Origin of the sequence: Rugamonas rivuli (assembly GCF_009380165.1) — a bacterium.
GTDB lineage: Bacteria > Pseudomonadota > Gammaproteobacteria > Burkholderiales > Burkholderiaceae_D > Rugamonas > Rugamonas rivuli.
This window is the reverse complement of record NZ_WHUF01000001.1, coordinates 226,661-342,003: the sequence shown is the minus strand read 5'-3', so window position 1 is coordinate 342,003 and position 115,343 is coordinate 226,661. Positions and strand designations below refer to the sequence as shown.

Here is a 115,343-nt window from a genome sequence, read left to right as displayed (position 1 = left end):
GAATATGCTGACCTTCAATCCGGGCTGGGACCAGAACGCCGCAGCGCTGGACAGCTTCACCGACGTGCGCGAGATCCAGCGCCAGCTGAAGGCGCAAGGCCTCGCCCTCGCCTCCGAGGCCGACGAAACCACCGCCGGCCCGGCCAGCATCATCCTCACAGACCCCGACGGCAATCCCGTTCTGATCGACCAGCACCTGTGAGAGGGCCTTCGCCATGAACCTGAGCCGCATCACGCCCATACTGAGAAGCTTCGACGAAGCGCAGACGCTGGAATTCTATGTCGGCTTCCTCGGATTCAAGGTCGATTGGGAGCACCGCTTCGAACCAGGTACGCCCTTGTACATGCAGGTATCCCGTGGCGACTGCGTGCTGCACCTGACCGAACATTTCGGCGATTGCAGCCCGGGCAGCGCCATCCGCATCGAGACCAGCGGGCTGGATGAATTCCACGCCGCGCTGCTGGCCAAGCAGTTCAAATACGCACGCCCTGGCATCGAGGACATGCCATGGGGCAGTCGCGAGATGTCGATCAAAGACCCATCCGGCAACCGGCTGACCTTTGTCGGCGCCGACACGCCATGAAGCTGCTGCTCGCACTATCGCTGGCGTGCATCACGGCGCACGCGGACGACGGACAAGCAGTACTCAGCTCCACCGGCGGACAGCTGACCCGCTCGACCTTCGCCAAGGGGCTGCAGGAGCTGAAGCTCGGTGCGGTGCCGGCCACAGATAAGCTACAATCCCGCGACGCACAGATGTCCAACGCCATCGCCGGCGCCGCGAAAAAGGACTTTATCCAGGAAGGGATCGAAGCATCCCGGAAAGCGCTGCTGGCGTGCCAACAAGAGACGTCCGCCGTGCTGGTCATGCCATCCTTGCGCAGCGACAGCCAGCAGGCGCATTGTTATCGGTTTTAAAGGAAGTGTATGGCCTGGTTAATCATCAAGTACTTATTAACGTCCGCTGTTGTGGTAGGCGTATCCGAGTTTGCCAAGCGCAGCGACCGCGTGGGAGGCCTGATCGCCGCGCTGCCGCTGGTGACGGTACTGGCCTTGATCTGGCTGTACGTTGAAAAACAGCCCGAGCAAAAAATCGCCAATCACGCCTGGTACACCTTCTGGTACGTGGTGCCGACGCTGCCGATGTTCCTGGCCTTCCCTCTCCTGCTGCCACGCATCGGCTTTTGGCCGACGCTGCTGGCATGCATAGTCCTCACCATCGTTTGCTTCGGCCTGTTCGCGATGCTCGTACGCCGCTTCGGCATCGAGCTGCTTTAACTCAGAAGCGGTGGCGTAAGCCGACGGTGAACTGACGGTTGCCGATACCCGGCTCCTCGCTATTACCTTCCGTGTAGCCGCCGCCGTTATGGTTGCGTATCAGCGCATAGGAGGTGTAGATATCGGTGCGTTTGGAGAACGCATACATATACGCCAGCGCATACTGCTGCGCATCCTGATTCCGCGCGGTGCGGTCGTTCTTGTTGATATACGTCGCAACCACGGTGCTCAGGCCGCACGGCACCGTCACGCCAAGCAGCACATCGCGGCTGTCGGTGGAGGCCACCGGCGCCGGGCCATCGAAATTGACGATGGAGCTGTTCAGCGGCGAGGAGTTCAAGCCACGGTCGACACCATAACCAAACCAGGCCTTGGCCGGACCAAAATCATAGTTCGCACCCAGCAGCGTATTGCGCGCCGAGCCAGTGTTCTTCAGGGTGGCCGTATCGTTGTTCTTGTTGTGGTAAGCCAGCCGCACGTTCAGCGGACCACGGCTATAACCAAACGATCCACCCAGCGCGCGGCTGGCGCGCTGGTCGCCTGCCACCTCGCCCGCCACATACATGGCGTCGGCGCTGAAGCCCTCAATGACCGGCGTGCGATACAACACCGAATTACCAGCCCGGAATCCGGTCGACGACATCAGATTGTTGGAGCGCGCGATCCCGTTGCGCAGCGGGTCGACCACGGTATTGAGCGTGGTGAACAGCGGTGTGTCCTGCAAGCCCGCAGACACCGCGCCGTACTTGGTGCCCAGGCCGACGATGCTGGTGCGGCCGAACAGCGTGCTGTTCTGCGTCGAGACTCCAGTGTCCGCATGAATCCCGCCTTCGATCACAAAGAAGGCCGACATGCCGCCGCCCAGGTCTTCGTTGCCACGGAAGCCCCAGCGGCTTTGCGTCGCCATGCCGCTGGTGGCGCGGGTCGATGTGCCGGCGATGCCGCCGCGGTCTTGCGAGATACCCATGTCCATCACGCCGTAGAACGTCACATTGCTTTGCGCCAGTGCGGCTGCGGAACAAGTAGCCAGGGCGAGCGCACCCATTGCATAAATGCTTTTTTTCATTTTTGTCTCCAGATTTGTGTGTCGGTGAGACGGCGCGCTGTCGGCGCCGCCTCATCCGCAGGTAGGATTTACATCAGCGCGCCGGCTGGATAGCGCCGCGCGGCTCAGGGTCGGGGATGGCTTCGATCTTGCCGAGCACGAAGACGAAGGACACGATGCCGATCAACAGAATCACGCCAGCGACCATGAAGGCGTTGGTGAACGAGTTGGTGGCGCCGACGATCATGCCGGTGACGATAGGAGCAGCCGCGCCCATCAGGTTGTTGGCAAAGTTCATGATGCCGCCGATGGTGCCTGCGCCGCCCTTCGGCGCTATCAGCGATGGCAGCGACCAGCCCACCGGCGCCGCCGAAGCCAGGCCGCCCAAGGCGATGGAGATCCAGAAGATCGCCCAGGCAGGATCGGTGGTCTGCGTCGCGCCGAACACGGCCAGGCCCAGCACCATGCCGCATACCAGCACGCCTTTGCGGACCAGCGATTCGTCCTTGCCACGCGAGATCAGGTGATCGATCAGCCAGCCGCCGACGAACAAGTCGGCCACCGTCGCCACCAGCCACGGAATCGCCGCGTAACCGGCCGACTTCAGGATACTCATGTGCATGGTCTGCACCAGATAGCCAGGCAGCCAGGTCAGGAACAGATAGAACGAATAACCGTAGGCGGCGAAGCCGATGGTCAGGCCCCAGATCTTGGTTTTGGTCAGCAGATAGCCCAGCATATTGAGCGCGCCCGCTTCGGACGGACCTTCCGGCGAAGCGCCACCGTCCTGGATGTAACGCAGCTCTTCCTTGCTCAACTTGGGATCGGCGCTAGGATCGCGGTACAGCACATAGAACGCGATGAAATAGCTGAAGCTCAGCACAGCGGTCAGGCCAAAGCCCCAGCGCCAGCCGAAGGTGACGATGGTCAGCGCCAGCAGCGGCACGCCGATCACGTTGGAGAACTTGGCGGCGGCGTCGAAGATCGCCGTTGCCATGCCGCGCTCATTGCGCGGGAACCAGTAACCTGTAGCCTTGGCGCTGACCGGGAAGGCAGGCGCTTCGGCAATGCCCAGCAGGATGCGCGCAGCGAAGATGCCGGCGAAGCCGCTCGAAAACGCGGTGATCGTAGCCGCCAGCCCCCACAGGAAAGCCCCCCAGCGGCCAACGCGGGTAGGACCGAAACGATCCATCACCATGCCGACCGGAATCTGCAGCAGCGAATAGGACCAGGCGAAGGCACTGAACAGCAAGCCCAGTTCGACCGGCGTCAGGTTAAACAGTTCCTTGATCTGCGGCGCGGCCACGGACAGGCCGATGCGGTCGATGTAGTTGATCAGGACGCCTACTCCGAGCAGCGCGCCTATGCCCCAACGCCGCTTCGGTATCTTCTTGGTGATATCGGTTTTCATTCTGTCTCCCAGTTAAATTATGGATGGCACGCTATTGCTGCGGCTCCGGATACTGCAAAATAAGACTGACCAGCTGCGATGGCGGCAGCGTCAGGTCCAGGCGCAAGCCCGATTCATCGGCCTGCAGCGGTTCAAGATCGCGCAACTGGCTGTCGAGCAAACTTGTTGGCATGTAGTGACCGGTGCGGGATTGCATGCGGCTTTCGATGACGGCACGTTCGCCGTCCAGATGAGCGAAACGCAGCTCAGGGTCGGCCTGGCGCAGCAGGTCGCGGTAGCGCCGCTTGAGGGATGAGCAGGACAACACCAGCCCCTCGCCCCGTTGCGCCGCTTCCCGGATTTTGGCTTGCAGCGTCAACAGCCAGCCGGCCCGGTCGCCGTCATCGAGCGGCACGCCGGCCGACATCTTGGCGACGTTCTCCGCCGGATGAAAAGTGTCCCCCTCAAGGAAAGGCACCCCAAGTTCCGTGGCCAGGCGAGATCCGATCTCGCTCTTTCCACAGCCACTCACTCCCATGACGACCCAACGATATACCGCACTATTGTTCACAGACACTCCAAATTGTTAGCGCTAACAAGACCTGTAGTCTAGCCGGTCGTCATTTTTTGTAAAGGATAATCCGTGTTGCGGCGCACAAACTGTGGTGTGGCTTGGACGCTATGGCCTATCCCACTACTTTGACCATAATTCCGCTTGAAAATTTAGAGCCGAAATGTTAGCGCTATCAATCAAAGACAAAAAAAAGGCCGCGCATTGCTGCGCGGCCTGCATATCATTTTCCTTCAGGCGGCTCCCACAGCTCGACCTTGTTGCCGTCCGGGTCGATCACCCAGCCGAACTTGCCGTACTCCGATTCATCGACCTTGTCTTCGACCTGGCAGCCCTCGGCGCGCAGCGCGGCCAACAGCGCATGCAAGTCATCCACCCGATAGTTGAACATGAACGGCGCGGTGCTCGGAGCGAAATAGTCCGAGTCCTGCTTGAACGGGCTCCACGCCGTGGTTCCCGTGCCGGACCAGCGGAAGGCGACGCCGCCCCACTCCGACACATCGAAGCCAAGATGAACCCGATACCACTCGGTCAGCCGCTTCGGGTCTGGAGATTTGAAGAACACACCGCCAATGCCGGTGACACGTTTCATATAGGGCTCCTGAAAGTAGTGGAACGGCTACTGTACTCCCATGCAGGAACCCGATCAAGCCACTCAGTAAGCGGTCTGCGTGTACGGACGCGATGCCGGGCCTTTGCCCCAATCGGCATTCGGCTTGGCGGACATGGTGAACACCAGCTCGCCGCCGGCGGTGATCTGCTCATGACGCAGGAAGCTTTGCACCAGCGGCTTGCCGTTCAACGTCACGCCGGCCACATACACGTTCTCCGCGCTCAGGCCCACGCTGCGGATGGTGAAGGTCTTCCCGTTCGGCAGATTCATCACCGCCTTGTCGAGGAACGGGCGGCCGATCACGTACTCATTGCTGCCCGGCGCAACCGGGTAAAAGCCAAACGCCGTAAAGGCCAGCCATGCCGACATCTGCCCCAGGTCATCGTTGCCCGACAAGCCCGCCGGCGTGGTGTTGTACTGCGACGCCACCACCTGCGTCAGCCGCTTCTGCGTCTTCCACGGCGCACCGGCGTAGTTGTACAGGTAAGCCACGTGATGCGACGGCTCGTTGCCATGCGCGTAGTGGCCGATCAGGCCGGAGATATCCTCCATGTGCGCATACACCTTCTCGTCCACTTTGGCGTCGAACATCATGTCGATCTTGTTCTGCAGGCCGGCGTCGCCGCCCAGCATGCGGATCAGGCCTGCGTTATCGTGCGGCATATACCACGAGTACTGCCACGCGCTTCCCTCGGTATAGTCACTGCCGAAGTTGGACAGCACCGGATCGAAAGGCTCGCGGAAGGTGCCGTCGGACTTCTTCGCCCGCAGGAAGCCGGTCTTCACGTCGAAGGAATTGCGGTAGTTCTGCGCCCGCTTGTAGTAGCGCGCCGCGATATCCTTCTTGCCCATCTTTTCAGCCATGCGGGCGATGGTCCAGTCGTCGAAGGCGTATTCCACCGTCTTGGACGCCGCTTCCGGTTCCAGGTCGATCGGCACATAGCCCAGCTTCATGTAGTGCTGAAGGCCACCGTACGGGCCGTACTCCGCGCTGCTGGTCATGGCCCTCAAGGCCTCCTCGGCGTCGAAGCCCTTCAGGCCCTTCATGTAAGCGTCCGCAATGACGGGCACCGCGTGGTAGCCGATCATGCACCAGGTTTCAAGGCCGTGGAACTGCCATACCGGCAGGATGCCGTAGGGGCTGGCCTTCTGCGATTCGATCAGCGAGCGCACGAAGTCCACATTGCGCTGCTCCGGCTGGATCAGCGTCAGCAAAGGGTGCAGCGCGCGATAGGTGTCCCACAGCGAGAAGGTCGAGTGGTAGCGGAAGCCCTGCGCCTGATGGACTTCGTTGTCCGGGCCGCGATAGCGTCCGTCGCGGTCCATGAACAGGCTGGGCGCCAGCATGCTGTGGTACAGCGCCGTGTAGACCATCTTGCGCATATCGGGTGCGGCTTCGATCGCCACCGCGCCCAGCGCCTCGTTCCATGCGGCCGATGCCTTGGCGCGTTCGGCGTCGAAATCCCAGCCCGGCATCTCGGCCAGGTTGGCGATCGCGCCCTCTTCGCTGACGGCGGAAATCGCCACCTTCACTTCAAGCTGGCCGTCCGCCGGCACGCCGAAGTCCAGCGCGCCGACCAGCGCCTTGCCCTCGACCATAGCCTTGTCACCCGGGCCGCTGCCAGGGCCGGCGAAGCCTTTGTATTCAACGTCCGTCTCCATGTTGCGCAGTGCGCGCGACGCCAGCGGATGCGAGAACGAGATGGCGAAGTACAGCTGCCGTCCCGCCGCCCAGCCCCGCGTCTCGCGCATGCCGGTGATGAGCGTGTTGTCACGCACCCGCAGGCGCGACCACAGATTCTTGGCCTTGTAATCGTAGATGCTGCTGCGCAGGTCCAGTATCACCTTGGCCGATGCGCCCTTGGCATAACGATAGCGGTGCATGCCCACGCGCTCGCTGGCGGTCAGTTCGACATCGACCTCGTTGTCCATCAGCTTGACGGCGTAGTAGCCCGGCTCCGCATGCTCGTCCTGGTGCTTGAAGCGCGAGCGGTAGCCGCTGAAGGGGCGCTCGGGATAGCCCGGTTCCAGCTTGGTCTCGCCGCTGTAGGGCATCAGCAGCAGGTCGCCCAGGTCGGAGTGGCCGGTGCCGGAGAAGTGGGTGTGCGAGAAGCCCAGTATGCTGTCGTCCTCGTAGCGGTAGCCGGCGGCCCAAGGATAGCTTTGGCGGAACGGCCGCACCTGCGTATCGGGGCTCAACTGGATCATGCCGAACGGCCGCGCCGCACCGGGGAATGTATGGCCGTCGCCGCCGGTGCCGATGAAGACATCGACCGCAGCGGCGGGCGTGGACGGCTGCGCCGCGATGGCGGGAACAGCGAGTGCCAGCGCAAGCGCGCCAGCCGGCAGGAGTTTGGTGACAGACATTCGGCTTCCAATCGTAGGGGGCGATCCAACTTTATAGCCCTGCACGCGGCACCGGTCAACCGGATGCCTTCTTGAAAGCCGCTTGTTTAGCGAATCCGCTAAACTTCCACCCCTATTTGTACCACGGACGGGTAATTTGCAGCGGCCGCACGTCGAGCCGCAGATTGAGGATCGAATACCCCTCCGTCGCTGCCGACGCGTAGCCCACAGTGTCGGCCACGCGGGTGAACTTGAATTCGAAGCCCAGCTCCTGGCGCGGCTCGCCCGGCGCGGCGGTGGCGATGCCGATCGCCTCGGTCTGCGCGTTGTCGATCAGCCTTTCCATCGTCACCAGTACAGCGTTGTGGCCGAGGATGTCGGACGAATACACGGGGTCCTTCAGATAGGGCTTTTGCGGATCGACCTTGCCATCCACCTTGTCGGCCGATGGCGTGTAATAGCGCGTGGACAGGTTGTAGCGGTCGCCGCGATCCAGATAGCTGATGCGCGCGTTCGAGATGTTGAAGTCCTTGCCGTCGCCAACCACCGCCTGCGACAGGTCGAGCAGCAGCGCGCCCTGATAGCCCAGCACCTCAACCTCGCGTGCAGCATTAATCACCATCGCCGTGTTTTCGTCGATGCCCAGTCCCAGCTTGTAGCCCTTCTTCAGCATGGCCGGCAGCATGCGGGCGAAGCGTCCGCGCGCCAGCAGGTGCTGGTCCACGAAGACGTCGTTGCCGATGAAGCCCAGGCCCGGCGCCAGCTCGCGGCCGTCGTTGACGCCCTCGCTCATTGTGGCGAACACGGTCCTGGCGTTGTAGTACATCGTGCTGCTCATGACGGCCGCGCCGGCGCTGGTGCCGGCGATCACGCCGCCGCGCCGGTAGAGATCCCAGATCGCTTCCAGCACCGCAGTGCGGCTGCCGTCCGGACGCACCAGCGCCTGCGTAATCAAGGCCTGGTCGCCGCCGGTAAAGTAAACGCCGCCGGCCGAGCGGATGGAGCTTGCCAGCGCCTGGTCTTCGGCATCGCGCCGGAAGTCGCGGTCTTTCAGCCGCGCCGACAGCGGCACGATAAAGGCTGCCGCGCCGTAGCGGTTCAGGTTAGCCGCCAGGTTGGCGCCGGAGCGTTCAGGATTCGCGGCAGCCGTCGGCAGGACGGCGATGCGCGCCCCGGCTCCACCGGCCAGCTGCACCACCCGCTGCCAGACCACTGCATTATCAGCCCTCAACGCGCCGCCGATGATGACCAGCGAACCTTGCGGCGCGGCCTCCGCCGCATACGCCTGCATGCACCACACCAGCCCAGCCAACAACAACCCTGCAAATCGCCTCATACGCTATTTCCCTTTTTTCGTCTTACGCTTCCTGGTGGCGGGGCCGTACAGATAGGAGGAAATCGCCTCCGTCAGCCGCGCCGCCTTTTCCACATTATCCTTGTTCGACACCATCAACGATACCGCCAGCGCTTCGATCACCGCCACCGCCGCCGTCGCGCTGCTGGGCAGCACGGCATGGCCGCTGTTCGCATACAGCACATGCTCGGACACTTCGACCAGCGGCGAGGCCGGTGCGTCGGTGATCGAAATCACGCAAGCGCCATGGTCGCGCGCAAACTTCGCCAACCGCACCACATCCAGAGCATAACGCGGGAAGGAAATCACCACCAGCAGATCCTTCGGGCCGACGTTGGCCAGGTGGCCGGCCGCCACCTCGGTACCGCCCTGCCCCGCAACTTCCACCACATGCGGGCAGAAAGGCTGCAAGTGCAGCGACAACAAGCCTGCCAGATAGGACGACAGCCCGAAGCCCAGCACATACACGGTGCGCGCGCAGCTCAACTTCTTTACCACCTGCTCCATCTCAGTCTGCGACTGCGCGTTGCGGGTCGCACCGATATTGGCCAGCGCGTACTCCATGCTCTGATCGCCCGGCCACACCGAACCCTGACGGTTCTCTATCGTGTGGCGCAGCTTGTCCACCGGCTGCATCTCCGAATGCAAAGTCTCGGCCACGGCGCTGCGCATTGCGCCATAGTTGGCAAAGCCGATGTCGCGCGCAAAGCGGCTGATGGTCGCGGTCGAGACCTGGCAGCCTTCGGCCATTTCGTCGATCTTCAACGCCGTCACACGCATCGGGTTGCGCAGCACGAAATTGGCTATGCTGCGGTTCGACGCCGAACCTTCGGCCAGCACGGCGGACAACGCATGGCCCAGCGAAGACTGCGCAAACGCCACATCCGCCGACGACGATCGCGCCTTGACTGATCTACTGCTAGTCATCCAGCTCTCCAAATCCGAAAGACCGTAAGCATACTTACATTTTTGGAGAATTTGGCGTCCTATTTTCATACAACTGGAAGTTACAAGAGAATTCGACTACCATACCAAAACATTAACACGGAGAGCGGTCATGGTATCCAGCGTTTCATCGGGCAGTGCGCGCAGAATGGATTTGAGCGTCAGCGCGCAAGACCAGATCAGCATGATCCTCAAGTCGATCAAAGGGCTACGCAAGAAAATCGTGCTGCTCCAAAAGCAGCTGATGGACGAGGCAGACCCGAATGTCCGCCGCCTGTTGGCCAAGCAGATCGAGGATCTGCAGCGCACCGTCGAATTGCTGGAGCGGCAGATCGCGCAGATCGAAGAAGCTGAACGGCGTCGTGCACAGATGCGCGAACAGGCGCACCTGGACATGGTGGCGGAACAGAAACGGTGGGGACAATAGCCGCATCATTCACTGGGAGACCGTCTTGACACGTGCACACCTGAAGAAGCTCGCCTGCATACTGGCCTTGTTCGCCTCCGGCGGCACCTCGGCCATCGACTACTACAACAAGGGCAACGAGCCTGGGCGGCCGTTCTCGCTGGCGGTGCGCGCCGGCGACTATGTGTTCGTATCCGGCCAGCTGGGCACCGGCCCGGCTGGTCTGGCCAAGGGCTTCGAAGCCCAGTCGCGCCAGGCCATGGACAACATCGTCACCATCCTCAAGGGCGTGAACCTCGGCATGGACGACGTGGTCAAGTGCACCATCATGATGGCCGACATGGCCAAGTGGGAGGACTTCAACAAGGTGTACGTCACTTACTTCAAGCCGCAGCGCCTGCCCGCGCGCAGCGCAATGGGCGCCAACGGCCTGGCCCTGGGTGGCGAAGTGGAAGTCGAATGCATGGCCTACGCGCCGCGCCGGTAAAGCCGGCGCCGAATGGGAATAAAATGAAAAGAACACTGGCGATCGTCGCCATGACGGCATTGGCGACAAGGCACGCATCGTCGACGTCGCCGGGCTGTACGCCCTGCCAGGCCTGATCGATTCCCACGTCCACTACGCCACCAATCCCGACCGTCCCTACGCCGAAGCGGAACTGAAGCGCAGCCTGTATGGCGGCGTCACCGGCGTGCGCGACATGGCGGGCGACGTCCGCGAACTGGCCGGCCTGTCCCGCGCCGCGCTGCTGAACCAGATCCCTTCGCCGGACATCTTCTATGCTTCGCTGGTCGCAGGCCCCAGCTTCTTCAAGGATCCGCGTACGGTGGCCGCCGCACTGGGCACCCAACCGGGGCAAGTGCCCTGGCTGTACGCCGTCGACGAACATACCAGGCTGCCGCTGGCGGTAGCACAGGCGCGCGGCACCGGCGCCACCGGCATGAAGATCTACGCCAACCTGCCCGGCACGCTGGTGCGCAAGCTGATCGCGGAATCGAACAGCCAGCACTTCCCCGTGTGGACTCACCTGCAGGTCTACCCCGCCACGCCGTACGATTCGCTGGGCGCCACCGCCGTCTCGCACGCCTGCATGATCGCCCGCTACGTGCGCGAATCGGGCAAGACGGCCTACGGCCACGACGGCGAGCCGTCCTACGCCGGCCTGACGGCGGACGATCCCGGCATCAAGCGCTACATCGCGGCGCTCGCCAAGTCCGGCACCATCATGGACGCCACGCTGAGCGTCTACAAGGCCGACGGCCCGCACTGCCACATCGAGCTGGCGGGAGATATCACGCGCGCCATGCATGCCGCCGGCGTCCGCATCATCGCCGGCACCGACACCGACAACACCAGCGACGATCCCTGGCCTGCGCTGTACGGCGAACTGGAAAAGCTGGTGAAGTACGCAGGCTTGGCGCCGCAGCAGGCGATACGCGCCGCCACCGCCAACGCCGCCGTGGCGCTGGGCAGGCAGCGCGAGTTCGGCACGCTGGAAGCGGGCAAGTACGCCAACATGGTGTTCCTCCAGCGCGACCCGTTGCAGGACATCGCCAACGTACGCAGCGTGGTGCTGACCGTGAAGCGCGGCCACCAGTACGCCCGCGACGAGTACCAATTCAAGCCACTGCCGCGGCACGTGGATTGAGCCATCTCCGGCGCATCCCGATTTTCTGTTCCACCGGCCGGCTTTTGCATTAGAATCGTCCTCTTTGCTTACCACTCAGGGGACCAGATGGCAGATGGGAAGAATGAACTCAAGCGTGGCCTGAAGAGCCGGCACATCCAGCTGATCGCGCTGGGCGGCGCCATCGGCACCGGCCTGTTCCTCGGCATCGCGCAGACCATCCAGATGGCCGGGCCGTCCGTGCTGCTCGGCTACGGCGTGGCCGGGCTGATCGCCTTCTTCATCATGCGCCAGTTGGGCGAGATGGTGGTCGACGAGCCAGTGGCCGGGTCGTTCAGCTACTTCGCCGACAAATACTGCGGCCACCTGGCCGGCTTCATGTCGGGCTGGAATTACTGGGTGCTGTATGTACTGGTCAGCATGGCCGAGCTGTCAGCGGTCGGCATCTACGTCCAGTACTGGTGGCCTGCGATTCCGACCTGGATGTCGGCGCTAGCCTTCTTCGTCATCATCAACGCCATCAGCCTTGCCAACGTCAAGGCCTTCGGCGAGATGGAATTCTGGTTCGCCATCATCAAGGTGGTCGCCATCGTCGGCATGATCGTCTTCGGCGCCTACCTGCTGATCTCCGGCGACGCCGGCCCGCAAGCCACAGTGGCCAACCTGTGGCAGCACGGCGGCTTCTTCCCGAACGGGATCGGCGGACTGGTGATGGCCATGGCCGTCATCATGTTCTCCTTCGGCGGCCTGGAACTGATCGGCATCACCGCCGCCGAGGCGGACGACCCTTCGCGCACCATCCCCAAGGCCACCAACCAGGCCATCTACCGCATCCTGATCTTCTACATCGGCGCGCTGGGCATCCTGCTGTCGCTGTACCCGTGGGAGAAAGTCGTCACCGGCGGCAGCCCCTTCGTGCTGATCTTCCACGCGTTGAACAGCAACCTGGTGGCGCACGCGCTCAACGCCGTGGTGCTGACGGCGGCGCTGTCCGTGTATAACAGCGGCGTCTACTCCAACACCCGCATGCTGTACGGCCTGGCCAAGCAAGGCAATGCGCCCAAGCTGCTGCTGACGGTGAACCAGCGCGGCGTACCGCTGGCGGCGCTGGGCGTTTCGGCGCTCGCGACCGGCATCTGCGTGGCCGTCAACTACTTCATGCCCGGCAAAGCCTTTGGCTTCCTGATGGGCCTTGTGGTGTCGGCGCTGATTATCAACTGGGGCATGATCAGCTGGATCCACCTGCGCTTCCGCGCACAGAAAAAGGCCGAGGGCCAGACTACCGCGTTCCGCAGCCTGGGCTACCCGCTGACCAATTACCTGTGCCTGGCCTTCCTGGCCGGCATCCTCGTCGTGATGTACCTGACGCCCGACCTGCAGTTGTCGGTCTACCTGATCCCGGTGTGGCTGGCCGTGCTGGGCGTCGGCTATCAAATGCGGCAGAAAAAGGCAGCCTAGGCGAGAGCGGCGATCGCCCGCGCCAGCCGGTCGAGCTGGCGCGGTGTCGTGAACAGGGCCGGCGTCACGCGCACGCAGCTGCCGCCTATCGGCCCGTTGCGCGACACGGTGAAGATGCCGTGTTCGTCCATCAGCCGCCTGGCCAGGCGCTGGTTGTCTTCCTTGCCGGTCTTGCCGGCGAAACGGAAGGATGTGCTGGCGCCGTACATGGATGGATCGTCCGGCGTCAGTATCTGCAAGCCTTTGACGCTGCGCACCCGTTCCACCCAATAGTTGCGCAGGTATTTGAGCCGCGCCGATTTGTTCGCCACGCCGATCTGCTCGTGGAAGCGGAACGCCGCAGGCACCGTCATGATGTTGGCCGTATTGACCGTGCCCGAATGCACGCGCGAGCGGATGTCGGTGGCCGCATAATCCTGGTCCGACATATGCACCGCGATGTCCGCCAGCCGCGCCTTGCGGATGTACATAAACCCCACGCCCAGCGGCGCCCCCAGCCACTTGTGCAGGTTGAAGCCGATGAAGTCGGCCTTCAAATCGGCCACCGTGAAATCCGTCTGGCCCCATGACTGTGCCGCGTCGGCGATGACGTCGATGCCGCGCTGGCGTGCCATCTCCACCAGCTCGGCCACCGGCAGCGTCAGGCCGGTGCGGTGGCTGATATGGGTGAGCAGCAGCAAACGGGTGCGCGGGTGGCGCTGCATGGCTTGCGCATAGGCGTCCAGGATAGCCTGGCGGCTGGGTGGTTCGGGGATGCGCACCACGGCCACCTCGGCGCCGCGCCGCAGCCCCAGCTCGTTCATCGCGTACTGGGTGGCGTCGTAATCGAGGTCGGCATACATGATCGTATCGCCGGCCTTGAGCGGCTTGTAGTTGACGATCAGGTTCTGCAACGATTCGGTGGCGCCGCGCGTGATGGCGATCTCCGAGATATCCGCATCGACCGCCATCGCAATCTGGGCACGTATCGCCTCGATGCCCGAGCTGTCGAACTCCTGGCGCAGGAAGCGCGAGCTGTGCGCGTTCAGGTAGTCGATATTGCGCTTGTATTCCTCCGCCACAGGACGCGCCATCATGCCGAAGTAGCCCTGCTCCAGATTGATGAAATCCGGCGCAGGGTCGTACTGGGCGGCGACCTTGGCCCAATAGCTTTCGTTCTGCGGCAGCGCCTCACTGGCAGGCGGCAAATTGGCCAGGGCCGGCGGCACGATGAGCGAACCGCCGGCAACTCCGGCTGCAACATGAAAAAAACTGCGGCGATTGAGCATGCAAACTCCTGTCGACGAATTGGAGCGCCCAATATATCAGATGGTTTCGCTCTCCCGCACCGTCAAAGGGCTGCCCAGAGCGTAGCGGGCGATATCGTCCTTGCGCATGAAAGCCACGCCGGCCTTGCTGCGGGCATAAGTCAGGAACTCATCCCACACCCGCACCATCTGCGGCGTGCCGCTGATGCGGTCGTGCGCGCTGATCGACATCATGCGGCGGCGTGTTCCGGCTTCTTCGTACAGCTGGTCGAATTCGCCCTTGATCTGCGCCAGGAAATCCTGCGGCGAATAATTGCGCCCCTCGATCAGAAGGATATCGTTGTTACGCAGCGTGTACGGCACCACGACAAAATCGCGGCCATTCACCTGTTCGATAAACGGCTCGTCGCGGCTGACGTCGTCGATATGGTAGAGGAAGCCCAGCTCCTGCAACAGCGACAAGGTATTCGGACCGCGGCGCAGCCAGTTGCAGTTGTAGCCGACGGTCTGCTCGCCCGTCGCCTGCTGCACCATCTCGCGGCCGGCGACGAGGAATGCACGCTCGTCCTTGCGGTTCATCGCGTACTGCGAACTCCAGCGCGGCCCGTGGCCGGACGCTTCATGCCCGCGCTTGACGATTTCCCTCGCCAGCTCCGGATGCCGGCGCGCGGCCTCGCCTATCATGTGCGACGTCACCTTCACGCCGTGCTTGTCCCACAGGTCCAGCATGCGCGGCAAGCCCTCGCGGTAGCCGTAGGCAAACCAGGTATTGGCCGCTGCATCCGACGGCACGCCGGCCGGGAAGTCCACTTTGGGGAAAGGGCTGTCGGCCCCCTTGACCGGCTGGCCGCCCGCTTCGAACTGCATGGAGATCGAGATCACGAGCCGCGCACCGTTCGGCCAGAAGGCCCCAGGCGCAGCGCCACCCGTAGCGGGAGCCGGAGTACCGTGCGCCATGCCGGCGGCCAGCAAGGCCGCGCCACCGGCAGCCTGCGTCAAGAACTGGCGGCGCTGCGGCGCCAGCGTAGAGCTGTTTTTCATAATTCATTCCCTGATGATGAAGTGGTCCATTCTCCCGCCCGGAACGCCAATTGAGAATTGGCCCAGCCCTTGAAAGACCTTCAACGCAGGATTGAAGATGCGCCGCGATCCCCGGCCTTGGGCTAGAATGACGCGCATGAATTCTCCAAACAACACCTCGCTGTATTGTTATCCGTGGGACGTCACGGATGTGGACCGCTTTGTAGACCAGGCCCGCAGCCTGGGCATGAACGGCGCGACGCTCGCCGTCAGCTACCATGCCGGAAAATTCCTGCGCCCACATGCGTCCAGCGGACCACGTGTCGTCTTCCCCGAAGACGGCGTGGTCTACTTCGAGCCGGACATGGCGCGCTACGGCGACATCAAGCCGCAAGCCCACTCCGACCCGGCGCTGCGCGAAGTGCTACCCAAGCTCGTCGCCAATGGCGGAGTCGCGGTGCACGCGTGGACTGTGCTGCTGCATAACAGCCGCCTCGGCGCCGCACACCCGCAATACACCGCCCGCAACGCCTACGGCGACGGCTACCTGTACAGCCTTTGTCCCATGCAGCAGCCGGTGTTCGACTACGCCGTCGCACTCAGCGCCGACGTGGCCGCGCGCGGCGTCGCCAGCGTGGTGGTCGAGACGCCGGGCTGGCTGCCCTACGCCCACGGCTACCATCACGAATTCGCGCAAGTGCGCAGCAACCTTTGGCTGGACTCCATGCTGGGCCTGTGCTTCTGCGATGCCTGCATGGCCGCAGGCCAGGCCGCGGACATCGACATGGACGGCCTGCGCCAGCGCGTCCGCCGCAACATCGACAGCTATCTCGATGCGCCGGTTGACGCCACGCCAGCGCAGGCAGCCGCCTGGCTGAGCGCCGACCTGCTGGAAGACCGCGCCCTGGCCGCCTTGAACCGACTGCGGCAGGACCGCGTCACGCAACTGGTCGCCGCCATCCGCGCCGCCATGCCGCCGCAGGTGCAGCTGTCCGTGGTGGCGACGGTGCAGCGCCCTACCGCCCAAAGCTGGCTGGAAGGCACCGACCTGCACGCGCTGTCCAAGGTCGCGGACTGGCTGGAGATTCCGTTCTACGAAGCCGATGCCGCCGCCGTCCGCAGCGACGCCTGGGACAGCATCCGCCGCATCGGCACACCGGACTGCATCCGCGCCATCCTGCGTCCCGGCCCGCCCGATCTCGACGACGGCGCACAGCTGCCGCAGGCGCTGCAAGGCCTGTGGGACCTGGGTATCCGTCATCTCGGCTTCTACAACTACGGCATGCTGCGCCGCGACCGCCTCCAGGCACTGGGCGCAGCACTCCACTCTTTCGACCGCAGGAGCACCACTTGACACGCACCGCCCCTATGATGGAACTGGAAAACCAACTACTGCAACCCGGCGTCAAAGGCTTGCCGATCACCGCGCCGCTGCGCCAGGGCGACATCGGCGCACGTCGATGGAACGTGCTGAACGCCGACACCAGCTTCCCGGTCGCACTGCTGAAGTCCTCGGCGCTGGAACACAATCTGCAATGGATGCGCGGCTTCTGCGATCGCTACGGCGTACAACTCGCCCCGCACGGCAAGACCACTATGAGCCCGCAGCTGTTCGACGCCCAACTGTCCAACGGCGCCTGGGGCATGACGCTGGCGACGGTGTCGCAGACGCAGATCGCCCACCGCCACGGCGTGCGGCGCGTGCTGCTGGCGAACCAGCTGGTGGCGCCCGCCGACATCGGCGCCGTACTGACGCTGATGCGCGACGATCCATCGTTTGAATTTTTCGCACTGGCCGATTCCAGCGCCGGCGTTGCGCGGCTGTCGCAATTGGCGCAGCAGGCAGGCATCGAGCGGCCCTTGCCGCTGCTGGTGGAACTGGGCCTGGCCGGCAAGCGCGCCGGCTGCCGCAGCATGGAGGAAGCACTGGCGCTGGCGCGTGAGATCGCCGCCGCGCCGGGCCTGGAACTGGCCGGCATCGAGGGCTACGAAGGCCTGCTGGTCAGCCCCGACCGCGACAAGGACCACGAGCAAGTACGCCATTTCGTGGCCCAGCTGTCGGACCTGCTGCGCCAGGCCGATGCCGAGCGTCTGTTCAAGCGAAGCGAAATCCTGCTGACCGCAGGCGGATCGGCGTATTTCGATTTCGTCGCCAGCGGCTTCGCGCAAGTCCAGGATTTGTCGCGCCCCGTGCTGCCGGTACTGCGCAGCGGCTGCTACCTGACCAATGACCACGGCTTCTATCACGACCTGATCGAACAACTGAACACACGCGAGGGCTACGCGCCCGGCCAAGGCCTGCGGCCGGCGCTGGAGGTGTGGAGCATGGTGCTGTCGCGGCCCGAGCCAACGTTGGCTATCCTGGGCATGGGCAAGCGCGACGCCTCCTACGACATGGAGCTGCCGCGCGCCCTGGTTTCGCACCGCCCCGGCGCCGGCCTGCCGTCCGCGCTGCCCGAGGGCTGCCGCATCGAGAAGATGAACGACCAGCACGCGTACCTGCGCCTGCCCGAAGGCCATGCCATCGTTGGAGAGTTAGCGGTGGGCGACCTGATAGGCTGCGGCATCTCGCACCCCTGCACCACCTTCGACAAGTGGCCACTGCTGCTGGCCGTGGACGATGACTACACCGTGCAACGCGCCATCAACACTTTCTTCTAGGCCGCCACCCAGCGCAGATGCTTGGCGATGGTGGCGAACATCTGATCGACGTCGACCGGCTTGCCGATGAAATCATCCATGCCGGCGGCGATGCATTGTTCGCGTTCCGATTCCATCACGCCGGCCGTCATGGCGATCACCGGCAGCGTCATGCGCAGCTCACCGCGTATCGCGCGGGTCGCCGTGAAGCCGTCCATCACCGGCATCTGCACATCCATCAGCACCAGGTCGCATTGCAGGCCGTCGCGCAGCAGCTTGAGCGCTTCCTCGCCGTTTTCACCCACGGCCACCACGGCGCCCGCCTGCTCCAGTATGCCCTTGGCCACCTGCTGGTTGATCGGGTTGTCCTCCACCAGCAGCACGCGCACGCCGGACAGCACCTTCGGCCCCGGCGCGGCAGGACCGGCGGCGGCCTCGCCATGGCGGTGCGCCAATGCAGTCTGCACCGCGTCGTACAGGCTGGACGCCGTCACCGGCTTGGTCAGGAACACCGGCGCGGTGACGGCCTCCATGTCCTGAACCAGCTTGCTGCGGCCGTAGGCGTTGACCATGCAGATCACCGGCGTGCCGGATTCCTGCTGCACCGCACGCATGATGGCCGGGCCGTCCATGTCCGGCATCTGCCAGTCGACCAGCGCGGCGTCGTAGGCGCGGCCGGAGCGCAGCAGCGCCAGCGCCTCCGTCCCGGTGGCGACGATGTCGCAGGTCCAACCCCAGGCCTGGATGGTCTTGCCGAGGTAGGAACGGCTGGTCGGATTGTCGTCCACCACCAGCAAATGGCGGCGGTGGGCCGGCTTCAACGCCTCGGCGCCTTCGCCCTGCTTCATCGGCAGCGTGAAGGAGAAGGCGCTGCCCAGCCCCACGGTGCTGCTCACTTCTATCGCGCCGCCCAGCAGCTCGATCAAGCCCTTGGAGATGGTCAGGCCCAGGCCCGTGCCGCCGAAGCGCCGCGTGGTGGACAGGTCGCCCTGCGTGAACGGCGAGAACAAACGCGCCAGCTGTTCTTCGCTCATGCCGATGCCGGTGTCGCGCACGGTGAAGCGCAACAGCACCGCGCCGTCGCCGGCCGCGCGCTCCACCAGCACCGAGACCTCGCCCTGTTCGGTGAACTTGATGGCGTTGCCAGTCAGGTTGACCAGGATCTGCTGCAGCCGCAGCGCATCGCCGACCAGCACGCGCGGCACGTCCAGCTCCACGCCCAGGCACAGCTCCAGGTTCTTCTCGCCGACGCTGATGCTCATAATGCTGGCCAGCGAATGCAGCACGTCGTCCAACTGGAAGCGCACCGGATGCATTTCGATCTTCCCGGCGTTCATCTTGGAGAAATCGAGGATGTCGTTGAGGATGCCGAGCAGCGATTGCCCGGACGCCCGTATCATCTCCAGGTAGCGGCCCTGCTCAGGCGACAGGCCGGTGGTGTTGAGCAGGTGGGCCATGCCCAGCACCGCGTTCATCGGTGTGCGCAGTTCGTGGCTCATATTGGCCACGAAGACATCCTTGGCGGCGCTGGCGATCTGCGCCTGCTCCATGGCCTGCCGCAGCTCCCGCTCTCCCCGTTTGCGCTCCGTGACATCGCGCACAATGCCGACGAACAGATGATGGCCTTCGACGAACAGCGCCCGTATCGACAGCTCCAGCACGAAGGTGGTGCCGTCCTTGCGCAGTCCTTGCAACTCCACGTTGTTCTTGCCGACGACCGTGGGAGCGCCGCCCGCCAGGTAGCGCGCCATGCCGGCGTGGTGGGCGCCGCGCATGGACTCCGGCATCAGACGCATGATGTTGGCGCCTATGGCCTCCTGCGGCGTGTAGCCGAAGATGCTGCAGGCGGCGCGGTTGAAGGATTCGATCACGCCGTCCGCGTTGATGGTGATGATGCCGTCGCCGACGTTATCCATCACGGTGCGGGTGCGCAGCTCCTTATCGCTGGCCTCGCGCTGCGCCGATTGCAGCTGCAAGGTGCGTTCCTCGATCGCGCTTTCCAGGCGGTGGCGGTAGCGCTGCAGTTCCGACTCCACCGCCTGCAAGGTGTGGATGGCGTCGTCGGCCTCGCGGAACACTGGCCGCACGCGGTCCAGCCGCAGGTCGGTGTCCTTGCCCAGCGCGCTGGCGGCATAGGATAGCGCCCGGACCGAATGGCCCATGCGGCGGGCGAAGTACCAGGCCAACACCACGCCGAGGACCAGCAGACCGGCCACGATCAGCGTGATCCAGCGTATCGACGCCACCATCTCGGCCAGCACGGTGCTGCGCGGTACACCGATCACCACCGCCCAACCGGATATGCGGGAATGGCTGTACATCGAATACACCGGCATGCCTTCCAGTGTGTTCGTTTCGATGGCCGCCTCGCCGCTACCGCCCATCTTGGCCAGCAACGACGGCGAGCCGCGTTTGCCGACATATTTTTCCGGCTCGCGCGTGCGCGCCACGATCACGCCTTGCGAATCGAAGATGCCGGCCACGCGGTCGGTCGGCAGGCGCTGCTCGCGCAGCACCATGCCCAGGCGTTCCGGCACGAAGGCGACGGACAGGCAGTAGATCACCTTGCCGTTCCTGAGCACCGGCACATGCACGGCCACCAGCGGCCGCTTCAGGGCGCCGCCGATGAAAACGTCGGAGATCACGGTGCGGCCGGTGTCGAACACTTTCCGGATCCGTTCCAGGCTGCCGGGGTCGGGCATGGGCGTGCCGAAAGGACGCACGGTATTGAGCAGCTGCACCGAGTCGCGGTCGCTGAGCACGAAATTAAATCCGGGGAACTCGGGCCGCAGCGCCTTGCTCGCCAGCGCATGGAAGGCGGCGAGGTCGTTGTTGTCGAGGCTGGGCGAATTGGCCAGCGCCAGCGCCATCGTGATGCCGGTGTTGAGGTCGCGGTCCACCGCCTGGATCAGTGCGCGGGCGGTGATCAGCGATTCGAGCTGGATCTGGCCGCGTTCGCGTTCGTAGAAATTATTCGCCAGCAGCGCAAAACCGACGATGGCAGGCAGCGCGCAGGCCCACACTAGCGTGTAAATTTGCGCTCGTATCGAAGGTAGCGGGCGGTGTGCGGCAGACTTCATTCATTCTCGGTGTCATTTACTTACACGAGAACAACTCTAGCACAGATGCGCCGCGACCAGCGCCGATACTACAGGCGCGCGCCCAGGCTGAGCACGGCCGCCACATTGCGCGCGGCACTGCGCACATTCTGCGCCGCCTCGGCCAGCGCCTGCTCGACCGTGCAGGGCCGGCTGACCGCGCTGAACACGGCGGCTATCCCATGTCCATGCACGACGGCCGCGCCCGGCGCCAGGCAGCCGGCGATGGCGACCACCGGCTTGCCGTGCCGCTGCGCCACGCGGGCCACGCCGATTGGCGTCTTGCCATGGATGGTCTGGCTGTCGATGCGGCCTTCGCCGGTGATGACCAGGTCGGCGTCGGCCACGGCCGCGTCGAGGCCGACCGCCGCCGTCACGATCTCGCTTCCGGGACGCAAGCTGCCGCCCAGGAACACCAGCATGGCCGCGCCGATGCCGCCGCCCGCGCCGGCGCCGGGCACGTCGGCCACCTGTTGGCCCAGCTCGCGTTCGATGACGTCGGCGTAGTGGCGCAGATTGGCGTCCAGCTGCTCGACCATCGCCGGCGTGGCGCCCTTCTGCGGGCCGAAGATGTGCGAGGCGCCCTGCGGCCCCACCAGCGGATTGCTGACATCGCAGGCGATGTCGAACACGCAGTCCTTGATGCGCCCGTCCAGGCCGGACAGGTCGATGTGCTGCAAACGGTCCAGCGCGCCGCCGCCTGGCGGCAATTCACCACCGCCGGCATCGAGCAAGCGTCCGCCCAGCGCCTGCACCATGCCGGCGCCGCCGTCGTTGGTGGCGCTGCCGCCCACGCCCAGCACGAAGCGGCGGGCGCCGGCGTCGAGCGCGTTGCGGATCAGCTGGCCAGTGCCGTAGCTGCTGGTGCGCAGCGGGTCGCGCAGGGCCGTGGGCACCAGCTCCAGGCCGCTGGCGGCGGCCATCTCGATCACCGCCGTCGCGCCGTCGCCCATCAGGCCGTAGAACGCGTCCACCGGCTCGCCCAGCGGGCCGGACACCGACAAGTTCACGCGGCGGCCGCCGCTGGCGTCTATCATCGCCTGGACCGTGCCTTCGCCGCCGTCGGCCACTGGCAGCTTGACGTACTCGGCATCGGGATAGAACTCGCGGAAGCCGGCCTCGATTTCGTTGGCGACCGCCATGGCGGTCAGGCTTTCCTTAAACGAATCGGGCGCTATGACTATTTTCATCGAAGAACTCTATCAACGGTTGACCAGCTTGGCGGGTACGCGCAGTACCAGTATCGCACCAAGCAGCAGCACGCTGGACAAAATATACAGCGCCGTGTCGGTGCTCTGGGTCGCGTCCTTGATCCAGCCGACCAGGAAGGGACTGACGAAACCGGCGATCTGGCCCAGCGAGTTAATCAGCGCCAGCCCGGCGGCGGCCGCCGCGCTGCCCAGGAAGGCCGACGGCAAGGACCAGAACATCGCCAGCGCCGCCAGCGCGCCCATGGTCGCCATGCTCAGGCCGACCATCACGACCACCACATTGCTGGAGAAATTGGCGGCCATCATCAGGCCGGTAAAGCCCATCAGCATCGGCAGGCTGACGTGCCAGCGGCGTTCGCGGCGGCGGTCGGCCGAGCGGCCGGCCCAGACCATGAAGATGGCGGCGCACAGATAAGGGATGGTGCTCAGCCAGCCCACCGCCACCGAGCTCTGGAAGCCCAGCGACTTGATGATGGAAGGCAGCCAGAAGTTGATCGCATACACGCCCATCTGGATGCAGAAGTACAGCACGCCCAGCATCCACACGTTGCCGTTGCGTACCACGTCCGCGAAGGATTGGCCGACAGTGCTGTTAGCCTGGCGCTGCTTTTCATCGCTGGCCAGCGCGGCCTGCATCGCGGCTTTTTCCTCGGTGCTCAGCCACTTGGCCTGCGAGATACCGTCGTTCAGGTAGAAGTAGACGCCCACGCCCAGCAGCACGGTCGGCAAGCCCTGCAGCAGGAACAGCCACTGCCAGCCCGCCATGCCGGCCTGCCCGGCCGAGAAATGCTGCAACATCCAGCCCGACAGCGGGCCGCCGACCAGGCCGGAAATCGGTATCGCAGACATGAACAGAGCCATCACCTGCCCGCGCTTCTGTGCCGGGAACCAGTGGGTGAAGTACAGCACCATGCCAGGGAAGAAGCCGGCCTCGGCCACGCCGGTGAAGAAGCGCAGCACGTAGAACGACACCGGGTTGTGCACGAACAGCATGCAGGCCGACAGGCTGCCCCAGGCCACCATCATCACGGCGATCCAGCGCCGGGCGCCGATCTTGTGGAGGATCAGGTTGCTCGGCACGCCGCTGAGTACATAGCCAATGAAGAAGATGCCGGCGCCCAGGCCGTAGACAGTATTGCTCAACTGGAGAGCGTCCAGCATCTCCAGCTTGGCGAAGCCGACGTTGACGCGGTCCAGGTAGTTGAAGAAGTAGCAGACGAAGATAAACGGTATCAGGTGCCAGCTGGCCTTCCTGTAGGCGCCGTCCAGAACGGACGCCGCCGGCCACGGTGTGGCGGTAGTGGTGGTGTTCATGCTTGTCTCCTTGGTTTTTTTAGGGGCTTGTGCAGATGATTATCTGGAATCGACGCCGAAAAAACATCGGCCAAATGCACCATAAATGCGGCGTCGCCGGGCCGCTTATTGGGCATATGCACAATAGAACCCATGAAAACAGCAATATCTTTTTGATTTCTTTGTTCTTTGGCACAATGGCGGGCAAGGAGAACCTTCCATGTACATACTCAGCACCGAACTGGCCCAGGACATCGTCAGCCGGACGATGAAGATCATTCCCTACAACGTCAACGTGATGGACGCCAACGGCACCATCCTGGCCAGCGGCAATCCGGCGCGCATCGGCGAGCTGCATGCGGGCGCGATGCTGGCCTTGGCCAAGCGGCTGACCGTGGAGGTGGACGCCGCCGGCGCGCGCAATATGCACGGCGCCCAGCCCGGCATCAACCTGCCGCTGACGGTCAACGGCCAGGTCTGCGGCGCGGTGGGCCTGAGCGGCGTGCCGGACCAGGTACGCCAGTTCGGCGAGCTGGTGCGGCTGACGGCGGAAATGATCCTGGAACAGGCCCACCTGGCCGGCGAACTCCAGCGCGACTCGCGCTACCGCGAAGCCTTCGTGCTCAACCTGATCCGCTACGAACCGGCGCGCGAGGCCGACCTGGCCGCCTGGGCCCGCCGGCTCGGCGTCAATTTCGAGCGCAGTCACCTGGTATTCCTGCTGGAGCTGGACGACAAGGCCGCCGGCACCGACCAGGCGCTCAGCGAGCTCCAGCGCCTGCAACTGCGCATGCTGGCGCGGCAGCCATCGGTGTTGACGGCCTCGGCCGCCGCCGACCAGATGGTGCTGCTGGATTTCCACGAGGCCCCGGGCCCGCACGACGCGCACTGGCCGCAGCGCCGCCTGCAAGCCTTGGCCGCCATGCTGCGCGAGGAATGCCAACAGCCGCACACGCTGACCATGGGCATCGCCCAGTCCGGCATGGCCGGGGTGGCGATTTCCTGGCAGAGCGCGCAGACGGCGGCCCGCATCGGCCGCGCCCGTCATCCGCGCCGTTCGCGCTTCAGCTATTACGAGCAAGCCTTGCCGGTGCTGCTGTCCGGGCTGGGTTCCGGCTGGGAGGCGGAAGAGTTGCGCCGCCCCATGGCCCAGCTCAAAGCCGTGGACAAAAGCAAGGATTTGTTGCGGCGCACGCTGGAAGTGTGGTTTGAACACGACGGTCATCCCGCCGCGACCGCCGCCGCCCTGCACATCCACCGCAACACGCTCGATTACAGGCTGCGCCGCATCGGCGAAGCGACCGGGCTGGACCTGGGCAAGCTGGAAGACCGATTCTTGATCTACGTATCATCGTTATTAACAACTTAACTTCTCGGCATCACCTCGAAGTTACTGTATTATTTGCCGTCGCCCGGCCGCCCACAAGGCACCAATCCGGGGACGGAGACCACCAAAATAAAACTGGAGCCATTTTGAGCCTATTTCGCACTAAGAACCTGGACGATATGATCGCCAACAGCCGCAAACCTGGCGGCCTGGCGAAAGTACTCGGACCCTTCGACCTCATACTCATGGGTATCGGCGCCATCGTCGGCACCGGTATTTTCGTACTGACCGGCACCGGCGCCGTCACGGCCGGCCCGGCGCTGACGCTGTCCTTCGTGGTGGCCGCCATCGCCTGCGGTTTCGCCGCACTCTGCTACGCCGAATTCGCCTCCACCGTGCCGGTGGCCGGCTCCATCTACACCTACACCTACGCCACGCTGGGCGAACTGGCGGCCTGGATGATAGGCTGGGACTTGCTGCTCGAATACGGCCTGGCCACCTCGGCCGTGTCGGTCGGCTGGTCCGGCTACTTCCAGTCGCTGATCTCCGGCTTCGGCATCAACCTGCCGGTCGAGTTGACGGCCGCGCCCGGCGCCATACCCGGCGTGCACACGCTGATCAACCTGCCTGCGCTGTGCATCATGCTGGTGCTGACCGCGATGCTGAGCTGGGGCGTGCGCGAATCGGCCCGCCTGAACAACATCATGGTGGCGATCAAGGTCGGCGTGGTGCTGCTGTTCATCTTCGTCGGCGCGCGCCATGTCGAGCCTGCGAACTGGAAACCGTTTATGCCGTTTGGCTATAACGGCATGCTGAGCGCCGCCGCGCTGGTGTTCTTCGCCTTCATCGGTTTCGATGCGGTGACGTCGGCCGCCGAGGAAGTCAAGCGTCCCGAGCGCGACCTGCCGATCGGCATCATCGGCTCGCTGGCCGCCTGCACCGTGCTGTACGTGGTGGTCTCGGCCATCATGACCGGTATCGTGCCTTACCAGCAGTACCTGGGCATCGACCATCCGGTGTCGCTGGCATTGAAGCACGCCGGTGAAAACTGGTTCGCCGGCTTCGTCGACCTGGGCGCGATCCTGGGCATGACCACCGTGATCCTGGTGATGGCTTACGGCCAGACCCGCATCATCTTCGCCATGTCGCGCGACGGCCTGCTGCCTAAGGCGCTGTCGACCGTGCACCCGCGCTTCCACACGCCGTTCCTGGCCACGTGGATGGTCGGCATCGTGTTCGGCCTGATCGCCGCCGTGGTGCCGCTGAACGTGCTGACCGAGCTGATCAACATCGGCACGCTGGCCGCCTTCAGCCTGGTATCGATCGCCGTGGTCATCATGCGCAAGAAGCGTCCTGATTTGAAGCGCGCCTTCCGCTGCCCTGGCGTGCCGGTGATTCCGGCGCTGGCCGTGATCTTCTGCGTCATGCTGATGACCTACCTGAGCTGGTTCACCTGGGTGGCGTTTGCCGTCTGGCTGGTGCTGGGCCTGGGCATCTACTTCGGTTACGCCCGCAGCCGCTCGGTGCTGAACAAGGCTTAACGCCAGTCCTCGTCCCCCAGCCACCGCTGCCGGGGGACGATACTCAAGCGATCAAGGCGAGTAGCTCGATATCAGGCTGTCCGCGATATCCTTGATGCAAATTCCCAGCGCAAAATTGCGCACCTCCGATTCCCTGAACCCGTACACAAACCGCTTCACGCCGACCAGATGGGCCAGCGTGCCGCCCGCGTCCAGTTGCGACAACACCCGCGAATGAACCTCCGCGATTTCGCGCGTGTACCACTGATAGCGCTGTGGCAGGATGAAAAAGTCCACCGACGTCTGTGCTGCCGCGTCTGAACCAAGCACTTCGATCTTGATCTGCTTTGCGGCCACCTTCTCAGCATTGGGCGACAAGCGCGTCCCATCCGCCAGCCGCAGACGGAACTTGACCGATTTTTTGCCGATCTCGAACGGGTGCGTCAACGCTTTGACCAAGGGATTCTCGGCGCCCTTGATGCTTGAATTGCATTGGTAACAGCTCGGTATCAGGTTGTACAGGCTGGTGCCAAGGTAGGGATAGCGCGACCGTGGATAAAAGTGATCGAGCGGCGGACGCATGTCCTTCGAACCGTGAACGTGAAAGTTCAGATGCGAGGTATGGCAGTAGGGACAGATCCTCAGCTTGTGCTCCTCCACCAGCTCGTATGCATTCCATCCTGGATGCACCCAGCCGCTGAAAGCAGCGTAATCGAACACCCATAGCAAGCCGGCCACGATATCCTGTTCCCATGCATCGCGGTCTTTGGCAGCCTTGGCAAGGATGGCTTCCAGCCATGCCAGCTTCTTGGTTTTACTGGTCTTGGTGATGAATTTCCTCAGTGCGGCCGGCTGAGCCACCAATATCTGCTTGAGATTGGAACGGAAGTAAACGACCATGTAGTCCAAATCGGACCTGGGCACACGCTTGCGTGTTTTGGCATCCAGGTGTTTGATCAGATCATCGAGGCGATCGTCGGCATGCTCGCTAAGCCGGTCGAAATGCTTATCCACCACGGCCTGATCGAAATATTCGAGTTTGATCATGCGCGGCACCGCTCCAAAGCCTCGGCGACCTGCTGCTCGAGAAATTTTCTGACATGCACGTCGGCGAGCGCCTCTGTCAGCTTCCTGATCGGCTCATAGTCCTGGCGTCGCGGGGCGTTGATAAAAGCCTCGATCCGCTTGAACTCGGTCTCCGAACTCTTCCCCTGGAAGACTGCGACCTTGTAGACGTCGGCCAGCGTACTGCGGGGCCCCAGGCCAAAACCGTTGACCTGTTCGCCGGAGCTTACATTGACCAGGCTATACGGCGGAGCGTCCGCCGCAACGATCAGAGAGTGCGTTGCCAGCAACAGGTAAAGACGGCCCTTGAGTTTGCGCATGTGCCGTACAAACTCCAGCAGCTTGTCGATGTAGACGCGCTGCCAGCTTGGATGCAGGAACATTTCGCCTTCATCCAACAGCAGGAACACCGGATGCTGTCCACCTTCCCGGCTCATCCGCTCCAATCCGCCATAGAGCGAGGCAAAGATGATCGCATGCGCCGTCTCGCCCGAGCTGAGGCCGGACAACGAAAACTCCAGCACCCCCAGCTCGGTACACTGCCGCAAGCTTTCGTTGCGGCCGGGAAGCCGCAGCGCGATCATCGCCTGCAACTCCGCCGGGGTGTAGCGCTCCGCCAGCCTCTTGGAAAACTCTGGTTGCGACAACAGCTGCAGCAGTTCCATGACCTGCACCACGTCATCCTTTTTCATGCATCTGAAAGTGGCACGGATCACCGTCTTCCAAAGCTCGTACAGGTCCCCGCGCGAATCAGCCGACTTCGGGAACAGATCGAGCTGCCTGACAAATTTGGCAGGAAACGCCCGCGACTTGCGCTCGTGGGCCACAACAAATAAACTCAGCCAGCAGCGCAACTGCATTTGTTCATGTTCCGGCAGATCGGCAGCAGCCTCCATCACCTTGCGGCGGACTAGCGGCACATGCGGATTGCGGGTGTTGCCCATCTGGTTGGAGATCGCGATCATCGAATTCGACACGCTCCTGACCAGCAACCGGATACGGATGCTGGCGTGGTCAAGAAACGGCATCTGCAACTGATCGCGAACCTTCAACAACGACAAGCCGTCGAATGTATTCCGCTCTCCATATGCAGGCGAGACATCGCGGACCCAATGGTTGTTGCCGAGTCGCCGGCGGCGATCCGCATCAAAAGGCGAGGTCGTATAGAACACCGACAGGCAACGCAACTGGTCGTCACTTTTTTGGATGTCCCCCTCCTTACCAACGATCGCGTAACGTTGAAGCGCTTTGCCGGGGCGCACGAACAACTTGCCGTTTTTTTCGTACAAACCGCCTGCGGTTTTAAATTTCCGATTGTCGCCAAACACGGTGGCCATATCGATCATTGCGCTCGTCTTGCCCGCGCCGTTCTCGCCATACAAAACCGCCATGCCCGCCACGCCGGCTGTCGTCATGCCCTTCGTCACATAGCGTTTGGTATTGCGGGCGACGGTCAATGTCTTCGGCGCCGAAACCGTCACGGTATAGGTCTTGGTCAGATTGACGACCAGCGGGGGCTTGCCCTCCCGCGCAATAAACAGACAATGCACCACTTCAGTCATCTATGCCCTCTCCATTAGCAATAAATCATTCTTGCAGGCTATTGTAGGAGGACGCCTACACAATGTATAGCCCCTGAGCCGCCGACCGTGGGTTATGCCACAGACAAAACTCCCGGCCCGGTCGAGACTATGTCGAAAGTCAGCGCCCCGCTGCAAAGGAGGCCTGTGAACACCACTCAATGGTTCCTGCTGGTCGGCTGCCTGATGCTGGCGCGCGGCCTGGCGGCCACCACGATCTCGAAGTCGCCCTTCACGTCCGCCATCGTCTACCTGGGCGTGGGCATCCTGCTGGGCCCGACCTTCCTCAACATCTTCGGCTTCGACCCCAAGCTGCAATCGGCCCTGCTGGAAGTGCTGACCGAAATCGCCCTGCTGATCTCGCTGTTCTCGGCCGGAATCAAGATGCCGGTGCCGTTCAAGCGGCAGCGCTGGAACGCGCCGATGCGCCTGGCCTGGCTGTCCATGACGCTGACGGTGGGGCTGGTGGCGCTGTTCGCCTACTACGTGCTGCACTTGCCGCCGGGCGCGGCGGTCCTGCTCGGCGGCATCCTGGCGCCCACCGATCCGGTGCTGGCCACCGACGTCCAGGTGCGCCACGCCGGCGACAAGGACCAGCTGCGCTTCACACTGACCTGCGAGGCCGGCATGAACGACGGCAGCGCCTTCCCCTTCGTCATCCTCGGCCTGGGCATGCTGGGGCTGGCCGACACCGGCCACCACCACCTGCGCTGGCTGCTGGTGGATGTCTTGTGGGGCACGACGGGCGCGGTGCTGATCGGCGTGGCGGCCGGGGCCGGCGTCGCCAGGCTGGGCTGGAAGCTGCGCGGCAGCGAACCCAAGCACGAAATCATGGACGACCTCGTGGGGCTGGGCATGATCGCCGTCGTCTACGGCATCGCCACCCTGGCCAAGACGTCCGGCTTCCTGGCGGTATTCTTCGCCGCCGTCGCGCTGCGCCAGACCGAGCTGGTCCTGGCCGGCGCCCCCACGGACAGGCACGGCATGATGGAGCCGGATACGGCGAAATCCGAAGCGGCCAGAACCAGCGCAACGCATGAGGCGCCGCTGATCGTCAGCGCCGGGTCGCTGGTATTCAAGGAACACCTGGAGCGGCTGTCCGAGCTGACGCTGGTGCTGCTGTTGGGCGGCATGATTTCGCTGCGTAGCATGCAATGGGATGCCTTCTGGATGGCCTTATTCCTGTTCGTGATCGCCCGCCCGCTCAGCGTTTTCACCGGTCTGCTCGGCAGCGACACCAGCCTGCGCATGCGCGCCATGACCGCCTGGTTCGGCGTGCGCGGCATAGGCTCGATCTACTACCTGATGTTTGCCATCGAGGCGGGACTGGCGCCGGAACTGGCGGCGCAGCTGACGCGCATAGCACTGTTCGTCATCATGCTGTCGATACTGGTGCATGGTTTCAGCGTCAAGCCGCTGATGGATACGGTGTGGCGCCGGCGCCGCTGATGGCCTCGTTTCGACCTGCATCAACAGGCGCCGGCGCGGGATATGGGATCGTCTAGCGACCATGTCCAACGATACCTACCTCATTGAAGACGCCAGCAAGCAGGTCGGCGACCACGCACTGATGGAGCGCTGGCGCGCACTGCTGGCCGATAGCGACAGCCATGGCCGCGTCTACCAGAGTCCGGAATTCTTCGACTATCTGCTGTCCACGGCGACACAGCATGCGCCGCCGCAGCTGTTCACCGTGAAGCACCGCTGGAGCGGCGTCGTGGTCGGCGTGGTGCCATTGACGCTGCGACGTCACAGTATCGATTTTTCCGCCGGCCGGCTGCGCCTTGGCTCGCTGCCGGTGCCGAGCGTGGTTCTGCTCGGCAGCGCGCCGCTGATGCCTGCCGAGCCGGCGCTGCTGGACCTGCTGCTGGATTTTCTGTTGAAGCACTTCCCGCAATGCCAGGCGATCTCGCTGACATCGCTGCCGTCGGACAGCGGCCTGTGGCGTTGTATCGCCCGCGGCCGGCGCTGCTATCGGACGCACGTGCTCAACGACTGGCGCGACTGCCACCAGATCCCCCTGCCCGCCAGCTTCGACGCCTTCATGGCGCAGTTCAACTCCAAGCGCCGCTACAATCTCAAGCGGCAACAACGCCAGCTGTGCGAGCATGGCGGCGGACAATTGGCGTTGCGCTGCATCGAGCATCCCGGGCAGTTGGCGGCCATGAGCGAGGCCTTGTCGCGGCTTAGCACTCCGGAGCATCGGGCACAATTATGGACTCCGGAAGAGATGCACGAGCTGGCACGGCACGGCATGCTGCTGTGCTACCAGATCGACTGCGGCGGCCTGCCCTGCGCGCTGATGCTGGGTTTGCAGTCCAGCGACACACTACATCTGTTCAACATCTTCCACGACAGCGCGCTCGACCATCTATCGGTCGGCACCACGATGCTGCATATGGCCATCGAAGACATGTGCAAGCGGCGCAACTTCAAGCGCATCGATCTCGGCTACGGCAAGCCGGGGCACAGCTACACCTCCACCAACGTCACCGTGCAACGCGCCCACGTGCTGCTGATGCGCGCGAGCTTGAAGAATCGCCTGATCTGCGGCGCGCATCGCTGCTTCAGCGCCGGTATCGCGTGGCTGAGGCGGCGCTTGAGGTAACGAGATCGCCCTGCCGCTCGTCATCGTAAAGATTGTGCGTGGTGTAGCTAGACGTTCACCCGGACCGGCGAGATGCTGCGAACTGCAACCCTCGTGGTGAAAATTGCGGGTAATTTTTCGAGTAGATGAGTTCAACTGTGTTATCCGGATAGATATGCACAGCGAGATAATGTTCGCCTGCCGAAGGAGGTGCCAGTTCGGGACGGTTTTGCGCGTGCACCACCTCGCCGTTACGTGGCATGCCCTGAGGCCCATCAAGCGTCCAACGCACAGTTTGCGCACCACTGGAGAACCTGGCGCCCGACATGGTTCCACCACCCGTACTTGGATACACGCCCGATACGCCGACGTCGGTGTCGCCAACAACCACGTCAAAAATAGGCCGGTCCAGATAACTAAACAGCACTGCCTCGACAACGATGGCCAATGATTTCCCCTTACAAGCAGATGAGAGACAAAACATCAGCCCGGCGGCACAAAAGGCGCGTCGGCGGCTTGAAAGAAGGAGGGGTTCGCTGGTGGTATGCACAGTATTCTGGCACCCGGTTATTTGGCTGCTCGAGAGCTGATGTTTATGTTGTTTACGGCGCCCGTCTCCACCGGCTCATCAAGATCAAAGTACATAACCGTGTTACTTCCAAACGTCCCGCCCGGAGCGACACAGTCGCGCAGACCGCAATGTAGATTTCGCTTTTTTTCTGCGCGTTTCAATACTTCCCAAAACATGGTACGCCTGTCCATGCCATAACCATCAAGCTCAAGATAGCCAGGAAATGGAGACTTGGGATAAAACCGCACCAGCGGCGGCAACGCTGTCCCGTCAGCCGACATAGTCACCAAGCCGTCATTCGGATCGACTTCCGGCAAGCGGAGATATATGGTGACATATGATATTTTCTTGGGTTTTTTATCAGTGAATCCAACCAGGATGCCAAGATCATCCCAATTGCACCAGCTCGGGTTTGAGAGGTCATCGCAGCGTCGTTCGCCAGGGAGTATCGCATCCCATTGAGAAGCAGTCCTGCCGAGTTCCAACCTTTTCCCGTTATAGAGTATTTTGTCCTGCCGGAGAATAATTTCAGGCCGAGCACCACGCGAGACCGTTCTTGATTCACCGAAATTATGTTCTTGAGTCTCGGTGCCCGTAGCTTGAGCCGCCTTCCGGACTGCCTTACTCCACAGTTCGGCCACCGTTTTCCGTTCTGGAGCAGCATGCGTCAGTCCGCCAGGTATCAGCAGGACTAACAAACAGATAGTTAAAAAATAGCGCATTCCCCACCTGCTCTGTGCATCTGTTCCAAATCTTCCACGACAGCGTGCTCGACCTCCTATTAACAAGCGGAAGTTAAGCGATCGCAGTACCGTCCGTCGGCAACTGACCCTTCTTAGGCATCAGCATAGCCTCTTTTGCCCCCTCCGTTTCCGGGTGGTCGCCCTCATAGCGCCAGTACAAAAACTTCTTGCCCCGCTTCCCCATGAAATACTGGCGATTGCGCGACCAGCGGCTGGCTTCGACGGAACCCAGATGCGAATCGGCCATCTGGTTTTTGAAGCCGGCAACGGAATCGTGGACATAACGGTCAAAGAACTTATCGAACAGTGCCCGCTTCTCGGCCTTCATCGATTTTCTCAACTTGCCTTTCCACGCGTCGAAAATCACATCTTCCAACGGCGTCGTGGAGCTGCGGAAAAATCCCGTCTTTTTCTCGGCAATGTCCTGCACGTCGGTTTCCCATTCCTGATCGGTAGTGGTCATATACGTGTCCGGCGTTGCGTACATCACCGACTGCCCCTTTGCTATCAACGCTTGCCGCTCCTTGAGCGCAGCACGTTGCCGCTCCGTCCGTCCCCAACGCCAATGATAGTAGCCGGCCATGTGGCTGATGACTTGCTGTTCCAGCTTGCTCCCCTCGGCCACGACACTCATATACGCTTCAAAACAGGATTGCAACTCGCTGGTAATCTCGAACAACGAGCCGCTGTTTTCCAATACTTCAGACGGCGGGTTGAGCGGCACACCGGCGGCATAAGCGGACAAATACATATTGCACAGCGCGATGCGGGAAAGCTCGTTCGATCGGCCTTCCTGGGTCATCGAACCATAACCGCCACCTACGTCCGAGTGGGCGCCGGGATAGAACGTCTCCCGGCAGTTGGAATTGATGTTTTGATCTTCCCGCACTGAATCGGAAGGGAATTTTTCCCGCACCTCGTGAGAAGCGACGTAGTGCTCACAAAAACGCACATACCAGGGTATCCTCAGGTCGCTGGCCCAGTCTGCATGGCCGCCATCGTCTATGCTGTACAGCACTCCGCCCCAAACCGGCCCCAACACATACTTGAGGCTGGATTCCATGCGGCTGCCACCAAAACCTACCGAAGCGACGGTATCGAAGATGCCAAGAAAGTAAATGACCAGACGCGGCTGCTTGAAGCCGCTGCCCTTGGTCCAGATCAGTTCCTCGCCCTGCTTGTAGCATTGATCGGCCAATTGCCGCACAAATGCGCGCGCCTGGGCCGCCCCCCGACTGAAACCAAAAACCGCCACGTTAATCTGGCTGACATGCGGCATGTGGCGCTCGACCCGTGTCTTAAACTGCTGCAGCATCCACGTAATGCGCGCCTGCCCTTTGGCAGCGGACGCCATGCCGGCCGCCTGGTCGATACCTTTGCCGCTGTCACCCACTGCGGGAAACGGCGTTCCCACCCCGGGCGCGTATAAGCCATAGGTACGCTTGGCAGCGTCCTCGTCCGGGTGCGCAAACTTCGCCAACTTGGCGACATTGCTGTACTTCTCGACGTCACTGTTAAGCTTGCCGTTGCCATCTTCTTTGAAGTTATTCCCCGTACCGTCGAAGAAACAACTGATCCAGACCGGTTTCCTGCAATCGGCCAGGTCCGCAGTCATCTCGATTTTGTTCAGCTGGCTGCGGTAGATATTGCGCGCTGCCTTCTCGTCCTTGCTCAGGTCGGTCAGCCGCCGCACGGTTGGTTTGCTCATGCGCTACTCCTTGTGTGGCGCCCGGGGAATGCCGAACCACGGATTGGTGATCTCCTGCTTGCAGTATTGGCCCTTGGGCATCGGAGCCGCATGTGCAAGCACTTGAGCCGAACTGAGCGGAGCCGGCGCCGATGCCTTGCCGTAGCTGCCGATAACCGTACCGTCCGGCAGGAAATGCAGCGACAGATTGTCCGCAGTTACAGGGGCCGGCCCCGGCACCTCCACCATGGCGGAACACCAGCGGGTTCCCGGCGCAGGCTCCTTGCTGGCGCGGTCGTCGTAATGTTTACCGCTCTCGCCTTCGAACAGATCGAGGTCGTACACCACATTCCATACCACCCTGAGCTTCGTGGGGGCTGGCAGGTGTTTGTCCCAGATAAAACAGCAATCCGCGAAAGCGAAGCGATACTGCTCGCCACCGTCTAACAGCGCGCGACTGGAATTGCGGAAAAAGACCGAGCCGGCACGCGCAGCATCAGCCACGTTAAAAGGCAGTGTGGCATCCTTGAAGCTGATGTCGTAAAGATTGTGAGTGGTGTAGTTGTACGAACTGGTCGTCATCGTGTTCGCCAACGTTTCCGCTGCCGAGTCCCCGGGACTCCCCTGTGGCTTACATGCAGTCAGCAGCAAGGCAATGGTGAAAGATAAAATTACAGCGATAAACTTCATGGTGATTTCCATTTAACTATGCAACGCCAACTCGGCATCCTGCGACATGGCGCCCCAATGCGCCGGCGCCCAGGCCAGGATGCGGTCATTGAATGAACCGGCGTCACGGGTATCGAGCGTCGCAGCGGCAACGCGATAACGATCGAAGCCAGGACCGAACATCAATCCCAGCATGCAGTAAGTTTTCAGATCCGGCACGCTTTCCAGGCCGTAGGCTTGGGCGCGGCCAAGCTGAGTGGCGAGAAAATCATAGCGCTCGTGGGCTGGCATGGCTTGCAGCTCGTCGACATTGTCCGAGGCCAGCAAATCCATGATCATATACGGCATGCAGCGCGCCATGAGAATTTCATGCTGCGCTGGAGACATACACATCGGCGCCGCCGCCTCAAAGCTTGCATCCAAGGCGGGTGTGCCGTGAATGATCTGGGCACTGCCGCGCACATCGATATACAGCCACTGCTTGATTCCCTTCAGCGCAATATCACGCTGGTCGCGGTTCAAGACCGCCAGCCAATGCGGCAAGATCCGTGGATCGTAATAGCGCATGATCCATTCCGTTCCATCCTCATGCACGACATTGGTCATCCACGCAAGGCGCGATACCAACGCTTCCACCGGCTGCGATGTGGTCATCAGCGAAACATAGTTTGCACTGCCCTCAACGTTCACAATACCGGCAAGCACCGTGCATGCATTACGATGCGCGTGCTCGACCAACAGCGGACCAGCATAGACAGCGTCGAAATTGGCCGATGCGTCCAGCAGGGAATGGAAACCCAGGCCTTTTTTCCGCTCCAGACCCAGCTTGTGCAGATCCTGATTCTGGGCGCCGTCAATCAGGCTGAACAGGCTGGCATCGTCTTCAAGGTTCAGCAAGGGCAGCAAATCCGTCGTCTTCACTGTCAGGCTCCTTTGGCTGCCACTGGCGAACCGCTCTTCGCAGCATTCAACAGGCATTCCTTGCAGATGCTGCGCGGCATAACCGGCAGCGCATAGTCAGCCTTTCCCGGGCCTTCAAAGGCTTTGGTCCCTGCATGGATGGTGATCTTTCCGGGGCACTGTACCGTGATATTCCCGCCATCGATCGTGATGTTCGCCCCGCCCGCCGTCGACAGCGTAATGCTCTTTGCCGCCGCCCAGTCGACAAAAGCATTGGCGCTGACAAGGTTGACATCGTCCCTCGCCTGCACCTTCAGCACCTCCGCCTGGGCCTGGATATCGACAGTGTCCTTGGCGGCGATCATCTGCACGCCGATATTGCTTTCGCCCGGCTTGACTGCCCCGCCCAGCACGCCGATGGCCTGCCGGCTATGCACGCGCAACTGCCCGCCGCTGGCGAACTGGCTATCCGCTCCGCTCATCAGGACGATGGTCTCGCCGTTGGACATCTGCATCGCCTGCCCGGCCGTCACGCTCAAACCGGCCTTGCCGCTGACGGCGATCACCGGAGAGCTGATGTGCGGCAGCCGGCCATCGCCAGCGGCGGTACTCTTGTCGCCGGCATCACCCTGGGCTGCACCAAGACTGGCGCTGCCCACCATGCCCGACACCGCAGTCAACATCGCCTGCAACGGTGCGGACTTGTCGTCCATCACGCTCGCACCGGCCTTGGCCGCGCCGATGTGCGTTGCCAATGCAACCGTCTCATGCGTCTTGGCCGCCTCGCTGAAGGTCTGCCCTAGCTGCACAGCCTGCTTCATCAACGCGATGCCTGCCGTGTTATCGCCCATCGGCTCACGCTCGCTGGCGCTATGATCGATCTTGTAGCTCGACACCAGCAACCCGCCACCGGCACGCAAGGCTCCATACGCATCGGTGCGCAGTTCGGCGCCCTGCCCGCGCAGACTGCCGCGATAATTGTCCGCGCTGTGGATCAGATGGCCCAGCGTCAGCTCGCTGGCGGCGTGTGTCGAGCGCAGTTGCACGCGGCCCTGCGCATCGGTATCGTCGAACATCAGCTGGTTGTAACCGGAACCGCCAAACTCCTTGCTGCGCAAGCCCCACTGCGCCGCCGCATTGCCGTGACCGGCCGTATCGGCGGAAGCGCCATGCCACAAGGGACTGTTGCCCGCCGCCAGATTACCCTGCGCCGAAGGTGCATGATCGCTGGCCGGATTGAACAGCGCAGCCTGGCTGTCGCCTCCCGCCTGTCCCGCCGGGGTCGGCGCCACGCCGCCTTCGCCCTGGCCGTTGTACAAAGCGCCGAGGATGATGGGCCGGTCGATATCGTTCTCGATGAACTGCACCAGCACCTCCTGCCCCACGCGCGGCAGGAACTGGCTGCCCATGCCGCCGCCGGCCGAACGCTGCGCAACGCGCACCCAGCAAGTCGCGTCGCCGTTGTCCTGCCAGTGATAGCGGATGCGCACGCGGCCCAGCGCGTCGCAATGGAGCTCGTCCGATCCGGCCGGCTGGTCCGATCCATCGGCACCGATGACGATCGCACTTTGCGCGCCCGACGCGGTCGGCTTGTGGTGGTTGCGGCCGTCGCTGTCCGGCCGTTGCGGACGCCAGATCACATCGGCGGCGACCGCTTCAAAGCTGTTGGCATAGCCGGTCTGCCGCGCCTGCTCGATCACCAATGCGAAGTCGTCGTCATGCGCAGGCGCCAGTTCCTCCAGCAATTCCGGAATCGGCCCGAACAGTTCGGCCAGCCCATGCGAGGCCGGCGACGGCAGGTTGTTGACACCGACGCTGGTGACGCGCAGCACCGTATAAGCCGGGGTCTCCGCGCCATCGGCGGCAGCCAGCGGCCCCTGCGTAACGTTGACGCGGCGCCCTGCCGCCAGCGTGCGCACCGTCGAACGCCCGCGCCATTGCTGGCTGCGCGCCTCGCGTGCCTGCATCTGCAGTTCGGCATAGTGCTGTGCCTGCGCGCCGCTCGCATACGCATATTGGCCCGGCACGTCGAAGCTTTCCAGCTGCGGCAGTTTCTTGTATTGCTGCTGGGCCGGTGCGCTGGCGGCGACGGCTTTCCTGGCTTTGTAGTCGTAGCTGAGCAAGGTGGTCAGCGTCGCCGTCACGCTGCGCCTTGCCTGCAAGGCCTGTATCGTGTCCTGCTTCTCGCCGGCGCGCACGCCATGGAAGCGGATGCCGCCGCCCGCTTCGCTGCTGGCGTCCTCGGGCACCGCGCCGAGCTGGCTGCTGTCGGCGAACAGCACCATGCACAGGCCGTCTTCGGTTTCCTCGAAGCGCCAGGCCAGGCCTTCCTCCGTCAGCAGGCGCAGCACGAAGTCGTAGTCGGACTCGCGGTACTGGCAGCAATAGCTGCGCGCGGAGACGTCGGCCAGGAAGCTGTCGACCTCTTCGCTCCAGCGCCATTGCGCCAGCGGCTGATAGGCGGCGAACACCGATTCGACGATCTCGATCACCGTCTTGTCCTGCCATACGCGGCTGTTGCGGACCTGGCTCAGGCGCCACAGCCACGGCGTCAGCCGCAGGCGGAAGCGCGCCAGGCCGCCTTCGCTGCCCAGCATGGCTGCCTGCGTGATGTCGCCGCTGAAGGTGGTGCGGCTGCCGTCCGCCAGGCTCACTTCGAGACTGGCCGGCTTGCCCAGCAAGGGCGCCAGCGCGACATGGGCATCGGTCGACAGCACGATGATGTCGCGCGCGCCGCTGCCCTGCACCATGTCGTCGGCGCAGAAGGCTTCGACCAGCAGGCCGCCGGAGCCGAGCTCGTCACCGTCATCGCCCAGCTTCAGCGCGTACAAACGCGTGGCGCTTGAGAACTGCGCCAATGCCGTGGTGATTTGCTGAAGCAAGGCGACGCTCATGAGTTCGATGCTGTCTTCGCGGCAGGCGCCGGTTTGCATTCAGGCTCTTTCTTGGCGTCGGCCGCGCACAGGCGGGCGCGGCACTGCTCTTCACCTGCGGCGTTGTACTGCTTGCAGGTCTTGAGCTGGTCGGCCGGCGTGCTGGTCTTCTTGACCGGCGGACGGGTCTGCAGATGCGCCATCAGCGCGCTGATCAGCGTGACATCGTTATCCGCCGGCTTGCCCGGCGCCTTGTCCTTGGCCGGCGCGGTCTTCTGCGCCAGCTTGACGTTGTCGGACTTGCGCTCCGGCTTGCTTTCCACCTTGCGTTCGGCCTTGTGCTCAGGCTTGTGTTCGGGCTTGCGTTCCACCTTGGCCAGTTGCGCGGCCTTCGGCTGCGGCCGCTCCAACGCCTGCGTCAGCTCGTCGTGGCCGGACTTGGGCTTGGGCGGCTCGGCCAGCATTTCCTTCAGCGACGGCAGCTTGCCTTCCGCCGGCGGGCTGACGGCGGCCGTCGTATCTTCCAGGATCGCCGCGGTGGACACTTCCGCCTCGGCCGGTGCGGCCGTGGTCACAGGCGGTTTGGCCGGCGCGGCGTCGGCCACCACGGGCAAGCTGTCGACGTCGGGCGTGTTGCTCATCCAGGCAAGCACGCCGCCGACCGCCGCCAATGCGCCCAGGCCTACGACACCCCACACCACCAGCCGGCCCGAACCTTTGGCCTGGCCCGGAGCACCGGCAACGGCCGGCGCGGCCGGCTTGCTGTCCAGCGTGCTCAGGATGCGGCTGCGTTCGGCCTCCGCCTGCTGTTCCGAAGAAAGAAGACTGGGCCTGCCCCCTTTCGAAGGGCGATCGTCTTGACGTTGCAAAATGTACTCCTTGTTAATTTCGCATTACTTTACGCGATTCAAGAAAAACACGACGCATAGTACGAAGTCAACAGTGCGCACCTCATATTTCCGTGCTTTGCCAAGGGGATTTCAATCGTGCGCTGGATTGTCATAACTGTAAGATATACTCAAAGCAATGCTTTAAGGACACTAATGATGCACCGTTACGCTGGGGAGATGCTGTCGTGCTGATATTGGCAATCGCACTATATTTCGTTATTGCCTGCCTGATCAGCTGGATGGTCTTGTTCCCGGCCGGCCGCGAATTCGTGCTGAATGCACTGGCCGGCGCCGGCCAGCGGCTGCAACAGCGGGTCGGCCGCCTCGCCGCACGCGGGCAGCAGGACGCCGGCGCGCTGGGCCGCACGGGCCGCGCGTCGGCCGGCGAGATCGGCGCGTTCCTGCGCCAGCACTATGTGTTGTGCCTGGGCGGCGCGGCACTGATCTGCATCCCGCCGCTGCTGGCGCTGATGATGAGCACCAGAAGCACGCTGAGCGGCTTCGAAACCTCGACCCGGGAAGTCAACACCCAGGTCGCCGATCTGCTGCAGGGCGAGCAGCTGGTGCCGCCGCCGACGCTGCCGCCGCTGGTATTCGCCTCGGCAGAAGTGGCGCTGGAACGGCCGATGCTGGTGTCCGCAAGCCGGGACTGGGCGTTGATGGATGCGGCCTACGCCCAGCGCCTGCTGATGGCCTTCAAGATCATGAAGGAGAAGCACGGCTACGACATGGCGATCCTGGAAGGCTACCGCAGCCCGGAACGCCAGAACGCGCTGGCCGCGATGGGACCGAACGTCACCAATGCGGCGGCGTTCCAGAGTTGGCACCAATACGGCCTGGCCGCCGACTGCGCGTTTCTGCGCGACGGCAAGCTGGTGATCTCGGAAAAAGATCCGTGGGCCATGCACGGCTACCAGCTGTACGGCGAAGTGGCCGAATCGCTGGGCCTCACCTGGGGCGGGCGCTGGAAGATGATGGATTTCGGGCACACGGAATTGCGTGTGGCCGGTGTGATGAAACGATAAGGTACGGGCAAAATGGCGGCATGGCTTAAAACTCTGATGATGGCGGTACTGGCGTTCGGCGGCAGCTGGCTGGGCGCCGTCTGGTACTGGCGCGCGAACAACCGCATGCCGGCCACGGACGACCTGGTGCTGTACCTGCTGGTGCTGCCGTTGGCGTTGCTGGCCGTGTTCTGGCTGTGCCGCAAAATCTACCTCGGCATCAGCGCGCCCGCCGCCGCTGCCTCGGGCGGCGCCGCGGCCCAGGCCGAGGTTCCCGCCGAACCGGCGCGCGGACCGGCGCTGTCGCTGGTAGCGGCCGCCGTGCGCGCACCGCACGGCATGTCCGCTTCCGAACTTGGCGCGGCGCTGGCAGGCGCCCAGGCCCGCCCTGCGCTGGACTCAGAACTGAACGACGACCAGGGCTATCCGATCATGAGCGCGCGCATCGCCGACATCGATCCCGATCCGCTGCGCGAGGAAGTATCGGAATGGCTGGCCGCCCACGATCTGGAGCCGCACTTCAGCGACGAACAATGGCGTGCGCTCAGCGCAGGCAGCGAAGTGGTGAGCGAACTGTCCTCGCCGCTGAGCGGCCATCCGCAACTGGAGCCGCATGCCGGCCGAGTGGCGCGGCGCGAACCGTCGCCGCTGCCGATGCTGCAACTGCAGCCCGTATGGCAGGCCGAATGGAAGCCGGAGCAGCGCCAGGCCGCCGCCCTGTGGCTGCGCCACATGCTGACGCAAGCCGGCTGGCCCGAAGAACGCATCGCCGTCGCGCCGGAACGCGGCGCGGCCGATACCGAAGTCACCACCGCCTTGGCGCGGCTGCTGTCCGACGAACCGCCTGCATTGACGCTGGTGGTGGCCTGCGGCTCGCACATCGGCGCCGACAGCGTCGAGCGCCTGGGCAGCGCCGCCGCATTGTTCAACGCCAGCCATCCGCAAGGCCAGATCCCCGGCGAAGGCGCGGCCGGCCTGCTGCTGGCCGATGCGGCGCAAGCCGAGATGCTGGCGCCCGGCCAGCAACTGCCGCAGCTGTTGGCCGTGAACAGCGGCCGCCTGCCCCACTCCACCGACGAATCCAAGCGCACCAACGCCGAACTGCTGCTGGAACTGAGCACCAAGGCGCTGCACAGCGCGGGCCGCGAAGCATCGGCCATCGCCCTGATCACCGCCGACACCGACCACCGCACCAGCCGCGTCATGGAGCTGATGGGCGTGATGTCGGAAGCGACGCCGCAGCTCGATCCCGGCGCCGACGTATTCAGCGTCGGCGCGGGATGCGGCAGCTGCGGCGCCGTCACGTATTTGACCGCGCTGGCATTGGCGCGGCAGGAAGCGGAGAGCCGCAACGCCGCCATCCTGTGCATCAGCAATCTGGACCCGTTCCGGCGCGACGTCGCCGTGATCGGCCCCGCAGCACCCGTAGCAGTTTGATTTTCCCGAATTTTTCTAGAGCCCTCAATCATGATGCAAAAAACCTGGCAATTCCTGACGACCCGCAACAGCCTGATCGTGATCGGCTGGGTGGCCTTCGCCGCCTTGTTGCTGATCGCCGCCGCCATCTTCGAATGGCCGGCCAGCGTCGCCTGGACGGTGCTGGCGATCGCGCTGCTGTTCGGCGCCATCGTCTGGCTATGGCGCCGCCATCGCCGCCAGCGCGCCGCCGCCCAATTGGGCGACATGCTGGAACAGCAGGTCAACAAGGCGCCCGCCAAGCCTGACCCGGCGCAGCGCCAGGAAACGGACGTGATCCGCAAGCGCCTGCTGGACGCCATCGCCACCATCAAGGGATCGAAGATCGGCCAGTTCTCCGGCAACGCCGCGCTGTACGAGCTGCCGTGGTATATGGTGATCGGCAATCCGGCGGCCGGCAAGAGCACGGCCATCGCCAGCTCCGGCCTGCAGTTCCCGTTCGCCGACACCAAGATCGTGCAAGGCGTGGGCGGCACCCGTAACTGCGACTGGTTCTTCACCACCGACGGCATCCTGCTCGATACGGCGGGCCGCTATTCCGTCGTCGACGAAGACCGCGGCGAGTGGTTCGGCTTCCTCGACCTGCTGAAAAAATACCGCAAGAAGGCGCCGATCAACGGCGTCATCATCGCCGTCAGCGTCGCCGAACTGACGCGCAACCGTCCCGAATTCGCCATCAACCTGGCCAAGAACCTGCGCCAGCGCGTGCAGGAACTGACCGAGCGCCTGGAAGTGCATGCGCCGGTATACGTGGTCTTCACCAAGGCCGACCTGATCACCGGTTTCAACGAATTCTTCCAGGACGCCGAACGCGGAGAGCGCGATAAGATCTGGGGCGCCACCCTGCCCTACAGCCAGTCCACCACCAGCGAGCAGATACTCGACCAGTTCGACGCCCGCTTCGATGAGCTGTACGACGGCCTCAAAGACCTCAGCCAGGCCAATATGGCGCTGCAATGGCGCGAGACCATGCCGCCGGGCGTGTTCACCTTCCCGCTGGAATTCAGCTCAGTCAAGCCATCGCTGCGCGCCTTCATCGCCACGCTGTTCGAAGAAAATCCATTCCAGTTCAAGCCCGTGTTCCGTGGCTTCTACTTCACCAGCGCGCTGCAGGAAGGCGAATCCGTCTCCGCCTCGTCGCACCGCGTGGCCCAGCGTTTCGACCTGAAGCTGCAACCGCAGGAACACGAAGAAACCCATCAGCAGCAAGGCTACTTCCTGCTTAACCTGTTCCGCAAAGTGATCTTCGCGGACAAGGATCTCGTCGCGCAGTACGCCAGCCCGGCCAAGACGCGCGTGCGCTACGCCGCCTTCTTCGCCGCCACCGCCTTCGTCGGCCTGGCGCTGGCCGGCTGGAGCTGGTCCTACATGAACAACCGCCAGCTGGTCGCCAACGTCCAGGCGGACCTGGACCAGGCCATCAAGGTCCAGCAGAACCGCATGGACCTGCAATCGCGCTTCCAGGCGCTGGAGATCCTGCAAGACCGCATCGAACAACTGGACAACTACCGCGACCACCGTCCGCTGTCGCTGGGCCTGGGCCTGTACCAGGGCGACCTGCTGGACCGCAAGCTGCGCGAGGAATACTTCGCCGGCGTGCGCGAAGTGATGCTGAAACCTGTGGGTCAATCGCTGGAGTCCTTCCTGGCGGAAGTCAACAGCGGCGCGGCGCAGTTGCAGCCTATGGCCAAGCCGGTGACGGCTGCTGCCGGCGCAGCAACCACCGCAGGCGCCGATGCCACCGCAGCCGCTCCGGTCAACAACGGCGCCACGCAGTTCAAGGACGCTTCGCCCGCCAACGCGGAAGACGCCTACAACGCGCTGAAAACCTACCTGATGCTGAGCGATAAATCGCGCGCCGAAGCCGGCCACCTGAACGACCAGCTGACCCGCTTCTGGCGCGTGTGGCTGGACGGGAACCGTGGCGCCATGCCGCGCGAGCAGATGATACGCAGCGCCGAACGCATGATCTCCTTCTACCTGGCGCAGGTCAACGACACCTCGTGGCCGCAGATCGACGGCAAACTGGCGCTGGTCGACCAGACCCGCGACAACCTGCGCCGCGTAGTGCGCGGCATGCCTGCCCGCGAACGCGTCTACGCCGACGTCAAGGCCCGCGCCGCGACCCGCTTCCCATCGATGACCGTGGCCCGCATCGTCGGCGACCAGGACAAGGAACTGGTACTGGGCAGCTACGCCATTCCAGGCAGCTTCACGCGCCAGGCTTGGGAAGGCTTTGTGCAGGACGCCTTCCGCGAAGCGGCCAACCGCGAAATGCAGAGCGCCGACTGGGTGCTGAAAACCTCGTCCAAGGATGACCTGACGCTGGAAGGCAGCCCTGAGCAAATCCAGAAATCGCTGGTGGAGCTGTACAAGAACGACTACGCCAAGGAATGGGAGAAGTTCGTACAGGGCGTGACCATCCGCGAACTGGAAGGTTTCGACACCGCCGCCGCCGCGATGAACCGCCTGGGCGATCCGCAAACCTCGCCGATCAACAAACTGGTGACGACCGTCTACGAGCAAACCTCGTGGGACAACCCGTCGCTGCTGGACGCCGGCCTGCAACGCGCGCAGCGCGGCGTCAGCGGCTGGTTCCGCGAAACCATCCTGCGCCAGAAGCCTTCGCAGATCAACGTCAACCTCGGTTCCGCCAACGGCAGCAACGTGCAGAACGCCGCCCTGCCGCTGGGCCCCGTCGGCCGCGAGTTCTCCGGCGTGGCCCGCCTGGTGGTCGCCAAGGACAAGGATGCCTCGCTGATGCGCGGCTATATCGACCAGATGTCCAAGCTGCGTACGCGTTTCAATCAGATCAAGAACCAGGGCGATCCAGGCCCGGGCGCCAAGCAGCTGATGCAGCAGACGCTGGACGGCACCGGTTCCGAACTGGCCGACGCGCTGAAATACGTCGACGAACAGATGCTGACCGGGATGACCGATGCACAGAAAACGGCGATCCGCCCTATCCTGGTTCGTCCGCTGATGCAGACCTTCGCCGTCATCGTCAAACCGACCGAGACCGAGATCGACAAGGTCTGGTCCGCGCAGGTACTGCAACCGTTCAGCAAGAACCTGGCGCTGAAATACCCGTTCGCCACCGAGTCCCGTGCTGAAGCGACCAACGCAGAAATCGGCGAGATCTTCGGCCCGGACGGCGCCATCGCCAAGTTCTTCAACACCACCATCGGACCGTTGGTGGTGCGTCGCGGCGATTCGCTGAGCGCCAAGACCTGGGCCAATATGGGCGTCAACCTGTCGCCGCCTGTGGTGGCGGCCTTCCCCAACTGGATCGCTCCACTGTCGGCAGCAGGCGTCGCCAACACGGCGGCATCCAGCGGCGGCGAAGCGCAGACCATGTTCGACCTGCAGGCTCTGAGCGCCGCCGGTGCGACCGAGTTCACCATCGAGATCGACGGCCAGTCGCTGCGCTGGCGCGGCCAGCCGCAGCCATGGGTACACATGGCGTGGCCGAATCCACAGGGTGTGCCGGGATCGAAGATCACCGCGATCACGCCGGAAGGCCGCAACATTGTGCTGCTCAATGAACCGGGCCACTTCGGCCTGAAGAAAATGATCGACGCCGCCAAACGCAAGCGCAAGGACAACGGCGCGTTTGAACTGAGTTGGGACAACGCTGGCGTGGTCGTCACCGCCAACCTGAAGATCGTCGCCACCACGCAGGCTCCCGCGCCGCAACCGGTGCAAGCCGCACAAGGCTTCAAGCGCCTGCGCCTGCCGGAATCGATCATCGCCGCTGCACCTGCCGCACCGGCGCCTGCGGCTACGCCGGCAGCACCTTCGGCGCCAAGCGCTCCGGCGGCTCCGGCAACTGCGCCTGCGGCCACACCCGCGCCCAAACCGCCCGTGGCGCCGGCGCGCACCGCAGCAGCCACCGTCACCTCGGGAGCCACGCAATGAGCCGCGGCGCAACCCCGATCAGCGTCGGCTACTTCGGCAAGATTCCTACCCGTGGCGATTTCGTCAAGGGCAGCGACAGCCCGGCACTGATCAAGGTGCTGGACGACTGGCTGTCGCAGGCGATGGACCTGATGAGCACCGACGCCCGCTGGAAGCTGAACTACGACGCCGTCGCGCCGCTGCACTTCGCCTTCGTCGGGCCACGCCGCCGGCACGCCATCGCCGGCCACATCGTCGCCAGCAGCGACCAGTCCAGCCGCCGCTATCCCTTCCTGATGATGGGCGCGATGGAGGTGAACGAACCGGCAGCCTTCGTGCCGAACTCCCCGCTGGTGCTCACGCGCCTGTGGAATCGCCTGGAAGCGCTGACCACCAGCGTGCGCGAAGCCGGCGACCCGGCGCTGCCGCTGCAAAGCGCCGCCAGCCATCTGGTCGAACTCGATCTGCGTTCGGCCGCCTATGACGCCGCCTTCGAGGACTTCCTCGAACTGCAAACCATCGGCGCGCTCGACGCGATGCTGGCGCAGACCGGATTCAAAGGCTCGGCGCGGCAGATCCTGCTGGCCCTGGGCATGCTGCTGCAACCCGTCATGGCCAGCAGCTCCAGCCGCCTGGAGAAAAGCCTGCTGCTGCCGCTGCCGACCGATCCGATGTACCGCAACCTGGTGGCCGCCTTCTGGATGCACCTGATCACGCCATTCCTGGCGCGCGCCGATTTCGAACTGGCGTTGTTCGTCACCCGCATCGAGCAACGGCCCGCGCTGGTGCTCGGCTTCAGCGGCGCGTCGGCGCAAACGCTGCGCGCGATCATGGACCCGCAAACGGGACTGGATCATCACATCGACTTCGAACAGCTGGACTGGGTGGAAGAACAGATCGATTCCGATTACGGCATCAAGAAGCTGTCCACCTATCTGGCGCAAGCCAACCTGTCACTCAAGTCCGCGCTGGATTCCGTCGGCGCGGCGTTTATCGGAACCTGACCATGCGCTCTAACCAATTGATAGCCCAAGCCCTGCTGGCCGGCCTGTGCGCAATCGCCACCGGCGCCAATGCCCAGAACCCAGGCCTGGCACCTGCCGCACCCGAACCTGGCCAGGTACTCGCCAGCGGCACCGTGCCGGACGAAGGCAGCAAGGCCGCCGTACTGGCCAAGCTGCGCGAAGTCTACGGCGCCGACAAGGTGGTCGACCAGATCGCCATCGGCCCGGTCGCCATGCCGGCCAACTGGAACGGCTACGTACAAAAACTGATCACCTCCGATTTGAAGCAGATCAGCCGTGGACAGCTGAAAATCGACGGCAGCAACGTCAGCCTGCGCGGCGAGGTCGCCAATGAGGCGCTGCGCCAGCGCATCGCCAGCACCGTCGCCACCAGCCTCAATCCGACCTACACCGTCAACAACGGCCTGCGTGTATCGGCGGCAGACCAGAGCATCCTGGACACCACGCTGGCCAACCGCACCGTCGAATTCGAGAGCGGCAAGGCCACGCTGACGCCGGCCGGTAAAGCCATTCTCGACGAAATGCTGGCCGCGCTGCTCAAGCTCAAAGGCCGTAAGGTCGAGATCATCGGCCATACTGACAGCGCCGGCCTGCGCGCCACCAACCTTGGCCTGAGCCAGGCGCGCGCGGAAACCGTCAAGGCCTACTTCTCCAGCCATGGCCTGAACGGCGACCTGCTGACCGCCAGCGGCCAGGGTCCCGACCGGCCTATCGCCAGCAACGACAATGCGGATGGACGCGCGCGCAACCGCCGCATCGAATTCCGCATGGCCCAATAATCAACAAGAGGACATCATGTTTTCAGCAGAGCAGTTACTCATCCCCATCAGCGACAGCCGCCCTTCCGGCGAAGACCTGTCGTTTTCGTCCGACCTGGACGCCATAGCGCAGGCGCGCAAATTCGACGATCCTTCGCTCGATCAAGGCGAATGGGTGACGGAGTTGAAGGAAGCGGACTGGGAATTCGTCGTCAAGCGCTGCGCAGCGCTGTTGACGGAAAAAAGCAAGGACTTGCGATTGGCGGTCTGGCTGACCGAAGCCGCCGCCAAGCAGCATCACCTGCGCGGCCTGGGTGAAGGCTATCGCCTGCTGGCGGGCCTGTTTGAACAATACTGGGACATGGGCTTGTATCCGGAAGCGGACGGCGGCGACAACGACCAGCGCATCGGCAATCTAAGCTGGATACTGGCGCGCACGAAGACGCTGATCCGCGAGCTGCCGCTGACCGAGGGCCGCAATACGGCCTACTCCACCATCGACTTCGAAACGGCGCGCAAGCGAGCCAATGGTGGTAATGGCGGCAGCGACAACGACCAATCCGGCGCACCGAAACTGGCAGACATGGAAGCGGCCAAGCGTTCCAACTCGGCGCAGTTCATCGCCAAATTTTCCACGGACGCGCAATACTGCATGGACGCGCTGCTACAACTGGAGAAGGTAGCGGATGCAAAGCTGGGCCAGGACAGCCCCGGCTTCTCCGCCGCGCGCGACGCCGTGCAATCGATGCTGCATGTGATGCCGGTGGCAGCCAAATCCAACGGTGCCGAGGCGCACGCGGACGACTATGCCGACGAGCAGCCATCTCATGCCGACAACGGCGCAGCGGCGCCGCAGCAGCGGGAAGGCGTGTCCGGCCCTATCCGCAACCGCACCCAGGCCATCGCGCAGTTGCGCGCCGTGGCGAAGTTCTTCCGCGATACCGAGCCACACAGCCCGGTATCCTACTTCGCGGAGAAAGCCGCCAACGCCGGCGAACAGGATCTGCACACCTGGCTGCGTTCCGTCATCAAGGACGAAAGCTCACTGTCCCACATCGAAGAGATGCTGGGCGTGCAGCCACCAAACTAAAAAAAAGGGGGCTAGCCCCTTTTTTTTATTCGCCGATCAGTTGAACCGCGTCTATCCGCTTGTAGCCATGCTGGACGTTGTTGGCGATGGTGATCTTGACGCCTTTGACTTTATAAGCCGTCTTCTCAAAGCTGCGCACGAACCAGGTGCGGTTGCCGCGCCGGTCCTGCTTAACTTCGCTGATGCCGGTCCAGATGGTGTTCCACTTGCCATCCGTATCCTGCAACTCCACCTTGTTCACCGCCTCCACGCCGTCGCCGCCGGGGATAATCACTCGCACCTCGGTAGCGTTGACCGGCTTGGCATAGCCCAATTCCAGCCAGTCGAAACCCTTGTCCTGGTTATTGTTGGTCCAATCGCGATCATCCGACGCACCGACGACGTTCTTCGCCACGTTGACCTCTGACGGCTCTTTCCCATTGTCGTCGCCGAAGGTCGAACTGGCTTTCGCAGCAGTCGCCCATTGGCCTTTAGGGTCGTTCAGGTACTTGTCTTCCATCGTGCCATAGTCGAGCAGTGCCTGCTTCTTGGCCATTTCCTGCTGCTCGGCAGTCTGCTCCGCAGCCGGCGCAGCAGCAACTGGCGCAGCTGCCGGCGCCGGAGCAGTGGCCGCCGGAGCGACCTCCGGTTGTTCCTTCTTGTGGCACGCGGTCAGTATCAGCGTGGACATCAATACCGCAATCGTAGCTTGGCGTTTCATGATCATCATCTTCCTTATTTAACGGTGTATTTGAACTGACCCTGCTTGTTGGCGCTGACCTTGATCTTGCTGATCACCGCACCTTCGGCCATCTTGGTCAGCACGGATTCGGCCACTTCCGGCAGCAGCGTGCCATTGAGGATATTGTCGACATTGCGCGCGCCGGAATCGACTTCCGTGCAGCGCGCCAGCACCGCTTCTACCAGCGCCTCGTCGTAGCTGAACTCCGCCTTGTGATTGACGCTGATGCGCTGCTGGATCTTACCCAGTTTGAGCTTGATGATCTCCACCAGCACATCGTCGGGAATCGGATAGTACGGAATTACCTTCAAGCGGCCCAGGAAGGCCGGCTTGAACTGCTTCATCAGATGCGGACGGATCAACTCTTCCAGCGCTGCCGGATCGGGCAATTCATCGCCCGTCTTGTTCAGGCAAGCCTGCATCATCGCGGCGGAAGCCACGTTCGAGGTCAGGATGATGATGGTGTTCTTGAAGTCGATCTCGCGGCCTTCCGCATCGTCCATCACGCCCTTGTCGAACACCTGGAAGAACAGCTCCATGACGTCCGGATGTGCTTTTTCCACTTCATCCAGCAGCACCACGCTGTATGGATTGCGGCGCACGGCCTCGGTCAACACGCCGCCCTCGCCATAGCCCACGTAGCCCGGTGGCGAACCTTTCAGGCCCGAGACGCTGTGCGCCTCCTGATACTCGCTCATGTTGATGGTGATGAGTTTACGCTCGCCGCCGTACAGCACATCGGCCAGCGCCAGCGCGGTCTCGGTCTTGCCGATACCGGATGGGCCGACGAACAGGAACACGCCCTTCGGCTTGTTCGGGTCGTCCAGATTGGCGCGCGACGTGCGTACGCGCTGCGCCACCGCCTCGATCGCATGCGGCTGGCCCAGCACGCGCTGTTCCAGCATCGGCTTCAGGTTCAGCACCGTCTTGATCTCGTCCTTGACCATTTTGCCCAGTGGGATACCGGTCCAGCCGGCGACGATCTCCGCCACCACGTGGCCGTCCACCTGCACCGGCACCATCGGCGTTTCGCCTTGCAGCGACTTCAATTCCGTTTGCAGCGCCTGCAGATCCTTGCTCTGGCTAGCACCGCCCTCGCCGCCCGCCTCCAGCACCACGCGGCCGGCCTTGATCTGTTCCGTCAGCGCTTTCTCTTTCTCCCAGCGCGCGGACAGTTCGGCATGCTGGGCAGCGGCGGCCACGCGGCCCGCTTCCAGCTCCGCCAGTCGCGCCACGTGCGCGGAACCACCGGTGCTCTGCTCGCGTTGCAGCGACGCCGATTCCGCAGCGATGCGTTCCAGTTTGCGCGCCAGGTTCTCGATCAAGGCCGGCGTGGCGTTCTGGCCCAGCGCAACCTTGGCGCAGGCGGTATCGAGCACGCTGATCGCCTTGTCCGGCAGCTGGCGGCCCATGATGTAGCGATGCGACAAACGCACGGCCTCGGTTATCGCCTCGTCGTACACGCGTACGCCGAAGTGTTTTTCCATCAGCGGCGCCATGCCGCGCAACATGGCGCAGGCCAGTTCCTCGCTAGGTTCCTCGACCTTGACGACCTGGAAGCGACGCGCCAGCGCGGCATCCTTTTCAAAGTACTTCTTGTACTCGCCCCAGGTGGTGGCTGCGATGGTGCGCAGTTCGCCGCGCGCCAGCGCAGGCTTGAGCAGATTGGCCGCATCGTTCTGGCCTGCCTGGCCGCCCGCGCCGATCATGGTGTGCGCCTCGTCGATGAACAGGATGATGGCGTGCGGGCTTTTCTTCACTTCGTCGATGACGTTTTTCAGGCGGTTCTCGAACTCGCCCTTGACGCTGGCGCCGGCTTGCAGCAGGCCCATATCCAGCGTATGTATCTCCACGCCTTTCAGCACATCCGGCACGTCGTTCAATGCGATGCGCAGCGCCAGGCCTTCCACCACGGCGGTCTTGCCGACGCCGGCCTCGCCGGTCAGGATGGGATTGTTCTGGCGGCGGCGCATCAGGATGTCGATGGCCTGGCGGATTTCCATGTCGCGGCCGATCACCGGATCGACTTTGCCGTCGCGGGCGCGCTGCGTCAGGTTGGTGGTGAACTGGTCCAGCGCCGGCGTTTTCGACGCCGCCTTGGCCGACAGGTCGCCGACCGGATCGCCGCCCAGCTCTTCATGCTCGCCGCTCGCGGCGGCGTTGGCGGCCACTGCCTCGTCCGAGCCGGCGGTCAGCTTGTCCAGGTTATGCTTGATCTGGTCGACTTCGAATTTGGCGAACAGCTTGGATCCACGATACGCCAGCTGCGCCAGCTCAGGCTCCGTCAACAGCGCCTGCAACAGATGGCCGCTGCGTATCTGCGCCTGCTGGCCCGCTTGCAGGTCCAGCGATGCGATCAGCCACGCGTGCTCGAACAGCTTGGGCAAGCGCTCCGAGAACACCGGCGTGCGCGAGTTGCCGGTCTTGAGGCGCGCAATCTCGGCCTGCAAATCCGCTTCCAGCATGCTGACGCTGATGCCGCTCTGGCGCGCGATGACGACGAAATCGCTCTTGGGCTGCTCCAGCAGCGCCAGGAACAGGTGTTCGATATCCACCTCGTACTGCCCCAGCGAGACGCACAGGCTGGCGGCGCGGGTGGCGGCCGTGCGGCTGGTGTCGTTCAGTTTTCCGATCAAAGTCTTCAGGTTGATGCTCATGATGGTTCCTTATTATTTATACTGTTTTTATACCGTATGAATCTCATAGCGCACATCGGCGCGGTCCTGCGTCTGGGCGTCGGTGACGAGGAAGCTGTCCCAACCCAGGCGTCCGCCCACGCGGTCGTCCTCAAGCCGCGCGCCCTGCACGTCGGCAGCGCGCAGCACCAGCTGCACTTCATACTCCAGCGACAGCCCGGTGAACATGGTCAACATGCTCTTCAGCGCCTTCGCCGCTTTACCGCCGGGCAGGAAGGATTCGTAGCCTTCCAGGTCCAGCGGGCCTATCACCAGCCGTAATCGCAAATCGCGCTGCCACACGCGCGAACCGGCCATCGCGCCCGCGCCCAGCATGGCGTTACCCATGCCGAGCACCGTCTGCTGCTCCTGCGGCACGTCGTACCAGCAGCCGATGAACTGTTCGGCCTTGATCTGCTGGTTGAAGTACTCCGACAGCACCTTCGCGATCTGCACCGCCGACGCTGGACGCTGGCGCATGGCGGTGGCGAAGTAGCCGATCGACTCGTCAAGCACGCCGTCGCCGTCGTCGGACAAGCGGCGCCGCAGCGACTCGTTGCCCATGCCGGCCAGCGACAGCAGCAGCGGCAGGAAGGTATCCTTGCCATCGACCTGGTACTTCAGCTCCAGCCGGTACTTGCGCCAAGCCTCGTAGAACAAGGCCAGCGCGCGGTTGGAGAAAGTGTCGAGAAAGGCGCGCGGTCCCTCGTCCTTTTCGTATAGCGCATGCGCGGCGATACGCTCCGTGTAGTGCGCGGGCAGCGTGCCGTTACTGCCTAAAAATCCCATGAAGGCAGGCGTGATGCGGATGTACTTCAGCTGCGTCGATTGCAGTGCGGCCGCCAGCGCACACGGGTCGGTCGGCACATCGCGCGGCTCCGGCTGCATCGCTTCCAGCTGGCTGGCCGGGAAGTTCAGCGACGTCGAATTCTGGAAGCGCAGGTAGTTCGCCACCGCGCCCTCGCCCGGCGCGCCATGGCGCTTGAGCCACAGCTCCAGCATGCGCACGGCCTGGAAATATTCGAACCGGTACGGCTGCGCAAACAGCCGCTCGATTACAGCAGGCTCAAATCGCCGCTTCGTGGCGTGCATCGCAACAGCTCCTCTCCGGTTTTATTCGATACGATCACCAGTTGGGTGAAACTATTGGCGTGCACGTACAGGCCCAGGAAGCGTTCGATGATGTGGGCGAACGCGTGGATGCCGCTACCGACGAAGGCTTCCTCGTCGATGGTCAGCCTGACCTCGATGCCGCGCACCAGGCAGGCGAACGGGTTCCCCGGCAGCCAGGTGTTGGCCGCCTTGTGCGACACCGCCAGCACGCCGCCGATCTGCCGCTGCGACGACGGTGAGCGCGGCAGGTCGTACAGCGTCAGCATCTCGCGGAAGGCGTCCAGGCCGCCGTCGCTCAGCGACAGGTGGTTCAGCGACAGGTGCGAAATCAGGCGCCAGTGCGCGCCGCGCCCGCGTTCGAAGCGGTGCGAGGATGTCGGCTTGCGCAGGAAGCTGATGGCGCGCACGCTGGAGCCGCCTTCCAGGAACAGATCGCCGCCGCGCTGGCCGTAGCTCAGCGAGGCTGGCAGATCGCGGTTGGTGCAGCTCAGCTCCAGGCTCAGGGTGTCGGTCTCCACCTCGGCCGGATCGAAATCGATGTCGACGATGGAAATCTGCGTTTCATAGCCAGGGCTCTTCTCGGCGATGATGTCGTCGCGCCGCATGACCCAGTAATGGCCGTTCTTTTCCGGCGTCTGGCCGTGGCGCAGCGAGTAGAACGGGCGGAACTCCAGCACCGATTCGCCTTGCGGCGTTTGCCGCACCAGCTTCACGGAGTCGATGGACTGCACCTCATAGGCGAAGGCGCGGCGCGCGTCGGCCAGCACCGGATAGCTGGCGGTGGTATGCGTCAGGCGTATCGGCTCGCCGCGCTGACGGAACAGGTTGACCACCGGCGTGCAGCCCAGCAGCACGTTGTTGGTGTTCAGCGTGCCGAGCATGCGGGCAGTGTTCGAATCGGTACGCATGCCGGACAAGGCCAGGTGCAGCGTGACCGACTTGCAGCCGGACGGCAGCACGCCGGCCAGCGCATGCAGGTCGATGTCGAAGAAGTTGAACTTCTCGGGGAAGCAGAAATACTCGGTCAGCAGCCGGTAGGCGGCATGCGAGCGTGCGGAGAAATCGATCAGCGATTCCTCTTCCTCGAAGCCAGCCGGGCTGACGGGTATTTTATGCAGCGGTATCCAGCGGCCATTGCCGTCCGCTTCCACATAGGCGCATACGCCGCGCATGAACAGCGCGTCGCGCAGCGCGGCGCAGAAGGATGGCTCGCCGTCGATGAACACGCGCAGCTTCGACAGGCCAAGCTGCGGCACCGCCACCTGGGCCGAGGTGCTGGAGATGGTCAGGCTGATGCTCGATGTCGCATTCGGTGGCGTGCGTGTCGCTTCCGGAGCGTCGATGATGGCGGCGAAGGCCGCATGCGTCAGCGCCAGCGGCGCGATCGTCACCGGATATGCGGTGCGGAAGGTGCACACGGCGCCGCGCACCGGGCGCGTAGTCAGCTGAGTACCACGCGGGATTTCGCTGGCGGTCGTCAGCTGCGCCGCGGCGCCGCTGAAGTCCATGCGCGCGATCGAGCACGATGGAAACGGCCGCAGATAGTGCGGATACAGCACCTCGAACAGTGCTTCGGTAAATTCTGGATAGTCGTCGTCGAGCCGTTTGGCGATGCGCGAATTGAGCAGCGCGAACGATTCGATCATGCGTTCGATGTGCGGGTCTTCGCACACCTCGCCGCCGATCAGCAGCCGGCCGGCGATCTTGGGGTAGCGTTCGGAGAATTCGCGCGAATAGCGGCGCAGGAATCCCAGCTCCCTCTCGTAATACGGTAATAATTGGTCCAACTCAGGCTCCCGATTGCGCCACGCGGCGTGCCTTGCTTATGGTGTAGTGCAGGCTGGACGGCTGCAACACAGCGTCAAAATTGACCGGTTCATGTGCCGAGCTAACCACCAGCAGCGCCGTGATGGCGAAGTTGAGGCGGTTGATCGCATCGGCGCGCAGTTCGAGCGAAGCCTGCACATTGCGCAGGCGCGGCTCGTGGCGCGCGATGGCTTTTTCAAGGCATCGGCAAATAAAAGCACGGTCATCGGTGCTCGACAGCGACAAGCCGGCAAAGTCGTTCAAGCCGTATGTCACGATCGAGCGTCCGCATTCGGGATACCGCTTCAGCAGCTCTTCCGGGATCACAGTGCGCGTGTTCAGCAGCGCTTCCAGATCGCGCGCGACCGAGTCCTTCAAGTCCTCGATCGACAAACGCGATACCGTGCCGCTGGAGGCGCCATTGACCGGCATATCCATCAGCCGGTCGAATAGTCCCGGCGTAAAACCCTTCATCGGTATCCCATCAAACAGTCAGTCGATTACGCGGTTTTGTTAGCCGACAGATCCCAGCCGCCCGAGGTGTTACCGCCCGAACCACCGCCAACTTTTTGTTGGGTGTACTTCCACTTCACTTTCGAATACTTGATCGCCACGTCTTCAGTCAGGATGTTGCCCTGTTTGACGGTTGGTGCAACGCTGGAGATCAGAACATTTTCCAGTTCGATTTCGAAGTACTTGATACGCTCGCCATTGCCGTCGGCGCGCAGGAATTCCAGCTTGGCCTTAGGGATGGTTTTACCCGACGAGCAGGTTTGCAGCAGCAGAGGAGTAGCCAGGTCAGCCAGCTTCGAGACAACGATATCTTTGTGCTCGGTGCGCTCGGCAGTGTGGCCGCCGCCGGTCGATGCGGTAGCCGACTTAGGCTGCAGCACTTCCCATTGAACGGTCGATACCTCGATCCAGTCCTTGTGGGTAGCATCGGCGGATTCGCCTTTGATACCGTCGATTTGCAGATAGACGTCGATTGCCATTGTGATTCCTTTCAGTTGTTAAAGTAAGTACTGCTTAGTTCTTGGTCGATGCAGGGAGCTCCGCGACCAAACGGAGTGAAACGGACAGCTCGTCGAGCTGGAAGTGCGGACGCAGGAACGACACGGCGCGGTACACGCCCGGACGGCCCGGCACTTCGGATACTTGAACCGACGCTTCGCGCAGCGGGAACTGGGCTTTCTGTTCCTGGCTGGCGTTATCGTCCAGCAGCACGTACTGGGTCAGCCAGCGGTTCAGGAAGTCTTCCACGTTCGACGCGGCGGCGAAGCTGCCGATTTTGTCGCGCATCATCGCCTTCATGTAGTGGGCGATGCGCGAGACGGCGAAGATGTACTGCAGCTGCGCCGACAGCACGGCATTGGCGTTGGCGGCGTCGTTGTTGTACTTGCGCGCCTTCTGCGCCGATTGCGCGCCGAAGAAGGCGGCGTAGTCGGTGTTCTTGCAGTGGACCAGCGAGATGAAACCGAGGTCGCTCAGTTCTTTTTCGCGGCGGTCGGTGATGGCGATTTCGGTCGGGCATTTGAGCGCCACTTCGCCTTCGTCGGTCTTGAAGGTGTGGGTCGGCAGGTCTTCGACCAGGCCGCCGCCTTCAACGCCGCGGATCGCCGCGCACCAGCCGTAGTCTTCGAAGGCTGCGGTCAGCTTGGTGCCGAAGGCGTAGGCCGCGTTACACCACAGGTATTTCTGGTGGTCGGTGCCGTCGACATCTTCGACGAAGTTGAAGCCTTCGGTGGTAGCGCCATCGGCCGGGTTGAACGGCAGGCGGCCCAGGAAGCGCGGCAGCGTCAGGCCGACGTAGCGCGAGTCTTCCGATTCGCGGAACGACTTCCACTTCGCGTATTCGACGGTGTCGAACACCTTCGACAGGTCGCGCGGCTTACCCAGGTCGCTATAGCTCTCCAGGCCGAACAGCTCCGGCGACGCGGCCGAAATGAACGGCGCGTGCGCGGCGGCTGCCACGTGCGACATCTGCTCGATGAAGTACATGTCTTCCGGCTGGCGGGTGATCTCGTAATCGCCCAGCAGCGCGCCGAACGGCGCACCGCCGAAGGTGCCGAATTCTTCTTCGTAGACCTTCTTGAACATGGTGCTCTGGTCGAATTCCAGCGCGGACTGGAAGTCCTTGACCAATTCCTTCTTGGTCGCGTTGAGCATCTTGATCTTCAGGTTCTGGCCCGTGGCGCTGTTGCGCACCAGGTAGTTCAAGCCGGTCCAGCTGCTTTCCAGCTTCTGGAATTCCGGCGCGTGCATCACGGCCGACAGCTGCGCCGAGATCATGCGGTCCAGTTCAGCGACGCGGGCGTCGATGGTGGCGGCCAGGTTGTCGGAGACGACCACGGTGCCGTCCATGACCTGGTTCACCAGTTCGGAAATCAAATCCTTGGCGCGCGCATGTTCGGCGCTGGATTTGGCGACCTTGCTCTGCTCGACGATCTGGTCAAGCAAGGCCAATTCGGTAGCGGCGGCGGGAGCGCCGCCTGGAGTCAGTTGAGCGGACATGATCAGGCTTTCGTGGTTTGCTGGCCCAGTTCGGCCAATTTCTCGGTGCTGTTCAAGACGTCGTTGAGGATGTCTTCCAGCTTGTCGTTGCCGGCCAGTTTGTTACGCAGGTCGGCCAGCTTGGTGCGCGCTTCGAGCAGCTTGCGCAGCGGTTCCACCTGCTGCACCACGGCTTCGGGACGGAAGTCGTCCATCGATTTGAATTTCAGGTCGACCGCGAACTGGCCGCCTTCGTCGCTCAATTCATTGGCCACGCGGTAGGCCGCGCGCGGCTCGACGCCCTTCAGCACTTCGTCGAAGTTATCGCGGTCGATGCCGACGAAGCTGCGATCCTTCAGGCGTTTTTGCTCGACTTCCGAATTGCCGCCGAAGTCGCCGACCACGCCCATCACGAAAGGCAGTTCCTTGTTTTCGATGGCGTCGCCGATTTCGACGTCATAAGTCATCTGGACCCGCGGTGGGCGAATTTTCTGCAGTTTTTTCTGGACACTGGTATTTTTTGACATGGGATTCCCCTATCGTTGGGTTAAATACAGATTGCTTACTTCAGCGCGTTGAATGGATTCGCGCTCGAATCGTCGTCGGCCTTGGCCTTGCCTTTTTTGGTCTTGGCGGCGGTGGCGTTGCTGCGTGCGGGCGCGACGGCTTGCGCAGGCTGCGGCGGCACCAGTACGGTCTCACCCAGGCTTTCGCGCAGCAGTTTGGCCAGATCCTGCGACTCGGTGCGCAGCGATCCGGACAGATTGTTCTGGCGGCTCAGGTCCGACAGCGCGCGCGTCGACAGGCGCAGGCCGCTGATGGCGATGATGCTGTTGGCCAGGCGGTCGTTGGGATCGCGCACCAGCACTTCCTGTGCGCTGACGATGGCGTCGCCGTATTGACCGGCTTCGTAGCGGGTCTGCGCGATATTGGTCCACGGCGCCTTGTCCGCCGGGTAGGCGACTGCGGCCTCTTTCCACAGCGTGATGGCTTGTTCCTTCTGGCCGGAGCCGCTGACTTGGCTGGCCTTGGCCAACATGTCTTCCATGCTAGGCGTGGCAGGTTTCTGGGCGATCGGCGCGGTTACGCAGGCGCTGAGCGATGCGGCGCAGACAGCGGCGCCAATGAAGCGGCCGATGCGGCCGAGGGAGATAACGGTATTCATGCTGTCCTCAAACTAAATATCAAAAAAGAATGCTTAATCACTAATTGTTTCCAACAGGCGCCACGTTATCAGAAATTTATTATTGACCGCGTTCAATTGAATTTTTTGTGTGCGAAGGGAACTTTTTGGTACTTTAAAGGTCTTGTTGCTTATTTTTTAAGCGTGCGCACGATAGAAACCAAGCGGGCGCGGCAATTGCGCAAGGAATGTTATTGTTCTGCTACTTAACAAATGGCATCAATGCGCCACACTCACAAGGACGCACGCATGAGCAGCAAAATTTTATGGGGCGAAGGATTGTTTCTGCGCCCGCAGCACTTCCAGCAGCAGGACCAGTACCATGAACAGCGGCTGCATCACAGCATGCAGGCGCTGCACCCCTACGCCTGGGGCGTGAACCAGATCCAGATCGACCGCGACGCGCTGGCCAACAACACGCTGCGCGTGCTGGAGCTGTCGCTGCGCTTCCAGGACGGCGAGCTGTATAGCGCCCCCGGCGACGATGAGCTGCCGGACACCGTGGACCTGAGCCAGATGCTGCAATCGCAGCAGAGCGTGACGTTTTACGCCGCCCTGCCCGCGTTCAAGCCATTCGGCGGCAATTTCGGCGACGCCGCCAACGGCGCCAATGGCAATGCGGTGCGCTTCCTGCAATCGAACCGCGACACGCCGGACCTGTACACGCAGGCCGCGTCGGCGCAGCTGAGCTATCTGAAAAAGACCGTACGCCTGGTATCGGAATTCGAACCGCGCGATTCGTACACGCACTTCCCGCTGCTGCGCCTGCGCCGCGCGGCCACCGGCGGCTTCGAACTGGATGCGTCCTTCGTCGCCCCCAGCCTGTCGATCCGCAGCTCGCCGCTGCTGTTCCTGCAACTGCGCCGCCTGATCGACGCGCTGCAGGCCAAGGTCAGCGCGTTGTACGGCCACCACCGCGAGCCGAGCAAACACGTGATCGAATTCCGCTCCGGCGACATGTCGTCCTTCTGGCTGCTGCACACCGCCAGTTCGGCCTTCGCCTCGCTGTCGCACTACTTCCACCATCCGGCGCTGCATCCGGAACGGCTGTACGAGCAGCTGCTGTCGCTGGCCGGCGCCCTGATGACCTTCTCGAAAAGCTGGACCCTGGCCGACCTGCCGCCCTACCAGCACGCCGATCCCGGCCCGGCCTTCGCCACGCTGCACCAGATCATCCGCGAGCTGCTCGACACCGTGATCTCGTCCAAGTACTTCGCCATCGCGCTCAAGGAAGTCAAGCCTTCGTACCACCACGGCATGCTGGACTCGCAGAAGATCGACGACAAGACCACCTTCTACATCGCCGTCTCGGCCGACCTGCCGGCCAGCGAACTGGTGGACATCGTGCCGCTGCGCTTCAAGATCGGCGCACCGGACGACGTCGAAAAATTCGTGCTGTCGGCCATGCCGGGCGTGCGCCTGTCGCATTCGCCGCAAGTGCCGGCCGCCGTGCCGGTGCGCCCGGACGCCTGCTACTTCGCGCTCGAAGCCAAGGGCCAGATGTACGAGCGCATGCTGCAAGCCCAATCGATTTCCATCTACGTCCCCGGCGGCATCCACGACCTGAAGCTGGACCTGGTGGCCGTTACTTCCTGAACTGAGGACCAACCATGAATACCGTTACCGCACCTTCCCTCATGGGCGCAGGCGCTCCGCCCAGCGCCGCCAGCGCACCGCAAACGCTGCTCGACCTGATGTACGACGGCTTCTACGCCCTGTTCATGCTCAAGAACGGCAACGGCCCGCAGGACGACGGCGAGTTCGCCCGCAAGATGGCGGCCTTCCTCGACGATTTCGGCCGCGGCGCCAAGAAGCAGAACGCCTCGCCGGACGATGTCGACAACGCGAAATATGCGTTCTGCGCCGCCGTGGACGAGATCATCCTGCGCTCCAACTTCAGCATCCGCGACGCGTGGGAACGCCGCCCGCTGCAACTGGTGCTGTTCGGCGACCAGCTGGCCGGCGAGAATTTCTACAACCGCCTGGAGAACCTGCGCGCGCGCGGCAGCGCCCACCTGCAGGCGCTGGAGGTATTCCATATGTGTCTGCTGCTGGGTTTCCAGGGCAAGTACATCCTCGAAGGCTCGGAAAAACTGAACTACCTGACCTCGCGCCTGGGCGACGAGATCGCCCACATGAAGGGCAAGCGCGGCGGCTTCGCGCCGCACGCCGAGCGGCCGGACCAGATCAAGCACAAGCTGCGCAGCGACCTGCCGGTATGGGTGCTGTGCTCCGTGTTCGGCCTGATTTGCGTGCTGGGCTACATCGGCCTGCGCACTTCGCTGAACCACAATGCCGAGAGCCGCATGAACGCGTATAACGACGTGGTCAAACTGGCTCCACGCGCCGCCAACCTGACCATCACGCTGCCCTAATGGACCTGCAGTCACAACTTCCCTCGGCGCTTGGCCTGTTCGGCACGGGCCTGAGCCAGCACGCCCGCCTGCTCACGCTGGCCAGCGCGCAGGACTCGGGCCTGTCCGAATCGCTGATGGCCGAACACTTCAGCGGCCGCGAAGGCGTCAACGAACTGTATGCGTTCGACGTCGACGCGCTGAGCGTATCGACCGATCTGGATCTGACCATCTTCATCGGCGAGGAATTGACCGTCACGCTGCTGCAACCGGACGGCGGCAAGCGCGCCTGGCACGGCATCTGCACCGAAGCCGCATGGCTGGGCGCCGATGGCGGCGTGGCGCGCTACCGCCTGCACCTGGAACCTGCGCTGTCGCTGCTGCGGCTGCGCCGTGACAGCTATATTTTCCAGGACAAGAACGCGCAGGACATCGTCACCGAACTGCTGGCCGATTATCCGCAGCTGCGTTTCGAATTCGACGTCACGCAAACACTGGAGCCGCGCGCCATCTGCACGCAGTACCGCGAAAGCGACCTGGAATTCTTCACGCGCCTGCTGGCCTCCGAAGGCCTGAGCTGGCGCTTCGAGCACGACCAGGCGGACGATGAAAGCCAGGACGGACAGGCCAAGCACAAGCTGGTCATCTTCGACAGCAAGGCGCGTGCACCGGATACGCCGGGCGACGCCGAGATCCGCTTCCACGGCGTGCGCGCCACCGACACCGACGACGCCATCGACCACTTCTCGGCGCGGCGCCAGGTGCAGGCCAACGCCGTCAGCATCAGCAGTTGGGATCCGGCGCAGTTGCTGGCACCGTCCGCCGAGCAGGCATCGAGCCTGGATGCGGGCGAGTTGCCGGTGCTGGCCGTGTATGACGGCAGCGGCGAACGCATCGCCAGCGGCGCCGACAACGGCATCGCCGCCGATCCGCACAGCCAGTTGATGCTGCAGGCGCTGGAGCTGGACAACAAGGTCTTCGAAGGCAAAGGCGCCGTGCGCCGCCTGGCTGCGGGCCACGGTTTCCAGCTGACGCAACACGAACGCTACGCCGACGGCGACAACCGCTTCCTGGTGCTGTGGGTGCGCCACGAGGCGCGCAACAACTTCCAGGCGCAGATCAAGACCCTGACGTCGCTGGTGGGCGGCGGCATCGAGAACGGCACCTACCGCAACAGCTTCGGCTGCGTGCGCGACAGCGTGGCCGTGGTGCCGCGCGCCACCGCCGCGCCGCACGCCAGCACCGCGCTGGGGCCGCAGACGGCCGTTGTTGTCGGCTTGGCCGGCGCGGTCGCCACCACCGATCGCGATCACCAGATCAAGATCCAGTTCAGCTGGCAGCGCGGACAAGGCGCCAATGCCGGCGGCATGGGCCACAACACCGACAGCAAGGGTAATGCGCCCGGCGACGAAAGCTCCGGCACCTGGGTGCGCGTGGCCGAAGCGCTGGCCGGCCCTAACTGGGGCTCGCAGTTCACGCCGCGCATCGGCACCGAAGTGCTGGTCGACTTCATCGACGGCGACATGGACCGGCCGATGGTGGTGGCGCAGCTCTACACGGGCGCCGACATGCCGCCGTTTTCGGCGGGCGTGGATTCGGGCGCGAACCATGCGGGCACGCTGTCCGGCATCCACAGCCACAACTTCGACGGCGGCGGCTACAACCAGTGGCAGCTGGACGACACGCCTGGCCAGGTGCGCACGCGCCTCGCCACCAGCAGCGCCGCCACGCAGCTGAACCTGGGCTACCTGGTCCAGCAATCGCCCGGCGCGGCGCAGCGCGGCACCTATCGCGGTAGCGGCTTTGAACTGCGCACCGATGCGTGGGCCACTGTACGCGGCGCGGAAGGCGTGCTGCTGACCACCAGCGCGCGCGCCGCGCAAGGCAGCGGCGTCACCTCGACGCAGATGGATGCGGTCGAGGCGCTTGGTTCATTGAAGTCGTCGAAAGAGTTGGCGGAGCGGCTCAGCGACGCGGCCACGCAGCAGCAGGCCTTGTCCAGCAAGCTCGCCGCCGAAGCGCACAAGGATTTCATCGCGCAGCTCGATCCCAAGGAAAAAGGCAAGCACGCGGGCGCGGTCAACGGCCAGCAGGCAGCCAAGGCCAAGGACGGCGCGCGCGATCTCGATGCGGACAAGCCGGTGGAAAAATTCGGTGCGCCGCTGGTGCTGATGGATGCACCGTCCAACATCAACTGGGCCACGCCGGCATCGACCGTGCTGTTCGCGGGCCAGCAGCTACACTGGGTAACGCAGGGCGACGTGCACATGACGGCCGGGTACACGGTATCGTCGGTGGCGGCCAACGCGGCGAGCTACTTCTCGCATGCGGGCGGCATCCAGGCTATCGCCGGCAATGGCCCGGTATCGCTGGAGGCCCACACCGATCTGCTGGAGATCCTGGCGGATAAATCGATCACCGTCATCTCCGTCAACGACAGCATCGAGATCAAGGCCAATCAAAAGATCGTACTGCAAGCTGGCCAGTCGTCGATCACACTCGAAGGCGGCGACATCACGTTCGCGTGCCCTGGCAACTTCACGGTCAAGGGCGGAAAGCATGTGTTTGAGGGCGGGGCAAGCAAGTCTGCGATATTACCTGGGCAGCCCACGTTACTTAGCAAATTCCCTCCGCTCTCAAAGGAACAGGTCGGCCCTCACGAAATTACTATTCTTGGTTTTAGCGCTGAGGGTACCGCGCTCGAAAAAGCCTTCGTTAAATTTTACGATCAGGATCTACGAAAATCCATAGGAACACGCCAAATTCTGGGTAGTGGAAAAGCGGATCCGATCACTGCCGAACATAGTCAACGCTACCGAGCGCTTGTTGGCTACAAAGGTTGGTCCTCTTACTTTGTCGAGATAAAACACGGAGAACATGAAATAGATGAATCGTTCGACCCAGGTGAGTTGGATGAGGATCGTGACACCGAAAATTTGTAAGAGGTAATAATGCAAACGTATATTGTTAAAGAACACGACAGCCTTTGGAAGATTGCAAGACTTCATGGCACCACCGTAGCAGCCTTGGCAGCCTTGAACCATTTAAAAGGCGAACAATTGCATTTAATTCATCGCGACCAAGTATTGTTGCTGCCAAACGACGATGCAGATGAAGTCGCGGACACAAAATTGTCAATCAAATTTCGTGCACTCGATTTTTCATCCGTAACTCCCAAAAAAGTGAAAGTTGCTCACGATGACAAGGAAGAAATTCATGTAGTAAGCGGCCCTGGAGAACTATTTTTATATATCAGAGATCATGCGAGAGGATTAAAAATTTGGATAGAAGACTTAGATCAAAAGATGGATAATGTCTTTAGTTCCGAGCGGGTGCCTATTGGAAACTGGGTTCTTGCCGTTGACTCTCGGGCAGTTAAAGCAGACGGTTCCTTGCAGAAGAAAAAGGGCTCCGCGAATTCCACTACTGAAGAAGTAAAACAGGCCGTAACGCATAACGCCCAACTCACGAGCGGAGCAACAGTACAACAGCAAACCCGTGCGGAGGCAGGAGCCCCCACTCATGGGCTGGCAACTATCTACACAGAAGCGAATCTGCGATTATTGCCGGGTAATGAAAAATATAGAAAACTAATTATCACCGCAGCAAAAAAATATGAACTTACTCCGCAGTCTCTGGCTGCACTTATCGATGCCGAAGTTGGCGGCGTATGGGATGAGAAAGCAAACCACGAAAATTCCGGCCTGGCACAAGGCCTTGCCCAATTTTTTGAACCGGCATGGGATGCTGTTTACAAACTGGACACTTCTTTGTTGCATGCCGACTGTCAGAAAATGAGCGCTAGTTCGCGGCTTGCCAAACGCTTGGAAGCTAAATACGCAATCGACGGTGCGGCGGCGTACGCATCACTTAATCTTAAAAATTTTGAAAAAGAGAGCAAGCTTCCGGCGTCCACGCTCCCCGCCGCTGATAAGGCGAAACTTGCGTATCTTTTGCACCATGATGGTCTCACTGGCGCACTCAGATTATTTGGATTACGTGAACAGTTGTCTGAAGAAGATATAACTGACAAGCTGAGAAAGCAAATTGGTAAAGACAATGTAAAAAAATTGAATAGCCTTCTCAAACAATATAAGAATAGCGGAGCCGCAGCCTATCAGGGTTGGTTGTTCGATTATATCGATGCCAAAGTCAACGTGGCCAATTTCATTGTTAAAGAAGACAAGGATTTCTCGGAGCCTGCTCGAGGAATGGCCGAAATCGTCCTCAGCTTGAATTCCTCCGCAAAAATACAGGTGCCTGTTCCAAAGCCAAAGAAGGAGGCATCCGCACCATCCGCAAAGAGCAAGACACCTCCCACTGAGCTTAAAGCTGCACAAGCGCCACCGGCCCCAGCCTCAAGTTCAAATGAAGCTAAGTGGCACAACCCATTGTCCATATGTACGTTGAGAACAGCGCACCTTCCCAGCAAGACTGGTGCGAAATTTGGGTGGACTCGCAATGGCGGAACTAAGTGCCACCAAGGTATAGATTTAGTGGCGGTGCCAGGAACGCCCATTTTTGCTGTGGCAAACGGAATCGTATACAGTACGCCGGCAAAATCGCCGACATATGCTTACGGTAATACGCTAGTTTTGGTTGTAGGACTTGCCGACCTACCTGAACCACAAGCCACCGAATTCAAGAAGGTGAATCCTGGTGCTACTTCGATAGGGTTTTTTTATGCACACTTGAGCGAATTGCCTTCCGAGTCGCCAAAAAACGTTTACGCAGGAGACGTAATCGGAAAATCTGGAGCATCAGGGAACGCTCACGGAATGAATACAGTGGAACAAGGGGCGCATCTGCATTTTGAGGTGCGATTAAAGGCGCGAACATTGAGCGCAGGATTAACCAATCGAGCCGACCCCTTACCTTTTATTGAAAATTGCACCAATATATAATATGAAAAAATCTACGCTACTCATTATACTATTCACTTTTTCCAGTAGCGGTTGTATTGCGGAAGAAAAGACGGCTACGACAAAAGTTGCGCCTGTTAAGCATCAAAAATGCACTACCACTCCTTGCCCAAACACGCCAAATGGAGAGGACCCTGAGCAAATTACTTTGCGCGAGGGAGCAAAGATGACTGCGGAACTTCGCAATGACCCGGATGATCAGCTCCGGTGGTCAGCTGTTGCGTTGTACTCAGACTCAAAGCACGCCGAACGTCTGAAGATGGCAGTTGTTAAGAAGTTTGAGACTGAAATACAATTGGTTCCGCAAAACGGGTTTGTAATATTTTCGGGCCCTCACTATAAGCAAACTTTTAAGATAGCCTCACCACTTGGCACGGCGTCAAATCCATGCAGCAAATACAATATACGAATTGTACAAGCAGGCGCTGACTATGCTATTTTAAAGAAAATTTGTCCATTAAACGAATACGCTCCGAACCGCTATCATATGTCGGCAGATTATTATCTATTTGATCAAAAGACCGCTACGGCACGATCAGTATGGTCCGCATCAGTGACAAACAAAGAAAGTGACTTCCCAGATGCAGATCCGGAAGTAACCATAAAAAAAATCGATAACGGTTATAGGTTTGACTGGACGGGCCTATTTCCTTCTGACGGAAAACCGACAAAGCAAACCATCCATAATGTTTATACCTATATACCGTCTGGAAAAATTGGCGCTGGGTTATTGTGTAGAGACGCTACTCGACCTAAATCTGAAGGTGCGGAAAGTGATATGTGCGAAGGAGGCTTCCTGGACTTGATCTCAAGTACCAAATGAGCTGATTTTCGGCGAAAAGAGAGTCTGGCCAAAAGCTCGCTAGTGAGGTAGGTACTAATGTCTACAATTTGGAGTAAACATAACCAAGCGTCAGTATCGATCGCCGTCCTGTCCGCAAGCTTGCTGTTTGGCGTGAGCACATCCGGCCATGCTCATTCGACCACAATAGACAGCCAAGCTGCGGATGCGAGCTACCTCGCGGCCCAGCATATCCCTAGTGCGGAAAAGCTGGTCACGGCCCGGCGCATTCGCGACCAGGCAGGCGAACATGTGCTGGTGCTTACCCGAAAGGCCGGCCCCTCTGCGACCGAGCCAAAGTCCGGACGAGTCGAACACATTGAGCTGGTCGCTGCATACTATTCTCAGTAAGCCGGCGCGTGGAAAACGGAGTGGACACTGCACGATTTCGTGGAATGCCCTGGTCTGGACTCGGCTGCCGATTTCTTTTCTTCCAACGTCAGCGTCACCGACCTGAATGGCGACGGCAAGGCTGAAGTCACCATACCGTATAAACTGCTTTGCGATGGCGGTATCGATTCTTACACCATCAAAGTGATACTCCGGGAAGGCGCGAACAAGCTTGCGATCTGCGGCAATTCGCTTGTAAAAATCCCCGGACAGGAACCATTCGGTGGCGAGCGTCAATATGACAAAGCCCTGCTCTCGCCCGCGAACGCCGCGTATAAACAGCATATGGATAAAGTGTGGAAGGTCGTTTCAGTCGACATCCGCAAGTAACGTATCACCAGATCCGCTGCTATTCAATTGCACAAACAATCCCTAATCCATGAAAAAAATACTGCTCTGCCTGCCGTTGTGCGTCAGCGCCATACTCCCGCCAGTCTACGCGCAAAGCCCGGCCAAGCCCATCGGCGTGCACAAATGTACGAGCAGCCCATGCGGAAATACCGCGACAGGAGAAGACCCTCAGGAACAGAGAATCCGCGAGGGGGAGCTCGTTTTGGAAAAAATTCGCAACGGCGACGACGATCAATTACGTTGGACATCGATAAGCCTGTATTCTGATTCATCGGACCCGAAGCACTTATCAATGCCCTTGGTGAAAGCAGCCGGGTTGGAAATGCGCCTCCATCCTAAACTCGGCCATCTCAGCTTCAGCAAGCAAGGTAGACAACAGGTTTTTTCGATCGCGTCTCCACTTGGCAGCAAGAATTCAATATGCCCGCAGTACGTGATCGATGTTGTCGAGGCGTCGGCCGCGCACGCGCTCTTTTGTGTCGCTTGAGCATCTCAAGGGATTTCAGCAACGCATGCGCGAACTGGCGGCACCTGGCAGGTGTGGCAACGGCTGGCAGTTGCTGGCTGACTTTGAACTGCCCGACGCCACCGCTATTGCGAAGCGGGCATATCAGACCTATTCGATCACCGGCGCGAATCAGTGCGGGCGTGGCATGGCCAAATTGGCGCCGAGCCTGGTCGCGCGTAACACCTTTACCTCCCGCCCATGCAATTGGATATTTGTGGAGCAGATTCAAGGAGAACTATGCGGCATCCAGCCATGATCTTACACATGATTCTCGCGCTGCTTTTTGCTGCCCTCGCCATGGCAATGGTTCCGTCGCACGCTGCGCTCAAGCCCTTAAAGATCCGCGCCGCCGGCGCCACCAAACCGCTTCTACAACGTGGGGGCGGCCAGAGACGGTACTGAATGGCCCGACTCCTGACATCCCATCCGACCAGGCCTACCCCATCATGATGCTGCGGCCGGGGAGGAAGTAAGCATGCGCTGCCCAATGAATAGAAAATATTGCCTTCCTATGAAAAGCTCTCTAAAGCTACTGACCTTGGCCACTGTTCTCCTGCATGCAAACTTGGCAGTTTCCGGATGCAAGGATAACTGTGTGCTGAAGAATCGTTCGCAAGACCAACACTGCTCGTTGGACAACACGCCGTTGACCCGATGCGAAAAATTTCCCGCGTATATCGCAGAAGACGGAAAGCTCAATGCGCAATACAAGAACCTTATCAAAATTTTGAACGGTAAAGACGCCTCAGCGCTGCGGACCACCCAGCGAGCATGGCTGCAATGGCGGCTGGACAAATGCGATGACATGGAGGAACTCTCCAAGTGCGACAACGGCGTCTGCGCCGGGGTGGCGCACGATGCCTGCATCGTCGCATTGACACGATATCGAACGGCGGATTTCGTTAAATTCGAAAATGACCCGGTAAGCGCGGTGCGAGCGAATTTTTCGTTCTCGCCTCCTATCACCAACCTACCCGACGGAACTACGTCCCGATGAAATCAATGAAAATACAAACGGCGGTCGCATATTGCACGCTGGCCCTCGCGCTGGCATTGACGCCCGCCGCTCACGCCGACGTCGCATCCAGCCAGCAAGGCCTGCACCAATGGCCTGCCTTGAAAGGCAAGCTGGTCATGGTCGCCGGCACGGTCAGTGATGTCTTGCGCTACAAGCGCAGCATGACCTTCTACTTTGAAGCCAAACCCGGCGCCGACTGGATACACGTACCCATCGTAAAATCCCAGGACGATCAGCAGGAAACCTGGTTCAACGTCTCCCACGGCGAAACGACGATGGTGGACGGCTTCGTCGCCGCGCGCGGCGGTGACGTCTATCTGATCGAAGCGGCCGTCAGCGAATCGCCGGCCGGCATCAAGGCCAGCTGGTACAAGCTGACCACCGACGATCCCGCCTATCCCGATGGCCCGTTCTACCTGCTCAAGCCGGTCGGCCAAAAATTCTACGCCAACAGCAGGGATCTGACGGTCGAATCAGTGCTGAAGAAAGAGGCCGCCGTCAAACCCGAAAGCCGGGTCAAGCGATAACGCGGCCTCAGCTTTTGCTTACTTAGCCACAGCTTCCGGCATCGCCGACGAATGGTGGTTGAGGATCTTCCAGGCGCCGTCGACCTTCTTGTACACATAGGTGTAGCGCGCCTGCACCTGCTGCGGCTTGCCGTCCTTGGTCAGCTTGAAGGTGTAGACGCCCGTGTCCAGCGCGGCGTCCGCACCCAGCAGGCGGATCTGGCGATAGTTGATGGTGCCGGCCGGCTGCATCTTCAGGAACTTCACGAAGTAGTCCTTGATCCCCGCCGGCGTCGAACGCACCTCGTTCGATACGGTCGGCTCAAGCACGCCATCCGGCGCGTACAGACGCGTCACCTGCTCGGCGTCGCCAGTGGCCAGCGCGGCGTTCCAGCGGTCGAACAGGCCGGCGATCTCGGCCTCGCGGGCATTGGCCGGCGCGGCCGCCGCTTCCAGGTAGACTTTCGGCGCCAGCGCCGTGTCGGCTTGCGCCAGGCTGCTTGCCGCCAGCGCCAGGGTGATGAGGATACGTTTCATAATCAGCTCCAGTGAAGTATCAGGCGAGCGCGGTATTGGCCGCCGATGAAACCAGTATCACGCCGCCGCCAGCACAAAAAATCTGCCGCTCGGGGGTAGCGGCATATGCCGAGTGGCATATAATTCCCGAAACAGCCCTATGCCGCCCATGACCACCGACACCGCCCTCCCCACCGCCCGCGCCGCGCGCAGCCGCTACCGGCAGATCGAAAGCAGCGTCGCCCGCTGGCGTCTGCTGACCGATGCCGCCGGCGTACTGGCCGCCGAAGGCATACGCCCAAGCGCGCTGGCCACCATCCTCGCCAAGTCGCTGGCCTTCCTGTCGCTGGAAGACGGCCTGCTGATGACCAGTCGCGACGACGGCCTGCAAGTCTGCGCCAGCCAGGGCCAGACGTTGCCAGTCGGCGCCCACCTCAGCCACGCGGCGGCGCTGCAAACGGCGCTGCAACCCGGCCCGCAACCACCGACGGTGCGGCACGACGTGACCAGCGCACTGCGCATCGGCCGCGAGCGACAGGCCGGTCTCGAAATCCTGGTGCCGCTGTGCCTGGACGGAAAAAACCGCGGCGTGCTCGCGCTGCTCAGCGCCCACCCGGCGCCACCGCCCAGCGCCGACGACCTGACCACGCTGCAAACGCTGGCGACGCTGCTGGCGGCCGCGCTGTCCACGCCACGGCAGGCAACGCCACGCGTGGCCGCGCCGGACGCGGCCGCCGCGCTCAAGCTGCTGACCCCGCGCGAACTGGAAGTGTTCGCGCTGCTGCCCAGCGGCTGGACCAACGCCGCCATGGGCGAGCACCTGGGCATCGCGGCCGGCACCGTCAAGGTCCACGTCGAACGCATCCTGCACAAGCTGGACCTGCACGACCGCACCCAGGCCGCTGTGCGCGCCGCCGATTTTGGACTCGGCGCATGAACGCCCTGCTCCATCCGCGCCACTGGTCGCTGGGCGTCAAGGGCGGCGTCATCATCGCGGCGTCATTGGCGCTGCTGCTGGGATCGGCCGCCACCAGCTACACGCTGGAGCGCAGCACCGCCGCCGCCACCGCCGACATGCTGCGCACCATGCAGGTCCAGGCCGACATCCAGCGCCTGCACACGCAGATCGCGGAAGCGGCCACCGGGGTGCGCGGCTATCTGCTGACCGGCCGCGACGACTTCCTCGCGCCGTACCGCATCGCCACCCGCCAGTTGCCCGCCACCATGGCGCGACTGCAGGAGACGGTGAACGATCCCGAACAGCGCAGCCGCCTGGATCGTGTGCGGCCGCTGTTGCAGAACAAGCTGGACAGCCTGGAAGAATTGCGCGGCCAGCGCAATGCCAGCAGCGTCGAGCTGCAGCAGCATCTGCTGGCCAGCAAGCAGGTGCTCGACCAACTGCGCGCGGAAATCGGCGCCATGAATGTGCATGAGACGGAACTGGTGGCCAAGCGCACGCTGGCCTTGCAGCAGGCGTCCAACCGCAACCTGTGGATGACCATCGCCGTCATCGCCGCCGGCCTGACCGGCGCGCTGGCGACGCTGACCTTCACCTTCGGCCTGGTGCGCCGGGTGCGGCTGGCCGCAGAAAACGCCGAGCGCCTGAACAGCGACCTGCCGCTCAAACCTACGCTGGCCACCACCGACGAGCTGGGCCAGCTGGCCGACCGTCTACACCAGGCCAGCGTGCTGCTGGCCGGACGCGCCACGGCGGCGCAAGCGGCCAGCCAGGCCAAGACCGAGTTCCTGGCGCGCACCAGCCACGAGCTGCGCACGCCGCTCAACGCCATCCTCGGCTACGCGCAATTGCTGGAAGGCGGACTCAGCGAACCGCGTGACCACGAACATGCGGTGCAGATCCGCCTGGCCGGCCAGCACCTGCTGTCGCTGATCGACGAGGTGCTGGACATCGGCCGCATCGAGGCCGGCAAGCTGACGCTGGATCGCGCGCCGGTGGCGCTGGCGCCGCTGGTGGCCGAGGCACTGGCGCTGATGCTGCCGGTGGCACAGCAACGCTCGGTAACGCTGCGTCACGAGCCGACCGCGCTGGCCGTGATGGCCGACCTCCAACGCCTGCGGCAGGTGCTGCTGAACGTGGTCTCCAACGGCATCAAGTACGGCGCCGCCGGTGGCACCGTCAGCATCGGCTGTTCGCAGGAAGGCAGCGTCATCGCCATCCACATTGACGACAGCGGCCCCGGCATCCCCGCCGCCATGCAGGACCGCCTGTTCACGCCATTCGATCGCCTGGGCATCGAACGCGGCAAGACCGAAGGCGCCGGACTGGGGCTGGCGGTATCGAAGAGCCTGATGCAAGCCATGCACGGCGATATCCGCCACCAGCCCGGCGCCGTCACCCGCTTCACGCTGACGCTGCCGGCCGCGACGGCGCCCGAAGCCGCCGCCATCGCCAGCGCAGCACCGGCCGAAGTGGCGGCCGCGCCGGCCATCGCCACGACGCACAACCTGGTCTGCGTCGACGACGATGCCGCCACCCGCACGCTGATCGCCACGCTGATGCAACGACGCCCGCACTGGCGCCTGTCCACCGCCGCCGACGTAGCGGGCGGCCTGGCGCTGGCCCGCCTGCGGCAGCCGGACCTGCTGCTGGCGGCCGCCGGCCTGGAAGACGCCGAGCTGCGCGCCTGCGCCCGCAAGACGGTGGTGCTGGGCGGCGCGGCCGACACATCGACGGGGCAACTTTCCAAGCCGCTCAACGTCCCCGCCTTCTTCGCCCTGCTGGACCTGATGGAGCAAACACCATGATGGAAAACGAAGTCCTGGCTTCCCGCATCCTGATCATCGACGACCAGCCCGCCAATCTGCGGCTGCTGGAAGACCTGTTCATCGGCGAAGGCTTGACCCACGTGGTCGGCACCACCGACGCCAGGACCGCGCTCGACCTGTACACCGCCTTCGATCCCGACCTGATCGTTCTGGACCTGATGATGCCGGACCTGGACGGCTACGCGGTGCTGGAGCGGCTCAAGCGGCGCGGCGATCCCTACGATTTCCGGCCGGTGCTGGTGATCACGGCCGACGCCACCGCCGAAGCCAAGCGCCGCTCGCTGGCCCTGGGCGCGAAAGATTTCCTGACCAAGCCTTTCGATACGCTGGAAGCCATGCTGCGGGTGTGGAACCTGCTGGAAACGCGGGTGCTGTACAAGCGCCTGCAAGCGCTGGCGCCCAAGGAAGACCTGGCGCCGCAAAGCTACCGCAGCCGCCGATAAAAATATTTTAATATTTCGAAACCTTTTGCCAGTTGTCCGGAATATACGGTTCGCGCGCCCAGGCTCGCCTCCCACAACCAGAACGGACAACTGACATGAAAAAACTGCTACTGAAGGCTATCACCCTGGCCGGCATCGCTGCCGCCGCCAACGCCCACGCCGTTGCCGACCCGGCTGGCGACTTCCTCGCGGTCTACACCGGCAGCCACACCGCCGCGTTCGACGTGCTGTCGGCCGATGTCGGCTACAACGCCGCCACCAACGAGTTCGTGTTCCGCACCACCACTGCCGGGCCGATTGCCGGTGTGGCCGGTGCTGCCTATGTGTTCGGGCTGGATGTGGGCGGCTCGACCAATGCGCCGTTCGCCTCGGTCGGCCTGCCGGGCGTGACCTTCAACTCGGTCGTGACGCTGCGCTCCGACGGCACCGGCAACGCCGGCGCCAATGCCTTGAACACCCACATCGTCGGCAACGAAATTTACTCCACCGTCTCCGCCTCGCTGCTGCCGTCGAAAGGCCTGGCGTTCAAGGATTACACTTGGACCGTGTGGTCGATCGACAGCCGGGTCAGCGGCCTGGGCCGCCTGGCGGACTTCGCGCCGGACGCCAACATCAAGGTCAGCGCCGTGCCGGAGCCAGCCACCTACGGCATGCTGGCCGCAGGACTGGGCCTGCTGGGCGTGGTCGCCCGCCGCCGCGCGCGTGCGGGTGGCGATATCGCCGGCTGAGTATAGATGCTATCGGCGCGGCCCTGCCACAGCCGCGCCGGCGTCACGTAGGATGCCCTCTCAATCAGGAGACACCTATGGATAACGCCCAAGCCGCGCAACCGCGCTTCAACGCCGAACAACTGGCGGCGCTGCAACCGATACAGAATTATTTCCAGGGCCACGCCCAGGACAACGCCGACTTCATGCGCCAGGCTTTCCTGCCGACGGCCCACATCGAATCGATGCGCGAAGGCGTGTTCACTTCGTGGCCGTTGGCAACTTACTGCGAGCGCTTCAAAGGCACGCCGGCCGCTGACGAGGCCCAGCGTCGCCGCACGGTCGACTGGATCGAAGTTCATGGCAGCGCGGCCAGCGCCCGAATCACGCTGGTGCATGGCGCCACCACCTTCATCGATTATTTCGTGCTGCTGAAAACCGCCGACGGCTGGAAGATCGCCAACAAGGCCTTCCACGGCCAGCCGAGCTAACTCTAGCTGACCACGGCCGGGCCAGGCATCGGCATCGGCCACGCGATCTCGAACATCGCGCCGCCGTGCTCGCCGCGCCGGTAGGACGCCACGCCGCCATGCGCCTCGGCGATGGCGCGCACCACCGCCAATCCCAACCCGCTGCCACCCACCGCACCGGCACGTGCATGCTCACCGCGATGGAAGGCCAGGAACAGCTTGCCTTCCAGCTCTTCATCGATGCCGGGACCGGCATCCTCCACTTGCAACAGATACTGCGCGCCCAGCACCCGTGTGCGGATGCTGATCACGCCCGGGTCGGCATAGCGGCCCGCGTTGTCCAGCAAGGCCAGCAGGATTTGCCGCATGCGCGCGGCATCGCAGCAAATGCGGCCCTCGGCCAGGTCCAGCGCCAGCCGATAGCCCGAACGTTCCAGCTCCGGCGCCAGCAGGTGCGCCACGTCGCGGATGCAGCCGGCCAGGTCGCAGTCGGCCAGCTCCAGCTTCAGGTGGCCGCTGTCGAACATGCTCAACATGCGCAGGTCGTCGATCAGGCGCGACAGGCCTTCCACCTGATGCAGCAAGCCGCGGAATTGTTTTTCATCGGGCTGGAACACGCCCTCGGCCAGCCCTTGCAGGCGGCCGCGCAAGATCGTCACCGGCGTGCGCAGTTCATGCGCGATGGCGGCGTTCCACGTCACCATTTCCCGCTCCATGCGCTGCAAGCGTTCGGCCATGGCGTTGAAGTCGTCGACCAGCAAGGCTGTCTCGCCCAGCGAACGGTCGCCCGCCACGGCGCGCGCGGCCAGGTCGCCATGCGCGACGCGGCGCACGCTGTCGGCCACCGAATTCAGCGGCGCCAGGATGCGCCGCGCCAGCCGCGCCGACGCCCACACCGCGAACACCAGCGCAACGATCGTCACCGACGCCATCCAGACCCATTCCGTGCTGGTCGGGATCATGTCGCTCGGCCCGGACAGCAGTTCCGGCCGGTACTCGATCACCAGCGCATAGAACACGTAGGAACCCAGCAGCACCACCAGCGTCATGCCCAGCGACACCGCCAGCATGGCCAGCGTGATCTGCCGGTTCAGGCCGGGGCCGCGCATCATTCCGCATCCTCCAGCCGGTAGCCGACGCCGCGCAGGCTGGTCAGCACACCGTTCATGCCGCAATCCTCAAGCTTCTTGCGCAGCTTGCTGACATGGCTGTCCACCGTGCGTTCCAGCGCATTGCCTTCGGGCAGACAGGCGACCAGCAGCTCGGCCCGCGTAAACACCCGCTTGGGCGCGCGCGCCATGTGGGTCAGCAGGCGGAACTCGGTCAGCGTCAGGTTCAGCGGCGTGCGCTGGCCGGCCGCTTCGGCGCTGGCCTGATAGGTTTCCAGATCGATTTCCAGCGGCCCGCAGCGCAGCAGGCCGGCCGCCGGCGGCGCGTTGCGGGCGGCGGCGCGGCGCAACACGGCGCCTACCCTCGCGGCCACCTCGGCCGGATTGAAGGGCTTGACCACGTAGTCGTCGGCGCCGATGCGCAGGCCCATCAGCTTGTCGATGTCCTGGTCGTGCGCAGTCAGCATGATGACGGGGGTGTCGCCGCGCTGGCGCAGTTCGGCCAGCACTTTCCAGCCGTCCACGCGCGGCATTTGCACGTCCAGCAGCACCAGGTCGGGCTTGAGCGACAGGTGCAGGTCCAGCGCGATTCGGCCGTCGGCCGCGTGCACGGTGCGCAGGCCGTCGCGTGCCAGGTAGGCTTGCAGGATTTGGGCGATTTCGGATTCGTCCTCGGCGATCAGCACCAGCGGGCTGCCCGCAGCGCCTGCGGAAACCGGGGAATGGGGATTGAGCATGGATTCATTGAAAAAAAGTAACGTTCTCCATCATATCTCCATATTTCCTCAATGGATAGATCACGTTGCGCCATTAAAGTCGCTAGCCTGCATTCCCTCGTGGAGGGAAAACACTTTGGACGACTCGTTATGCAAATCAAGAACAACAAACTCAAGGCCCTGCCGGCATTGCTGTCCGGGCTCACCCTTCTGACCCTGGCGGCCTGCCACCAGGCGCCGCCCGAGGAAGCACCGCCGCCGGCCAAGGTGACGGCGATGACCGTGTCCGCCGGCCCGGTGGAACTGGCCGAGGACTTGCCCGGCCGCGTCACTGCCTTCCGCACGGCGGAGATCCGGCCGCAGGTGGGCGGCATCGTCCAGCGCCGCTTGTTCGAGCAAGGCGCCGAGGTCAAGGCCGGCACGCCGCTGTTCCAGATCCACACCGCGCCGTTCCAGGCCGATGCCGATACCGCCGCCGCCGCGCTGCAACGCGCCGAGGCGGCGCTGGTGCGCGCCAAGCTTCAGGCAGAACGCATCCGTCCGCTGGTGCAGGCCGACGCCGTCAGCCAGCAAAGCTATGACGACGCGGTCTCCCAGCGCGACCAGGCCCAGGCCGAAGTGGCCCAGGCCAAGGCCACGCTGGCGCGGCGCCGCCTCGATGTCGGCTACGCCACAGTGACGGCGCCGATCTCCGGCCGCATCGGCGAGGAGCTAGTGACCGAAGGCGCACTGGTGGCGCAGACCGACGCCACGCCGATGGCGCGCGTGCAGCAGATCGACCAGGTGTATGTGGACGTGCGCCAGCCGGCGTCGATGCTGCGCACGCTGCGCGGCGACGCCGCCCATCCGCCCAAGGCCACCATCCTGGACGGCAACGGCAACAGCTACGGCCTGGAGGCGCGCATCCTGTTCTCCGGCATCAACGTCGACACCGGCACCGGCGACATGGTACTGCGCATCCTGGTGCCCAACCCGGACCGCCAGCTGCTGCCCGGCATGTTCGTGCGCGCCCGCATCGGGCGCATGGCCGATGCCGACGGCATCCTCGTGCCGCAGCAGGCCGTGCTGCATGCGGGCTCCACTCGCGTCTGGGTGGTGGACGCCGCCGGCAAGGCTGCGCTGCGCGAGGTCAAGCTGGGCGGCCTGGTCGGCCACAGCTACCTGATCACGCAAGGCCTGAAGAGCGGCGAACGCGTGGCGGTCGAGGGACTGGACCGCATCCAGCCGGACACCAAGCTCGACATCTCGCCATGGAAGAGCGCAAGCGCAGCCCTGGCCAAGGTGGCCGCGCCGTCGGCGCAACGTTAATACTGCAAGGATTTCCCCATGCCTCAATTTTTCATCGACCGCCCGATCTTCGGTTGGGTGATCGCCATCTTCATCGTCCTGTTCGGGCTGATCGCGATTCCGCAATTGCCGGTGGAACGCTATCCGTCGGTGGCGCCGCCTAGCGTCACCATCTCGGCCAGCTACCCGGGCGCGACGCCGCAGACCATGAACGACGCGGTGGTCAGCCTGATCGAACGCGACCTGTCCAGCGTCAAGAACCTGCTGTACTTCGAATCGTCGGCCGACACTTCCGGCTCGGCGCAGATCACCGCCACCTTCAAGCCCGGCACCAATCCCGAGCTGGCCCAGGTGGACGTGCAGAACCGCCTGAAGTCGGTCGAACCGCGCCTGCCGCAGGCGGTGCGCCAGAACGGCCTGTCGGTCGAATCGGCCGGCTCCGGCTTCCTGATGATCGTCGGCCTCAGCGCCAGCAACGGCAAGTATGACGAGATCGACCTCAGCGACTACATGGCGCGCAACATCGTCGAGGAACTGCGCCGCATACCCGGCGTGGGCCAGGTGCAGCTGTTCGGCGCCGAGAAAGCCATGCGTATCTGGGTCGATCCGGCCAAGCTGCTATCCTACAAACTGACCATGAGCGACCTCAGCACGGCGGTGGCGCAGCAGAACGCGCAGATCGCCCCGGGCCGCGTCGGCGACACGCCGGCGCTGGCGGGCCAGCGCGTCTCGATCCCGCTGACCGTGCAGGGCCAGTTGCAGACGCCGGAAGAATTCGCCGCCATCGTGCTGCGTGCCAACCTGGACGGTTCCAAGGTCGTCATGGGCGACGTCGCCCGCGTCGAACTGGGCGCACAGAACTACGCCAGCGCCACCCGCGAGAACGGCCGTGCCGCCACCGGCGCCGCCGTCAAGCTGTCGCCCGGCGCCAACGCGGTCAAGACCGCCGACGCCGTGCGCGCGCGCATGCATGAGCTGAGCAAGACGCTGCCGTCCGGCATCGCCTACTCGGTGCCGTTCGACACCGCACCCTTCGTCAAGATCTCCATCGAGAAGGTGATCCACACGCTGATCGAGGCGATGGTGCTGGTGTTCCTGGTGATGTACCTGTTCCTGCAAAAAATACGCTACACGCTGATCCCGGCCATCGTCGCGCCGATCGCGCTGCTGGGCACGTTCGCCATCATGCTGCTGCTCGGCTTCTCGGTCAACGTGCTGACCATGTTCGGCATGGTACTGGCCATCGGCATCATCGTCGACGACGCCATCGTCGTGGTCGAGAACGTCGAGCGTTTGATGGCGACCGAGGGTTTGTCGCCCAAGGCCGCCACCTCCAAGGCCATGCGCGAGATCACCGGCGCGGTCATCGGCATTACACTGGTGCTGACGGCGGTGTTCATTCCGATGGCGCTGGCCAGCGGTTCGGTGGGCGCCATCTATCGCCAGTTCACGCTGTCGATGGCGGTGTCCATCCTGTTCTCCGCCTTCCTGGCGCTGACCTTGACGCCGGCCCTGTGCGCCACGCTGCTCAAGCCGGTCGATCCTGTCCACCATCAGAAGACCGGCTTCTTCGGCTGGTTCAACCGCCAGTTCGACCGCATGAACCTGCGCTACGAAAGCGGCGTGGCGCGCGTGATCAAGCGCTCCGGCCGCGTGATGCTGGTGTTCGCCGTGCTGGTCGGCATGCTGGTGTTCGCCTTCCGCGTGCTGCCGGCTTCCTTCCTGCCGGAGGAAGACCAGGGCTACTTCATCACCTCGATCCAGCTGCCGTCCGACGCCAGCACCGAACGCACGCTCGACGTCGTCAAGCAGTACGAGGACCACCTGACGTCGCGCAACGGCATCGCCAACAACCAGTCCATCCTGGGCTGGAGCTTTACCGGCAGCGGCCCGAACGCGGCCATCGCCTTCACCATGCTGAAGGACTGGGACAAGCGCAACGGCGCCACCGTGCAGGAAGAAGTGGCGCTGGCCCAGGCCGCCATGTCGCAGACCAACGAGGGCATGGTAATGAGCGTGATGCCGCCGGCCATCGATGACCTCGGCAACTCGTCGGGCTTCTCGCTGCGCCTGGTGGACCGCGCCGCGCAAGGCGAAGCCGCGCTGAAGGCCGCGCAGGACAAGCTGCTGGGCCTGGCCGCGCACAGCAAGCTGGTCGCGGGCGCTTACCCGGAAGGCCTGCCCAACGGCACCAGTATCCGCCTCGACATCGACCGCCAGAAAGCGGAAGCGCTGGGCGTGAGCTTCACCAGCATCAGCGATACGCTGTCGGTGGCCATGGGTTCGCAGTACGTGAACGACTTCCCCAACCGTGGCCGCATGCAGCAAGTGATCATCCAGGCCGACGCCAACGCCCGCATGCAGCTGGACGACGTGCTGCGCCTGCATGTGCGCAACGCCGCCGGCGGCATGGTGCGTCTGAGCGAAGTGGTGACGCCGCAATGGCGCGACACGCCGCTGCAAATGGTGCGCTACCAGGGCTATCCGACTGCACGCATCAGCGGCAGCGCGGCGCCCGGCGCGTCCAGCGGCGAGGCCATGGCGGAAATGGAACGCCTGGCCAAGCAACTGCCGCCCGGCTACGCGGTCGAATGGGCCGGCGTGTCGCTGCAGGAGAAGCAGTCTGCTGCGCAAGCGCCGATGCTGATGGCGCTGTCGATGCTGGTGGTGTTCCTGGTGCTGGCGGCCTTGTACGAAAGCTGGGCGATACCGGTGTCGGTGATGCTGGTGGTGCCGCTGGGCCTGAGCGGCTGCGTGGCCGCCGTGATGATGCGCGGCATGCCGAACGACGTGTTCTTCAAGGTCGGCATGATTACCGTGATCGGCCTGTCGGCCAAGAACGCGATCCTGATCATCGAGTTCGCGCGCCAGCTGCACCAGCAAGGCAAGGGACTGGTTGAATCTGCCATCGAGGCGGCCCGCCTGCGTCTGCGTCCCATCCTGATGACCTCGCTGGCCTTCGCGCTCGGCGTGCTGCCGCTGATGCTGGCCGGCGGCGCCAGCTCGGAGACGCAGCACGCGATCGGCACCGGCGTGTTCGGCGGCATGGTCAGCGCCACCATTCTGGCGATCTTCTTTGTGCCGGTATTTTATGTCGTTGTCGTAGGTCTGGTTGAACGGTTCGGCACCAAGCGCCAGCCGGCGGCCGACCTTGTGGAGAAACAAGCATGATGAGCAAACCTCGTATCGCAACCAAGGCGCCGGCCGCGCTAGCGCTGGCCCTGCTGCTGGGCGCCTGCTCGCTGACGCCGGTGCTGGAAAAACCGCTGCCGCCGGTGCCGGCCAGTTTCGGCGGACTCGCAAACAGCCCGCCAGAAGCCGGCACAGGCGCCGACCTCGGCTGGAAAACCATGTTCGGCGATCCGCGCCTGCAATCGCTGATCGACCTGGCGTTGAAGAACAACCGCGATCTGCGGCTGGCCCTGCTCAACGTCCAGGCCGTGCGCGCGCAGTTCGACATCCAGGACAGCGCCCGCCTGCCGACGCTGACCGCCAACGCCGGCCTGACCCGGCAACGCAGTCCGGCCGGCGAAGGAACGGCGGCGTCGGTGAGCAGCCAGAAGTCCGCCGGCCTGAGCATCAGCGCCTTCGAGATCGACCTGTTTGGCCGCGTGGCCGCGCTGTCCGAGGCGGCGTTCGCGCGCTACGTGGCCAGCGACGCCAGCCGCCGCGCCGCGCAGATCGCGCTGGTCGGCGCGGTGGCCGACGCCTATTTCGCGCAACGCCTGGCCGAGGAGCAGTTGCTGCTGACGGAAAGCACGCTGGCCGACTGGCAGCGTTCGCTGGAGCTGGCGCAGCAACTGAAGGCCGCGCGCCAGCGCAGCGGTCTCGACGTGGCCGAAGCGGAGGGCCAGGTCGCCACCGCCCAGGCCGACCGCGAGGCACGGCTGCGCGCCGTGGCGCTGGCCGGCAACGCGCTCGACCTGCTGACCGGCGTGCACGCGCCCGCCGGTTTGCCGAAAGGCGTGGCGCTGGACAAGCAGCCGGTGCTGGTGCAATTGCCGGCCGGCCTGCCGTCCGACCTGCTGTCGCGCCGTCCCGACATCGGCCAGGCCGAACAGGGGCTGGTGGCGGCCAACGCCGACATCGGCGCGGCGAAGGCCGCCTTCTTCCCGCAGATTTCGCTGACGGCCAACCTGGGCTATGCCAGTCCTTCGCTGTCCGGCATGTTCGACAGCGGCCAGCGCGTGTGGTCGTTCGCGCCGCAGATCACGCAGCCGCTGTTCAACCACGGCAAGCTGCATTCGGAGCTGAGGCTGGCCGAGGTGCGCAAGTCCGCCGCCGTGGTCGAGTATGAAAAAGCGGTGCAGACCGCCTTCCGCGAAGTGGCGGACGGCCTGGCGGGCCGGGCCACCTACGGCCGCCAGATCGAAGCGCAGTCGCGCGTGGTGCAAAGCGCCGAGCGGCGCCTGGCGCTGTCCCGCCTGCGCTACGATGCGGGCCAGGACAGCCGGCTGGAACTGCTGGACGCGCAGCGCCTGCTGTACGCCGCCCAGCAAAACCTGCTGGAATTGCGCCGCAACGAGTTCGGCAACGCGGTGGCGCTGTACAAGGCCTTGGGCGGCGGCCTGCGCTCCGGAGCGGAAGGCGCCTGAAGCGCTGAAGGATATGGCGTAGTCGCGGAATTTTGATCCACATCATATATTTTGCGGATAGCGTTTGTTAGCCTGAGTTTTTCACCAGACCAGGAGTACGCCATGTCCTACAAATCCATCCTCGTCCACGTCGACAGCTCGGACACCGTCACCGAGCGCGTCGCCGTGGCCGCCCGCCTCGCCGCCGGGCAGGACGCCCACCTGATCGGCGCGGCGGCCACCGGCGTCCTCTCCGAGTACTACCGCAGCAGCGCCATGATGTACGCGGGCATGGTGCCGCAGGACCAGATCGACGAGCTGACCCGCAGCGCCGAACAGGCGCTGGACCGCTTCGAAGCCCAGGCCCGCGCGGCCGACGTCCGCCACGAGCGCCGCATCAGCGACGACACGGCCCAGGACGGCCTGCTGCTGCAAGCGCGCTACGCCGACCTGGTGGTGCTGAGCCAAAGCGAGCCGGGCGAGGAAGGCCTGCTGCTGGGGCCTGGCCTGGCGGCCTACCTGGCGCTGTACGGCGGCCGGCCGGTGCTGGTCGTGCCCTACGCCGGCACCTATCCGCATATCGACCGCCACGCGCTGGTGGCCTGGGACGGCAGCCGCGCCGCCACCCGCGCCGTCACCGACGCGCTGCCGCTGCTGCGCCGCAGCGCCCGCGTGACGCTGGTGGTGTTTGACCCAAAACGCCAGTACGGCGTGCATGGCGCCGAGCCGGGCGCGGACATCGCGCTGTTCCTGGCGCGCCACGGCGTCAAGGTCGAGGTCTTGCAGCAGCCCAAGCCGGAGAGTATGAATGTCGGCGAGGCCCTGCTGTCGCTGTCGGCCGACCTCGGCGCCGACCTGCTGGTGATGGGCGCCTACGGCCACCTGCGCTGGCGCGAAATGGTGCTGGGCGGCGTCACCCGCACGCTGCTCGAATCGATGACGCTGCCCGTACTGATGTCGCACTGAGGCACGGCGATGAGCTACCAGACCATAGCCGTCCATTGCGACCAGTCGCGCCACGCCAGCGCCCGCCATGCGCTGGCCATCCAACTGGCCCAGGCCACCGGCGCCCATCTGACGGGCGTGGCGGCTACCGGCCTTTCCCGCTATGCCGACTGGGACGACGCGCGCGGCGCGTGGCCGCTGCCGCCGTATGCGCTGGACCACCTGCGCCGGCAAGCCGCCCGCGCGCTGGCCGCCTTCGAACGCGACGTGACGGCGGCGGGCTTCGGCACATGGTCCAGCAGCCTGCAGGAGGACGACGCCGAGAGCGCGCTGCTGCTGCATGCGCGCTATGCGGACCTGCTGGTGCTGAGCCAGACCGATCCCGACGAGATCCAGTTCGGTGTCAGCCGTCCACTGCCGCCGGAACTGCTGCTGCACAGCGGGCGGCCGCTGCTGCTGGTGCCGAACTCCGTCAGCGCGGCCGGCGCCCCCGCGCCCACGCTAACCCGCCATGCGTTGCTGGCCTGGGACGGCGGCACACGGGCGGCGCGCGCCTTCAGCGACGCCCTGCCGCTGCTGCGGCTGGCCGAGCGCATCACGCTGCTGGTACTCAATCCCGGCAGCGATCCGGCCCGCCACGGCCTGCGGGTGGACGTGATGCGCGAGTTCACCAAGGCCGACACCGGCCCGGCGCTGTTATGCGCGGCGGCGGAGCGGGGCTGCGACCTGCTGGTGATGGGCGGCTACGGCCACCGCCGCCTGCACGAGACGCTGGTGGGCGGCGCCACCCGCGGCGTGCTGCGCGAGGCGTCGCTGCCGGTGCTGATCGCGCACTGAGGGCCGCAGCCCGTCAACACTCCAGCACGAAATGTCCTGGAGCCGGACCCAGCACCCGTCCCAGGCCCATGGCCGGCGGCGCCACCCGCTGCCGCGCCGAGTGGCGCACCAGCCATTGCTGCCAGTGCGGCCACCACGAACCCTCGCTGCGGTCGGCGCCGGCCAGCCATTCGTCCGGGCTGTTGTAGCCGGATCCGCTGGCCGGACGGCTGCGGTAGCTGCGGCCGGCGTGGCCGGGCTCGGAAACGATGCCGGCATTGTGCCCGCCCGAGGCCAGCACGAAATCGATGGCCGCGCAGCTGAGCAAATGGATCTTGTACACCGAGCGCCACGGCGACACATGGTCGCGCTCGGTGGCGACGACGAACAGCGGCGTGCGGATGTCGGCCAGCGCCACCGGCTTGCCCTGCACCCGGTAGCGGCCCTCGGCTAGGTCGTTGCGCAGGAACAGGCCGTGCAGGTATTCGCTGTGCATGCGGAACGGCAGCCGCGTGCTGTCGGCGTTCCAGGACATCAGATCGTTCGGCGCGGTGCGCTCGCCCAGCAGGTACTCGCGCATCATGCGCGACCACACCAGATCGCGCGCGTGCAAGAGCTGGAACGAGGCCGCCATCTGGTCGCCATCCAGGTAGCCCTGGTCCCACATCAGCGCGTCGAGCAGCGCCAGTTCGCTGTGGTCGATGAACAGGCCCAGTTCGCCCGGCTCGCTGAAATCGGTCTGCGCCGCCAGCAGCGAGACCGAGGCCAGCTTGCCCGGCCGGCCATGTTCGCCGGAATCGAGTGCGGCGGCGGCAATCGCCAGCAGCGTGCCGCCCAGGCAGTAGCCCACCGCGTGCACCGCCTCGCCGCCGCCCAGCCGGTCCGCCTGTTCCAGCGCGGCGAACACGCCGCGTTGCAGATAGTCTTCCATGCCCATGTCGCGGTCGTGCCGGTCCGGATTGCGCCAGGACAGCATCAGCACCGTGTGGCCCTGCTGCACCAGATGGCGCACCAGCGAATTGTGCGGAGACAGGTCGAGGATGTAGTACTTCATGATCCACGACGGCACGATCAGCACCGGCTCGCGGTAGACCTGCGCGGTCTGCGGCGCGTACTGGATCAGCTCCATCAACTCGTTGCTGTAGATGACCTCGCCCGGCGTAACCGCCACATCCTGCCCCGGCACGTAGTTGGGGCCGACCGGTTCCGGCACCGCCATGCCGGGCGGCGCCAGGCGGCGGCACAGGTCGCGCCGCCAGTTGAGCGCGCCATTGGCCAGGCTGCGCCCGCCGCTGGCGGCCGCGGCCCGCAGCACTTCCGGATTGGTCCAAAGGAAATTCGACGGCGAGCACATGTCCAGCAACTGGCGCGCGGTGAACGCCACCACCTCGGCGTGGTGCGGCGCCACGCCGCGCACGCCGGTGGTGGCCTGGGTCCAGAAGCGCTCGGCCAGCTTGAAGCCCTGCACGTACTGCGAAAACGGCCATAGCCGCCAGGCGAAGCTGTCGAAGCGGCTATCGCCGCCGGTTTCGGCCGACGCCGGCGCGGCCAGCCCGCCGAGGCACTGCGCCGCCAGCTCGCTGCAAGTGCCCGGCGAGACGGCCAGGTGCTGCCACCAGTCCTGGAACGCCAGCGACATCGCAATCGGCGAGACGCCGCCGGTCAGGCGTGCAATCCGGCTTTGCAGGTACAGGTCGAGCGCGTTGGCGCGCGGCGCGCTCTCCGGTGCCGGGGCCGGTGTCGGCGCCGCCGGGACTACTTTCAACTGTGCATTCTTCACAAGTCCTCCTCGGTAGCAGATGGACTTGATTATGGTTGGCGGGCGGCCCGGAAGTATTTGATCCAGATCAAGTATTTCCGCAACCGCGCTACGGTGCATGTGCGTGTGCCGGTGGCGGGCGGTCAGTCGTGGAAGGCGTCCACCACCTTGCGCCGGCCCAGCATGAAGGCGTCGGCCACATGGCGCAGCGGCGCCACGTCCACCTCGGCGCGGCCGGCGCGCACCAGTTCGGCGAAGCGGCGGTACAGCGACGGGTACTCGGCCTCCTTCTCCAGCGGCTGCTCGACACCGTGCACCCACAGGCGCGCGCCGCCATTGCTCAGCTTGAGTTCGCCGTCGGCGGTCTGGACCACGATGTCCCAGCTTTGGGGGCCGGTCTGGCGCCAGTCGAACTGGGCGTGCACCGGCATGCCGGCGGCGTCCTGGAAATGCAGCTCGGCCGCGATCGGCGCGTCGCGGTTTTCCGGGAACTCCAGCGTGGCGCGGGTCAGAAAGATCCGCGACTGCAGGATTTCGGTGACGATGGACAGCGCGTTGATGCCGGGATCGAACACGCCCAGGCCGCCGGCCTGCCAGATCCACTCCTGGTTCGGGTGCCACTGGCGCACGTCTTCCTTCCAGCTGACCTGCATGGCGGTCGGCGCGTGGGCGGCCAGGTAGGCCTTGGCCGGCTGCACCGCCGGCGCGTAGCGCGAATGCCAGCTGGTGAACAGCGTCACGCCCCGGGCGGCGGCCAGCGCCTCCAGGTCGGCCACTTCCGACAGCGTCGCGCCCGGCGGCTTTTCCAGGAACACGTGCTTGCCGGCCGCCAGCGCCACCTGCGCGGCCTGGTAGCGGTACTGCGGCGGCATGCAGAGCGACACGGCGTCGATCTCCGGCACCGCCCCCAGCATGGCCTCGATGGAGGTGTAGCCCGGCAGGCCGGCCACGGTGTGGTGCCGGCTGGCCGAAGCCACCAGTTCGAAATCGGCGTTGGCCGCGATGGCTGGCAGGTGCTGGTCGTGGACGATCTTGCCGACGCCGACGATCGCGAGTTTGATTGCTGACATCATCAGTCTTTCATAAAGTGGGAGATTGCGCGCCACCATGCTACGACGCCCGCGCCGTCGATACCAATCATTTTTCTCGCGGCAAACATACGGAAATGGAATGGCTGTCCCCGCTTGACGGCCGATAATGCGAAAATACGGGCATGACACCTCATCTCCTCGCGCGCGACGCGCGCCGCATCGAACGCTACGCCGCCATGGCGGACACCGCCCGCTTCCTGCACCCGATCCAGCAAGCCCTGCTGCACCGGCGCGGCTGGCTCAAAATGCTGGCCCCGCGCGCCAGCGGCGGCGCCGAGCTGCCGTTGCCGCAGGCGGTCCGCCTGGAGGAAGCCGTGGCCGCCGTCGACGGCAGCATGGGCTGGGTATTGACCTTGTGCGCGGGCGCCGGCTGGTTCGCCGGCTTTCTGCCGCCGGCGCTGGCGCGCGACATCATCGGCGGCAAGCGCGTCTGCCTGGGCGGCAGCGGCGCCCCGACCGGCTATGCCGAGCAGGAAGGCGATGGGGAAGCCGCAGGGTTCCGCATCACCGGCCGCTGGGACTACGCCAGCGGCGCCCCGATGGCCACCCATTTCACCCTGAACGCCGTGCTGCGCGCCAATGGCCAGCCGCTGCTGGACGAACGCGGCGCACCGCGTATCCGCGCCTTCCTGGTGCCGGCCGAGCAGGTGCAGATCGTGCCGTCGTGGGGCAGCATCGGCATGCGCGCCAGCGCTTCGCACAGCTACCGCATCGACGGTGCCTGGGTGAGCGAGCAGTACGGCTTCGCCATCCGCCCCGATGCGGCGACGGCGGACGGGCCGCTGTACCGTTTTCCGTTTTACTCGCTGGCCTTCGTCACTCTGGCAGCCAATATCGTGGGCATGGCCGGCCATTTCGTGCGGCTGGCCGAGCCCTGCATGCGCCGCCGCCGGCACGCGGCGCAAGACTTGCCGCTGCTGGAGGTGCCGGAAGTGGCCGCGCTGCTTCACGCGAAGCAAAGCGCGCTGGCCGCCGCCCGCCTGCATTTCTACGCGGTGCTGGACCACAGCTGGGCGCAGGTGGTTGGCGGCACGCCGCTCGACGCTGACGCCATGCACGCCGTGCAGGCCAGCTCACTGGCGCTGGTGGCGGCCGCGCGCGCGGCGGTCGACGAGCTGTATCCCTACTGCGGCCTGTACGCGGCACACGAGGACAGCACCATCAACCGCGTCTGGCGCGACTTCCACACTGCCAGCCAGCACTCGCTGCTGCTTCCCTAGAGCGGCCAATGAGAACGCCCCTCTTGCTCGTACTGCTGGCGTGCGTCCAGGCATCCGCCGCGACGCCGGCCGCGCACTGGCCAGCCATGAGCGGCCAGAGTCCCGCATGCCGCGCCGGCGTGACGCAGGCGCTGGACTATCTGAAGACCTTGCCCAGCACTTCGATGATGGCGGTGCGCGACGGCCAGGTGCTGGCCAGCTATGGCCCAGTGGAGCGGCCGGAGCAAGTCTACTCGGTGCGCAAGAGCTTGCTGGCCATGATGTACGGCCCATACGTGGCCGACGGCACGATCGCGCTGGACCGCAACCTGGCCTCGCTGGGCATCGACGATGTAGGCGGCCTGCTGCCGCTGGAACGCACGGCCACCGTGGGCGATCTGCTGGCGGCGCGCTCGGGCGTCTATCACGCGGCGGCCAATCCCGGCGACGATGCCGAAGCAGCACCGCCGCGCGGCTCGCAAACACCGGGCGCCTACTTCCTGTACAACAACTGGGACTTCAACGCCGCCGGCACCGTGTTCGAACAGCTGACCGGGCGCGACATCTATCGAAGCTTCGACAGCCAGCTGGCCCAGTCCCTGCAGATGGAGGATTTCCAGCTGTCGCAGCAGCGCCGCAACGGCGACCCGGCCCGCTCGCGCCACCTGGCCTACCACTTCCATCTGTCGACCCGCGACATGGCACGCCTCGGCCAACTGATGCTGCAACAGGGCAGCTGGAACGGACGCCAATTGCTGCCCGCCGACTGGGTCAAGCGCATCACCACGCCGCTGACCCATGCGGCCGACATGCACCCGCCATCCACCGCGCGCCGCCAGCTCGACTACGGCCTGCTGTGGTGGATACCATCCGTGCCGGCCGGCTCGCCGCTGGCGGGCGCTTACATGGCCTGGGGCTACTACGGCCAGTACATCCTCGTCATCCCGCAACAAAACATGGTGATCAGCCACCAGCGCGTGGTCGCCCCGGCCCAGGCGCGGACAGCGCGCAAAGTCAGCCCGGCCGAATTCCTGCGGCTGGCCGCGCTGCTGGCGCAGGCCCCCTGCCCTTAGCCGGGTTTGCCATCGACGCGCACGCTGCTCAGGTACGGCGCGTAGACGTAGGCGTACAGGCCGAATGCGACCGTCCAGCACAGCGCGCTGAGCACCAGGGTGCCGGCGCCGCCATCCCAGCCCAGCGCCGACAATACGCGGGTCAGTGCGCTGAACTGGATCAGCGCGAACATCGAGGTCTCCGCCCTGCCCGCGCGCAGCGGACGGCCGGTGTGGCCCAGCGTGGTGCGCGTCATCATGCCCAGGATCAGGCCGGCCATCGAGCCGACCGTCAGCGCGTGGAAACCGGCGCTGGCACTGACCATCTGCCAGCGCGACAGCACCAGCAACAGCAGGCCGGCGGCGATCCACGCGTAGGACAAGTGCATGATCCACAGCAGCGGCACGCGGCCCGTCTTCAGCGCCTGCCAGCGCCACAGCCGCAGCAGCACCAGCGCGGCGGCCGCCACGCCGACGGGCGCGATCAGCCAGGCGGGCACGCCGGTGATCCAGCACAGCGCAAACGCCGCCAGCAAGCCCAGCGACCACTTGTCCAGCTTGGGTTGCACCAGGGGCGTGGTGCCCGGCGCGCCATTGCGGGTGAACATGGGAATGATGCGTGTGCCGATCGCCCCTTCCATCAGCACAACGACCAGGATCGCAGCCTGCACCGGCGCGATCGGATTGGCCGCCAGCCGGCCCAGGGTGATGGCGTGGAACACGCCGTTGGCCGCAGCCATCAGCGCCAGCAGGCCGACCAGGAAGTAGTTGCGGCGGTTGCCGGCTTTTTGCATCACGCGCCACAGTGGCCAGGCCGCCGCCGGCAGGAACAGCCAGTCCACCAGCGCGCCGGCCAGCGGTGGCGCCAGCAGCATCGCCAGCCGGCCCAGCAGCCACAAGGCCACCAGCGCCGCCAGCTTGCCGCGCACCGGCGTCCAGTTGCCGGTCCAGTTAAACGCGGCCGTGTACAGGAAACCGACCACCACCGCCGCCGCCATGCCGAACACCATCTCATGCATATGCCAGGCGAAGCCGACATACAGCCAGCCGTCGGCGCCGGCCGGCCACCAGCCCAGGTAGCGCAGCATCCACAGCGGAATCGCCAGCGCAGCGAAGCCCGCCGCAGCCAGGTAGAACGGCCGGAAGCCCAGCCGCCAAAGGGGATGGCTGCCATCCCATGCGCCGGCTTTCCCGGCGGGTTCTTCAATATGGAGCAAGCTCATGATCTACATCCTGTAAGAGTATGCGGTCATTGTGGTCGCAGCTGCCGCCGGTTGAAAGTTGACGCCCGATTCGCATAACCTGGATCAAGAAAAATCCAATTGCCTGCCGCTTTTTCCGCCGCGCTATCGACCGCCGGCAAGCTTTGGCTTAGGCTGTCTGCGTGTTACCAATAACCAAGGAATGCTATGCAAACAGAACTCATTATCGACGGCATGGACGGCGAAGCCTGTGCCGACATCATCGCCCGCGTCCTCGGCGACATCGACGGCGTCAGCGATGTGCGCGTCTCCTTGCGCGACCGCCGCGCCAGCGCGCGCATCGATGAATCGTTGACCTCGCCGCATCTGTTGATGCGCAAGCTGGCGATGGCCGGCTACGCTTCCAGCGCCGCCACCGAGGCCGTGCCAGTGGCCGCACCGGCGGCCGCAGCGGGCGGCTGCTGCGGAGGTTGCTGCGGCGGCTAATCCGCCACCACGAAACGCCTCAACCGCCACCGTGCATGCGGTGCTCGACCGCATACACGGCCGCCTGCACCCGGCTGCTCAGCTTCAGTTTCTTCAACACATTCTGCACATGAATCTTGACCGTGCTTTCGGCCAGGTCCAGCGTGCGCGCGATGCCCTTGTTGCTTTCGCCGCGCGCCAGGCAATCGAGGATTTCCCGTTCGCGCGGCGTCAGCTTGTCCAGCTCGGAAGCCGCCGGCGTCGCCGCACCGCTTTGCAACTGCGCCACCAGCTTGGCGGTCATGGCCTCGGCCACCACCGTCTCGCCGGCGGCGGCGCGGCGTATCGCCCGGGTCAGATAATCGGTGTCGATATTTTTCAGCAGATAGCCGCTGGCGCCCGCCTTCAGCGCCACGCTCAAGTCTTCCGCATCCTCGGACACGGTCAGCATCACGATCGCGCTGTCCGGGCAATCCTGGCGCAGCAGCTGCAGCGTTTCCACGCCGGACATGCCCGGCATATTCAAATCCAGCAGGATCACCTGCGGCTTGAGCTGCTGCGCGCGCTTGACGCCTTCGAAGCCGTCGGCGGCCTCGCCCACCACCGCGAATTCCGGGTGGCGCTGCAACAGCGAGCGTATGCCGCTGCGGAACAGCGTATGGTCGTCGACCAGCAACACGCTGATAGTGCTTGCTTCATTGTCCATCGGTTCCAGCCTTTCTTGATAGGTTTATGCGGCGCGGCGCTGGGCGCGCGGCAGGCGCAGCACCACCTCGGTGCCCGCGCCCGGCGCCGACTTCAGGTGCAGCTGTGCGTCGATGCGCTGCGCCCGCTCGCGCATGATGTTGATGCCGACATGGGCCTCGCCCAGCGACTCCAGCGCGGCCGGATCGAAGCCATGGCCGTTGTCGCGCACGCTGAGCGTAAAGTCCTGCTCGTCCACCAGCCTCACCCATACCTGGCTGGCCGAGGAATGCTTGCGCACGTTCGACAGCGCTTCCTGCACGATGAACAGCAATTGCAGCTGGTGCTCGCGCGGGAAAGGCGCACCGTCGGAATCGGCCTCGAAATCGACCGCGATGCCGCTCTGGCGCCGGAACTTGTCGACCACTGTTTCCAGCGATGTCACCAGGTTGCCCTCTTGCAGACGGGTGCGGAAGTTGTGCAGCAGCTCGCGTACATCCTGGTAGCTCTCCTCGACGCCGGCCCGCAGCGCCGGCACGATGCTCTCCACCTCGTCCAGCCGCTGGTTCTCCAGCGACTGCTCCAGCATCTGCACCTGCAGGTTCAGGAAGTTCAGTCCCTGGGCGATGCTGTCGTGCAGGCCTTGCGCCACCAGGTTGCGTTCTTCGGAAATGGCCAGCTCACGGTCGCGGCCTTGCAGGCGCTGGTTCTCGATCGCCGTGCCCAGAAGCTGGCCCAGCGTCTCCAGGAGCGCCGTCTGCGCGGCGGAAAACACCGTCGTCGCGCGGAAGTGCAGATTGAAGAAGCCCAGATGCTGGCGCTGCGCAAAGATGTGGAAGATCGAAATCGTCGCGAAGCCCTCGCGGTGGCATTGCAGCATATTGCGGTCGTCCTTGCGCCGCAGGTCGTGGATCACAGCCAGCTTGCTGACCACCGCCTCGCCGCACAGGCACTCGCCCACTTTCAGGCAGCGCTCGGTCTCGACCAGTTTCTCCGACAAGCCCCAATGCACCAGCATATGCAGGTTGTCGCGGTTGGGGTCGAGGATGCGGACCGAGCCGCCATCGGCCTTGAAATACTCGCTGATGCGTTGCAGGAAGCCCTCGCACATCGCCTCCGCCGACTGCACCTGCTGCAGGAAGGACGCGCTGTCGTACAACAGCGCCAGTTCGCGGTTCTGCTGCTCAAGTTCGAAGGTCTTCAGATGGACCCGCTGTTCCAGGTTCTGGTAGGAGTCCTTGAGCTTGTCGGCCATCTGGTTGAAGCCGCGCGCCAGCATGCCGAATTCGTCATTGCTGTCGACCGGAAGCCGCACGCTGAAATCCTGCTCGCGCATACGCTCCATGCCCGCTTGCAGACGCGTCACCGGCGCCACGATCATGTCGAACAACAGGTAGATGATGCTGACCGTGCCCACCAGGGCCAGCGCCAGCAGGGACAGTTGCGAAGCACGCAGCCAGAAGGTGCGGCTTTCGCTGTCGCGCTCGATGCGCTGCACCAGTCCGTCCACACGCTGCACGAACTCCTCGGTGCGCTCCCGGACCAGTTGCAGGTGCGTGACCGGCACGGCTTCGGCCGCCGCCAGCGCGCGCACCGGCGGCGCCAGCACGCTGCGCCACTGCTGCTCGACCTCGCCATAAGCGGTGCGGATCGCGGCGGTCGGCGGCAGGAACAGCGGGCGTTGCGGATCGCCGCGCCGCAGCAGCGCCATCGTGTTGTCGATGCGGCCCAGCTGGGCATCCAGTTGCGCACTTGCGGCCTTGCGGTCGCCGCCGTTTTCCACTTGCATCGCCAGCATCGCCAGGCGATAGCTGTCCATGCGCAAACTGCCGGCCACATTGATCGCGGCGGCGCTGCCTTCGAGTTGCCACGACAGCAAAAGCGTGGCGCCGATCACCATCAGGGCGACCGCCAGAAAACTCAGCAGCAGGCCAACGATGCGGGTCGACAGTTTCTGCCAGCCGGCGAACAGCATCGGCTTCAGCACGGCGTGATGCGCCGGTAGGCGATATGGGACATGGTTTCTCCGTTATTCAACAGCCGAGTTGCAAGTATACACGCGCGGTAAGCAGGCTATCCACCGGTCTGCGACATAAAGCGGACGATCTTGGCGGGCGCCTGGCCGAAGTCATGCTGCTGGGGCTTGAGCTCGATGGCCTCGCGGATCGCCTGCTCCAGTTCGGTATCGCTGGCGCCGCCGCGCAGCAAGGGCCGCAGCGGATACTGCTGCTCCTGGCCCAGGCACAGGTACAGCGTGCCGTCCACCGCCAGCCGCACGCGGTTGCAGGTGGCGCAGAAATGCTGCGATAGCGGCGTGATAAAGCCGATGCTGGCGCTGCCGTCGGCCGTGGCCCAGTAGCGCGCCGGCCCGCCGCCCAGTTCCAGCGCCTGCGGCACCAGATTGAATTTTTCCGCCAGCCGCGCCTGCACCGGCGCCAGGTTCAGATAGGCCGTGTTGCGGCCCGTCTCGCCCATGGGCATGACTTCGATCAGGCGCAGCACGAACTGCTGTTCGATGCAGAACGCGGCCATGGCATCGATCTCGGCATCGTTGACGCCACGCATGGCCACCATATTGATCTTGACCGGCGCCAGTCCGGCCGCCTTGGCCGCCTGCAGGCCGTCCAGCACGGCGGGCAGGCAGTCGCGCCCGGTGATGCCGGCCATGCATTCGCGGTCCAGCGTGTCGAGGCTGACGTTGACGCGGGAAATGCCGGAGGCGGCCAGCGCCTCGGCGTAGCGCGCCAGCCGGGTGCCGTTGGTCGACAGCGACAGGTCGCGCACGCCGTCCAGCGAGGACAGTCGGGAAGCCAGTTGCGGCAGGTTGCGCCGGGTCAGCGGTTCGCCGCCGGTCAGGCGCACGCGCGAGGTGCCGAGCCGGGCGAAGGCTGCGACCACCCGTTCGATCTCGTCGAAGCTGAGCCAGTCGGGCGGATCTTCATAGCCCTTGAAATCCTTGGGCATGCAATAGGTACAGCGCAGGTCACAGCGGTCCGTGACCGACACCCGCAGATAGTCGATCGATCGACCAAAACGGTCGCTTAACATCGTCGCTCTCCTGTTATCAATGGTGTGAGGCCATTGTAGCGGCCGGGAAGCGTCCTGCCACTGCGCATGACGGCTTAACCGGCCTAGTTCGAAATGACTAGACGCCTCCTGTCGTTCCCGCGAAAGCGGGAACCCATGCTGCGCGTAACGGGATGCGGCGTATGGATTCCCGCTTTCGCGGGAATGACGTTACTGCACCAGCGGCGACTGCGCTCCGTCCAGTTCCACGCCCTGGATGTCGGCGCGGCCGACCAGGATGTGCAGATACTGGTGCAGCGCGCGCTGCCAGGACTGCCGGCTCAACTCGTCGGCAATCTGCGCCTGCACGGCGGCAAACGGCACCATCGCGCCCTCCACCCGCCGCTGCGCCTGCACGATATGCAAGCCGAAGCGCGTTTCCAGCAGCCGCCCGGCCAGCTCCCCCTGTTGCAGGCGGAACAGCAACTCATCGAATTCCGGCACGCACTGGCCGCGCGCCAGCTGGCCCAGGCTGCCGCCCAGAGCGCCCGATGGGCAGTTGGAATACTGCCGCGCCAATTCCTCGAAACGCTCCGGCCGCGCCTGAAGCTCGGCCAGAATCAGCTCCGCCGTCTGGCGCAGCAGCTCCAGCGGCGCCGCCGGCGTCACCTGGAACAGGATGTGGCGCGCCTCGACCAGATCGCCGCTGCGGAAGCGCTGCGGCTGGCTCTGGTAGTAGCGCAGGCTGCTGGCCTCGTCCACCTCCGGCACCACCACTTCCTGCGCGAACAGGTTCTCGATGCGCTCATCTTCATCGGAGCCGGCGATGCCCAGCCGGTCCGCCTCCTGCAACAGCACCTGGCGCAACACCGCTTCGTGCACCGCCTGGCGCAGCGGGTTGTCCGCCTTGGCCTGGTGCGGCAACTCCGCCGCGATGACGCTGTCGTCGATGTCGACGCCGTTGACTGCGATACCCATGATCGTCTCCTTAGCGCGGACGCACCAGTTGATAAGCGCGGCTCAGGTAAGTGACGGCGCCGAAGCCGCTCCACACATGCACCAGGCGGGTGAACGGGAAGATCGCAAACAGCGACATGCCCATGAACAGATGCAGCTTGAACACCAGCGGCGCTTCCTCAATGAAGCCGGCGGCGTCGCCACGCAGCGTCACCACATGCTGCGCCCAGCTCATCAGCAGAACCATCATGTGACCGTCCATGTGCGAAGCCGACACAAAGATCGACGACAGGCCCAGCAACAAGGTCGCCAGCAGCCACACCAGCACCAGCTTGTCCTTGAAGGTGCTGCGGGCGCGCACGCGGTCGTTGCTCAGGCGGCGGGCGATCAGCATCAGCAGGCCGATCAGGCACAGCGAGCCCATCACGCCGCCGGCCACCATCGCCACCAGCTGCTTGGCGCCGTGGGTGACGCCCAGCGTATCCCACACCCACACCGGCGTCAGCAGCCCGGCCATGTGGCCGAAGAACAGGCCCAGCACGCCAATATGGAACAGCGGACTGCCCAGCTTCAGCATGCCGCTGTTGAGCGTCTGGCTGGACTCGGACTTCCAGCTGTACTGCTCACGGTCAAAGCGGATCAGGCTGCCAACGAAGAAGATGGCCAGCGCGATGTAGGGATAGATGCCAAACAAGAATTGATGTAAATAGTTCATATTATTCTCCTCAATGACGCTGCGGCGCCGCCGCTTTCGGATAGAAATGCACCGGATGGGCGCCCCCGCCCATGGCCGGGGCCAGCAGAGGCTCGATGCCGTCGGCGCCGGGGCCGAAGGTTTCCAGCGCCTCGTCCATGTCGCGCACCGGCGGCTCGCTCAACTCCTCGGCCTGTACCGGCGTCAGCGTCTGCAACAGATCGAACACGCAGGCATACGGACTGCCGTTGGCGTGCAGCTTGCGGCCGATATAGGCCAGCACGTGAATCGCATCGCCCAGCACGCGCTGCGCCTCGGACTGCTCCAGCTGCGACAAATACTCCAGGAACAGCGGCACATAGTCCGGCAAGTCGTTGCCGACCATTTGCAGGCCGTGCTTGCTGTACTCGGCCAGCAGGTCGACCATCGCCTGCCCCCGGTCGCGCGACTCACCGTGGATATGCTCGAACAGGTGCAGCGAATGCGACGGGTTGCGGTCGAAGGTCGTCACATACTGCTGCTGCAAGTCGATCAGCGCGGTGCGGCGCATATGCAGCATCAGCCCTTCCAGCGCGGCGTGCCAGCGCGGCAGCGTGTCCAGCAGGTGCCGGTCCAGCTCCGGCAACTCGGCCAGCAGCTCCGGTTCCGGATACAGCAGCAGCGCCGACAGCACGCAATAGCCGTGGGCTTCGTTGGTATGGTCAGACATCGAGGTTCTCTCTTTTCTTGCGCGACTTCGGCATCGACATGAAGATCTCCGAACCGTGCTTGCGTTTGCCGAACAGGCTGGCATCGCTGACGCCGTCCGAACAGCCGTTGCCGAAGCTGAAGCCGCAGCTGCCCTTTTCGTTGAAGCTGTCCTCGGCCATTTCCTTGTGGCTGCTCGGGATCACGAAACGGTCTTCGTAATTGGCGATGGCCATGATGTGGTACATGTCTTCGACCATCTCCGCCTCCAGCCCGACCTGCTTCAGCACGTTCAGGTCCGGCACGGCCGCCACATGCTTGCTGCGCATGTAGGCGCGCATGGCCAGCATGCGGTCCAAGGCGCGTATCACCGGCTGCTGGTCGCCCGCCGTCAGCAGGTTGGCCAGGTATTGCACCGGAATGCGCAGGCTGGCGGTATCCGGCAGGATGCCGTTCTTGCCCATGCGGCCAGACTCTGCGGCGGCCTGGATAGGCGACAGCGGCGGGATGTACCACACCATCGGCAGCGTGCGGTATTCCGGATGCAGCGGGAACGCCACCTTCCACTCGACGGCCATCTTGTACACCGGCGAACGCTTGGCCGATTCCAGCCAGGAATCCGGGATACCCTGGCGGCGCGCTTCCTCAATCACGGCCGGATCATGCGGATCGAGGAACAGGCCCAGCTGCGACGGATACAGGTCGCGCGGATCGGCCACCGAGGCCGCCTGCTCGATCTTGTCGGCGTCGTACAGCAGCACGCCCAGGTAGCGGATGCGGCCCACGCAGGTTTCCGAGCACACCGTCGGCTGGCCCGCTTCGATGCGCGGATAGCAGAAGGTGCATTTCTCGGCCTTGCCGGACGACCAGTTGTAGTAAATCTTCTTGTACGGGCAACCGGAGATGCACATACGCCAGCCACGGCACTTGTCCTGGTCGATCAGCACGATGCCGTCGTCCTCGCGCTTGTACACCGAGCCCGACGGGCAAGACGCCACGCAAGTCGGATTGAGGCAATGCTCGCACAGGCGCGGCAAATACATCATGAAAGTGTTCTCGAAGGTGCCGTACATTTCCTTCTGCATATTGTCGAACAGCTTGTCCTGGCTGCGCTGGGCAAACTCGCCGCCCAGGTCGTCCTCCCAATTCGGACCCCACTCGATCTTTTCCATCTTCTTGCCGGTCAACACCGAGATCGGACGGGCCGTCGGCGGCGTTTCCGACAGCGGCGCGTTTTGCAGGCGCTCGTAGTCGTAGGTGAACGGCTCGTAGTACTCGTCGATCTGCGGCAGGTTGGGATTGGCGAAAATCTGCGCCAGGATCTTCAGCCGGCTGCCCTGGCGCGGCTCGATCTTGCCGGCGTCGGTGCGGCGCCAGCCGCCGTTCCACTTGTCCTGGTTTTCCCAGTCCTTCGGATAGCCGATGCCGGGCTTGGTCTCGACGTTGTTGAACCAGGCGTACTCGACGCCGTCACGGCTGGTCCACACGTTCTTGCACGTGACCGAGCAGGTGTGGCAGCCGATGCACTTGTCCAGGTTCAGCACCATGCCGATTTGCGCGCGAATTTTCATGCTTTGCTCCCATTCGTTTCTTTCAACGGACCTTCCAGCCAGTCGATCTTGTTCATCTTGCGCACCAACACGAATTCATCGCGGTTGGAGCCGACCGTGCCGTAGTAGTTGAAGCCCCACGACAGCTGGGCGTAGCCGCCTATCATGTGGGTCGGCTTGGTGACGGCGCGCGTCACCGAGTTGTGGATGCCGCCGCGCTTGCCCGACATCTCGGCGCCAGGCACGTTGATGATCTTTTCCTGTGCGTGGTACATCAAGGTCATGCCTTCCGGCACGCGCTGGCTGACGATGGCGCGGGCAGTCAGCGTGCCGTTGACGTTGAACACCTCGATCCAGTCGTTGTCGACGATGCCGGCCGCCTTGGCGTCGGTCTCCGACAGCCACACGTGCGGGCCGCCGCGCGACAGCGTCAGCATGCGCAGATTGTCCGAGTAGGTCGAGTGGATCCCCCACTTCTGGTGCGGCGTGATGAAGTTCAGCGCGATTTCCTTGTTACCGTTCGGCTGAGCCCCCAGCATCGCCGCCGTGGTCTTGGTGTTGATGGCCGGCTTGTACACGCACATGCCCTCGCCGAAATCGCGCATCCAGCGGTGATCCTGGTAGAACTGCTGGCGGCCCGTCAGCGTGCGCCAAGGGATCAGTTCGTGCACATTGGTGTAGCAGGCGTTGTAGCTGACCTCTTCCGACTCCAGGCCCGACCAGGTCGGCGAGGAAATGATCTTGCGCGGCTGCGCCTGCACGTCGCGGAAGCGGATGCTGTCATGCTCACGCGGCAGCGCCAGGTGCGTGTGGTCGCGGCCGGTGATGGTCGACAACGCGTCCCAGGCCTTGACCGCCACGTGGCCGTTGGTTTCCGGCGCCAGCGACAGGATCATCTCCGCCGCGTCGATAGCGGTGTCCAGGCGCGGCTGGCCGTGCGCCACGCCGGGCGCCGTCACCGTGCGGTTGATGCCGCGCAGTACCTCGACCTCATGGCCGGTCTTCCAGCCGATGCCCTTGCCGCCGTTGCCGATTTTTTCCAGCAGCGGGCCGATCGAGGTGAACTTCTGGTAAATCTGCGTGTAGTCGCGCTCTACCACGGTGAAGTTGGGCATGGTCTTGCCCGGCACCGGCTCGCATTCGCCGGCACGCCAGTCTTTCGGATCGAAGGGCTGGCCCAGCTCGCCCGGGGTGTCGTGCATCAGCGGGGTCAGCACCAGATCCTGCTGCGTGCCCAGGTAATCGCCGCCAATTTCCTCGAACTTCTTGGCGATGCCCTTGTAGATTTCCCAGTCCGAACGCGATTGCCACAGCGGCTGCACGGCTTCCGACAGCGGATGAATGAAGGGATGCATGTCCGACGTGTTCAAGTCGTCCTTCTCGTACCAGGTGGCGGTCGGCAGCACGATGTCGCCGTACAGGCAGGTGGTGGACATGCGGAAGTCCAGCACCACCAGCAGGTCCAGCTTGCCTTCAGCGGCCGGACGCACCTTGACGTCGCGCGGCTTGATGCAATGGTCCTCGTCGCTCATCAGCGCGTTCTGCGTACCCAGCAGGTACTTGAGGAAGTACTCGTGGCCCTTGCCCGAGCTGCCCAGGATGTTGGAGCGCCACACGAACATATTGCGCGGGAAGTTGGCCGGGTTGTCCGGATCGTCGCAGGAGAACTGCAGCTTCTGGTCCTTGATCTGGCCGACCGCGTAGTCGACCGGGCTCATGCCTGCGGCAGCGGCGGCGCGCGTCACTTCCAGCGGATTGGTTTGCAGCTGCGGCGCCGACGGCAGCCAGCCCAGGCGCTCGGCCTTGGCGTTGTAGTCCAGCAGCGTCATCGGCGCGACATCGGGGCCGGCCGTCGGCGAAGCGATTTCCTCGGTGTGCAGCTTCTCGTGGCGCCATTGGCTGGTGTGGGCGTAGAAGAACGAGGTGCCGTTCATCTGGCGCATCGGACGGTTCCAGTCCTGGGCGAACGCCAGCGGCGTCCAGCCGGTTTGCGGACGCAGTTTTTCCTGGCCCACGTAATGCGCCCAGCCGCCGCCCGACTGGCCGACGCAACCGCACATCATCAGCATGTTGATGATGCCGCGATAGGTCATGTCCATGTGGTACCAGTGGTTCAGCGCGGCGCCGACAATGACCATGCTCTTGCCGCGCGTCTGGTCGGCGTTCTCGGCGAACTGGCGGGCCACGGTGATGACATCCTCGGCCTTGACGCCGGTGTGCTTGACTTGCCAGGCCGGGGTGTAAGGCACGTCGTCCTCGTAGCTGCTGGCGACGTTGCCGCCGCCCAGGCCGCGGTCGATGCCGTAGTTGGCCAGCGTCAGGTCGAACACGGTGGCGACCAGCGCGGTGCTGCCGTCGGCCAAGGTCAGGCGCTTGACCGGCACGTTGCGCATCAGCATATCGCCGCTGTCCTTGCCGCCGAAATAAGGGAAGCCGACCGCCAGCACCTCATCGCTGCAGCCGATCAGCGACAGCAGCGGATCGACCGGCGCGCCATTGCCGCCCTCCTTCATCTCCAGGTTCCACTTGCCGGACTCGCCCCAGCGGAAGCCGATCGAACCGGCCGGCGCCACGATGCGGCCGCTGGCTTCGTCGATGACCAGGGTTTTCCAGTCCGGGTTGTTGGTTTCGTCCAGGTTGTTGGCCAGGTGCGAGGCGCGCAGGAAGTATTCCGGCGCCAGCTTGCCGTTCTGCTCTTTCAGCAGCACCAGCATGGGGAAGTCGGTGTACTGCTTGGCGTACTCGCTGAAGTAGTCCGACTGGTGCGCCGTGTGGTATTCGTTCAGGATCACGTGGCCCATGGCCATCGCCAGCGCAGCGTCGGTGCCCTGCTTCGGGGCCAGCCAGATATCGCCGAACTTCGCCATCTCGCCGAAGTCGGACGACACCGCCACCGTCTTGGTGCCCTTGTAGCGCACCTCGGTGTAGAAGTGGGCGTCGGGGGTGCGCGTCATCGGCACGTTCGAGCCCCACACCATCAGGTAGGTCGAGTTGTACCAGTCGGCCGATTCCGGCACGTCGGTCTGCTCGCCCCATACCTGCGGGCTGGCCGGCGGCAAATCGCAGTACCAGTCGTAGAAGCTCAGCGCCACGCCGCCGATCAGCGACAGGTAGCGCGTGCCGGCCGCATAGCTGACCATCGACATGGCGGGAATCGGCGAGAAGCCGACGATGCGGTCGGGGCCGTATTTCTTGATCGTCAGCGCATTGGCGGCGGCGATCATCTCGTTGCTCTCTTCCCAGGTGGCGCGCACGAAGCCGCCCAGACCGCGCACCGACTTGTACAGCGCGGCGCGTTCCGGGTTCTGGCTGATGTAGTCCCAGGCCGTGACCGGGTCCATGGTCTTGCGCGCCTCGCGCCACATTTCCATCAGGCGGCCGCGCACCATCGGGTACTTGACGCGCTGCGCCGAATACACGTACCACGAATAGCTGGCGCCGCGCGGGCAGCCGCGCGGCTCGTGGTTGGGCAAGTCGGGACGGGTACGGGGGTAATCGGTTTGCTGCGTTTCCCAGGTGATCAGCCCGTTCTTCACATAGACCTTCCAGCTGCACGAACCGGTGCAGTTGACGCCGTGCGTGGAGCGCACGATCTTGTCGTGCTGCCAGCGTTGGCGATAGGCGTTTTCCCAGGTGCGGTCCTCGTGCACGACGGCTCCGTGGCCGTCGGAAAAGGTCGATACCGTTTTATTGAAGAACTTCAGGCGATCCAGAAAGTGACTCATGCTGCCTCCTAACTTGCACCCGGCGGGGACCGGGCATGCGGTCGCATGCAACATGCATGGACTCGACGATGATTGCAGTCTAAGGAGCGCGGGCGTTGGTGTGAATCGGCAAGATGGTGGCTGGGCGGCGCGAGAAGGACTAGGGGCACTAGGCCGAAGTGACTAGTTCAAAGATCAACGATGCAATCGTGGCCGGTGCAGGCGGGCAGCCAGCGGCCGTCGGCTGTACGCACGGCGACGGCACGGACCAGGCCGGGCTGCTCCAGCGCGTCCAGCTGGGCGATCATGGCCGGCACGCTGCAATAGCGCAGCACCAGGCCGCTGTCGTAGCGTATCTGGCCGACGATGTTCGGCCCGGCGGCGGGCGCCTCGCAGCGCGCGCCGGGCGGTGGCGTCCATGCTCCGCTGGCGGCCGGTCCGTAGCCCTGCCACATCCACGCGGTTCCGGCGACAACCGCCAGCGCGACGGCCAGGCGGCCAGCCGTTCGATAACTCCTGGTGAAACTCATCCTTCATCCTTTGCATCCGGCCGCAGTGCGGGCCGCGCCGCCATTATTCGCCGGGCGCCACGCGCCGGTCCTTGACTTGAATCAAGCAGCGCCGGGCCGCCAGCAAGGCAAAGGAACTAGGCCAACTAGTCATTCATGGCGATGGGCAGCGGCGCCGGTCCGCGCTATACATACAGCCTGGGCCGCCGCGTCGCGCGGGCCATTGCATATTGAGGAAGCTGATGAACATCGCCACGTTTGAAGAATTGCTGATCGCCGCCGCCGTCCAGCCGCAGCCCCAACGCCTGCTGCTGACCTTTGCAGTGGCGGAACCGGAACCGGACGCCGCGCCCGGCAGCTCGCCGCGCAGCACGCTGGTGCCCGTCATGTGTGTCGACAAGCAGGTCGGCGAGCTGGACACCTTCGCCAATCTGGCCGAGGAAGCCCAGCACATGGGCCAGCCGTGGGACGTGCTGCTGATCACCACCCTGTCCGGCAAGGACGGCCGCCTGCCCGATGCCCAGCAGACCGATGTCGCGCTGAACAAGATGCTGGGCGCGATCCAGCAAGGCCAGATGGACCGCCTGCTGGCCTTCGACCGCCAGGGCGACCTGCTGAGCTACGCCTGACATGGCCAAGATCTTCCCGCTGCGCCCGGCGCGGCCCGAGCTGATCTGCTGGGGCTGCGACCGCTATTGCCCGGCCAACGCCATGATCTGCGGGAACGGCTCGGACCGCAGCCAGCATCCGTATGAGCTGTTCGGCGAAGGATGGGAGAGCTTCGGCCTGAATGCGCCGGCCGCCACCGACACGCCGCCCTCCACCGACGATGGGGTCAAGTCTGACATTTGGACACGGCCTCTGCCCTAGCGGCCGATACGGTAGAGGTCGTGTCCGAATGTCAGACTTGACCCCACCGTTTGGGCGCTAGGCGGTCAAGGCCTCGCGCGCAGTGAGCGGACACACCAGCGGCAGGAATTGCTGGCGGCGCGGCGAGTACGCCATCAGTGCGCCGCTCTGCAAATCGAAGTACCAACCATGCAGCTTGAGCTTACCCTCGTCCACGCGGCGCTTGAGCCACGGATAAGTCAGCAGGTTATCCAGCGACAGCAGGATGCTGGCCAGTTCGCACGCGTGATGCTGCTCGGCGCTGCCGCGATGCGCCAGGTCGCGCCGCACGCGCTGCGCCACCGGCTCGGCAATCCGCATCCACTGGCCGACAAAATCCGTCTCACGCTGCGCCGGCCTTGGCGCCATCAGCGCGCGTATGCCGCCGCAACCGGCGTGGCCCAGCACGATCACCCGCTCCACCTCCAGCTCGCAGACGGCGAACTCGATCGCCGAGCTGACGCCGGCCGACGCCGTCGGCGTACACGGCGGCACCAGATTGGCGATATTGCGCACCACGAAGATGTCGCCCGGATCGCTGCCGGTCAACAGCACCGGATCGACCCGCGAATCGCAACAGCCTATCAGCAGCGTGCCCGGCCGCTGGCCGGTGCGCAACGTGCCGTAAGGGCTTTCGCTGTTGTTGAAATACTGCTGCTGGAAACGGCCAAAACCGCTGATGAATTTTTCGATGTCTTGCATGGTCGTCCTTCAGGCGGCGCAGCGCCGCAGCGCAGGCACGTCCAGGATGTGTATCTTGCGCCCCTTGAAAGTGATCAGCTGCTGCGTACTCAACTCCGCAAGAATGCGCGAAAAGTGTTCCGGCGTCAGGTTCAGGCGCGAGGCCAGCACCGCCTTGGTGGCCGGCAGCGTCAGTTCGCCGTCGGCTTCCTCGTGCAGCTCCTTGAGCAGATAACCCGCCACCCGCTGCGTGCCGGAGCGCAGCGAGAACGACTCCATGTCGCACATCAGGCTGTGCATGCGCTGGCTCAGGCCGGCCAGCATCTTGCACGCGAACTCGGGGTCGGCGTGAATCTCGCGGTAGATCGCCGGCTTGGCCACATGCAGCAGCAGCGTATCCTCCGTGGCCTGGGCAGAAACGATGTAAGGACTGCCCATGAACATCAGCGCCTCGCCGAAACTCTGGCCGGGGCCGATCAGCTCGATCACCTTCTCGCCGCCGGCCAGCGACGTGAACGCCAGCTTGACCTGGCCATACACCACCTGGTGAAAGCCGACGCAATCGTCACCGCGCTGGAAGATGGTGCCGCCGCGCTCGATGCGCAGCTCGGTGGTGCCGAGCGCGATGCGCGACAGCTCTTCCGCCCCCATCGAGTTAAACAGCGGCACCCTGGCCAGGAAGGTCTGCACTTTGATTTTGTTCTTTTCCATACCCACCTCAAATGGTTCGCGAATACCGCACCGGCTGCGGGCCTTCCACACGCGGCGCGTGCAGATAGCGGTCGAAGGCCATGCAGATATTGCGTATCAACAGACGGCCGCGCATCTTCACGCGCAAGCCTTTGCTGCCTATGCACAGCAAGCCCTCCTCTTCCAGCGGCTTCAGGCGTTCCAGCTCGGCGGCGAAATAGTCGGCGGCGGCCACGCCATCCGGCAGCGTCAGGCTGGCGTAGTCCAGCTCGAAATCGCACATCAGCTGGCCGATCACGGCGCGCCGCAGCAGATCGTCGGCGCTCAGTTCGATGCCGCGCGCGATCGGCAGTTCGCCCCGGTCCAGGCGCTCGTAGTAGGCCGACAGGGTTTTCTCGTTCTGGCTGTAGCTGGCGCCGACCGCGCTGATGGCCGACACGCCCAGCGCCACCATCGGTGCATCCGCGTGCGTGGAATAGCCCTGGAAGTTGCGCTGCAACTTGCCCTCGCGCTGGCTGCGCGCCAGGTCGTCATCCGGCAGCGCGAAGTGGTCCATGCCGATGTAGACATAGCCCGCCTCGGTCAACCGCTCGATGCACAGGCCCAGCATGGCCAGCTTGGTGTCGGCGTCGGGCAAGTCTTCGGCCTTGATCAGGCGCTGCGACTTGAACAGCTGCGGCATGTGGGCGTAGTTATAGACCGCCACACGGTCTGGCCGCGCCGCGACGATCTTGTCCAGCGTCGGCCCGAAGCTGGCCACGCTTTGCAGCGGCAGGCCGTAGATCAGGTCCACGCTGACCGAGCGGAAGCCGCAGTCGCGCGCCGCCTGCAACACTTCCATCGTCTGCTCGTAGGACTGGATGCGGTTGACCGCCTCCTGCACCGCCGGATCGAAGTCCTGGATGCCCAGGCTGATCCGGTTGAAACCCTGGCTGCGCAAGGTGGCGATGCGCGCCGGCGTCACCGTGCGCGGATCGACTTCGATGGAGAACTCGCCCTCCGCATCCGGCGCGAACTCGAACTGGCCGCGCAATGTCGCCAGCAAGTCGCCCATCTGCTCGTCGCTCAGATAAGTCGGCGTGCCGCCGCCGAAGTGCAGCTGGTCGACACGGCGGCGGCCGGACAGCAGACTGCCCTGCATCGCGATCTCGCGGTACAGATAGTCCAGGTACTCGACCGCCTTGTCGCGGTCCTGGGTGATGATTTTATTGCAGCCGCAGTAGTAGCACAGCGAGGCGCAGAACGGGATATGCACATACAGCGACAGCGGCGCCGCCGGATCGACGCCGGCCACGGCGGCGCGGTACTGCTGCGCGCCGAAGCCGCCGTCGAAGCGGTCCGCGGTCGGGTACGAGGTGTAGCGCGGTCCCATCTGGTTCAACTTGCGCACCAGCGCCGCGTCGAATTCGACGGACGGGGTCAGTGCGATCACTCTGGCGGATGACATGATAGGACTCCGTTCAGCAAGGCATGGCCGCGTTCTTGCGGGCGTAGCACCACCAGGTGATGGCGATGCAACTGACGTAGAAGCCGATGAAGCACCACAGCGCCGCATCAGGACCGCCGGTCATGGCGATCGAGGTGCCGTAGCTCTTCGGAATGAAGAAAGCGCCGTAGGCCGCCACGGCCGAGGTAAAGCCCAGCACAGCCGCGCCTTCCTTGTTGGCGTCGACGATGGCTTGCTGTTGCACGGCGGCCGGTTGGCCTGCTGCGGCGCGTTGACGTTCGGTCAGGAAGATCACCGGGATCATGCGGAAGGTCGAGGCATTGCCGACGCCGGTACCGGCGAACAGCAGCATGAACATCCAGAAGAAGCCATTAAAGTTGCCGCCCGTGCCGCCATGCGGCAGGAAGGTGATGACGCCGTACACCGCCGCGATCATGCTGGCGAAGGTCCACACGGTCACGCGGGCGCCGCCCAGCTTGTCGGAGATGATGCCGCCCACCACGCGCGCCAGCGCACCGACCAAGGGGCCGAGGAAAGCGTATTGCAGCGGATTGACATCAGGGAACTGGGTCTTGATCAGCAGCGGGAAGCCAGCCGAGTAGCCAATAAAGGAACCGAAGGTGCCGGTGTAGAGCCAGCACATCAGCCAATTGTGCTTGCGCTTGAAGATAACGGCCTGGTCGGCGAACGACGCCTTGGCCGAAGCCAGGTCATTCATGCCGAACCACGCCAGCAGGCTGCTGACGGCGATGAACGGTACCCAGATGAAGCCGGCGTTTTGCAGCCACAGCGTGGTGGTGTGGCCGGCCTTGGTGGCGCTTTGCGAATCGCCGCCCAGCGCGCCGAAGACGCTGCCGGTAATCACCAGCGGCACGACGAACTGCACCGCCGACACGCCCAGGTTGCCCAGGCCTGCGTTCATGCCCAGCGCGTAACCCTTCTGCGCTTTCGGGTAGAAGAAGCTGATGTTGGCCATCGACGAAGCGAAGTTGCCGCCGCCGAATCCGCACAACAGCGCCAGCGCCAGCATGGTCGGGTAGCCGGTGGTGACATCCTGCACCGCGAAGCCGATGCCGATGGCCGGAATCAACAGCGAGGCGGTGGAAATCGTGGTCCACTTGCGGCCGCCGAAGATCGGCACCATGAAGGAATAGAAAATACGCAGCGTTGCGCCGGACAGGCCGGGCAGCGCCGTCAGCCAGAACAACTGGTTGGTGCTGTACTGGAAGCCGATGGCCGGCAGGTTGACCACCACCACGCTCCACACCATCCACACGGCAAACGCCAGCGCCAGCGCGGGGATGGAGATCCACAGGTTGCGGTTGGCGGTGCTGCTGCCGCCGCTGCCCCAGAAGGCGGGGCTTTCGGGCTCCCAGGTGTTAATCATGTATTTGCTCATCATTTTCTCCTTGAATAGTTGTGGCTCAGGCAGGCACAGCGCCGGCCAGCGGCTGCGGGGCCGCCGTCGGGCGGAACGAGTAATGCATCCAGATCAGCGACACGCAGACCGTGCCGTACAGCAGCATGAAAGCGCTGGAACGCACGCCGGTCAGGTCCAGCAGCGCGCCGAACAGAATCGGCAGCACGAAACCGCCCAAGCCGCCGGCCAGGCCGACCACGCCGGACACGGCGCCGATGTTGTCGCTGAAATCGTCGCCGATGAATTTGAAGACCGAGGCCTTGCCAATCGCCATCGCGGTGCCAACCACGAACAGCAGCGCGGTGAACATCCATGGCGTCAGCGCCAGTTGCAGGTGGACGTCGCCGTGGGTGGTCTTGACGATCATCGCCGTCGGTGGATAGGACAGCAGGAAGAAGCAAACCCAGCACACCCACATCACCCACCACGTCACCTTGTAGGCGCCGTAGCGGTCCGAGATCCAGCCGCCCAACGCGCGCAGCACGCCGCCCGGCAGCGAGAAGCAGGCCGCCAGCAGCGCGGCCAGGCGCAGATCGAAACCGTATTCGCCGACGTAGTACTTGGTCATCCACAGCGCCAGGCCGACGTAGCCGCCGAACACCACCGAGTAGTACTGGCAATAGCGCCACACGCGGCGGTCCTTCAGCACCTTGAGCTGCTCGGACAGCGGCACGCTGGCGCCGCTCTGGTGCGATGGATCGGTGGCCGAGAACACCCAGAACAGCAGCGCCGTCACCAGCATCGTCACCGCGTACACGGTGGGCAGCGCTTGCCAGCCCCAAGCCGCGATGATGGCCGGGGCGACGAACTTGGTCAGCGCCGAACCGGAATTGCCGGCGCCGAAGATGCCCATCGCCAGGCCGCGCCGCTCACGCGAGAACCAGCGCGCCACGTAAGGCGTGCCGACCGAGAACGAACCGCCGGCCAGGCCGATGAACAAGCCCAGCACGAGGAACTGCCAGAACTGCGTGGCCAGGCCGACCAGGTAGATGGCCGGCACAGTCGCCAGCATCAGCAGGAAGAAGACGATGCGGCCGCCGTAGCGGTCACACCAGATGCCCAAGGGCACGCGCACCAGCGAGCCGCTCAGCACGGGCATGGCGGCCAGCAGGCCGAATTCGGTTTCGTTCAAGCCCAGCATTTTTTTGATGGGGATGCCCAGCACCGCGAACATCATCCAGATCGCGAAGCAGATCGTGAACGACACCGTGCTGCTCGCGAGTACCTGGACGGCCTTGTTATTGTTAGACACTTTGAATCTCCTGACGGACATAGGGATGGCATCAGGGTAAGCGCTGGGCAGGCTGGCGACCATCGGCAGGACGGCCAAAGCGCCACTCCAAACAGGCTAGCGGCCTAGGCCAAAAGAACTAGGTCTTGGGCCTGGCCCGGCACGGCGCCGGCATCGACCGGACAAGCGATGTCGGCCAGCGTCACCGCATCCAGCGCCGACAGGTAGGCCAGCACCGCCTGCCCCAGCATGCCCTGCACGCAGCAGCGCCCCGCATGCACGCAGGTGGACTGGCGGGCATCGAAGCAATCGGCCATGTGGAAATCCGGCTCACTGGCCCGCACCACCTCGCCGATGCGGATGGCCGACGGCGCGCGCGCCAGCGCTATGCCGCCATGCCGGCCGCGCACGGTGCGGATCACGCCCGTCAATCCCAGCTGGTACACCACCTTGGTCAGATGGTGCTTGGACATGCCGTGGCGCTCGGCGATTTCAGCGATCGTCGCCAGCCGGCCCTGCTGTCCGGCCAGGTAGATCAGCGTGCGTAATGTGTAATCGGTGAAGGCGGTCAGGCGCATGGTGGGCTCCGTTGTAGAGGGCAGCGCCATTATTCATGCATCCAAAATATTTGTTCATAACCTGGATCAAGAAAAACCGGGATCGAATATACATGTTTAAGCGCCGCGCCTAGAATCGGCTCCGTCGATCCGGCCATCGCCGGTTCGCGCTCCATCCTCTCATCAGCCAACTTAAGGAACCATGCCATGCACGCCACACGCAAGCTCTGGACCTGGCTCGCCATCATCTGCGCCCTCTCCTTCGCCGTTCTCGGCTGGGTGGGTGCGGAAATCTACCTGACGGCGCCGCCCATTCCCAAACACATCACCAGCGTCGACGGCAACGAGCTGTTCGGCGAAGGCCAGGTCGACCGCGGCCAGCAAGCCTGGCTGTCGGCCGGCGGCCAGCAGCTCGGCACCGTCTGGGGCCACGGCAGCTACGTCGCCCCCGATTGGTCGGCCGACTGGCTGCACCGCGAAGCGCTGGCGCTGCGCCAGATCTGGGCCAAGCGCGATTTCGGCGCCAGCTTCGACGATCTGAGCAAATCCAACCAGGCCGCGCTGAACGCCCGGCTGAAGGAGGAAATGCGCCGTAACAGCTATGACGCCGCCACCGGCACCATCGTGCTGTCGGCCGACCGCGCCGCCGCCGTGCGCGAAGTCGCCAGCCACTACACCAGCCTGTTCGGCGACGACCGCGCGCTGGACCATCTGCGCGAACAGTACGCGATGAACGCCAATTCGCTGCCCGATCCCGACGACCTGAAGGCCTTGCCGGCCTTCGTGTTCTGGTCGGCCTGGGCTGCTGCCACCGACCGTCCCGGTTCCGTCGACCTGAGCTACACCAGCAACTGGCCGCACGAACCGCTGATCGACAACCGCCCCAGCGCCGGCGCCGGCATCTGGTCCATCGCCAGCGTCATCCTGATGATAGGCGCCATCGCCGCCATGGTGATGGTGCATTCGGCCGCCAAGGAAGAAGCCGATCCTGTGCCGCCGAAGACCGATCCGCTGTTCAACCTCAAGCCTACGCCATCCATGCTGGCGACCAAGAAGTACTTCTTCGTGGTCATCGGCCTGATCCTGGCGCAAGTGGGCATGGGCGTCATCACCGCCCACTATGCGGTCGAAGGCCACAGCTTCTTCGGCTACCCGCTGGCGCAGATCCTGCCGTTCGTGGTCAGCCGCACCATCCACACCCAGTTCGCCGTGCTGTGGATCGCCACCGCCTGGCTGGCCACCGGCCTGTACATCGCGCCGGCCATCTCCGGCCACGAACCCAAGTTCCAGAAGCTGGGCGTGAACCTGCTGTTCTACGCGCTGCTGTTCATCGTGGTCGGCTCGACCGCCATGGGCTGGCTCGGTTCGCTGCAACACAAGGGCAATGCCTTCGCCTTCTGGCTCGGCAACCAGGGCCTGGAATTCACCAGCATGGGCCGCATCTGGCAAATCCTGCTGTTCGTCGGCCTGCTGTTCTGGGTCACGCTGCTGGGCCGCGCACTGTGGCCGGCACTGGTCAAGAAGTCGGAAAGCCGTGGCCTGATCGTCATGGTGTTCCTGGCGGCGCTGTGCATCGGCGGCTTCTACGCCACCTCGCTGACCTGGGGCCAGCACACCCACTACTCGATGATCGAATACTGGCGCTGGTGGCTGGTGCACCTGTGGGTCGAAGGCTTCTTTGAAGTGTTCGCCACGGCCGTCATCGCGCTGCTGTTCACCCGCCTGGGCCTGATCCGCGCATCCACCGCCAACAGCGCCATCGTGCTGGAAACCATCGTGTTCCTGTTCGGCGGCATCCTGGGCACGCTGCACCACCTGTACTTCACTGGCACGCCGACCTTCGTGATCGCCATCGGCGCCATGTTCTCGGCGCTGGAAGTGGTGCCGCTGTCGATGATCGGCGTCGAAGCCTGGCGCAACTACCAGCGCTCCAAGGCCGCGCCTTGGGTCAGTACCTACAAGTGGTCGATCCTGTGCTTCATCGCGGTCGGCTTCTGGAACACCGTCGGCGCCGGCCTGCTGGGCTTCTCGATCAACACGCCGATCGCGCTGTACTACATGCAAGGCCTGAACATGACGGCGGCCCACGGCCATGCCGCGCTGTTCGGCGTGTACGGCATGCTGGGCATCGGCTTGCTGCTGTTCTGCCTGCGCGGCCTGTGCGACCGCCTGGCCTGGTCCGACGCCCTGCTCAAGGTCATGTTCTGGTGCCTGAACCTCGGCCTGGCGATGATGGTGTTCATCTCGCTGGTGCCGGCCGGTATCTACCAGGCCTGGGCCAGCGTCAGCACCGGCATGTGGTTTGCGCGTTCGCCGGAAGTGATCCACTCCAAGCTGATGGAAACGCTGGTCTGGATGCGCGTACCCGGTGACGTGGTGTTCGCCATCGGCACGCTGTTCCTGGCGCTGTTCGCCTGGCGCCTGCTGACGGCGCATGGCAACAAGGCCCGCCTGGCGGCGGTGTCCGCAGACCGCGCCTGATCGTTCTTTGCGGGGCGGCTGACTGGCCGCCCCGCTTTTCATTTCAAGGAGTCCACCATGCCACACGATTGTTCCCAACCCACCGTCCCGGACGGCATCTATCCCTTCGATGCGCGCGGCGTCTCGCGCCGGCTGCGCCACGCCGCCATCTTCGGCGCGCTCGACGCGCTCAATCCCGGCGAGATCATGCGCTTCTGTAACGACCACGACCCGCTGCCGCTGCTGGCGCAGATCCAGCACCGCTACGGCCCGCGCGTGCAGGCCGCCTATGTATCGCGGGTGACGGGCCATGTGATCATCGACTTCCTCGTCACCGAGCACTAACGCCATCGCCAATGTCGAATTCGACAACCCAGGTCAAGGATTTTGCCGTTTGCTTCCCCTAGCATGGATGCGCACTCAACTGAGAGTGCGCCAACAACTAAAGGCGACATAACAATGAAAACGCAATTGAAACTGGTCGCGGCCGGCCTTGCCGGCGCCGTGTTTGCCATGACCCACGCCAACCTGGCCGCCGCCCCCGAGGCGGTGCTGCCCACCATCACCCAGGAACTGCTGGCGCCGCCGCTGCTGCCGCCGCCCATCACCCGCAAGACCCCGGCCAAGGTCGTGGTCGACCTGACGGTGGAAGAAGTCGAGCGCGAGATCGCCCCCGGCACCCGCTACACCTTCTGGACCTTCGGCGGCACGGTGCCCGGCAAGATGATACGGGTGCGCGAAGGCGACACCGTCGAGCTGCACCTGCTGAACCTGCCGGACAACAAGCTGCCGCACAATATCGACCTGCACGCCGTCACCGGCCCAGGCGGCGGCGCCGCGCAGACGCTGATCGCGCCCGGCAACGAGGCCAGCTTCACCTTCAAGGCGCTGGCGCCCGGCTTGTACGTGTACCACTGCGCCACGGCGCCGGTCGGCATGCATATCGCCAACGGCATGTATGGCATGATCCTGGTCGAGCCGAAGGAAGGCATGCCGCCGGTGGACCGCGAATACTATGTGATGCAAGGCGAGTTCTACACCAACGGCGCCTACCGCGCGCCCGGCCTGCAGGGTTTCGACATGCAGAAGGCCATCGATGAAAAACCTACCTACGTGCTGTTCAACGGCGCCGACGGCGCGCTGACCGGCGCCAATGCGCTGACCGCCAAGGCCAACGAGAAAGTGCGCATGTACTTCGGCGTGGGCGGTCCCAACATCACATCCAGCTTCCATGTGATCGGCGCCATCTTCGACCGCGTCTACACCGAGGGCGGCAGCCATTATCAAGAGAATGTGCAGACCACGATGGTGCCGTCGGGCGGTTCGACCATCGTCGAATTCACGCCACGCGTGCCTGGCAACCTGACGCTGGTGGACCATTCGCTGACGCGCGCCTTCAACAAGGGCGCCATCGGTCTGATGGCGGTCAGCGGTCCGGAGCGGCCTGAGATTTACGGCAAGGGCATCAAGAAAGCCTTGCCCGGCGTGGCTGCGGCCAAGCCGGCCGAGAAGCCCGCCGCAAAACCCGTCGCGACAGCGGCCGACCGCGCCCAGCAGCTGCGCGGCAAGGCGGTCTACGACGCCAACTGCTCGGCCTGCCATCAGGCGGACGGCAAGGGCGTCTCCGGCGTGTTCCCGCCACTGGCCAATTCCGACTTCTTCCAGCAGCGGCCGTATGAGATGGCGCACATCGTGCTCAACGGACGCAATGGCGAGATCGTCGTCAATGGCGAGCACTACAACGGCATGATGCCGCCGCAAGACCTCAGCGACGAAGACATCGCGGCCGTCATCAACTACGTCGGCGTCGAGTTGAACAAGGGGTCGCCTGGGCTGACGCCGGCCCAGGTACGCGACATGCGCAAGTCGCGCCAGCCATGAAGCCCCGCGCCGCGCTGATGCCGATTCTGCTGGCCCTGCTGGCCCTGCCAGCCGGCAGGGGCATGGCGGCGGACGCCGACTACCGCGCCATCCCCGGCGGCACGCTGCGCAGCGTGCTGCCGGCCGACGGCGTGGCGGCCCCGGCCAGCGTGGCGCCCTATCTGCTGCGCACCCGGCTGGTGACGAACGCCGAGTTCGCGGCTTTCCTTCAACGCACGCCGGCCTGGCAGCCCGGCCAGACGCCGGCGCTGATGGCGGCGCCCAGCTATCTGTCCGGCTGGCGCAGCGCCACCGACTACGCGCCGCTGGCCGCCGACGCACCGGTAGTCCACGTCGGCTGGTACGCCGCCCGAGCCTATTGCGAATCCGAAGGCGGCCGCTTGCCGCGCTGGTACGAATGGGAATTCGCCGCCGCCGCCGACGCCCACCACCCCGACGCCCGCGACGATGCCGAATGGCTGGCCCACATCCTCGGCTGGTACGCCGACGCCGGCAAGCAACCGCCGCACAGCGTGGCGGCCGGCGAGGCCAACTACTTCGGCATCCACGACCTGCACGGCCTGGTATGGGAATGGGTGGAAGACTACAGCGGCCTGTTCGTCAACGCCGACAGCCGCGCCAACGGCGATCAAAAAATGCTCGACTACTGCGGCGGCGCTGCCGTCTCGCTGGCCGACCGCCGCAATTACGCGATTCTGATGCGCCTGGCCCTGCTGTCCGCGATGGAAGCAAGGCAGGACGGCGCCAACCTGGGATTCCGCTGCGTGCGCGATCCCGCCCCTCACGATCAAGGAAGCAAACCATGAAACAGTTCACCTCCATACGCCGCGCCCTGCTGGCCGCCGCGCTGCTGCTGCCGCTGCATGCCTGGAGCGCCCCGGCCGCAGCCAGCCTGCCCGGCAACTCCATCTACCGCCTCGACGCCACGCTGACCGACGCCGGCGGCCAGCACTTCACCCTGCGCGACATGGCAGGCACGCCCGTGCTGATCACCATGTTCTACGGCGACTGCCACGCGGCCTGCCCGATCATCATCGAAACACTCAAGCGCACGGTGGCCGCGCTGGGGCCGGAC

Annotated in this window: 100 protein-coding genes and 1 pseudogene (2 of these 101 running past the window's edge); 50 read left to right on the top strand and 51 right to left on the bottom strand. The window is 63.9% G+C overall.

The genetic code is table 11. The features are described 5' to 3' along the window. The 4 genes in view from GEV01_RS01560 to GEV01_RS01545 are tightly spaced (at most 13 nt apart) and all read left to right on the top strand, a layout consistent with a single transcriptional unit that may run on beyond the window. Positions 1–202, top strand: partial view of a VOC family protein gene (locus GEV01_RS01560; RefSeq protein WP_152801039.1) — the 3' portion only. The gene continues 170 nt to the left of window position 1, outside the view; only the last 202 of its 372 coding nucleotides appear in the window; its start codon lies beyond the left edge, outside the window; the stop codon is at positions 200–202. 13 nt (positions 203–215) lie between these two features. Further along, complete coding sequence (locus GEV01_RS01555) at positions 216–584, top strand: glyoxalase superfamily protein (protein WP_152801037.1); 369 nt, start codon at positions 216–218, stop codon at positions 582–584. Next, positions 581–919, top strand: coding sequence for a hypothetical protein (locus GEV01_RS01550; RefSeq protein WP_152801035.1), 339 nt, complete (start codon positions 581–583; stop codon positions 917–919). The genes GEV01_RS01555 and GEV01_RS01550 overlap by 4 nt, the downstream gene beginning before the upstream one ends. 9 nt (positions 920–928) lie before the next feature. After that, entirely contained in the window at positions 929–1,279 is a 351-nt protein-coding gene (locus GEV01_RS01545; RefSeq protein WP_008448973.1) for a DUF3147 family protein, read from the top strand. Position 1,280: 1 nt separating this feature from the next. On the opposite strand, the gene GEV01_RS01540 is transcribed toward GEV01_RS01545, so the two are convergent. From GEV01_RS01540 to GEV01_RS01510, 7 genes are all read right to left on the bottom strand, one after another. Next, complete coding sequence (locus GEV01_RS01540) at positions 1,281–2,345, bottom strand: porin (RefSeq protein WP_152801032.1); 1,065 nt, start codon at positions 2,343–2,345, stop codon at positions 1,281–1,283. A gap of 73 nt (positions 2,346–2,418) precedes the next feature. After that, entirely contained in the window at positions 2,419–3,735 is a 1,317-nt protein-coding gene (locus tag GEV01_RS01535) for an MFS transporter (RefSeq protein WP_152801030.1), read from the bottom strand. 31 nt (positions 3,736–3,766) lie between these two features. Continuing rightward, a complete protein-coding gene (locus GEV01_RS01530) occupies positions 3,767–4,252 on the bottom strand; it encodes a gluconokinase (protein WP_152802268.1) in 486 nt (161 codons plus the stop codon). Between the two features lie 256 nt (positions 4,253–4,508). After that, entirely contained in the window at positions 4,509–4,877 is a 369-nt protein-coding gene (locus tag GEV01_RS01525; RefSeq protein ID WP_070269793.1) for a VOC family protein, read from the bottom strand. A 63-nt stretch (positions 4,878–4,940) separates the two neighbouring features. Further along, a complete protein-coding gene (locus tag GEV01_RS01520; protein ID WP_152801028.1) occupies positions 4,941–7,265 on the bottom strand; it encodes a GH92 family glycosyl hydrolase in 2,325 nt (774 codons plus the stop codon). A 112-nt stretch (positions 7,266–7,377) separates the two neighbouring features. Further along, positions 7,378–8,580, bottom strand: coding sequence for a cyanophycinase (locus GEV01_RS01515; RefSeq protein WP_152801026.1), 1,203 nt, complete (start codon positions 8,578–8,580; stop codon positions 7,378–7,380). Between the two features lie 3 nt (positions 8,581–8,583). Beyond that, on the bottom strand, positions 8,584–9,525 hold the full coding sequence (locus tag GEV01_RS01510) for a MurR/RpiR family transcriptional regulator (protein WP_152801024.1): 942 nt from the start codon (positions 9,523–9,525) through the stop codon (positions 8,584–8,586). A gap of 130 nt (positions 9,526–9,655) precedes the next feature. Between GEV01_RS01510 and GEV01_RS01505 the strand changes: the two genes are divergently transcribed. The 4 genes from GEV01_RS01505 to GEV01_RS01490 all read left to right on the top strand — a co-directional run bounded on the left by GEV01_RS01505 (position 9,656) and on the right by GEV01_RS01490 (position 13,035). Then, positions 9,656–9,970, top strand: coding sequence for a FlxA-like family protein (locus GEV01_RS01505; protein WP_152801022.1), 315 nt, complete (start codon positions 9,656–9,658; stop codon positions 9,968–9,970). A gap of 25 nt (positions 9,971–9,995) precedes the next feature. Further along, positions 9,996–10,436, top strand: coding sequence for a RidA family protein (locus GEV01_RS01500; protein ID WP_152801021.1), 441 nt, complete (start codon positions 9,996–9,998; stop codon positions 10,434–10,436). Positions 10,437–10,650: 214 nt separating this feature from the next. Beyond that, positions 10,651–11,598: an amidohydrolase family protein gene (locus GEV01_RS01495; RefSeq protein ID WP_152801019.1), complete on the top strand. Its 948-nt coding sequence runs from the start codon at positions 10,651–10,653 to the stop codon at positions 11,596–11,598. Positions 11,599–11,685: 87 nt separating this feature from the next. Then, the gene (locus tag GEV01_RS01490) at positions 11,686–13,035 is read left to right on the top strand and encodes an amino acid permease (RefSeq protein WP_152801017.1); all 1,350 of its coding nucleotides are present in this window, start codon (positions 11,686–11,688) and stop codon (positions 13,033–13,035) included. Here GEV01_RS01490 and GEV01_RS01485 read toward each other — a convergent pair. Continuing rightward, positions 13,032–14,303: an aminotransferase class V-fold PLP-dependent enzyme gene (locus tag GEV01_RS01485; protein WP_152801015.1), complete on the bottom strand. Its 1,272-nt coding sequence runs from the start codon at positions 14,301–14,303 to the stop codon at positions 13,032–13,034. The genes GEV01_RS01490 and GEV01_RS01485 overlap by 4 nt on opposite strands. A 36-nt stretch (positions 14,304–14,339) precedes the next feature. Next, entirely contained in the window at positions 14,340–15,323 is a 984-nt protein-coding gene (locus GEV01_RS01480; RefSeq protein WP_152801013.1) for a polysaccharide deacetylase family protein, read from the bottom strand. 136 nt (positions 15,324–15,459) lie between these two features. Between GEV01_RS01480 and GEV01_RS01475 the strand changes: the two genes are divergently transcribed. Continuing rightward, positions 15,460–16,656, top strand: coding sequence for a hypothetical protein (locus GEV01_RS01475; RefSeq protein WP_235914132.1), 1,197 nt, complete (start codon positions 15,460–15,462; stop codon positions 16,654–16,656). Then, complete coding sequence (locus GEV01_RS01470) at positions 16,653–17,963, top strand: amino acid deaminase (RefSeq protein ID WP_152801010.1); 1,311 nt, start codon at positions 16,653–16,655, stop codon at positions 17,961–17,963. Before GEV01_RS01475 ends, GEV01_RS01470 begins: the two co-directional genes overlap by 4 nt. Here GEV01_RS01470 and GEV01_RS01465 read toward each other — a convergent pair. The 3 genes from GEV01_RS01465 to GEV01_RS01455 all read right to left on the bottom strand — a co-directional run bounded on the left by GEV01_RS01465 (position 17,960) and on the right by GEV01_RS01455 (position 23,565). Further along, positions 17,960–21,022 carry a response regulator gene (locus GEV01_RS01465; protein WP_152801008.1) on the bottom strand — a complete coding sequence of 1,021 codons (3,063 nt, stop codon included), beginning with the start codon at positions 21,020–21,022 and terminating at the stop codon, positions 17,960–17,962. The two genes, GEV01_RS01470 and GEV01_RS01465, sit on opposite strands and share 4 nt — an antisense overlap. Before the next feature lie 68 nt (positions 21,023–21,090). After that, positions 21,091–22,230, bottom strand: coding sequence for a glycerate kinase (locus GEV01_RS01460; protein WP_152801006.1), 1,140 nt, complete (start codon positions 22,228–22,230; stop codon positions 21,091–21,093). 12 nt (positions 22,231–22,242) lie between these two features. Then, positions 22,243–23,565: an MFS transporter gene (locus GEV01_RS01455; protein WP_152801004.1), complete on the bottom strand. Its 1,323-nt coding sequence runs from the start codon at positions 23,563–23,565 to the stop codon at positions 22,243–22,245. A 199-nt stretch (positions 23,566–23,764) separates the two neighbouring features. Here GEV01_RS01455 and GEV01_RS01450 point away from each other — a divergent pair, with 199 nt between their 5' ends. Further along, entirely contained in the window at positions 23,765–24,913 is a 1,149-nt protein-coding gene (locus tag GEV01_RS01450) for a sugar diacid recognition domain-containing protein (protein WP_152801002.1), read from the top strand. Between the two features lie 104 nt (positions 24,914–25,017). Next, positions 25,018–26,412: an amino acid permease gene (locus GEV01_RS01445; protein ID WP_328595409.1), complete on the top strand. Its 1,395-nt coding sequence runs from the start codon at positions 25,018–25,020 to the stop codon at positions 26,410–26,412. A gap of 51 nt (positions 26,413–26,463) precedes the next feature. Here GEV01_RS01445 and GEV01_RS01440 read toward each other — a convergent pair whose 3' ends face one another. Then, the gene (locus GEV01_RS01440; RefSeq protein ID WP_152801000.1) at positions 26,464–27,438 is read right to left on the bottom strand and encodes an HNH endonuclease; all 975 of its coding nucleotides are present in this window, start codon (positions 27,436–27,438) and stop codon (positions 26,464–26,466) included. Next, on the bottom strand, positions 27,435–29,018 hold the full coding sequence (locus GEV01_RS01435; RefSeq protein ID WP_152800998.1) for an AAA family ATPase: 1,584 nt from the start codon (positions 29,016–29,018) through the stop codon (positions 27,435–27,437). The genes GEV01_RS01440 and GEV01_RS01435 overlap by 4 nt, the downstream gene beginning before the upstream one ends. 165 nt (positions 29,019–29,183) lie before the next feature. Here GEV01_RS01435 and GEV01_RS01430 point away from each other — a divergent pair, with 165 nt between their 5' ends. Both GEV01_RS01430 and GEV01_RS01425 read left to right on the top strand, forming a co-directional pair. Beyond that, positions 29,184–30,485: a cation:proton antiporter gene (locus tag GEV01_RS01430; RefSeq protein WP_328595408.1), complete on the top strand. Its 1,302-nt coding sequence runs from the start codon at positions 29,184–29,186 to the stop codon at positions 30,483–30,485. A gap of 61 nt (positions 30,486–30,546) precedes the next feature. Next, positions 30,547–31,644, top strand: coding sequence for a GNAT family N-acetyltransferase (locus tag GEV01_RS01425; protein ID WP_152800994.1), 1,098 nt, complete (start codon positions 30,547–30,549; stop codon positions 31,642–31,644). A 55-nt stretch (positions 31,645–31,699) separates the two neighbouring features. Here the strand turns inward: GEV01_RS01425 and GEV01_RS01420 are convergent, their stop codons facing one another. From GEV01_RS01420 to GEV01_RS01390, 7 genes are all read right to left on the bottom strand, one after another. Then, a complete protein-coding gene (locus tag GEV01_RS01420) occupies positions 31,700–32,071 on the bottom strand; it encodes a hypothetical protein (RefSeq protein ID WP_152800993.1) in 372 nt (123 codons plus the stop codon). 119 nt (positions 32,072–32,190) lie between these two features. Beyond that, positions 32,191–32,916 carry a DUF7738 domain-containing protein gene (locus GEV01_RS01415; RefSeq protein ID WP_152800991.1) on the bottom strand — a complete coding sequence of 242 codons (726 nt, stop codon included), beginning with the start codon at positions 32,914–32,916 and terminating at the stop codon, positions 32,191–32,193. A gap of 73 nt (positions 32,917–32,989) precedes the next feature. Further along, a complete protein-coding gene (locus GEV01_RS01410) occupies positions 32,990–34,645 on the bottom strand; it encodes a T6SS phospholipase effector Tle1-like catalytic domain-containing protein (RefSeq protein WP_152800989.1) in 1,656 nt (551 codons plus the stop codon). 3 nt (positions 34,646–34,648) lie between these two features. Further along, complete coding sequence (locus GEV01_RS01405) at positions 34,649–35,314, bottom strand: hypothetical protein (RefSeq protein ID WP_217428328.1); 666 nt, start codon at positions 35,312–35,314, stop codon at positions 34,649–34,651. Between the two features lie 12 nt (positions 35,315–35,326). Continuing rightward, a complete protein-coding gene (locus tag GEV01_RS01400; protein WP_175022868.1) occupies positions 35,327–36,214 on the bottom strand; it encodes a DUF4123 domain-containing protein in 888 nt (295 codons plus the stop codon). Between the two features lie 2 nt (positions 36,215–36,216). Then, the gene (locus GEV01_RS01395) at positions 36,217–39,087 is read right to left on the bottom strand and encodes a type VI secretion system Vgr family protein (RefSeq protein ID WP_152802264.1); all 2,871 of its coding nucleotides are present in this window, start codon (positions 39,085–39,087) and stop codon (positions 36,217–36,219) included. Next, entirely contained in the window at positions 39,084–39,935 is an 852-nt protein-coding gene (locus GEV01_RS01390; protein WP_152800983.1) for a hypothetical protein, read from the bottom strand. Before GEV01_RS01390 ends, GEV01_RS01395 begins: the two co-directional genes overlap by 4 nt. 206 nt (positions 39,936–40,141) lie before the next feature. Between GEV01_RS01390 and GEV01_RS01385 the strand changes: the two genes are divergently transcribed. The 6 genes from GEV01_RS01385 to tssA are packed head-to-tail and all read left to right on the top strand — an operon-like array spanning position 40,142 to position 49,206. Continuing rightward, a complete protein-coding gene (locus GEV01_RS01385; RefSeq protein ID WP_328595407.1) occupies positions 40,142–40,981 on the top strand; it encodes a M15 family metallopeptidase in 840 nt (279 codons plus the stop codon). A 36-nt stretch (positions 40,982–41,017) separates the two neighbouring features. Continuing rightward, positions 41,018–42,397, top strand: a complete 1,380-nt coding sequence (locus GEV01_RS01380; protein ID WP_235914130.1) for a hypothetical protein — start codon at positions 41,018–41,020, stop codon at positions 42,395–42,397. A gap of 33 nt (positions 42,398–42,430) precedes the next feature. Then, on the top strand, positions 42,431–46,354 hold the full coding sequence (gene tssM, locus GEV01_RS01375; protein ID WP_152802260.1) for a type VI secretion system membrane subunit TssM: 3,924 nt from the start codon (positions 42,431–42,433) through the stop codon (positions 46,352–46,354). After that, a complete protein-coding gene (gene tagF / locus GEV01_RS01370; RefSeq protein ID WP_152800979.1) occupies positions 46,351–47,337 on the top strand; it encodes a type VI secretion system-associated protein TagF in 987 nt (328 codons plus the stop codon). Before tssM ends, tagF begins: the two co-directional genes overlap by 4 nt. 2 nt (positions 47,338–47,339) lie before the next feature. Then, the gene (locus GEV01_RS01365; protein ID WP_152800977.1) at positions 47,340–48,137 is read left to right on the top strand and encodes an OmpA family protein; all 798 of its coding nucleotides are present in this window, start codon (positions 47,340–47,342) and stop codon (positions 48,135–48,137) included. A 16-nt stretch (positions 48,138–48,153) separates the two neighbouring features. Continuing rightward, on the top strand, positions 48,154–49,206 hold the full coding sequence (tssA, locus tag GEV01_RS01360; RefSeq protein ID WP_152800975.1) for a type VI secretion system protein TssA: 1,053 nt from the start codon (positions 48,154–48,156) through the stop codon (positions 49,204–49,206). A gap of 25 nt (positions 49,207–49,231) precedes the next feature. On the opposite strand, the gene GEV01_RS01355 is transcribed toward tssA, so the two are convergent. The 9 genes from GEV01_RS01355 to GEV01_RS01315 are packed head-to-tail and all read right to left on the bottom strand — an operon-like array spanning position 49,232 to position 59,176. Beyond that, entirely contained in the window at positions 49,232–49,906 is a 675-nt protein-coding gene (locus GEV01_RS01355; RefSeq protein WP_175022866.1) for a hypothetical protein, read from the bottom strand. A gap of 14 nt (positions 49,907–49,920) precedes the next feature. Continuing rightward, positions 49,921–52,584, bottom strand: coding sequence for a type VI secretion system ATPase TssH (gene tssH, locus GEV01_RS01350; RefSeq protein ID WP_152800970.1), 2,664 nt, complete (start codon positions 52,582–52,584; stop codon positions 49,921–49,923). 27 nt (positions 52,585–52,611) lie between these two features. Then, the gene (tssG, locus tag GEV01_RS01345) at positions 52,612–53,694 is read right to left on the bottom strand and encodes a type VI secretion system baseplate subunit TssG (protein ID WP_152800968.1); all 1,083 of its coding nucleotides are present in this window, start codon (positions 53,692–53,694) and stop codon (positions 52,612–52,614) included. Further along, a complete protein-coding gene (gene tssF / locus GEV01_RS01340; RefSeq protein WP_152800966.1) occupies positions 53,658–55,502 on the bottom strand; it encodes a type VI secretion system baseplate subunit TssF in 1,845 nt (614 codons plus the stop codon). Before tssF ends, tssG begins: the two co-directional genes overlap by 37 nt. A gap of 1 nt (position 55,503) precedes the next feature. Then, positions 55,504–55,995: a type VI secretion system baseplate subunit TssE gene (tssE, locus tag GEV01_RS01335; RefSeq protein WP_008449052.1), complete on the bottom strand. Its 492-nt coding sequence runs from the start codon at positions 55,993–55,995 to the stop codon at positions 55,504–55,506. 26 nt (positions 55,996–56,021) lie between these two features. Further along, complete coding sequence (locus GEV01_RS01330; RefSeq protein WP_008449053.1) at positions 56,022–56,513, bottom strand: Hcp family type VI secretion system effector; 492 nt, start codon at positions 56,511–56,513, stop codon at positions 56,022–56,024. Between the two features lie 34 nt (positions 56,514–56,547). Continuing rightward, complete coding sequence (gene tssC, locus GEV01_RS01325; protein WP_152800964.1) at positions 56,548–58,032, bottom strand: type VI secretion system contractile sheath large subunit; 1,485 nt, start codon at positions 58,030–58,032, stop codon at positions 56,548–56,550. Positions 58,033–58,034: 2 nt separating this feature from the next. Further along, positions 58,035–58,538, bottom strand: coding sequence for a type VI secretion system contractile sheath small subunit (tssB, locus tag GEV01_RS01320; RefSeq protein ID WP_008449055.1), 504 nt, complete (start codon positions 58,536–58,538; stop codon positions 58,035–58,037). A gap of 35 nt (positions 58,539–58,573) precedes the next feature. Then, on the bottom strand, positions 58,574–59,176 hold the full coding sequence (locus GEV01_RS01315) for a tetratricopeptide repeat protein (RefSeq protein ID WP_152800962.1): 603 nt from the start codon (positions 59,174–59,176) through the stop codon (positions 58,574–58,576). Between the two features lie 267 nt (positions 59,177–59,443). On the opposite strand from GEV01_RS01315, the gene tssK reads away from it, so the two are divergent. The 10 genes and pseudogenes from tssK (at position 59,444) to GEV01_RS01265 (ending at position 70,105) form a co-directional block, all read left to right on the top strand. Beyond that, positions 59,444–60,790, top strand: a complete 1,347-nt coding sequence (gene tssK / locus GEV01_RS01310) for a type VI secretion system baseplate subunit TssK (protein ID WP_152800960.1) — start codon at positions 59,444–59,446, stop codon at positions 60,788–60,790. A gap of 14 nt (positions 60,791–60,804) precedes the next feature. Continuing rightward, positions 60,805–61,569 carry a type IVB secretion system protein IcmH/DotU gene (gene icmH / locus GEV01_RS01305; RefSeq protein ID WP_152800958.1) on the top strand — a complete coding sequence of 255 codons (765 nt, stop codon included), beginning with the start codon at positions 60,805–60,807 and terminating at the stop codon, positions 61,567–61,569. Further along, the gene (locus tag GEV01_RS01300; RefSeq protein WP_152800956.1) at positions 61,569–64,490 is read left to right on the top strand and encodes a type VI secretion system Vgr family protein; all 2,922 of its coding nucleotides are present in this window, start codon (positions 61,569–61,571) and stop codon (positions 64,488–64,490) included. Before icmH ends, GEV01_RS01300 begins: the two co-directional genes overlap by 1 nt. A gap of 9 nt (positions 64,491–64,499) precedes the next feature. After that, positions 64,500–66,452: a peptidoglycan DD-metalloendopeptidase family protein gene (locus GEV01_RS01295; RefSeq protein WP_152800954.1), complete on the top strand. Its 1,953-nt coding sequence runs from the start codon at positions 64,500–64,502 to the stop codon at positions 66,450–66,452. Between the two features lies 1 nt (position 66,453). Further along, complete coding sequence (locus GEV01_RS01290) at positions 66,454–67,293, top strand: hypothetical protein (RefSeq protein ID WP_152800952.1); 840 nt, start codon at positions 66,454–66,456, stop codon at positions 67,291–67,293. Between the two features lie 57 nt (positions 67,294–67,350). Then, positions 67,351–68,031, top strand: a pseudogene (locus tag GEV01_RS31470) (M949_RS01915 family surface polysaccharide biosynthesis protein). A gap of 49 nt (positions 68,032–68,080) precedes the next feature. Further along, on the top strand, positions 68,081–68,539 hold the full coding sequence (locus tag GEV01_RS01280; protein ID WP_152800949.1) for a hypothetical protein: 459 nt from the start codon (positions 68,081–68,083) through the stop codon (positions 68,537–68,539). A gap of 25 nt (positions 68,540–68,564) precedes the next feature. Continuing rightward, on the top strand, positions 68,565–68,816 hold the full coding sequence (locus GEV01_RS01275) for a hypothetical protein (RefSeq protein ID WP_152800947.1): 252 nt from the start codon (positions 68,565–68,567) through the stop codon (positions 68,814–68,816). 339 nt (positions 68,817–69,155) lie between these two features. Then, a complete protein-coding gene (locus GEV01_RS01270) occupies positions 69,156–69,557 on the top strand; it encodes a lysozyme inhibitor LprI family protein (RefSeq protein WP_175022863.1) in 402 nt (133 codons plus the stop codon). 5 nt (positions 69,558–69,562) lie between these two features. After that, on the top strand, positions 69,563–70,105 hold the full coding sequence (locus GEV01_RS01265) for a hypothetical protein (RefSeq protein ID WP_152800938.1): 543 nt from the start codon (positions 69,563–69,565) through the stop codon (positions 70,103–70,105). A gap of 18 nt (positions 70,106–70,123) precedes the next feature. Here GEV01_RS01265 and GEV01_RS01260 read toward each other — a convergent pair whose 3' ends face one another. Continuing rightward, positions 70,124–70,621 (bottom strand): SgcJ/EcaC family oxidoreductase, encoded by a 498-nt coding sequence (locus tag GEV01_RS01260; RefSeq protein WP_152800937.1) that lies wholly within the window; start codon positions 70,619–70,621, stop codon positions 70,124–70,126. Between the two features lie 148 nt (positions 70,622–70,769). Here GEV01_RS01260 and GEV01_RS01255 point away from each other — a divergent pair, with 148 nt between their 5' ends. The 5 genes from GEV01_RS01255 (at position 70,770) to GEV01_RS01235 (ending at position 75,028) form a co-directional block, all read left to right on the top strand. Further along, positions 70,770–71,537 carry a helix-turn-helix transcriptional regulator gene (locus tag GEV01_RS01255; protein ID WP_235914123.1) on the top strand — a complete coding sequence of 256 codons (768 nt, stop codon included), beginning with the start codon at positions 70,770–70,772 and terminating at the stop codon, positions 71,535–71,537. Next, positions 71,534–73,366, top strand: a complete 1,833-nt coding sequence (locus GEV01_RS01250; protein ID WP_152800935.1) for a CHASE3 domain-containing protein — start codon at positions 71,534–71,536, stop codon at positions 73,364–73,366. The genes GEV01_RS01255 and GEV01_RS01250 overlap by 4 nt, the downstream gene beginning before the upstream one ends. Further along, positions 73,363–73,830, top strand: a complete 468-nt coding sequence (locus GEV01_RS01245; protein ID WP_008449070.1) for a response regulator — start codon at positions 73,363–73,365, stop codon at positions 73,828–73,830. Before GEV01_RS01250 ends, GEV01_RS01245 begins: the two co-directional genes overlap by 4 nt. A 95-nt stretch (positions 73,831–73,925) precedes the next feature. Further along, on the top strand, positions 73,926–74,558 hold the full coding sequence (locus GEV01_RS31020; RefSeq protein ID WP_235914122.1) for a PEP-CTERM sorting domain-containing protein: 633 nt from the start codon (positions 73,926–73,928) through the stop codon (positions 74,556–74,558). A 77-nt stretch (positions 74,559–74,635) separates the two neighbouring features. Further along, on the top strand, positions 74,636–75,028 hold the full coding sequence (locus tag GEV01_RS01235) for a nuclear transport factor 2 family protein (RefSeq protein ID WP_152800934.1): 393 nt from the start codon (positions 74,636–74,638) through the stop codon (positions 75,026–75,028). Between the two features lie 2 nt (positions 75,029–75,030). Here the strand turns inward: GEV01_RS01235 and GEV01_RS01230 are convergent, their stop codons facing one another. Further along, on the bottom strand, positions 75,031–76,116 hold the full coding sequence (locus GEV01_RS01230) for an ATP-binding protein (protein WP_175022931.1): 1,086 nt from the start codon (positions 76,114–76,116) through the stop codon (positions 75,031–75,033). Then, the gene (locus tag GEV01_RS01225) at positions 76,116–76,853 is read right to left on the bottom strand and encodes a response regulator (protein WP_152800932.1); all 738 of its coding nucleotides are present in this window, start codon (positions 76,851–76,853) and stop codon (positions 76,116–76,118) included. The genes GEV01_RS01230 and GEV01_RS01225 overlap by 1 nt, the downstream gene beginning before the upstream one ends. A gap of 129 nt (positions 76,854–76,982) precedes the next feature. Between GEV01_RS01225 and GEV01_RS01220 the strand changes: the two genes are divergently transcribed. The 5 genes from GEV01_RS01220 to GEV01_RS01200 all read left to right on the top strand — a co-directional run bounded on the left by GEV01_RS01220 (position 76,983) and on the right by GEV01_RS01200 (position 84,475). Next, positions 76,983–78,140, top strand: coding sequence for an efflux RND transporter periplasmic adaptor subunit (locus GEV01_RS01220; protein ID WP_152800930.1), 1,158 nt, complete (start codon positions 76,983–76,985; stop codon positions 78,138–78,140). Between the two features lie 18 nt (positions 78,141–78,158). Further along, positions 78,159–81,290 carry an efflux RND transporter permease subunit gene (locus GEV01_RS01215; RefSeq protein WP_152800928.1) on the top strand — a complete coding sequence of 1,044 codons (3,132 nt, stop codon included), beginning with the start codon at positions 78,159–78,161 and terminating at the stop codon, positions 81,288–81,290. After that, on the top strand, positions 81,287–82,714 hold the full coding sequence (locus GEV01_RS01210; protein WP_152800926.1) for an efflux transporter outer membrane subunit: 1,428 nt from the start codon (positions 81,287–81,289) through the stop codon (positions 82,712–82,714). The genes GEV01_RS01215 and GEV01_RS01210 overlap by 4 nt, the downstream gene beginning before the upstream one ends. A 102-nt stretch (positions 82,715–82,816) precedes the next feature. After that, positions 82,817–83,659, top strand: coding sequence for a universal stress protein (locus GEV01_RS01205; protein WP_152800924.1), 843 nt, complete (start codon positions 82,817–82,819; stop codon positions 83,657–83,659). Between the two features lie 9 nt (positions 83,660–83,668). After that, a complete protein-coding gene (locus GEV01_RS01200; protein ID WP_152800922.1) occupies positions 83,669–84,475 on the top strand; it encodes a universal stress protein in 807 nt (268 codons plus the stop codon). 13 nt (positions 84,476–84,488) lie between these two features. Here GEV01_RS01200 and GEV01_RS01195 read toward each other — a convergent pair whose 3' ends face one another. Further along, positions 84,489–86,234, bottom strand: a complete 1,746-nt coding sequence (locus GEV01_RS01195) for a PHA/PHB synthase family protein (RefSeq protein ID WP_328595406.1) — start codon at positions 86,232–86,234, stop codon at positions 84,489–84,491. Positions 86,235–86,356: 122 nt separating this feature from the next. Beyond that, on the bottom strand, positions 86,357–87,286 hold the full coding sequence (locus GEV01_RS01190) for a Gfo/Idh/MocA family protein (protein ID WP_268878348.1): 930 nt from the start codon (positions 87,284–87,286) through the stop codon (positions 86,357–86,359). 140 nt (positions 87,287–87,426) lie between these two features. On the opposite strand from GEV01_RS01190, the gene GEV01_RS01185 reads away from it, so the two are divergent. Together GEV01_RS01185 and GEV01_RS01180 are read left to right on the top strand one after the other, a co-directional pair. After that, positions 87,427–88,524, top strand: a complete 1,098-nt coding sequence (locus GEV01_RS01185) for an acyl-CoA dehydrogenase family protein (RefSeq protein WP_152800920.1) — start codon at positions 87,427–87,429, stop codon at positions 88,522–88,524. Positions 88,525–88,532: 8 nt separating this feature from the next. After that, positions 88,533–89,576: a serine hydrolase domain-containing protein gene (locus tag GEV01_RS01180; RefSeq protein WP_152800918.1), complete on the top strand. Its 1,044-nt coding sequence runs from the start codon at positions 88,533–88,535 to the stop codon at positions 89,574–89,576. Here the strand turns inward: GEV01_RS01180 and GEV01_RS01175 are convergent. After that, positions 89,573–90,778: an NnrS family protein gene (locus GEV01_RS01175; RefSeq protein ID WP_152800916.1), complete on the bottom strand. Its 1,206-nt coding sequence runs from the start codon at positions 90,776–90,778 to the stop codon at positions 89,573–89,575. The genes GEV01_RS01180 and GEV01_RS01175 overlap by 4 nt on opposite strands. A gap of 186 nt (positions 90,779–90,964) precedes the next feature. Between GEV01_RS01175 and GEV01_RS01170 the strand changes: the two genes are divergently transcribed. Next, positions 90,965–91,243, top strand: coding sequence for a heavy-metal-associated domain-containing protein (locus tag GEV01_RS01170; RefSeq protein ID WP_152800914.1), 279 nt, complete (start codon positions 90,965–90,967; stop codon positions 91,241–91,243). 19 nt (positions 91,244–91,262) lie between these two features. On the opposite strand, the gene GEV01_RS01165 is transcribed toward GEV01_RS01170, so the two are convergent. The 9 genes from GEV01_RS01165 to GEV01_RS01125 all read right to left on the bottom strand — a co-directional run bounded on the left by GEV01_RS01165 (position 91,263) and on the right by GEV01_RS01125 (position 103,034). Next, positions 91,263–91,928 (bottom strand): response regulator, encoded by a 666-nt coding sequence (locus GEV01_RS01165; protein ID WP_152800912.1) that lies wholly within the window; start codon positions 91,926–91,928, stop codon positions 91,263–91,265. A gap of 24 nt (positions 91,929–91,952) precedes the next feature. After that, entirely contained in the window at positions 91,953–93,881 is a 1,929-nt protein-coding gene (locus GEV01_RS01160; protein ID WP_152802254.1) for a type IV pili methyl-accepting chemotaxis transducer N-terminal domain-containing protein, read from the bottom strand. Between the two features lie 98 nt (positions 93,882–93,979). Continuing rightward, positions 93,980–94,954, bottom strand: a complete 975-nt coding sequence (moaA, locus tag GEV01_RS01155; RefSeq protein ID WP_152800910.1) for a GTP 3',8-cyclase MoaA — start codon at positions 94,952–94,954, stop codon at positions 93,980–93,982. A 189-nt stretch (positions 94,955–95,143) separates the two neighbouring features. Continuing rightward, positions 95,144–95,890: a peptidylprolyl isomerase gene (locus GEV01_RS01150; RefSeq protein ID WP_152800908.1), complete on the bottom strand. Its 747-nt coding sequence runs from the start codon at positions 95,888–95,890 to the stop codon at positions 95,144–95,146. Positions 95,891–95,900: 10 nt separating this feature from the next. Beyond that, positions 95,901–96,584 (bottom strand): respiratory nitrate reductase subunit gamma, encoded by a 684-nt coding sequence (narI, locus tag GEV01_RS01145; RefSeq protein WP_008449118.1) that lies wholly within the window; start codon positions 96,582–96,584, stop codon positions 95,901–95,903. Between the two features lie 10 nt (positions 96,585–96,594). Next, positions 96,595–97,272 carry a nitrate reductase molybdenum cofactor assembly chaperone gene (gene narJ / locus GEV01_RS01140; RefSeq protein WP_152800906.1) on the bottom strand — a complete coding sequence of 226 codons (678 nt, stop codon included), beginning with the start codon at positions 97,270–97,272 and terminating at the stop codon, positions 96,595–96,597. Then, on the bottom strand, positions 97,265–98,821 hold the full coding sequence (gene narH / locus GEV01_RS01135; RefSeq protein WP_152800904.1) for a nitrate reductase subunit beta: 1,557 nt from the start codon (positions 98,819–98,821) through the stop codon (positions 97,265–97,267). Before narH ends, narJ begins: the two co-directional genes overlap by 8 nt. Next, positions 98,818–102,525, bottom strand: a complete 3,708-nt coding sequence (locus GEV01_RS01130; RefSeq protein WP_152800902.1) for a nitrate reductase subunit alpha — start codon at positions 102,523–102,525, stop codon at positions 98,818–98,820. Before GEV01_RS01130 ends, narH begins: the two co-directional genes overlap by 4 nt. 167 nt (positions 102,526–102,692) lie before the next feature. Then, the gene (locus GEV01_RS01125; RefSeq protein WP_152800900.1) at positions 102,693–103,034 is read right to left on the bottom strand and encodes a hypothetical protein; all 342 of its coding nucleotides are present in this window, start codon (positions 103,032–103,034) and stop codon (positions 102,693–102,695) included. Positions 103,035–103,255: 221 nt separating this feature from the next. On the opposite strand from GEV01_RS01125, the gene GEV01_RS01120 reads away from it, so the two are divergent. Both GEV01_RS01120 and GEV01_RS01115 read left to right on the top strand, forming a co-directional pair. Beyond that, positions 103,256–103,642, top strand: a complete 387-nt coding sequence (locus GEV01_RS01120; protein ID WP_152800898.1) for a hypothetical protein — start codon at positions 103,256–103,258, stop codon at positions 103,640–103,642. A gap of 1 nt (position 103,643) precedes the next feature. Further along, positions 103,644–103,883, top strand: coding sequence for a DUF3079 domain-containing protein (locus GEV01_RS01115; RefSeq protein ID WP_152800896.1), 240 nt, complete (start codon positions 103,644–103,646; stop codon positions 103,881–103,883). A 57-nt stretch (positions 103,884–103,940) separates the two neighbouring features. Here the strand turns inward: GEV01_RS01115 and GEV01_RS01110 are convergent, their stop codons facing one another. The 6 genes from GEV01_RS01110 to GEV01_RS01085 form a co-directional block, all read right to left on the bottom strand. Further along, complete coding sequence (locus GEV01_RS01110) at positions 103,941–104,603, bottom strand: carbonic anhydrase (RefSeq protein ID WP_152800894.1); 663 nt, start codon at positions 104,601–104,603, stop codon at positions 103,941–103,943. Positions 104,604–104,612: 9 nt separating this feature from the next. After that, entirely contained in the window at positions 104,613–105,293 is a 681-nt protein-coding gene (locus GEV01_RS01105) for a Crp/Fnr family transcriptional regulator (protein WP_152800892.1), read from the bottom strand. 7 nt (positions 105,294–105,300) lie between these two features. Next, on the bottom strand, positions 105,301–106,719 hold the full coding sequence (hemN, locus tag GEV01_RS01100) for an oxygen-independent coproporphyrinogen III oxidase (protein ID WP_152800890.1): 1,419 nt from the start codon (positions 106,717–106,719) through the stop codon (positions 105,301–105,303). A 13-nt stretch (positions 106,720–106,732) separates the two neighbouring features. After that, entirely contained in the window at positions 106,733–108,118 is a 1,386-nt protein-coding gene (locus tag GEV01_RS01095) for a NarK family nitrate/nitrite MFS transporter (RefSeq protein ID WP_152802252.1), read from the bottom strand. Between the two features lie 25 nt (positions 108,119–108,143). Next, entirely contained in the window at positions 108,144–109,412 is a 1,269-nt protein-coding gene (locus tag GEV01_RS01090) for an MFS transporter (protein WP_152800888.1), read from the bottom strand. Between the two features lie 83 nt (positions 109,413–109,495). After that, a complete protein-coding gene (locus GEV01_RS01085) occupies positions 109,496–109,948 on the bottom strand; it encodes an RrF2 family transcriptional regulator (RefSeq protein WP_152800887.1) in 453 nt (150 codons plus the stop codon). Between the two features lie 186 nt (positions 109,949–110,134). Here GEV01_RS01085 and GEV01_RS01080 point away from each other — a divergent pair, with 186 nt between their 5' ends. The 5 genes from GEV01_RS01080 to GEV01_RS01060 all read left to right on the top strand — a co-directional run. Continuing rightward, the gene (locus GEV01_RS01080) at positions 110,135–112,408 is read left to right on the top strand and encodes a nitric-oxide reductase large subunit (RefSeq protein ID WP_152800885.1); all 2,274 of its coding nucleotides are present in this window, start codon (positions 110,135–110,137) and stop codon (positions 112,406–112,408) included. A 57-nt stretch (positions 112,409–112,465) separates the two neighbouring features. Further along, positions 112,466–112,732: a DUF2249 domain-containing protein gene (locus GEV01_RS01075; protein ID WP_152800883.1), complete on the top strand. Its 267-nt coding sequence runs from the start codon at positions 112,466–112,468 to the stop codon at positions 112,730–112,732. A gap of 168 nt (positions 112,733–112,900) precedes the next feature. Then, the gene (gene nirK / locus GEV01_RS01070) at positions 112,901–114,268 is read left to right on the top strand and encodes a copper-containing nitrite reductase (RefSeq protein ID WP_235914227.1); all 1,368 of its coding nucleotides are present in this window, start codon (positions 112,901–112,903) and stop codon (positions 114,266–114,268) included. Further along, a complete protein-coding gene (locus GEV01_RS01065; protein WP_152800879.1) occupies positions 114,265–115,074 on the top strand; it encodes a formylglycine-generating enzyme family protein in 810 nt (269 codons plus the stop codon). The genes nirK and GEV01_RS01065 overlap by 4 nt, the downstream gene beginning before the upstream one ends. Beyond that, on the top strand, positions 115,071–115,343 hold the beginning of the coding sequence (locus GEV01_RS01060; protein WP_152800877.1) for an SCO family protein. It continues 315 nt past the right edge of the window; the window shows 273 of its 588 coding nt (coding positions 1–273); its start codon is at positions 115,071–115,073; the stop codon falls past the right edge of the window. The genes GEV01_RS01065 and GEV01_RS01060 overlap by 4 nt, the downstream gene beginning before the upstream one ends.

Bases quoted from the DNA above. Each gene is read 5' to 3' on its own strand.
- GEV01_RS01540 (WP_152801032.1), bottom strand. From the start codon at position 2,345: ATGAAAAAAAGCATTTATGCAATGGGTGCGCTCGCCCTGGCTACTTGT.
- GEV01_RS01455 (WP_152801004.1), bottom strand. From the start codon at position 23,565: ATGAACACCACCACTACCGCCACACCGTGGCCGGCGGCGTCCGTTCTG.
- GEV01_RS01380 (WP_235914130.1), top strand. From the start codon at position 41,018: ATGATGGCGGTACTGGCGTTCGGCGGCAGCTGGCTGGGCGCCGTCTGG.
- GEV01_RS01510 (WP_152801024.1), bottom strand. From the start codon at position 9,525: ATGACTAGCAGTAGATCAGTCAAGGCGCGATCGTCGTCGGCGGATGTG.
- GEV01_RS01275 (WP_152800947.1), top strand. From the start codon at position 68,565: ATGCGCGAACTGGCGGCACCTGGCAGGTGTGGCAACGGCTGGCAGTTG.
- GEV01_RS01090 (WP_152800888.1), bottom strand. From the start codon at position 109,412: ATGTCCGTCAGGAGATTCAAAGTGTCTAACAATAACAAGGCCGTCCAG.
- GEV01_RS01180 (WP_152800918.1), top strand. From the start codon at position 88,533: ATGAGAACGCCCCTCTTGCTCGTACTGCTGGCGTGCGTCCAGGCATCC.
- GEV01_RS01520 (WP_152801028.1), bottom strand. From the start codon at position 7,265: ATGTCTGTCACCAAACTCCTGCCGGCTGGCGCGCTTGCGCTGGCACTC.
- GEV01_RS01450 (WP_152801002.1), top strand. From the start codon at position 23,765: ATGTACATACTCAGCACCGAACTGGCCCAGGACATCGTCAGCCGGACG.
- GEV01_RS01295 (WP_152800954.1), top strand. From the start codon at position 64,500: ATGCAAACGTATATTGTTAAAGAACACGACAGCCTTTGGAAGATTGCA.
- GEV01_RS01465 (WP_152801008.1), bottom strand. From the start codon at position 21,022: ATGAAGTCTGCCGCACACCGCCCGCTACCTTCGATACGAGCGCAAATT.
- tagF (WP_152800979.1), top strand. From the start codon at position 46,351: ATGAGCCGCGGCGCAACCCCGATCAGCGTCGGCTACTTCGGCAAGATT.
- GEV01_RS01230 (WP_175022931.1), bottom strand. From the start codon at position 76,116: ATGCGCGGCCCCGGCCTGAACCGGCAGATCACGCTGGCCATGCTGGCG.
- GEV01_RS01495 (WP_152801019.1), top strand. From the start codon at position 10,651: ATGGCGGGCGACGTCCGCGAACTGGCCGGCCTGTCCCGCGCCGCGCTG.
- GEV01_RS01515 (WP_152801026.1), bottom strand. From the start codon at position 8,580: ATGAGGCGATTTGCAGGGTTGTTGTTGGCTGGGCTGGTGTGGTGCATG.
- GEV01_RS01410 (WP_152800989.1), bottom strand. From the start codon at position 34,645: ATGAGCAAACCAACCGTGCGGCGGCTGACCGACCTGAGCAAGGACGAG.
- GEV01_RS01235 (WP_152800934.1), top strand. From the start codon at position 74,636: ATGGATAACGCCCAAGCCGCGCAACCGCGCTTCAACGCCGAACAACTG.
- GEV01_RS01555 (WP_152801037.1), top strand. From the start codon at position 216: ATGAACCTGAGCCGCATCACGCCCATACTGAGAAGCTTCGACGAAGCG.
- GEV01_RS01425 (WP_152800994.1), top strand. From the start codon at position 30,547: ATGTCCAACGATACCTACCTCATTGAAGACGCCAGCAAGCAGGTCGGC.
- GEV01_RS01185 (WP_152800920.1), top strand. From the start codon at position 87,427: ATGACACCTCATCTCCTCGCGCGCGACGCGCGCCGCATCGAACGCTAC.
- GEV01_RS01480 (WP_152801013.1), bottom strand. From the start codon at position 15,323: ATGAAAAACAGCTCTACGCTGGCGCCGCAGCGCCGCCAGTTCTTGACG.
- GEV01_RS01280 (WP_152800949.1), top strand. From the start codon at position 68,081: ATGAAAAAAATACTGCTCTGCCTGCCGTTGTGCGTCAGCGCCATACTC.
- GEV01_RS01440 (WP_152801000.1), bottom strand. From the start codon at position 27,438: ATGATCAAACTCGAATATTTCGATCAGGCCGTGGTGGATAAGCATTTC.
- GEV01_RS01125 (WP_152800900.1), bottom strand. From the start codon at position 103,034: ATGAGTTTCACCAGGAGTTATCGAACGGCTGGCCGCCTGGCCGTCGCG.
- GEV01_RS01255 (WP_235914123.1), top strand. From the start codon at position 70,770: ATGACCACCGACACCGCCCTCCCCACCGCCCGCGCCGCGCGCAGCCGC.
- GEV01_RS01330 (WP_008449053.1), bottom strand. From the start codon at position 56,513: ATGGCAATCGACGTCTATCTGCAAATCGACGGTATCAAAGGCGAATCC.
- narH (WP_152800904.1), bottom strand. From the start codon at position 98,821: ATGAAAATTCGCGCGCAAATCGGCATGGTGCTGAACCTGGACAAGTGC.
- tssE (WP_008449052.1), bottom strand. From the start codon at position 55,995: ATGAAGGGTTTTACGCCGGGACTATTCGACCGGCTGATGGATATGCCG.
- GEV01_RS01190 (WP_268878348.1), bottom strand. From the start codon at position 87,286: ATGATGTCAGCAATCAAACTCGCGATCGTCGGCGTCGGCAAGATCGTC.
- tssG (WP_152800968.1), bottom strand. From the start codon at position 53,694: ATGCACGCCACGAAGCGGCGATTTGAGCCTGCTGTAATCGAGCGGCTG.
- tssA (WP_152800975.1), top strand. From the start codon at position 48,154: ATGTTTTCAGCAGAGCAGTTACTCATCCCCATCAGCGACAGCCGCCCT.
- GEV01_RS01315 (WP_152800962.1), bottom strand. From the start codon at position 59,176: ATGAATACCGTTATCTCCCTCGGCCGCATCGGCCGCTTCATTGGCGCC.
- GEV01_RS01260 (WP_152800937.1), bottom strand. From the start codon at position 70,621: ATGAAACGTATCCTCATCACCCTGGCGCTGGCGGCAAGCAGCCTGGCG.
- GEV01_RS01490 (WP_152801017.1), top strand. From the start codon at position 11,686: ATGGCAGATGGGAAGAATGAACTCAAGCGTGGCCTGAAGAGCCGGCAC.
- GEV01_RS01085 (WP_152800887.1), bottom strand. From the start codon at position 109,948: ATGCGCCTGACCGCCTTCACCGATTACACATTACGCACGCTGATCTAC.
- GEV01_RS01200 (WP_152800922.1), top strand. From the start codon at position 83,669: ATGAGCTACCAGACCATAGCCGTCCATTGCGACCAGTCGCGCCACGCC.
- GEV01_RS01460 (WP_152801006.1), bottom strand. From the start codon at position 22,230: ATGAAAATAGTCATAGCGCCCGATTCGTTTAAGGAAAGCCTGACCGCC.
- GEV01_RS01300 (WP_152800956.1), top strand. From the start codon at position 61,569: ATGGACCTGCAGTCACAACTTCCCTCGGCGCTTGGCCTGTTCGGCACG.
- narJ (WP_152800906.1), bottom strand. From the start codon at position 97,272: ATGTCTGACCATACCAACGAAGCCCACGGCTATTGCGTGCTGTCGGCG.
- GEV01_RS01415 (WP_152800991.1), bottom strand. From the start codon at position 32,916: ATGCGCTATTTTTTAACTATCTGTTTGTTAGTCCTGCTGATACCTGGC.
- GEV01_RS01220 (WP_152800930.1), top strand. From the start codon at position 76,983: ATGCAAATCAAGAACAACAAACTCAAGGCCCTGCCGGCATTGCTGTCC.
- hemN (WP_152800890.1), bottom strand. From the start codon at position 106,719: ATGTCATCCGCCAGAGTGATCGCACTGACCCCGTCCGTCGAATTCGAC.
- GEV01_RS01265 (WP_152800938.1), top strand. From the start codon at position 69,563: ATGAAAATACAAACGGCGGTCGCATATTGCACGCTGGCCCTCGCGCTG.
- GEV01_RS01115 (WP_152800896.1), top strand. From the start codon at position 103,644: ATGGCCAAGATCTTCCCGCTGCGCCCGGCGCGGCCCGAGCTGATCTGC.
- GEV01_RS01550 (WP_152801035.1), top strand. From the start codon at position 581: ATGAAGCTGCTGCTCGCACTATCGCTGGCGTGCATCACGGCGCACGCG.
- nirK (WP_235914227.1), top strand. From the start codon at position 112,901: ATGACCCACGCCAACCTGGCCGCCGCCCCCGAGGCGGTGCTGCCCACC.
- GEV01_RS01075 (WP_152800883.1), top strand. From the start codon at position 112,466: ATGCCACACGATTGTTCCCAACCCACCGTCCCGGACGGCATCTATCCC.
- GEV01_RS01485 (WP_152801015.1), bottom strand. From the start codon at position 14,303: ATGCTCAATCGCCGCAGTTTTTTTCATGTTGCAGCCGGAGTTGCCGGC.
- GEV01_RS01475 (WP_235914132.1), top strand. From the start codon at position 15,460: ATGAATTCTCCAAACAACACCTCGCTGTATTGTTATCCGTGGGACGTC.
- GEV01_RS01215 (WP_152800928.1), top strand. From the start codon at position 78,159: ATGCCTCAATTTTTCATCGACCGCCCGATCTTCGGTTGGGTGATCGCC.
- GEV01_RS01150 (WP_152800908.1), bottom strand. From the start codon at position 95,890: ATGGGTATCGCAGTCAACGGCGTCGACATCGACGACAGCGTCATCGCG.
- GEV01_RS01065 (WP_152800879.1), top strand. From the start codon at position 114,265: ATGAAGCCCCGCGCCGCGCTGATGCCGATTCTGCTGGCCCTGCTGGCC.
- GEV01_RS01110 (WP_152800894.1), bottom strand. From the start codon at position 104,603: ATGCAAGACATCGAAAAATTCATCAGCGGTTTTGGCCGTTTCCAGCAG.
- tssC (WP_152800964.1), bottom strand. From the start codon at position 58,032: ATGTCCGCTCAACTGACTCCAGGCGGCGCTCCCGCCGCCGCTACCGAA.
- moaA (WP_152800910.1), bottom strand. From the start codon at position 94,954: ATGTTAAGCGACCGTTTTGGTCGATCGATCGACTATCTGCGGGTGTCG.
- GEV01_RS01365 (WP_152800977.1), top strand. From the start codon at position 47,340: ATGCGCTCTAACCAATTGATAGCCCAAGCCCTGCTGGCCGGCCTGTGC.
- GEV01_RS01405 (WP_217428328.1), bottom strand. From the start codon at position 35,314: ATGAAGTTTATCGCTGTAATTTTATCTTTCACCATTGCCTTGCTGCTG.
- GEV01_RS01210 (WP_152800926.1), top strand. From the start codon at position 81,287: ATGATGAGCAAACCTCGTATCGCAACCAAGGCGCCGGCCGCGCTAGCG.
- narI (WP_008449118.1), bottom strand. From the start codon at position 96,584: ATGAACTATTTACATCAATTCTTGTTTGGCATCTATCCCTACATCGCG.
- GEV01_RS01545 (WP_008448973.1), top strand. From the start codon at position 929: ATGGCCTGGTTAATCATCAAGTACTTATTAACGTCCGCTGTTGTGGTA.
- GEV01_RS01175 (WP_152800916.1), bottom strand. From the start codon at position 90,778: ATGAGCTTGCTCCATATTGAAGAACCCGCCGGGAAAGCCGGCGCATGG.
- tssK (WP_152800960.1), top strand. From the start codon at position 59,444: ATGAGCAGCAAAATTTTATGGGGCGAAGGATTGTTTCTGCGCCCGCAG.
- GEV01_RS01355 (WP_175022866.1), bottom strand. From the start codon at position 49,906: ATGAAACGCCAAGCTACGATTGCGGTATTGATGTCCACGCTGATACTG.
- GEV01_RS01120 (WP_152800898.1), top strand. From the start codon at position 103,256: ATGAACATCGCCACGTTTGAAGAATTGCTGATCGCCGCCGCCGTCCAG.
- GEV01_RS01245 (WP_008449070.1), top strand. From the start codon at position 73,363: ATGATGGAAAACGAAGTCCTGGCTTCCCGCATCCTGATCATCGACGAC.
- GEV01_RS01290 (WP_152800952.1), top strand. From the start codon at position 66,454: ATGAAAAAATCTACGCTACTCATTATACTATTCACTTTTTCCAGTAGC.
- GEV01_RS01395 (WP_152802264.1), bottom strand. From the start codon at position 39,087: ATGAGCGTCGCCTTGCTTCAGCAAATCACCACGGCATTGGCGCAGTTC.
- GEV01_RS01080 (WP_152800885.1), top strand. From the start codon at position 110,135: ATGCACGCCACACGCAAGCTCTGGACCTGGCTCGCCATCATCTGCGCC.
- GEV01_RS01105 (WP_152800892.1), bottom strand. From the start codon at position 105,293: ATGGAAAAGAACAAAATCAAAGTGCAGACCTTCCTGGCCAGGGTGCCG.
- GEV01_RS01095 (WP_152802252.1), bottom strand. From the start codon at position 108,118: ATGAGCAAATACATGATTAACACCTGGGAGCCCGAAAGCCCCGCCTTC.
- GEV01_RS01250 (WP_152800935.1), top strand. From the start codon at position 71,534: ATGAACGCCCTGCTCCATCCGCGCCACTGGTCGCTGGGCGTCAAGGGC.
- icmH (WP_152800958.1), top strand. From the start codon at position 60,805: ATGAATACCGTTACCGCACCTTCCCTCATGGGCGCAGGCGCTCCGCCC.
- tssB (WP_008449055.1), bottom strand. From the start codon at position 58,538: ATGTCAAAAAATACCAGTGTCCAGAAAAAACTGCAGAAAATTCGCCCA.
- GEV01_RS01225 (WP_152800932.1), bottom strand. From the start codon at position 76,853: ATGCTCAATCCCCATTCCCCGGTTTCCGCAGGCGCTGCGGGCAGCCCG.
- GEV01_RS01525 (WP_070269793.1), bottom strand. From the start codon at position 4,877: ATGAAACGTGTCACCGGCATTGGCGGTGTGTTCTTCAAATCTCCAGAC.
- GEV01_RS01205 (WP_152800924.1), top strand. From the start codon at position 82,817: ATGTCCTACAAATCCATCCTCGTCCACGTCGACAGCTCGGACACCGTC.
- GEV01_RS01165 (WP_152800912.1), bottom strand. From the start codon at position 91,928: ATGGACAATGAAGCAAGCACTATCAGCGTGTTGCTGGTCGACGACCAT.
- GEV01_RS01505 (WP_152801022.1), top strand. From the start codon at position 9,656: ATGGTATCCAGCGTTTCATCGGGCAGTGCGCGCAGAATGGATTTGAGC.
- GEV01_RS01435 (WP_152800998.1), bottom strand. From the start codon at position 29,018: ATGACTGAAGTGGTGCATTGTCTGTTTATTGCGCGGGAGGGCAAGCCC.
- tssH (WP_152800970.1), bottom strand. From the start codon at position 52,584: ATGAGCATCAACCTGAAGACTTTGATCGGAAAACTGAACGACACCAGC.
- GEV01_RS31020 (WP_235914122.1), top strand. From the start codon at position 73,926: ATGAAAAAACTGCTACTGAAGGCTATCACCCTGGCCGGCATCGCTGCC.
- GEV01_RS01160 (WP_152802254.1), bottom strand. From the start codon at position 93,881: ATGCTGTTCGCCGGCTGGCAGAAACTGTCGACCCGCATCGTTGGCCTG.
- GEV01_RS01130 (WP_152800902.1), bottom strand. From the start codon at position 102,525: ATGAGTCACTTTCTGGATCGCCTGAAGTTCTTCAATAAAACGGTATCG.
- GEV01_RS01530 (WP_152802268.1), bottom strand. From the start codon at position 4,252: ATGGGAGTGAGTGGCTGTGGAAAGAGCGAGATCGGATCTCGCCTGGCC.
- GEV01_RS01535 (WP_152801030.1), bottom strand. From the start codon at position 3,735: ATGAAAACCGATATCACCAAGAAGATACCGAAGCGGCGTTGGGGCATA.
- tssM (WP_152802260.1), top strand. From the start codon at position 42,431: ATGCAAAAAACCTGGCAATTCCTGACGACCCGCAACAGCCTGATCGTG.
- GEV01_RS01170 (WP_152800914.1), top strand. From the start codon at position 90,965: ATGCAAACAGAACTCATTATCGACGGCATGGACGGCGAAGCCTGTGCC.